Below are 113,967 nucleotides of genomic sequence, written 5' to 3' on the forward strand. Positions count from 1 at the left end.
ATGAGATGGTCCTGTCGCTCTATGCCAAGGGCCTGACCACCGGGGAAATCAGCGCGCACTTCGCCGAGATCTACGGTGCGTCCGTGTCAAAGGAGACCGTCTCGCGGATCACCGACAGGGTGCTCGACGAGATGGCCGCGTGGCAAAACCGGCCGCTGGATGAGGTCTACGCGGCGATCTTCATCGACGCCATCGTCGTCAAGGTCCGCGACGGGCAGGTCGCCAACCGGCCCGTCTACGCCGCGATCGGCGTGACGCTGGAGGGTGAGAAGGACATCCTCGGCCTGTGGGCCGGCACCGGCGGTGAGGGCGCGAAGTTCTGGATGAGCGTGCTCACCGACATCAAGAACCGCGGCGTGAAAGACACCTTCTTCCTGGTCTGCGACGGCCTCAAAGGCCTGCCCGAAGTCGTCACCAACGTCTGGCCGCTGACAACCGTGCAGACCTGCATCATCCACCTGATCCGCAATACCTTCCGCCTGGCCTCGAAGAAGGACTGGGACGCGCTCAAACGGGACGTGAAGCCCATCTACACCGCCGTGAACGCTGCGGCCGCCAGGGCGGCGTTCGAGGAGCTCACCGAGCGCTGGGGCAAGAAATACGGGGCCATCGTGCGGCTGTGGGAGAACGCGTGGGAGGAGTTCATCCCGTTCCTGGACTATGACGTGGAAATCCGGCGCGTGATCTGCTCGACCAATGCGATCGAATCCCTCAACGCCAGGTACCGGCGCGCCGTGAAGGCCCGGGGTCATTTCCCCACCGAGCAGGCTGCGCTAAAGTGCCTGTATCTGGTCACCCGATCCCTCGATCCGACCGGTGCCGGCAAGACCCGATGGGCCGTGCGTTGGAAGCCCGCTTTGAACGCCTTCGCCATCACTTTCAGCGACCGATTCCCGGCCGCTGAAAGCTACTAAAAGAAACCGCCGGATACACCGTTAATGAGATAGTCCCCACCTGCCAGGTACGCCGCTCGCCGCAGAGCCACAGCGCGAGCGTCCGTGAAGTTGTCAGCAGCCTTCGCTTCCTGACCCGCTTTTGAGCTGCCACACGTCTTTCAGAAGAGGTTCGGGCGGTTGTTCCGCTAGCGTTCTGGAGCAGGAGATCTCCGCAGGAACGAGGACGGATTACACATGGGCACCGAGCGCAACGTCGCGGTTCTGGTCGGCAATGGCCTGTCTATCGCGTTCAATCCGGACTTGAATCTTCAGCGCATCACGGAGGAGGTCCTCCGGAGGATCGAGCGGGCCGACGGTGGTGATGTCGTTGCCGCAATGCAAGAGATCGCAGAACGCACGCTCCCGGATGGGGCGAGGAGCTCCGACGACTTCGAGGCACTGGTCGGCGCGTTTGGTGCGGAATCCCGGACTCTGGACGTTTTGGACGCGCTCGCCGAACTTACAAAGCCGCGCGACAAGAAGCTTCGGAAGGCGATACGAAGAGTTACCAGGTTCGCCGAGCAGGTGCGGGACACGGGTGTGTCGCACGTCCTCGAGGTGATCGCGGAGAGGTCCCACGCGTACGTGGATGAGGCCGAGAATCTGCACCGACTTGTCGAGGCGGTCACGACCTCCTTCAGTGGACGTGTGACCATCGGGAATCTCAACTACGACACGCTTCTTCTCGCTTCATTGCTGGCAACGTGCCAGTCGGATCTAGTCGACATGGGGCACGGGTACCGTCGTGTGAACATCCTCGCGGACGGTGAAATCACACACACGGTTCAGGCTCTTCGGTCAAGCAGCGGTGAGTTCCCGGACGGCAAGAGAGTCAGGTTGCTCCACCTGCACGGGTCGCTCACTTTCTGGGCGACGCGTGATCGCAAGATATACGCAAAGCTGCCCAGGGAGTTGCTCGAAGACGGAGATCAGTGGCGGTCTGTTCGTGAACAAACTACAAATGTTCGACCGGTCGTGGTGCTGGCGAATAGAAGAGATAAAGCAGAGCATGTGGCGCGTTTCCCTTTTAGCCTCGCGTACGAGATGTTCTCTGATGGACTCTCCAACGCCGAAGATTGGCTGGTAATCGGATACTCGTTCAAAGATCATCCAGTGAACTCCGCTTTACGTTCGGAGTTCATTGACCGTGAGGTGAAGCCAAGGGTCCTCGTCGTCACCTACGGGGAAGAACCTCGTCGGCGCGACGTAGAGAGGGCTTTCGGATGGGGTACCGAAGACGGTTCATCAAAGGAATGGCTGACTATAAATAGAGACGGCGCGAGTGGTGTCGAAGACACTCGCGATTGGGAGCGTTTCGTGAACGTCTAGTGGGAATGCATCGGCCGATGCTGGTGGTAGCTTCGCGACCACCTGACCGGCATGACGGTCTCGATGCGCGTGATGTCTGCCGGCGACGGCTACAAGTACCTTCTGCGATCCGTCGCTGCCGGTGATGGTGACCGTTCCCTCTCGACGCCGTTGACGCGGTACTACGCCGAGGCAGGGAACCCGCCCGGTCACTGGCTCGGTTCCGGGCTCTCGGCGCTTGGGAGTGGCGAGCTCTACGATGGTGCGCAGGTGAGTGAGGCGCAGCTTCAGCTTCTGATCGGTATGGGCCACGACCCGATCACCGAGGCTTCGTTGGGGCGGGCGTATCAGCAGTTCGCGTCGGTCAGCGAGCGGATCGAGACCCGAACCAAAGCCCTGCCTGTTGATCTGGGGCCGTCCGCACGGGCGGAGCAGATCGTGCAGATCGAAGCCGAAGAGGCCGAGCGTGGCACGCGGCGTGCGGTGGCGGGGTTCGATTACACGTTCAGCGTCCCGAAGTCCGTCTCCGCGCTCTGGGCTGTCGCCGATGCCGGGACGCAGGCGCTGATCGCAGACGCGCATCACGCGGCGGTTGCAGAGCTGGTTGCGTTCATGGAGCGCGAGGTTGCATCGACCAGGGTGGGTGCAACTGGCCCCGACGGGGCGGTTGCACACGTCGATGTCGCAGGCGTCGCCGCCGCAGCGTTCGATCACTACGACTCCCGGGCTGGTGATCCGCAGTTGCATACCCATGTCGTGGTGAGTAACAAGGTCTTCACCGTGCAGGACGGGAAGTGGCGGACGCTGGCAGGGCGGCCGATGCATCAGGCGGTGGTGGCGATCTCGGAGATGTACAACGCGGTCCTCGCCGATCAGCTCACCCGCACCCTCGGCCTGACCTGGGAAGCCCGAGATCGCGGACGCGACCGGAGCCCCGCGTGGGAAATCACCGGCGTCCCACAAGAACTGATCGACGAGTTCTCCACCCGAACTAGGCACATCGAGGAGGAGAAGGAACGACTCATCGCCGATTACGTCGCTCAGCACGGTAAGCAACCCACCGCCACGACCGTCCTGAAACTCCGCGCCCAAGCAACCCTCGCCACTCGCCCCGAGAAAGAGATCCACTCACTCGCCGAACTCACCACCGACTGGCGCGGCCGCGCTCGCCGCATCCTCGGCCAGGACGCAACCGGCTGGGCACGCGAGCTCGCCACAAATGCATCCGTGCTGGTGCTGCGCGCCGACGACGTACCCCTGGAAATGATCGGTGAGATCGGGCTGGCGGTGATGGAGGCGGTCGGTGAGCGGCGCTCGACGTGGCAGCGCTGGAATCTGCACGCCGAGGCATCCCGGCAGTTGATGGGATGGCGGTTCGCCACGATGCAGGATCGGGAGGCGATCACCGGGATGGTCGCCGACGCTGCCCAACAAGCATCCCTGCGTCTGTCGCCGCCGGATCTTGCGTCGAGCCCGGTGCTGTTTCAACGGGCGGATGGGTCGAGCAGATTCCGGCCCGCGCACGCCAACATTTACTCATCAAAAACCCTCCTCGACGCCGAAGACCGTCTCCTGGAAAGATCCCGCACCACCACAGCACCCACCGTGGCGTTGGAGACAGTCGAAAAGGTCACCACTCATCCGGATCGGCAGGGTCGGGTACTCAGCGACGACCAAGCCGCAGCCCTCACCGCGATCGCCGTCTCCGGCCGCCAGATCGATGTTCTCGTCGGCGCCGCCGGGGCGGGGAAGACCACCGCTATGTCCGCCTTGCGGCAGGCATGGGAGACCGAACACGGACGAGGTTCTGTCGTTGGCCTCGCACCGTCTGCGGTCGCTGCTGCGGTGCTGGCGGAGGACCTCGGGATCGCGACCGAGAACACAGCGAAATGGTGGAGCAACCACACCCTCCACGGCACCACCTTCCAAGCCGGTCAGCTCGTCATCGTCGACGAAGCCTCCCTCGCCGGAACCATCTCCCTCGACCACATCACCGATGCAGCGGCGCGGGCGGGGGCGAAGGTGCTGCTGGTCGGTGATTACGCCCAGCTCCAATCCGTCGACGCCGGCGGCGCGTTCAACCTCCTCGTCTCCGACCGTGACGATGCGCCCGAGCTGGTCGATATTCACCGGTTCACGAACGAGTGGGAGAAGACCGCCTCCTTGAGCCTGCGGCACGGACGCACCGACATCATCGACACCTACCTCGACCACCAACGAATCCACGACGGCGACGCCGACACCATCACCGACGCTGCTTATGTGGCTTGGCGAGCCGACACCCAGAACGGACGTGCGTCGATCCTGATCGCCGAGACGAACGAGACCGTCACCGCCCTGAACAACCGGGCCCGTGCTGACCTCATCATCGACGGCACCATCACCCCAGTGAAGGAGATCGAACTGCACGATGGCAGCACCGCCTCCGTCGGCGACACGGTCATCACTCGTCGTAACGACCGGAGGCTCCGCAACCGACACACCTGGGTCCGCAACGGCGACCGCTGGCAGATCACCAACGTCCGAGACGACGGCTCCATCACCATCCGTCCCCACGGACGCCGGTTCGGAGGTGCGATCATCCTGCCAGCCGCGTACGCCTCAGAATTTTTGGATCTCGGATACGCAGTCACCGCGCACAGGGCGCAAGGCGTCACCACCGACACCGCCCACACTGTCGTGACGGCAACGACGACGCGGGAGAACTTCTACGTCGCCATGACCCGCGGCCGCCACGCCAACCACGCCTACGTCGTCACCGACCAGCCCGACCACGACCATCGGCATCCGCACCCCAGCGACAACACCGACGCCACCGCGAGGTCTGTCCTCTATGGAGTGCTCCAGCATGTCGGTGCCGAGCTCTCCGCCCACGAGAGCATCACTGCGGAGCAGGAACGGTGGGGCTCGATCGCGCAGCTCGCGGCCGAGTACGAAACCATCGCCCAAGCAGCCCAACACGACCGCTGGGCCGGGCTCCTTCGCGCATCCGGTCTCACTGACGAGCAGACCGATGATGTCCTGGCCTCCGACGCCTATGGTGCGCTGTCTGCCGAACTCCGACGTGCAGAAGCCAACCACCACAACATCGACGCCCTGCTTCCGCGCCTGATCCAGGCCCGGCCGCTCGGCGATGCCGACGATCTTGCCTCTGTCATCCATCACCGTGTCGAACGCGCTACCGCACGCCCCGCTGGCTCCGGGCGTACTCGCCGTGCGCCACGTCTGATCGCTGGGCTCGTCCCGGAGGCCACTGGCGCTATGACGCCAGAGATGCGGCGTGCGCTCGATGAACGACGAATGCTTATCGAGCAACGAGCCGTTTTCTGCCTCGACACCGCGGTGACCAACGCAGAGCCTTGGCTGACAGCCCTCGGCACGCCGCCCACAGAGCCTTGGGAGAGTGCGACTTGGCGGCAATGCGCGACGGTGATTGCTGCCTATCGCGACCGCTACGGCGTCACGACTACGTCAGCGCTTGGCGCAGCGGAATCGACCAGGCAGAAGATCGACGAGGCCCGCGCCCGGAATGCCTACGACCAACTACACGACTTGACTCGATCGCGTATGGAAGTTCCTTCTCGCCGCACGTCGTCAGGTGTTGCCCTCGGAGGCCTCTGATTCGCGCGTGGTGTCTACTGCGACACGGGCTCGTCAGGGCCGCGATGTCGGACCCCCTCGGTAGAATCGAGCTGTGATTCTCACCACCTATTAGCAGCGTCGGGAACGAGCTCCAACCTCGGAACCGGGATTGGAGATCAGACAGTGCAAGAGGACGAACCAGCATCCGAGCATCGCTCGGCTATCGCAAGCGAGTTGCGACGTATTCCCTCACGAGTACACCGACTCTTGGGGATACCCGACTGGCTGCCGGAAGCGCTCGATGTCGGAGTGGCCACGCTCCACGATCTGTTGGATGACTCCGAAGAACAAGACTGGGAGAGCCGGTTTGATCGGATCGTTGTTCGTATCGAGCAGTTCTTCCCCGACGGTGTTCCAGATGAGAGAGTCACGAAGTTCCTAGAGTTCAACGAATCTGAGCTCAAGACCAGAGTCGAGCGCTACGCCGCGCGGTACAAAGACGGAAACGGCAAGCGGTTCATGAACCGGCTCCTTGGAACCAAGACGTTTGACCGACTGAAGTCGGCTGTCGAACAAGACTGGTCCCTATTTCTTGTCGGATCGCGCCGTCTGCTTCGGGCCGCGATGCCGCTCGCGCAAGCCATTGAAGATGCCGTTCTTCCGCTTTCGGCGCAGGAACGCTCTAGCCTTGGCGCACTCACAGAAGCCCAGGCAGTGCTCCTGAACAGCGCGCTGCAGATCGATCAACAGATCGGCGCATTCTTCGATAAGCGCGACATGGACTTCATTGAGCTGAATCTTCCGATACGAGATGACGAAGCCACCACACTCGACATAGATGTGTCGGAGCTGTCCACGATGATGCGCGGGTTCCTCGACAATGAGGTCCAGCGCCGTGCAGCAGAACTCAGCGATGTTCTCGCACGAAAGCTCCGTGGGTTTGAGCACGCGCTTGCCAACTCTGACGATGGCGTCTCCCAGGCCGCGTCTAGCCTGGTTGAGTTCATCGACCGATTGTTGCGGATGTCCTTCACCACTCAAGAGGTGTTGACCTGGATCGACTCGAGCTTGCCCGATGACAAGACTCTCGTGTTCGAGCGAAACGGACAGCGAGTACCGACGAAACGTGGGACAGCGCTGTGCTTCGCATACGCAGGACAGCCTCCCATGGAGAACTCGACTCTGGAGCCGTTGGTCGCGCTGAGCCTCGTGAAAGTTCGGAACGCAGCAGAGAAGCTGAAGCATGCCGATGAAGGCACACCAGAAGAAGCGGAACAGCTACGACACTTGATGCAAGCCCTCCGGGGTGCGCTGATGTTCATCTTCCGATTCAGTTGGCAGCTAATAGCCGGTGATGGTTATGACCGGCTCCGCGAGAAGTTCATGCAACACGCTGCTTAGAGGCTCTAAAGTGGATGACGAGGCGGCCTCTAAATATGTGCTGTCGCTCGTCGCGACAGTATGGCTCCACCGCTTGCGGGTGAGTCCTTCAAGGTTCTTGTCGCCGAGACCATGACAGGACTCCGCCATGCTCCGACTCATCTGGACCCTCAGCGTCCGCACCCGCAACTTCCTGCGCCGCTACATGCCCACCAACCGGCTCCTCGATGCGATCCGCACCCGCCGCGGACTCAAGTGGGGCGTCCCGGCGATGCTTCTCGCCATTCCGTACCTCCTCGGCGCAGCCGCCTTCCGAGATCTCATCGAAGACGGTGGGCCCGGATGGCTGCACCTCCTGGTTCTCCTGTGCATCTGGAACTCGATGAAGCTGACCATCATCGGACCCGTCAGCCTGGTTCTCCTGACCCATGCCCGCATCGGAGAGACACTCACCCGGCGGCGTGCTCGCCAGGCCAAGGCGGTGGACGCGTAATCCGAAATTGGCATCTGAGGCCCTCGACGCTTGTCCTGCCGCTAGCTGCATCTGTGTCGGTGCGCCTCGGTAGCCTCGGAGCTGTCAACGGTAAGATCGGACCAGATGACACCACACGCGGCTGAGGAGGCGGGACATGGCACGAGCGGACCTGCTCCTCGACCTCGTTGAGGCCGAACGTAGGGGCGATAAAGACCGATTCCGGGTGCTCGTTGAGGCTGTCATCGCCGAGGAGCGCGCCAACCAGCATCATCTCCTGGCGGATCGTCTCTCAGAGATCATCACCACAACTGGGCAGAGCCACGTCCGAGATGACAGGGCGGCAGCGATCCGTGACCTCGTCCAAGAGGTTGTTCCGACACGTCGGCTCAGCGACATCGAACTCGCCTCTGTACCCCAACGGGTCGTCACCGAGCTGATCGAAGAGCAGAAGCGGGCTGAGCTGCTACGCAGCTACGGGATCGAACCGCGAAATCGTCTTCTGCTGTCCGGGCCTCCGGGCAACGGAAAGACCAGCGTTGCTGAGGCGATCGCCGCCGAGCTGATGCTTCCGTTTTACGTCATCCGCTACGAGGGTGTTGTGTCGAGCTTCCTCGGTGAGACTGCCGCCCGGCTCGACAACGCTTTTGAGTTCGCCCGGACCCGGCGATGTGTTCTGTTCTTCGATGAGCTGGACACGATCGCGAAAGAACGGTCCGATGAACACGAGACTGGTGAAATCAAGCGGGTTGTATCGACGCTGCTGCTCCAGATCGATCGACTCCCTGCGCATGTGATCTTCGTTGGAGCGACTAACCACAGCGAGTTGCTTGATCGTGCTGCTTGGCGGCGTTTCCAGATTCGTGCGGAGCTTGACGCACCCAGCAGAGCACAGGCGACCAGGTTCTTGGAAAGTCTCGCAGTCAGGCTCGGCGGTGACCTTGGCTTCACGCCGCGCACATTGGCCGACAAGCTGGCTGGGGCCAGCTATGCCGAGCTGGAGGAGTTCGCTCTCGACGTGCGTCGTCGGGCCGTATTGGAGTTACCGGACAGCAACCTGCGTCGTATTGTGCAGGAACGTCTTGAACATAGGCGTGGTCAGGCAGCGGGGTGACCGCGGAGCGCAGGCCGCTCCTGGCATTCGGACCGCCAGTCATCGTTGATCGGCCCTCACAACCAAACCGGGACATGCCGCGTCTCACTAAGCCGGGTGCTCGGCGCCAGGGTGAGCGATTGTCTCCTCAGTTTCGCGAACTCACGGCGGCATTCGACGCCGAGCGGGCGCGACTCGCGGCGGACATGCCTGACGAGGTTGATCCCGAGTTAGTCGTCGTCTTCGACCTCGCAGGAAGTGTGAAGGACTTCCAGAACGCCATTAAGCGCATCGAAGGGCTGGAGTTCCTGTCTGAGCTTGTCGGCGACGAGGTCGATCCCGACGACGACTTCCATATGTCAGAGCGAGAGACAGGACGCACCGAAAAGTCGGTGAAGCATTCGCTATACCTTGTGATGTCGAACGCAAAGGCGATCGACGAGCTGGTGCGACTCTTCCGCAAGTGGCAGGAGAACCCGACTGCCTCCTTCGAGTATGGGCTGGGGAAATTCAAAGACGCCTTCCTGCAGTTGACAGCGATCCGGCGATGGAGCGCGGAAGACCGCATTCGAGAGACTGGACTGCGCGAGCGATGGCAAGAAACCCTCTCCATCGTCGGCCAATCGATCAGCGCCGTGAAAGTCGAGGTCGAACTCTGGCATCGGAGCGATCCGTCACAGCGAACAGCCGCCGAATCCCACGTGGAACAAGTCATCACCGCGAGCGGCGGTACCATCCTGGACCGCTCGCAGATCGGAGAGATCAGCTACCACGCCATCCTGGCGGAGCTGCCGATCCAGCAAGTCGAGGCCGTCCTCCGAGACGGAGCGACGGCTATCCGCCTCCTCACCACCGATGAGGTGATGTTCGTCAGCCCGTTCACTCCGATGAACGTTGCTCCAGCGACGCTGGACCCGGTCGCTGAGGTGCAACTTCCCATCGGCGAGCAAGTAGCAGGACTACCACGTGTCGCACTGCTGGACGGCATGCCATTCCAGAACCACGATGCGTTGGCGGGCCGACTCACGGTCGATGACCCCGACGGGATCGGCGAGGACTATGCGATGGCGGCCCGCCACCACGGGACGGCGATGGCATCGCTCATCATCCACGGTGACCTTTCCGCACCCGGTGAGCCATTGGATCGCAAGCTGTACGTTCGGCCGATCATGCGCCCACACGAGTTCCACACCGGGCATGAACAAGTCTTGCCGGACCGACTGCTACCCGACCTTCTGCACCGTGCGATCCGTCGCATGCAAGTGGGAGAATCCGGACGACCGGCGACTGCTCCGAGTGTTCGCGTCGTCAACCTCTCCATTGGCGCGCAAACGCGAGCGCTCACTCGACGGATGAGCCCAGTCGGTCGACTCCTGGATTGGCTCGCGAACGACTACAACTTGCTGTTCATCGTTAGCGCAGGCAATCACCACGACGCGATCTCGATTCCCGCAACTGACTCGCCTGATGTCGAGACGGTGCGGAAGGCCGCGACGCGCGCCGTTTACGAAACGAGTTTGCTCCGTGGCATCCTGCCGCCTGGTGATGCACTCAACTCGCTCACCGTCGGCGCAACTCATGAAGATGGATATGGTGACATTGAGCTCCCGGATACTGTCTGGGACATCACAAGTCCCAGAGCGCCGTCGCACTACAGCGCGACCGGTCCCGGTGTCGACCGCTCGATCAAGCCTGACGTCCATCACATCGGTGGACGAGCCGTCTACCTCCGGCCCGTTCACACGCCTGGCGAAGCGCAGACCACTCTGGAAATCGCTCCATCGGGAGTCACGGGACCGGGGCTCCAGGTCGCCAGCCCCGGTCGGGGAGGCGCGACGAACAGCACGGTCTTCACGTTTGGGACGAGCAATGCCACCGCCCTGGTCACTCGGGAGGCGAGCAGACTGTTCGACATCCTCGAATCCGGGACTGGCGATGCAGAGGACGCGCCTCTGCCCGACCCGCTTTACCACCCGTTGCTCGTGCGAGCCCTCCTCGCGCACGCAAGTAGCTGGGGCGAATGGGAGACGCGCCTACGTCGCGAACTCGGGCTCACGGGCCAAGACGTTCGACGCAAGCTGTCATTGTTGCTCGGCTACGGCAAGCTCGACACGGCACGGCTTGGCCGCGCGGCAACCAATCGCGCTGTGCTCATAGCAGGGGGCCTCATAGCGCGCGATCAGCGCCATACATATGAGCTTCCGCTTCCCCCGTCGCTGCGGTCGCGCTCTGCATGGCATCGCTTCACGATCACCCTCGCTTATGCCGCCCCCACAGCCGGTCAGCTCAAGCGCTACCGCGCGGCAAAGGTCTACTTCGCTACACCAGACACCCATCTTGCCGCAGGCGACCGCGTAGAGGGGGAACACTTCGCTGTGCGCCGCGGAAGCCTGCAACACGAACTCGTACAGGGCACTCAGGCAATGGTCTTCGGCGACGGTGCCGGATTCCCAATCCACATCGAGTGCATGGATGATGCGCAACGACTCCGCGCAGGCAATCGTGTCCGGTACGCGCTTGTCGTGTCCGTCGAAACTGCGGAAGAGGTTTCGACCACGATTCATGATGAAGTTCGCGCGCGGCTGCGCGAGCAGATACGGGATCGCGCGCGAGAGCGAGTCCGAGGGAATGGCTAATCTGAGCCTCCCTTATGTGGCTCGTATGGGAACTGCCGAGGCGTACATCGCAGTCAGTCTTCGATTCGACGGACTAGGCATAGGAATCGGATGATGACTGCAGACACCACTCAGGCGGTTGGAATGATCCGCTCGTTCGGCGCCTTCGCGGTTGTTGGCGCCGGGCTTTCTGCCGGTGGCTACCCGATGACGGCTCAGCTTCCCCCGCTTCTATGGCAGGCAATCGAGGACGTCCCGGAGGCGCTTATCGCGCTGCGCGAGAGAACCGGCATCGCGGGTAGCGCGAAGGAGGTCCTGAGCTCAGGTCGCAGCGCACTAGATGAAGGGTGGCGGCTGGTCCGAGCTTTCCCACTCGTCAGAACCGCTTTCCAGACAGCTTTCGCGGCGCTCGATGCTGATCGCGACCCGTCAAGTGCCCATTTCGATCTCGCCCGTCTCGTGAACAGTGGCCACATCGAGGGCGTGGTTTCGTTCAACTGGGACACCTGTGTAGAACGTGCCTACGAGCACATGTACGGCGTGGCGTTGCCAACAGGTGTGCTCCACAAGCCGCACGGCGATGCTGCTCATCCTGAGGACGATTGGGTCCTACCGGACGAAGACGGCGTGGTTTCGTCCGAAGTGCTCGATCACGTCGTCGCTTTATCGGATCGACCCCGAACACTCCTCGTACTCGGATACAGCGGAAGCGACGCAGCGGTCGTGGAGTCTTTGTTGGCACCATTGGAAGAGCGGTGGCCCGTTGTTCGAGTCGGACCGTCCGCAACCGGCGAAGGCGCAATCAGAAGCACAGCCGACACTGCTCTATCAGATGTCGCCTCCCAGCTCGTGCCACCGGACCCGCTGGCGGGTTGGAAGCACGTCACCTTCGCACGCAGTAGAAGTTTTCTCGCGGCACTGCGAGGAGAGAGACTTCGTCCTACGGATGTGAACGCATGCCCTGAGTTGCCGGCTGCGCCGAGGCTGGCTGAGCGGCTTTTGGCTTCGAGGTTTGCGACTCTTTCGGGGTCGAGCGGCACCGGAAAATCGGTGACGGCTTTTCATGCCGCACGTCGACTCAATCGCGATGGGTGGCAGGTAGTCGAGTTGAAACAGGCTGGAGTGGCGACCCCAGCAGACGTAGCGGAGTTGACGCGAATGCGGGGCCCCGTGCTTGCAGTCGTCGATGATGCCCAAGCTATTGATCGCAATGTGATCGCGGCCTTCGAGTCTTCTGTCGATGATGGTCATGCGGTGCTCTTGGTTTCGACGGAGCAGCTCGAACCGCGTGATGGCGAGATGCTCCTTGCCAATCAGGCAGTCGCTACGTTGCATGCGTACTGTCGCGCCAATCTGAACACGATTGGCCCATTAATGACTGAGCTTGACGATCGAGTCCGATGGTCGGCGTTCTCCGATACCCCCGAACAGCGCCTCGAGCTTGCGGCTCGCACGGCCACTGAGCCGTGGCTATACATGTTCGTTGCTTCCGGCGGCGAACGCCGCATCGTTGGCACGTTGGATCGCGCGGTTGAGAACATTGATGCCGCGCTGGTGTTCGCCTTCGTTTGCGTCGGACAGATGACCTCTCGCGACGCCGGTGTCACGCGAGGTGAACTCGACTCAACGGCAATGAAGATTGGAGGAGCGCGCTTCTCCTCTGACGGCGTGCTGGACACGGAACGCATTGATCGTGCGCTTCTCTTTCTGTCCAACTCAAGACTCGTTCGTGAGCAAGACGACCGTATACGCGCGTCGCATATTCGCATCGCTGAGCGTGCTCTTCAGAATTTGGGGCTCCGGGCCGAGTCAGGAATCGGAGCGATCGTGCGCGAATGCGTCCGGGCCGCCTTGCTCGACGTGCGGGTGGACGCGGCGGGTAAGTTTTGGCTTCTCCGAGTCTTCGATCGGATCGACACTTATAGATATCAATGGGCGAGTGCCCTCGTGGACGAGGAGGTCTCCGAGGCCCTGGTAGACCAGTGCCTCGGAGCATCTCCTGGCAGCGACCGCGGCGTCGCTCTCAACCTCGTGTGGACCTCTGAGTGGTTCCGCAAGTTGTCCGACCAGGCCGCCGAGGAGCTCGCAGACAGCATCATCGACTGGCTGCCGGCCATGACCTCGGAGGAAGCAAACGGATACAAATGGATGTTCAGCGGCTTGCGCTCAAGCCACGAGGCCGCTTACGAGCGCATCCGCAACTCGATTCCGGCATCGGTGATTGCTGAGCGAGTCTCTGTCGCAGGTAGTCGCCAGACAGCGATGGACTGGACACATATCATCCAGGAGTTGTGCACGGATTGGCGCACGGGGGATCTACTTGCGTGGAGCGCTGAGTTTGAACGCGGAATAGACGCAGGGGCGCTCAAGGAGTGGCTATCGATGCGAGACTCTCGATCCCATCCCTTCGAAATCTACGACTTTGTCGACGCGCTTGCTTCGATCTCCCCGCAGACGGCAGTGATCGTGTTTGACGTCTGCGCTGATGAGATACGCGAAGCAATGGAGCGCGACCTCGCAGACGCGGCCAGCAATTTTTCAGATTGGGTATTCGGCACGATGCTTATCGTCGCGATGCTTGCTGATGCTCCGTCGGCGAGCGATGCCGACGAGGAAGACGCCAAGCGCGAGCCGCACGAGTCAGATGGTGTTCGCGCGGCGTTCATGGAGGCTAAGGAGCCCGCGCTTCGCGAGCTCGCGGATGCTGTGCTCGTTGCGATGCAGAAGGTCGATTGGGTGGCCGCCACGAGGTCGCTCGAATCCAAGAAGCGCTACCAGCTTCACAACCTCGACATACTTCTCGGTTGGTTGTCCTACCTGTCGACTGACATCACGGATGAGATCGCGATGAACCTCTCTACCGATTGGCTATTGAACGTTGTAGATGAAGCGCGACAAGAGGGGTGGCCAGAGGGTCGCCCATTCGGTGCCGTAGATCATCTGCTTCACCATCTTTCTTTCGGGAATCGAGGAGCTAGCGTCGTACGTGGGTTTCTGTTAAGTAACGAGAGCGATATCGAACGGGCGTGAGGAACGAATCGGTGACAACTGATCGTTAGTGCCGGGAGGCGCTGACGGGGAGGATGTCATCATGCCCGGTCCCTATCCCAGAGAGTTCCGCGAAGACGTTGTCGCGGTCGCTCGCAGCCGCGAGAGCGGCGTCACCATCAAACAGATCGCCACCGACTTCGGTATCAGCGAAGCGACCCTGCAGAACTGGCTCCGTCAAGCCGATGTCGAGGACGGCAACCGTCCCGGCCAGACCGCCGCGGACGCCGCCGAGGCTCGGGAACTGAAGAAGCGGATCCGGTTACTCGAGCAGGAGAACGAGGTCCTCCGGCGAGCGGCGGCGTATCTGTCGCAGGCGAACCTGAAACTCGGTGGCTCCCCAAAATGACCTACCCGCTCGTATCTGAGCTCGCCGACTCGGGGATCCCCGTGACGGTGTCGTGCCGGGTCCTCAAGCTCGCCCGCCAGCCCTACTACCGGTGGCGAGGCGACCCTGTCAGGGATGCCGACGTGCTCCGCGCGTATCGGATCAACGCGCTGCACGACGCGCATTACGACGACCCGACGTTCGGCTACCGATACCTCGCCGACGAAGCCCGCCGAGCGGGGTGGCGGATGAGCAGGCGCACGGCGTGGAAGCTGTGCTCGCAGGCCGGGATCCTCTCCTCGGCGCAACGGCGGCGACGCGGGAAGGGCAAGAAGGCCGGGCCGCCGGTGTTCGACGATCACGTGCAGCGTGTGTTCCGCGCCGACGCCCCGAACAGGCTCTGGCTCACCGACATCACGGAGCACTGGACTGCCAAGGGCAAGCTCTACTGCTGCGCGATCAAAGACGTGTTCTCCAACCGGATCGTCGGCTACTCCATCTCGGATCGGATGACCGCGAAGCTCGCCGTCGACGCCGTCCGAAACGCCGTCGCCCGCCGCGGTGAGGTTGCCGGGTGCATCCTGCATGCCGATAGGGGTAGCCAGTTTCGCAGCCGGGCCATGGCCCGCGAGTTGCGCCGTCACGACATGGTCGGATCGATGGGCAGAGTCGGCGCCGCCGGGGACAACGCGGCCATGGAGTCGTTCTGGTCGCTGCTGCAGACGAACGTTCTCAACCAGCAGCGGTGGGCAACTCGGCAGGAGCTGCGGCTCGCGATCGTCGTCTGGATCGAGCGGAAGTATCACCGCCAGCGCGCCCAGGACACCCTCGGCGGCTTGACGCCCATCGAGTTCGAAGCCAAGCTAACCGAGCCGCTCACACTCGCGGCCTAAACCGAACCTGTCACCAGTTCGTTCCTCACGCCCAACCGTTCCCTTCCACGCTCGTGAAGCTCTATCCCGACCTGGCAGTCCGTTGGCTCAAGCAAGGAAGGCTCGTTGAGGTCCACGGGCCGCGCGGGTCTGGATGGAGCAGTATTTCTGCTGATTTGGAAGCCGTAGCCCTCGTCGACCGGGAGGCCGCAGGAAGTTGGCTTTCCCAGATGCACAGCGACCTGCTTGCCGCACTCAACCAGCCGCAGAAGCACGACTTGGTTGATGCCGGCCGCTTCATCGCGTTGGCGGACTCGTTGGACTCATCCGTGCTCGATTCAGTGATCGCGCAGCTCGACAGCCAACGCACACAGGACAGTTGGTCGGCGAGGTGGGAAGACGCACGCGACGCTCTGCGGCCGATGCTCCGCCGCGTCTCACTGGTTGCCTGTGACGCAGCGAACACGGCCAGGGCATTGCTCCGTCAGGACGAGGTTCAGGTGGTCCAGGACAGCCAGGCCGGTGGCAACGAGGCCAGCTAATTCGGTACATCCGCCGCCGTGGATGAAGTGGACCAATTAGGTGACCAACAACCTGCAAACCCTGCGAAATGTGACGCGCAGAGCGCGCTCCTGAAACGCAAAACCCCTGGTCAGGTGGGCTATGAGCCTTGTTCCTGCCACCTGGGGGTCAGGAGGTCGTGGGTTCGAATCCCGCTAGCCCGACCAGCAAGGGCCCCTGCCGGAACCGAAAGGTCCGGCAGGGGCCTTTTTGGTCCAGCCGACCGCTCCGGACGCCTCGCGGCTCCGGGGGCGGTCTGCCGCAGCAGCGGACCGGAAGGTAGGCTAGGCTGGAATGAGCAGGAACGCCGGAAACGGGTCATGGGCGCCCGTTGCGCCGGACGGTTCCGGGGTGCCATATGGGAGCGATGAGGGAGGAACCTTGATGGCCGTGGACGACAGCTTGGGAGACGCCGGGCGGGTACCGGGCGAATCGGTGGCGGAGACCACCAGCATCAGCCTGCCTCCCCTGGCCGACGGGCCGGCCGCCGACGTCCCGCTGTCCACCGAGGAACGGGCCGCCGTGTCGGCGCTGCCCGTCGGATCCGCCCTGCTCATCGCCCACTCCGGGCCCAACCGAGGTGCCCGCTTCCTCCTGGACCAGGAGCTGACGACGGCCGGCCGGCACCCCGAGGCCGACATCTTCCTCGACGACGTCACCGTCTCCCGCAAGCACGCCGAGTTCCGGCGGGGCGAGGGCGGCTTCCAAGTCGTCGACGCCGGCAGCCTCAACGGCACCTACGTCAACCACGACCGCATGGACGCCGTGGGCCTGCGCACCGGATCCGAGGTCCAGATCGGCAAGTTCCGCCTGACCTTCTACGCCGGCACCGTCCCCTCCTCGAGCGGCCAGGGGCAGCGGTAGCCCGTGGCCTCCACGTCCCACGCCCGGCGGACCTCCGGGTCGACCGCCGACGCCCCCCGTCCCTCGGTCCTGAACATCGGCGAGGTCCTCTCCGAGTTGTCGGCGGACTTCCCCCAGACGACGGCGTCGAAGATCCGCTTCCTCGAGGAGAAGGGGCTGATCACGCCCCAGCGGACCGCGGCGGGCTACCGGAAGTACACGCCGGGAGACATCGACCGGCTCCGTTTCATCCTCGCGTTGCAGCGGGACCAGTACCTTCCGCTCAAGGTCATCAAGGACTACCTCGACACCGTGGACCGGGGCGAGCGTCCGGAGCAGCTGCCGGGCGGCATCACGCTGGCCCCGCGGACCGTGACCGAGCAGTTGGCCCATGAGCTCGCGGGACACACCCGCGACCGCACCCGGGCCGAGCTCCAAGGGGCCACCGGGGCAGGCACCGAGCTCATCGACGAGCTCCTGGCCTACGGCATCATCGCCGAGGAGGACCAGCGCTTCGACGAGCACGCTGTGCGGATCGTCGCGGCCAGCGTCAAGCTCGCCGCACACGGGATCGAGCCGCGTCACCTGCGCCCGTTCCGGGCCGCCGCCGACCGCGAACTCGGCCTCGTCGAACGAGCCGTCGCCCCCCTGACGACGCGCCGGGACGTCTCCTCCCGCGCCCGCGCGGCCGAGACCGCCCGCGAGATCAGCGACGCCTGCCTGGCCCTGCACTCGGCGCTCGTGCAGGGCGCCATCTCGCGTCTGGACCACTAGGGCCCCACTCCGTTGCGCCGGACCGGGACGGAGTCCTCACCCGACCACTGGCATCGCGCCCGGGGACCGCTAGGCTGGACGTCAAGCGAAGCCACCGCCACGAGGATCCAGGAGGCCGGACATGCGGGAGATCGAAGTCGTCGGAGTCAGGATCGAACTGCCCAGCAACCAGCCGCTCGTCCTGCTCAAGGAGGCCCAGGGGCCGCGGCACCTGCCGATCTGGATCGGTGCCCCGGAGGCCTCCGCGATCGCCATGAGCCTGCAGGGCATCGAGACCCCGCGCCCCATGACGCACGACCTGTTGGCCTCGGTCGTCGAAGCGCTGGGCCGCAAGCTCCTCGAGGTCCGGCTCGTGGCCGTCAAGGACACCGTGTTCTACGCCCAGCTGGCGTTCGACGGCGGAGTCGAGGTCGATTCCCGCGCCTCGGACGCCGTCGCACTGGCCCTGCGGGTGGGATGCCCACTGACCTGCGCCGAGGACGTGCTGGAGGAGTCCGGCGTCCTCGTCAGCGACGACGGGCGTTCGAGCGAGGGCGAGGAGGCCGAGCTGCGGGAGTTCCGCGAGTTCCTCGCCGACGTCGAACCCGAGGACTTCGAGACCTAGCGACACGCCCTCAAGTTAAGCTTGAAGGTCTTTGACCTGACGGCCGTTCGGTCGTACCGTCAAGGCATAGAGATTTGACAGCCGGGCCGACGCCTGCGGCCGGCACCGAGGATGGAGGCGTCCCGGTGTCGGACGGTCGTGCCAGGCAAGCTTCCCCGTCGCGGGAGGCCTCGACAAGGAGGGTTCACGTGAGCCGGAGCAGTGATCACCGCACGTCGTCGGGCGGCGGTGCGGGGCAGCCGCCCGTGGGCCTGGCCCAGGGCCTGCTGTTCTCCGAGGACCTTCCCGTGCTGGACGAGGACGCGGGCTACCGCGGCCCGATCGTCTGTAAGGCGGCGGGGATCACCTACCGCCAGCTGGACTACTGGGCGCGTACCGGACTCGTGGAGCCCGCTGTCCGCGGCGCCAAGGGCTCCGGTTCGCAGCGCCTGTACAGCTTCCGCGACATCCTCGTGCTCAAGGTCGTCAAGCGGCTGCTCGACACGGGCGTGTCCCTCCAGCAGATCCGCACCGCCGTGTCCCACCTGCGCGAGCGCGGCGTCGAGGACCTGGCCCAGATCACGCTCATGAGCGACGGCGCGTCCGTCTACGAATGCACGTCGGCGGATGAGGTCATCGACCTCGTCCAGGGCGGGCAGGGCGTCTTCGGCATCGCCGTCGGACGGGTCTGGCGCGAGGTCGAGGGGAGCCTGTCCGAGCTCCCCAGCGAACATGCCGCCGAGGAAGAGGCCTTCCCGCAGGACGAGCTCAGCGTCCGCCGGGCCGCGAAGAAGTCCGCCAGCTAGCCTCCGGACGGCGCCTGGGTCCCCGGGCCGCGGGCGCGCCCCGATTTCCAGAAGAGGCCACGGCCCCACCGCGAGTCGGTGGGGCCGTGGCCTTTCGTGCGGAATGCTCCGACGGCGGCCCCTGGGCCAGGGCGGTCCCTCGGCGTCGGTCGCCGCGACGGAGTCGGCGTCAGCGCTTGCGGCTGCGGCGGCTGCCGGAGTCGGTGACGTTGCGGAGCAGCTCGTCGAACAAGCCGGCCGACTGCCGCGCGGAGTCCCCGGGCCACTGGTGCACGGCGTAGGCGGCACCCTGGATCTGCTGCCAGTTGGCCTGCTCGGGCAGGACGGGGGAGAGCAGGGATCCGCCGAACATCGAGCGCATCTCCTCGAGCCGGAACCGCTGCTCGGCCGAGGAGGAACGGTACCGGTTGGCGACGACGCCGGCCGTGGAGACGTCGGGCGCGAACTCGCGGCGGAAGAGGTTCAGCGCGCGCATCGTCCGCTCGGTACCGGCCACGGAGAAGAGGCTCGGCTCGGCGACGAGCAGGACGGAGTTGCTGGCCGTCCAGGCCATGCGGGTCAGGCCGCTGAGCGACGGCGGGCAGTCGATCAGGACGAGCGAGTAGCCGGAGACGCGGGACAGCAGGGTCTTGAGCCGGCGAAGGTCGCGGACGCGTAGATCGGGGCGGTCGTAGATGCCGGCGAAGGCCCCGCCCACGGCCACGTCCAGGACCGGGGTGCGCGCCGCATCGGCGGCCGCCGCCCGCGCCACCCAGGGGCTTGTCGTGGCGGACGCGCCCAGATCTGCCTTGCGCGCCGCCTTGAGCAGGTGTCCGATGTCGGTCCCGGGTGCGGCCTGGACGCCGAGGCCGGTGCTCGCGTCGGCGTGCGGATCGAGGTCGATCACGAGGGTGGGAGTGCCCGCGGCGAGCGCCGCCGAGGCCAGGCCCAGTGTTACGGAGGTCTTGCCGACGCCACCCTTGAGACTGCTGATGCTCACTACCTGCACGGAACGGACCACGACCTCTTCTGTGTTGCTTCCCTGTTTCGGCTCACCGTCCATCATAAGGTTGCGCCGCAGTGGCACTGGACAGGCGCGGGACGCGCGCTGCCGCGCCGCCGCCCGGACCGCTGGCCCGTCTCCCCGGCCCGGAGGTACGACGGCGGATCGGACCCGGTCCCGGAGCGGAAGCGGGGCCCGGGCCCCGTCCCGGACGGGGTCGCCGGCGGCCTTCCGTGCGTGACGGAGGGGCGCGTAGCAATGTTTCTGGGTGTGCCGTGCGCCACGGTAGGGTGACATCAGTTCCCGGCCCACGGGCGTTGGACCCGAGTACGACGGCGTGCCGGGCCGGAGGGCTGCAGGAACCGTCCATCCCTTGAGTTTCCAGGAGCACCATGTTTTCGAAGGTTCTGGTGGCCAACCGCGGCGAGATCGCGATTCGTGCGTTCCGTGCCGGTTACGAGCTCGGCGCGAAGACCGTGGCCGTATACCCGTATGAGGATCGGGGGTCGATCCACCGGCAGAAGGCCGACGAGGCCTATCAGATCGGCGAGGAAGGCCATCCGGTCCGGGCGTACCTGGACGTGCCGGAGATCATCCGGGTGGCGAAGGAGTCCGGGGCGGACGCGATCTACCCGGGCTATGGCTTCCTGTCGGAGAACCCGGAACTGGCCCGCGCGGCGCGCGAGGCCGGGATCACGTTCGTCGGTCCTCCGCCGGAGGTGTTGGAGCTGGCGGGCAACAAGGTCGCCGCGCTGAAGGCCGCCCGTGAGGCGGGCGTTCCGGTGCTGCGTTCCTCGGAGCCGAGCGACGACGTCGAGTTCCTCCTCGGGGCGGCGGACGAGATCGGCTTCCCGATCTTCGTCAAGGCCGTCGCGGGAGGCGGCGGGCGCGGCATGCGACGCGTCGACACCCGTGAGGCGCTGCCGGACGCGCTCTCGGCCGCGATGCGCGAGGCCGGGACGGCGTTCGGGGATCCGACGGTGTTCCTCGAGCAGGCCGTGCTGCGTCCGCGCCATATCGAGGTGCAGATCCTGGCCGATGGCGCGGGGAACGTGGTGCACCTCTTCGAGCGGGACTGCTCGCTGCAGCGCCGGCACCAGAAGGTCATCGAGATCGCGCCGGCCCCGCAGCTGGACGATTCGATCCGGCAGGCGCTCTTCGCCGACGCGGTGAAGTTCGCCAAGGCCCTGGACTACCAGAACGCGGGAACGGTGGAGTTCCTGGTCGACACGGTCGGCGAACGCGCCGGCCAGCACGTGTTCATCGAGATGAACCCGCGCATCCAGGTCGAACACACCGTGACCGAGGAGATCACCGACGTCGACCTCGTCTCGGCCCAGATGCGCATCGCGGCGGGGGAGACGCTGGAGGACCTGGACATCCGGCAGGAGGACTTGCGGGTCCGCGGCGCGGCGCTGCAGTGCCGCATCACCACGGAGGACCCGGCCAACGGCTTCCGTCCGGACGTGGGCACCATCACGGTCTACCGTTCCGCGGGCGGGTCCGGCGTGCGCCTGGACGGCGGGACGATCTACACGGGGGCGGAGGTCTCCCCGCACTTCGATTCGATGCTGGTGAAGCTGACGTGCCGCGGGCGGGACTACGAGATGGCGGTGCTCCGGGCCCGGCGCGCGCTGGCGGAGTTCCGGGTGCGCGGGGTCGCGACGAACATCCCGTTCCTGATGAACGTGCTGGATGATCCGCAGTTCGTGGCCGGGGACGTCGCGACGGACTTCATCGACTCGCGCCCGGACCTGCTGCTGGGCAACCGTTCCCAGGACCGGGGCACGAAGGCGCTGACGTTCCTGGCGGACGTGACGGTGAACAAGCCCCACGGGGAACGCCGGGAGGGCATCGATCCGCGGGAGAAGCTGCCGTACTACCCGGGGGACAAGTCCGAGGAGCCGTTCCGTTCCCCCTTCGACGGGCCGTCCTCGCACGAGCCCGCTCCGGGCTGGCGGCAGCGCTTGCTGGAGCTGGGCCCGGAGGGCTTCGCGAAGGCGCTGCGGGCCCAGGAGGCGGTGGCGGTGACGGACACGACGTTCCGCGACGCGCACCAGTCGCTGCTGGCCACACGCGTGCGGACCCGGGACCTGCTGGCCGCGGCCCCGGCGTTCGCGCATACCCTGCCGCAGCTGTTCTCGATGGAGGTCTGGGGCGGGGCGACGTACGACGTCGCGCTGCGCTTCCTCGGCGAGGACCCGTGGGAACGCCTGGCGCTGCTGCGCGCGGAGCTGCCGAACATCCCGCTGCAGATGCTGCTGCGCGGGCGCAACACGGTCGGCTACACCCCGTACCCGACCGAGGTCACGGACGCGTTCGTGAAGGAGGCGGCGGAGACCGGGATCGACATCTTCCGGATCTTCGACGCCCTGAACGACGTCTCGCAGATGGAACCGGCGATCCGCGCGGTGCGGGCCACGGGCACGGCGGTCGCCGAGGTCGCCCTGTGCTACACGGGCAACCTGCTGGACCCGGACGAGGACCTCTACACCCTGGACTACTACCTGGACCTGGCGCAGCGGATCGTGGACGCCGGCGCGCACATCCTGGCGATCAAGGACATGGCGGGCCTGCTGCGCCCGGCGGCCGCGGCGAAGCTCGTCGCCGCGCTGCGCGAGCGCTTCGAGCTGCCCGTGCACCTGCACACCCACGACACCGCGGGCGGGCAGCTCGCCACGCTCATGGCCGCGATCGACGCGGGCGTGGACGCCGTGGACGTCGCGACGGCCTCGATGGCCGGGACCACGTCCCAGCCCCCGGCCTCGGCCCTCGTCGCGGCCCTCGCGCACACCGCCCGGGACACGGGCATCCCGCTGGCCGCGGCCGCGGCGATGGAGCCGTACTGGGAATCGGTGCGGGCGTTGTACGCGCCGTTCGAGTCGGGCCTGGCCGGGCCGACGGGGCGGGTCTACCGGCACGAGATCCCGGGCGGGCAGCTCTCGAACCTGCGCCAGCAGGCGATCGCGCTGGGCCTGGGCGAGCGTTTCGAGGCCATCGAGGACATGTACACGGCGGCGAACAACATCCTGGGCCGCCTGGTCAAGGTCACCCCGTCCTCGAAGGTCGTGGGCGACCTGGCCCTGCAGCTCGTGGGCATGAACGTGGACCCGGCGGCGTTCGAGGCCGACCCGGCCGCGTTCGACATCCCGGAATCGGTCATCCAGTTCCTCGCCGGGGAGCTCGGGGACCCGCCGGGCGGCTGGCCCGAGCCGTTCCGCTCCAAGGCGTTGGCCGGGCGCAGCGTGAAGACCCGCGTCGAGGAGCTCGACGCCGAGGACCAGAAGGGGCTGCGGGCCGATTCGGCGACCCGCCGGGCGACGCTGAACCGCCTGCTCTTCCCCGGCCCGGCGCGGGACTTCGAGAAGACCCGCAGCGAGTACGGCGACGTGTCGATGCTGCATACCCGGGACTACCTCTACGGGCTCACCCTGCACCACGAGCACGTGATCTCCCTCGGCAAGGGCGTGCGCCTGCTGGCCACCCTGCAGGCCATCAGCGAGCCCGACGAGAAGGGCATGCGCTCCGTGATGTGCACGCTCAATGGTCAGATGCGCCAGATCATCGTCCGCGATAGGAACGTGGAATCCACCGTGAAGTCGGCCGAGAAGGCCGACCCGGCCAACCCCGGCCACGTCCCCGCCCCGTTCGCCGGCGCCGTCACCGCGGTCGTCGCGGTCGGCGACACCGTCGAGCCCGGCGGGACGGTCGCCACGATCGAGGCCATGAAGATGGAGGCCGCGATCACCTCCCCGGCCGGCGGCAAGGTCGCCCGGCTCGCGATCGACGGCACCGCCCAGGTCCAGGGCGGCGACCTCCTGGTGGTCATCGACCCCGCCTGAGGCACTCCTCGCGCAGCGCCAGCCGACGGGGCGGCCGTACTCCGGTGCGGCCGCCCCGCGGTGCGCTAAGGTGAGTGCTGACCCGGGCCCTGGCGGCCCTCCCCGACGCACCGAGGACACGATGACCCAGCACAGCAGCATCCCCGAAGAGGCGCCGGACGCGGCACGGCCCGAACCGGGCCCCGAGGGCGTCGCCGAGGGCCGGGACGCCGCGGACGGGGTCCGGGAGCCGCAGGACGGCGCCGCGCCGGCCGACGGAGGCGGTGCCCCTGACCCGGACGCAGTGGCTCCCTTCCAGGACGACGCCGGGACCCCGCCCCTGGAGGCCGGGGGCGCCTCCGCCACCGGTGCGGACGGGGATCCCGTGGCCGGGGGAGGGACCGACGCCGGCGAGGCACCCGATTCCGCCGCCGAGGTGGACGTCCCCGGACCGGTGCCGTCCGACGTCGTGCTCGAGACCGGGGATGAGGACGACGCCGCCGCGCAGCCGACGCCGGGGCGGGCCTCCGCGCGCGGGACCGCGCCGGAGGCCGTGGAGGGCCTCGGGGACTGGGAGCCGGTCGGCGGGGACGAACGGCAGCCCACCGCGTCGGGTGCTCCCGCCCGGGCCGCCGCCGACGCGTCGACCTCGGTCTTCCCGGCCCGCCGGGCCGCCGGAGCCGCAGCCCAGGGGGCCTCCGCCTCCTCTCCCGCGGAGCCGGCCCCGGCGCCCGCTCCGGAGCCCGAACCGGCCGCCGCGCTGACCGCCGACCGGCTCCTGCAGCCGCGGAACCGGGCGCCCGTGGGCGGTTGGCGGCTGTGGCTCTACCGGGCCACGCTCGGCCGGGTCAACGTCGGCGACTCGGACGCCGTGCGCCTGCGCCGCATCACCGAGCACCAGATCGCCGCCCCGCTCGAGGGCGGCACCCGCTACGTGCCCGTGCTCTCCCGCAAGGGAGGCGTCGGCAAGACGACCGTGACGACCCTGCTCGGCATGGCGCTGGCCCATGTCCGCGAGGACCGCGTCATCGCCCTCGACGCCAATCCGGACCGGGGGACGCTCAGCGACCGCTCGCCCGGCCGGGCCCGCTACACGGCGCGGCAACTCGTGCAGAACCGCTTTATGGTGGATTCCTTCTCCAAGCTCTCCAGCTACGCCTCGCGCGAGGGATCCAGGCTCCACGTGCTCGCCTCCGACACCGATCCGCACGTCGCCGAGGCGTTCGACGACGCGGACTACCGCGCGGTCACGGACCTCTTGTCCCGCTTCTACTCGATCGTCCTGACGGACTCCGGCACCGGAATGGTCCACTCCGTCATGAAGGGCACGCTCGAGAAGGCCAACGCCGTCGTCCTCGTCTCCGGGGCGAGCGTGGACGAGGCCCGGCTGGCCTCCGAGACGCTGTCCTGGCTCGAGGCCCACGGCCGCGAGGACCTGGCACGCCGCGCGATCGTGGTCATCAACCAGTCCGCCGGGCCGGGCCGCGGGGTGAACGTCGAGGAGATCGAGGCGCACTTCCAGACCCGCGTCCAGACCGTGGTTCGGCTTCCCTACGACCCGCACCTGGCCGAGGGCTCGCGCGTTGACCTGCAGAGGCTGCGCCCCGCCACGCGCGAGGCGGCCATGGAGCTCGCCGCCCTCGTCGTGGCCGAGCTCAAGGGCTGAACCGTGCCGCACTACGAGCTCGCCGTCATCGGCTCCGGTTCAGGGAACTCGCTCCTGACGGAGCACTGGGACGGACGCCGGGTCGCGGTCATCGACGGCGGGACCTTCGGCGGGACGTGCCTGAACGTCGGCTGCATCCCGACCAAGATGTTCGTCTACCCGGCCGGCCTCGCCGCCTCGGCCGCGCACGCGCGGCGGCTCGGCGTCGGGCTGCGCGTCGAGGACGTCGACTGGCCCGGAATCCGCGACCGGATCTTCGGGCGCATCGACGCGATCTCGGCCGCCGGCCGGGACTACCGCGACCTCGAGCTCGAGCACGTGGACCTCTACCAGGAACACGTCGAGTTCACGGGGCCGACGTCGCTCGTGACGGCGTCCGGGAAGGAACTGAGCGCGGACCGGATCGTCGTCGCGGCGGGATCGCGCGCCGTGCTCCCGGACATCCCGGGCATCGACCTGCCACAGGTCCACACCTCGGACACGGTCATGCGGCTCGAGAAGCTCCCCGGGCGCCTCGTGGTTCTCGGCGGCGGCTTCATCGCCGCCGAGTTCGCCCACGTCTTCTCGGCGCTCGGGACGGACGTGGTGCAGGCGAACCGCTCCGCGCGGCTGCTGCGCAGCCACGACGCGCTCGTCTCGGAACGCTTCGCCACCGCGGCGGCCGCGCGCTGGACGCTCAGGCTCGGCTGGACGGTCACGGGCATCACCGAGGCCGGCGACGGCGTCGAGGTCTCCTTCCGCGATGACGACGGCGCCGTGCACACGGAGCACGCGGACGTCGTGCTCGCCGCCACCGGTCGCGTGCCGAACACGGACCGGCTCGGCCTCGGGGCCGCAGGCTTCGACACCACCGACGAAGGCATCCTCTCCGTCGACGCATACCAGCGTGTGCTCTCCGGTGGGAAGCCCGTCGACGGGGTCTTCGCGCTCGGCGACATCGCCAATCCATTCCAGCTCAAGCACGTGGCGAACCGCGAGGCGCGCGTCGTGGCCCACAACCTCGAACACCCTCATGAGATGCGGGCCATGGACCGGAGCCACGTTCCGGCCGCCGTCTTCTCCGAGCCCCAGATCGCCGCCGTCGGCCTGACGGAGGAGCAGGCCCGGGAGCAGGCGGGCGAGGGCGAGGAGATCACGACCGTCGTCCAGGACTACGGCTCCACCGCATACGGGTGGGCCATGGAGGACGAGGAGGGCTTCGTCAAGCTCGTCGCCGAGCGCCGCAGCGGGCGCCTGCTCGGGGCCCACCTGATGGGCGCGCAGGCCTCCATCCTGATCCAGCCGCTCATCCAGGCCCTCGCCACGGGGCTGCACGTGCACACCATGGCCCGGGGCCAGTACTGGATCCATCCCGCGCTGAGCGAGGTCGTGGAGAACGCCCTGCTCGGGCTCGGCGTGGACCCGCCGCCCGAACCCGCGCTGTAGCGGCCGGACCCCCCGGGGCAGCGGCACGGGAAGGCCCCCGGACTCCAGCGGGAGTCCGGGGGCCTTCCCGGTCACCGGGGTCGGCGGCCCGGGCTACTTCGCGGCGCCGTAGATCTCCTCGACCACCGCGTCGAAGTCCTTGAGCACCTGGGCGCGCTTGATCTTCAGCGACGGGGTCAGGTGCCCGGAGGCCTCCGTGAAGTCGCTCTCCACGATCCGGAACTCCTTGATGGCCTCGGCGCGGGAGACCGAGCCGTTGGCCTGGTCGACGAGCGACTGGATCTCCTGGCGCAGCTGGGGCAGCTTCGCGGCCTCGGCGACGGACATGGACGCCTGCTGGTGGCGCTGCAGCCAGCCGGGGAGCGCCTCCTCGTCGATCGTCACGAGCGCCGAGATGAACGGGCGCTGGTCGCCGATCACGACGCACTGGGAGACGATCGCCGCGGAGCGGATCTGGTCCTCCAGCTGGGCCGGGACGACGTTCTTGCCCGAGGAGGTCACGATGATCTCCTTCTTACGCCCGGTGATCCGCAGGAACCCGTCCTCGTCGAGCTCGCCGATGTCGCCCGTGCGCAGCCACTCGCCGTCGAAGGCCTCCTCGCGCAGCTCGTCTCGGTTGAAGTAGCCGCGCATGACGCAGACACCGCTTGCGAGGATCTCGCCGTCCTCCTCGATCCGCACGCCGTTGCCGGGCAGGGGCCGGCCCACGGTGCCGATCTTGATCCGCTGGGGCGTGTTGACCGTGATCGGCGCCGTGGTCTCGGTGAGGCCGTAGCCCTCGAGGATCGTCAGGCCGATGCCGTGGAAGAAGTGGCCGAGCCGCTCGCCGAGCGGCCCGCCCCCGGAGACGGCGTGGACGACGCGCCCGCCCATGGCCTCGCGGATCTTGTGGTAGACGAGCTTGTCGAACAGGGCGTGCTTGAGCTTGAGGCCCAGCCCCACCTTCCCGGCCTCGTCGGCGCGCGACCACGCGATCGCCGTATCGGCGGCGGCGTGGAAGATCTTGCCCTTTCCTCCGTCCTCGGCCTTGAGCATCGAGGAGTTGTAGACCTTCTCGAAGACGCGGGGAACGGCCAGGATAAAGGTCGGCTTGAAGCTCTGCAGGTCCGAGAGCAGGTTCTTGACGTCCGGAGTGTGCGCCACGGTGGCGCCGGCGGCGACGCACAGCACGGAGATGAAGCGGGCGAAGACGTGGGCGAGCGGCAGGAACATGATCGTCGCCGCGCCCGGGTAGACGGCCTCGGGGAGGGCGGAGCGCGCGTTCTCGCTGAGCTCGACGAAGTTGGAGTGCGTCAGCTCGCAGCCCTTGGGGCGTCCCGTGGTGCCGGAGGTGTAGATGATGGTGGCGAGGGAGTCGAGGCGGGCCGAACGGCGGCGCTCCTCGAGGTCCTCGTCGGAGACGTCCCTTCCGGCCTCCCGCAGGGCGTCGAGGCCGTCGCCCTCCATCTGCCAGACGTGCCGCAGTCCGTCGAGCCCTTCCTGCGTCGCTGCCTGGCGGACCACGTTCTCATGGCGCCCGGCCTCCACGACGACGGCGGCGGCGCCGGAGTCGCCCAGGATCCAGGCGACCTGGCTCGGGGAGGAGGTCTCGTAGACGGGCACCGAGACGCAGCCGGCGAACCAGACGGCGAAGTCCACGAGGGACCACTCGTAGCGCGTGCGGGCCATGATGCCGACGCGGGCCCCCGGCTCCAGCCCTTCCGCGATCAGGCCCTTGGCGAGGGCCGAGGCGTCCGCGGCGAACTCCTTGGCACGGATGTGGATCCACCCCTCGGCGCCGTCCGGCCGCGAGAAGAGCACGGGATTGTCCGCCGAGGCGGCCTGACGCACGACGAAGTCCGTGATGTTCGTCTCCGGTGGGCTGACCACCAGTGGGGGTACGCTGATTTCGCGCACGATTCGCTCCTCTTCCTCGAGTTGTGACGGGCCGGGCGTGCCGTGGTGATCCGTCTCTTGGTACCAGCCTAGTGGCTTGCATCACAGCTTTTACCAGTTAGTAACATACGAATCCATAACATCCCTTCCCAAGGAGCATTCCCGTGGCACCGGAAACCGCGATCGGCCTGGACATCGGCGGGACGAAGATCGCCGCCGGAATCGTGGATCGCTCCGGACGCGTCGGAACGCGGGCCGTCCGCAGCACGCCCGGGCACAGCCGGATCGAGGTCGAGGAGGCGGTGGCCGAACTGGTCGGCGAGCTGCACCGGGAGGCCCCGGGAGCGCCCGTGGGGATCGGCGCGGCGGGCTGGATGAACCCCGATACCGGCACGGTGCTCTTCAGTCCGCACCTGGCGTGGCGCAACGAGCCGCTCCGGGACCGGCTGGAGGACCGCCTCGGCGCCCGCGTGACGGTGGCGAACGACGCCGATGCCGCCGGATGGGCGGAGTGGCGCTTCGGCGCGGGGCGGGGGGAGTCGCACCTGGTCTGCCTCACCCTCGGCACGGGGATCGGCGGCGCCGTGGTCGCCGACGGGACACTGCGGCGCGGCCGCTACGGGCTGGCCGGCGAGTTCGGCCATCAGATCATGGTCCCGGGCGGCCACCGCTGCGAATGCGGCAACCGGGGATGCTGGGAGCAGTACGCGTCCGGCAACGCGCTGGGACGGGAGGGGCGCGAGCTGGCCCGCGCGGGCTCGCCCGTCGCGCAGACCCTCGTGGAGGCGGCGGGTGGGAATCCCGACGCGATCGACGGCGAGGTCGTGACCCGGATGGCCCGGGGCGGGGATCCCGCGAGCCGCGAGCTCGTCGTCGAGGTGGGTGAGTGGCTCGGGCTCGGCATGGCCAACCTCGCAGCCGCCCTTGATCCCGGGATGTTCGTGATCGGGGGCGGCCTCGGGGCGGCGTCGCCGCTGTTGCTGGAGGCCGCGGAGGCCGGATACCGGCGCCACCTCACCGGGCGGGGATACCGGCCCTTCGCCCGCGTCGCCCGTGCCGAGCTCGGGGCCGATGCGGGGCTCGTGGGGGCTGCCGACCTCGCCCGCAGCGATCCGCGCCGGCACGGCGGGGGCAGCGACGCGGCCCGGGTCAGTGGTGTTCGCTAGACGCGCGATCCGTCGTCGTAGTCGTCGCGGCGGTGCCGCGGCAGGCGCCACAGGAGCGTCCCGACCGCCGCGAGGAACACCGCGCACAGTCCCAGCCACACCATCGCCGGGGCGTCGCGCCAGAAGAGGGCCGCCAGCAGGAGTGCCAAGGGGGCGCCCACGGCTCCGCTCCAGCAGACCACGGCCAACGGATCACCCGTACCCAGCGGCGGTGGATCCTCCGGGATGAACTCCCCGTCGTCCTCGTCCTCGTCCAGGGCGTAGTCCCGCGGACCGGCCGTCGCACCCGGCGTCGCGGTCCGCGGGTCACGTGGCGGCCGAGCGGGCGCGGGCCGGCCCGGGGCGCTGGGATCCGGATCCCCCGCACGCGGTCCCGGTGCTGCGGTGCCGGTCCCGGCCGGTCCGGACAGGCCGGTGTCCGCGCCCGTGCCCGCGGCGTCGGCGTCCGTCGTGTCGGCTGCCGGGCCGTCGGGGGCCTGGAGCCGGCGCACGAGGTCCGCCCAGGCGGCGTCCTCGTCGCGGGAACCGCGGTCCGGGGCCGCGCCGCTCACGCCGGGGCCCCGGCCGGCCGCGGCGCTCCGGCCAGCCCGTCGAAGAACGCGGCGGTGCGCGCGAAGGCGGCCTCGGCGTCGTAGTCCAAGGTGGCGACGTGGTAGCTCGAGGCAAGCACGTCGACGCGCGGCGGGCGGGGCAGCCCCGCGCGCAGGACGGCGATGCTGGAGTCGGGGACGACGTGGTCGACGGCGGAACGGAACACGGCCACGGGCGCGCTCACCCGGCCGAGTCCCGAGCGTGCCGCACGGAAGAGCAGTCCCAGCTGGTGGACCGCGGCCACCGGGGTCCGCGGGTACGCGCCCTCGTCCTGCCCGGGCAGCGCGATGTCGTTCGCGATCGCCGGGACGGAGGCGAGGGCGTACTTGAGCACCGGGGCCAGGTGAGCCGTCCTGTCCCCGAACGTCAGCCCCGGGTTGACGAGCGCGAGCCCGGCGACGGAACGGCCGGCGGCGAGCTGGAGGGCGAGCGCGCCGCCCATCGAGAGCCCGCAGACGAAGACGAAGCGGTGGTTGCGCTGCAGGACGTCGAACTCGCCGGCCACGGCGCGGCTCCACGCCGTGTGCGGCGTGCGCGCCAGGTCCTGCCACCTCGTGCCGTGCCCGGGCAGCAGCGGCACCGAGACCGTGTAGCCGCGTGCGGCCAGATGATCGGCCCACCCGCGCATGCTCTTCGGCCCCGAGGTGAAGCCGTGGACCAGCAGCACGGCATCCGGGCGCGGCCCGTGCAGGCGGAACGGCTCCGCCGGATCGGCCGGTGCCTGGTCCACGTCGTCCATGTTGCTCCCAAAACGCTGCGCTGGAGGATGCCCTGCGGGTGGTGATGTGCCTAGAGTAAGAGCCTAGCCGACGGTGGTGTGACGCATCCCGCCGGCGCAGCGAGAAGACCCGGACCCGTGGAAGGCACAGCGTGTTTTATTGGATCATGAAGCGGCTGTTCATCGGTCCGCTGGTGACGGTGCTGTTCCGTCCCTGGGTCAAGGGGCTGGACAACATCCCCGCCGAGGGGGGAGCGATCCTCGCGAGCAACCACCTCTCGTTCGCCGATTCCATCTTCATGCCGGTCGCGGTCGACCGGCCCGTGGTCTTCCTGGCCAAGAGCGAGTACTTCACGGGGTCCGGACTCAAGGGCCGGCTCACGGCGACGTTCTTCCGGCTGACCAACCAGCTGCCCATGGACCGCTCCGGCGGCGCCGCGTCCGCGAACTCGCTCGGCGCGGGGGAGCGCATCCTGTCCCAGGGGCAGCTGCTGGGGATCTACCCCGAGGGGACGCGCAGCCCCGACGGGCGCCTGTACCGCGGCAAGCTGGGCGTCGCCAAGCTCGCGCTCGCGACGGGCGTGCCGGTCGTGCCCATCGCCATGATCGGCACGGACAAGGTCCAGCCGATCGGCAAGACGGTCCCCAACATCCGGCGCGTCGGCATGATCGTCGGCGAGCCGCTCGATTTCTCCCGCTATGCCGGGATGTCGGAGGACCGGTTCGTTCAGCGTTCCGTGGCCGACGAGATCATGTACGCGATCATGCGCCTGTCCGGGCAGGAGTACGTCGACGTCTACGCCGCGACGGTCAAGGCCGAGCTCGCCGCCAGGAAGCATGCGGCGCGGCACCCGCAGAAGAAGGCCGGTGGAGCCGCGGACGCCGGCGCCGGAAGTGCTCCGGACGGGGCCTGATCCTTGGCCGGGAACCGCCCGGTCCCGCGCGTCGGCCGTGCGCCAGGGGCCGTGCGGTATGCGCACGCAGGGGCGGTGCGTGCACTGTGAACGGCGCCCCCGCCGAGCTTTACGCCCGAATGTGACGCCGCTTGACCGCGGTCTAGTCTTGAGGGGTGAGTGAATCGACTGCCGTAACCACCCCACCCGTCCAGCCCGTCGCGGGCCCAGCCGCCGATCCCGGCCTGGATGTCTGGCGCACGCTGCCCATCCAGCAGCAGCCGAGCTGGCACGGGACCGACGCGCACGCCCGGGCCGTGGCGGAGCTCTCGGCGCTCCCGCCGCTCGTGTTCGCCGGCGAAGTGGACATCCTCCGTTCCCGCCTGGCCGACGCGGCCCAGGGCAAGGCCTTCCTGCTCCAGGGCGGCGATTGCGCGGAGACCTTCGACGGCGCGACGGCGGACAAGATCAGCGCCCGCGTCAAGACGATCCTGCAGATGGCCGTGGTGCTGACCTACGGCGCCTCGCTGCCCGTCGTGAAGATGGGCCGCATGGCCGGGCAGTTCGCCAAGCCGCGCTCTTCCGACTCCGAGACCCGCGACGGCGTGACCCTGCCGGCGTTCCGCGGCGACATCGTCAACGGCTACGAGTTCACCGAGGAGTCGCGGGCCCACGATCCGGCCCGCCTGGTCAAGGCCTACAACACCTCTTCCGCGACGCTGAACCTCATCCGCGCCTTCACACAGGGCGGCTTCGCCGACCTGCGCTCGGTCCACAACTGGAACCAGGGCTTCCGCTCCAACCCCGCGCACTCCCAGTACGAGTCGCTCGCCGCGGAGATCGACCGCGCCGTGCGGTTCATGGAGGCCTGCGGGGCGGACTTCGAGGCGCTCAAGCGCACCGAGTTCTTCGCGGCCCACGAGGCGCTCCTGCTCGACTACGAGCGGGCGCTGACCCGGACCGACTCGCGCACGGGACTGCCGTACGACACCTCGGGGCACTTCCTGTGGATCGGCGAACGCACGCGCCAGCTCGACGGCGCGCACGTGGACTTCCTCTCCCGCGTCCGCAACCCCATCGGCGTCAAGCTCGGCCCGGGCACGAGCCCCGACGACGCGCTCGCGCTCATCGACAAGCTCGACCCCGAGCGCGAGCCGGGCCGCCTGACCTTCATCACCCGCATGGGCGCGAAGAACATCCGGGAGAAGCTCCCGAACCTCGTCGAGAAGGTCACGGCCTCCGGGGCGCAGGTCCTGTGGGTCACCGATCCCATGCACGGCAACACGGTCACGAGCCAGAACGGCTACAAGACCCGCAACTTCGACGACGTCATGGACGAGGTCCGCGGCTTCTTCGAGGTCCACGACTCCCTCGGCACCTTCCCGGGCGGACTGCACGTGGAGATGACGGGCGACGACGTCGCCGAGTGCCTCGGTGGAGCGGATCCGATCCGCGAGGAGCAGTTCGACGACCTCTACGAGTCGGTCTGCGACCCGCGGCTGAACCACCGCCAGTCCCTCGAGATGTCCTTCCTCGTCGCCGGGGCGTTGGCCCAGCGCGGGCAGCGGGGCTGATCAGCCCACGCAGTGCGACGCCGGAGGGCGGGCTTCCGTACGGAGGCCCGCCCTCCGGCGTCGTACTGTCCGGGCACCGGTGGGCGGTGCCTGCCGTGCCCGACGTTCGGTGTCGCCCCGGGTGGGGCCCGTCAGCGACGCCGCCGGCCCGTGGTCCGCGCTAGACGACGCCCAGGGTGACCGTCGAGCCCTCCGGCAGCTCCGTGCCGCCCGCGGGATCCTGCGTGGCCACGGTGTTGAAGATGATGCCGAAGGTCCCCTCGGTGACCTCGACCGTGAAGCCCAGCTCCTCGAGGGCCGCGCGGGCCGCGCCCAGCTGCCGTCCCCTCACGTTCGGGACCTCCACCATCCGCGGCCCCTTCGAGAGGACATAGCCGACCGTCGATCCGCGTTCGAGCCGGCCCTCCGCCGGCTGCTGGGAGAGCACCGCCCCCTCCGGGACCGTGCGGCTGAACTCCTCGCCCGTGTCCTCGCCGACGAGCCCGGCGGAGCGGAGGATCTGCTCGGCGTCCTCCGCGGTGCGTCCCGTGACGTCCGGGACGTCCACGGGAGCGGGGCCCTGGGAGACGACGAAGGAGACCTCCGTGCCGCGGCGGACCTGCTCGTCCGGGCCGGGGTCCTGGGAGACGACCTGGCCGGCGGGCATGGACTCGTCGTGGCGCTCCGAGACATCGCCCGCCGCGAGCTGGCCGTCCTCCAGGGCCTTCTCGGCCTGCGCCGATTCGCGGCCGACGAGATTGGGGACCGTGAACAGCTCGGGGCCCTTGGACACGAGGAGCTCGACGGACTGGAAGCGGCGGATCTGCGTGCCGCCGACCGGCTCGCTGCCGACCACGAGACCGGAATCGAGGACTTCGTCGAACACCTCGCGTTGCGAGTGGTCCACGCCGAGCCCGTCCAGGGCCGAGGCCGCGTCGGCCACCGGCCGTCCCTCGAAGCGCGGCACGTCGACGGCGGCCCCGGGTCCCGCGCCGAAGAACCATCCGGCCGTGCCGAGAAGCGCCGCGAGGAGCACGACGACGACGGCCCAGATCCAACCGCGGCGGCGCGCCGTGCCCCGCCCGAGCTGGACCACGGGCGTCTGCGCCTCGCGCTTCCAGTCCCGCCGCTCCTGCTTGGCCTGCTTGCGCTGCTGCCGGGCGGTGGGGTGAGGGGCGGTCCCGGCGGCGGAGCCGGAGCCGAGGCGGTGCGGACCGACGCGGCCGGGGCTGCCGTGGCCAGGGCGGCCGTCGTCGGCTGGGTAGCCGCCGTCGGCATCGCCGGGCTCCGCACCGCCGTCGTCCGCCGCGGGTCCTCCGTCGCCGGGAGCGAAGCGGGGGAGTGCCCTCGTGCTGTCGCGGTGCGACGGGAGGGCCGTGGTCCGGTCGTGGAAGGAGTCGAAGGCCCGCGTCGCGTGGCCGTCCGGGGCGATCGCCTCGGTGGGATTGCCCGCGGCTCCGATGGCCTCGGTGGGGGGTGAATCCGGGTCGAGCGCCGCCGTCGGGTGTCCGCCCGGGACGCCCGCCCCGCCGGCAGGGCGCGTGCCGCCCGTGTGCTGCGCGGCCCGCGATCCGGAGCCGTAGTCGAGCTCCGCGTCGGAGAGCGTGGTCCTGATGTGCTGGAGCTCCTCCTGCAGCGCGACGACGTCCTGCAGCCGGTCTTCGGGGTCCCGGGCCGTGCAGAGCAGCACGAGCTCGTCGAGGTCGAGGGCGAGGCCGGGAAGGAGCGCCGAGGGGGCGGGGACGTCGGCCGTCACGTGCTGGTAGAGCACGGCGTTCAGATCGCCCGTGAACGGCTGCCGCCCGGTCAACAGCTCGAAGAGCATGATGCCCACGGAGTAGATGTCGCTCCGACCGTCGGCGGGACGGTTGTTCACGATCTCGGGTGCCACGTAGGCGGCGGTGGCCAGGGCCCCGAGGGAGGCCTCCGTGTACTCGTGGGTGGGCCGGGCGAGGCCGAAGTCGGCGACCTTGATGGCGCCGCTGTTCGAGAGCAGGACGTTCTCCGGCTTCATGTCCCGGTGGATGAGCCCCTGGCCGTGCGCGGCGGCGAGGCCCGCGACGATGGCGGAGAGGTAGGCGAGGGCCTGTCGGGGCGGCAGCGGCCCCTCCTTCCGCAGGATCTCGCGCAGCGTGCGTCCCTCGACGTACTCCATGGCGAGGTACGCGACGCCGTCCTCCACCCCGTGGTCGAGCACGTTGACGACATGGACGTCGCTCACGCGCGCCGCCGTGACGGCCTCCTGCCGGAAGCGGGCGAGGACCTCTGGCTGGACGGAGAGGTGCGGGTGGAGGACCTTGATGGCCGTCTCGCGCTCGAGCTTGACGTCCGTGGCGACGTAGACGGTGGCCATTCCACCCGCGGCCACGCGGGTATGCACGTCGTAGCGCCCACCGATGAGGCGCCCGATCATGGGGTCGCGTCCTTGTTCCGTCACCCCATGATCGTAGCCACCCGGGCTGTGCGAATCCGGGATTTGGCCGGCACGGAATCATCACGCTTGCGGCCCACGGGCCCACGGGCCCGCTGGCCCGCGCAGGGGGCGGCGGGATGCGTGGCGGGTGGCATGCGCGAGGGGCCGCATCCGATGGGTGCGGCCCCTCGTGTCCCGGAACGGGGTCCCGGACTCCGGACCCGGCGGCATTCCTCCTCGCGGTGGTGCCGCAGGCCCGGTACGGGTCCTTGCTAGGAGGCGCGGCGGGCGCGGGCGGCGCGGCGCTTGAGGGCGCGTCGCTCGTCTTCGCTCATGCCGCCCCATACGCCGGCGTCCTGACCGGACTCGATCGCCCACTGCAGGCAGGTGTCGACAACCGGACAGCGACGGCAGACGCTCTTGGCCTCTTCGATCTGGAGCAGGGCCGGCCCCGTGTTCCCCACGGGGAAGAACAGCTCGGGGTCCTTGTCCAGGCAGGCTGCGCGACTACGCCAATCCATGCTTGTTGATGCTCCTTGGTAGCTAGGTGTCTGGTGGCGGTCCGGGCCGGCACGGGTGGCCGGCGGGACCTGCGGCCGAAAGAAAACGGAGCGTAGCAACGCTCCGGAACAACCGCCTACCAAGGCTTTCATGTTACGTAAACGTAAACAAGGGATCGGGAGCAGGAATTCGCGCAGGGGCCCTGAGGCATTGATCACACGCCGCCGGCGTGGAGGGGGCGCCGGGGAGGCGCCGCTCCGGACCCGGTTCGCCGTTGCCCGGTGGGAGGACGGCGGCCGCACGAGCTGCGGTGCGGCCGCCGATAGGATCTAAGGCGTGATGTCCCGAAACCCCTCCGCCCCTGTTCCCGCGCCGCAGCGCGCCGACCGTCCCTGGCAGGCCGCCGCGGTCGGACTGATCGTGCTGCTCGAGGCCCTGGGGATGATCGCGGTGGGAGTGGTCTTCGCCGCCCAGCTCGCCGCACCGGGACCTCTCGCCCCCGCGGGCAGGGTCTTCCTGCTGGTCCTGATCCTGGGTGCCGCGGCCTGGCAGGGCTGGGTGGCGCTGAACGTGTTCCGCGGCCGCTCCTGGACGCGGGCCGCCGCGCTGGTCTGGCAGGTCTTCCAGGTCATCCTGGCCGTTCCCCTCGTCGGTGGCGAGACGCTGTGGCTCGGAGTCCTGCTCCTGGTTCCCGCCGCGGCCGCCTTGCTTCTGCTCTTCAACACGAAGACCCTCTCCTTCTACGAGGCGCGCTCCGCGTAGTCCGCCCGGGCCGGCCCGTCGTCGGGCAGCAGGCACTGGATCCAGCGCAGCCTTCCGTCGATCCACGCCGCTGCGCGGCCCGGGATCCGTTCACGGAGCACGGGCGCCCGCCATCCCGCGAAGTCACCGTCGGAGGCATGCCGCGGATCGAGCAGGATGACCGAGCCCGGGGCCCTGGCGGCCTGGGCCAGCGGCAGCTCGGTGAACAGGCGCGACGACGGCTCGGCGGCCATGACGATGCGTGCCCCGGCCGCACGCCAGCCCTCGAGGACGGCGCGCTGTCCCGGGGTGATGTCGGTCGCGTCGTCGACGAGGACCCAGCGCGGTCCGGCGGCCGGAGTCTCGGGGGCGTCCGGATCGGGCCAGCCCGAGGCCGGTGACAGGACCGCAGGCCGGCCCGGAAGCAGCTGTGCCAGGCTCCTCAGCGCAGTGCTCTTGCCGCTGCCGGAACCGCCGAGGAGGAGCCCGACGGGCCCGGGGTCCCAAACCCAGGGGCGGTTGTCGGGTCCCGTCACGGCGAAGGCGTCCACCGTGCCGCCGGCCGTCGGGTGCCGAACGGCCGCCGTCGGCAAGGGCAGCGACCGGGCGGGCGGGAGGCCGGGTTCCGGCGCCGGAACGGCGGCGTGGCCCGCATCGCGGTCCGCGCCGATGAGCTGCAGGGCCGTGCCGCTCTCGGGCCGGCCAGGACCCGTGAGGACGCCCCGCCCCCGTACCGCGTCGACCGGGCGCAGGCGCGGCCAGCCGAGGACGGTCTCGGGTCCGAGCCCGAGGGGGCAGTAGACGCGGTGCTCCGCGAGGGAGAAGTAGCGCGAGGAAGTCAGGTCGCGGTCCCCGAGGACCGCCAGTGCGAGGCCCAGCGATTCAGCGCTGCGGGCCAGTGCGGCCAGACGGTCGTCGAAGGAGGCGAATCCCGCTCCTCCGAGGGCGGCGGCCCAGGCGGCCAGGCCGGTGACCACGAGGACGCGTTCGGCCCCGGAGTCGGTGGCGGATTCCACGAGGGCGAGGACGTCCTCCATCCGTTCGGCGTCGCGTGGCGTGACGACTCCTGCGACGCGCGGCAGCAGCGGGGCCTCCGGGACGAAGCCTGCCCCGTCCAGGACGTAGACGTGGCACTCGGGCTCCCTCCTGGCCGCGCCCTGGACGAGCTGGCGGGCCAGACCGGCGATCCCGCCGTCGGGACCGCCCGTCGCCGCGAGCCGGCGCTCGCGGGACGGATCCCAGCACCAGGCGCGCAGGCGCTGTCCGGGGACGTCGTCCAGCAGCCCCAGGGGTACGGACCCGGCCGGGGCGTCCTGCCGGAAGCGCCTCGGGACGGAGGACAGGGCCGCCGGCAGCCCGGGGGCGAAGACGCGGGCGACGGGCCGGGGCCGGACGTGGCCCGACCCGAGACGCGAGAGCCGTTCCACGGGTTGCTCCTCGTGGGTCCGGGGGGAGTCGAAGCGCAGCGGGGCGGGCGTCCGGCCCACGGTGGGAGGGAGGGGCAGCAGCGACCATCGGGACTGGGTCCCACCCGCGTGGGCGGCCTGGAACTCGACGGCGTCCTCGGTGCCCCGCCGGAGGTAGGCCCGCCCGGGGAGCCTGCGGTCGATGGCCGCGGCCGCGGCCGATCCCAGCAGGTCGTTGGAATCGAAGGCGCTGAGGAGGCGCAGGCAGACCACGGCGTTGATGTTCGCCCGGAGGTCGGCGGAGACGACGCCCTGGGGGCGCTGGGTCGCCAGCAGCAGGTGGACGCCGAGGGATCGTCCGACAGCGGCGATCCGCAGGAGCTCGGGCAGGGCGCCGGGCAGTTCGTCGGTCATGATGCGGAACTCGTCCACGACGACGGCGAGGCGGGGCAGCGCCTCGCCTTCCGGCCCCGCCGTCGAGCGGTACGTGGCGTAGTCGGGGGCCCCGGCGCGTTGGAGCAGCGACTCCCGCCGCTTGAGCTCGACCCCGAGGGACTCCAGGGTCCGTTCCGCCGTGGCGGCCGAGAGGTCCGTCACGATGGCCTGCGTATGGGGGAGGGACGCGAACGGGCCGAGCGTGGCTCCCCCCTTGAAATCCACCAGGAGGAACGCCAGCTCGTCGGGCCCGTACCGCATGGCCAGGGACGTGACGACCGAGCGGACGAGTTCGGACTTGCCGGATCCCGTCGTCCCCGCCACGAGGGCGTGCGGACCGTCTGCGACCAGGTCCAGGACCAGCGGGCCGGAGCCGGTGGCTCCGAGCTGGACGAGCAGGGAAGAACCGCACGAACCGGTCCATGCACGTGCGGGCTCCTCGAGGGCGACGTGCCGCGGCAACGGGCCGCTTCCGCCGTGGTCCGCTGCTCCGGTGTCATCCGCCAGGTCTTCGGCGAGCCGGGCCAGGGAGTCGAAGGACATGCCGTCCACGTCCAGGGTTCCCCCTCCCGATCGTCCGGCGACGTCGTCGCCGCGCCAGCGGGCCGCGGTCGCCTCCAGATGCCAGTCCGGGACCGTGGAGCCCGGGAACCCGTGGAGGAGGAAGGCCGGGCCGGATTCCCCCGGGCCGGGGACGGCCTCCTGCCAGGCGGCCGCGTCGCCGGCCGCGACGATCGTGGCCGGACGCCGCACTCCGGAGGCCGGGAAGTCCTCCGGGGCCGCGATGCAGAAGACGTTGCGGACGCGGCGGAGCTGGACCGGCAGCTCCGGAAGGTCTCCAGCGAGGTACACGAGCGGGCCGCCGCCCGCGGCGCGGACCGCGAGCTGGGCGACGAGCGCGCGGAAGGCCGACGCCGCCGTCGTACCCCGACCCGACACGACGCCGACCCCGCCCGGACGCAGCCCCACCACGACAGGACCCTCGGCACGATGCGTCCGCGCCGTGCGCGCGGGGTCGGGCTCGGTGCCCCGGTCCCTGAAGGGGACGTCGATGCCTCCCGAGCCGAGACGGAGGACGGCCGGCCCTCCTCCGTCGCCCGGTGCCACGCGTCCGGACGCCGCCGCCAGGGCCAGCGACCCGAGCCCCGGCGCGGCCCCGTCGAGCCGACGGACGTAGTCCGCGGACGCCGCGCCGAGCGAGCGGCCCCTGCGTCGCCGCGCCCGCAGCTCGAGCACGGCCGGGATGCCGCCAGTAAACAAGCCGATCGCGCAGAACGCCAGGAAGATCCAGGTTCCCAGGGTCACGGCCAGCACGACGCCGACGAGCAGCGGCAGCAGGGCGCCCACGAGCATGAGCCACGGGCGGGAGGGGCCCGGTGGCGGGCCGGGATCAACCGGCTCCGGGAGGCGCCCGGAAACGGGGCCCGACCGTGGCGCGGCATCGAGGCGGAACGCCGTCCCGCCCAGCGTGAACCGATCGCCGACGCCCAGCCGGCGCTCGCCGGACGTGGAAGGGCGCAAGGTCACCGACGTCCCGTCGACGACGATCCGCGCGTGTTCCCTGGACAGGGCCGGATCCAGGACGCGTGCGTCCACGTCGCCGCGGCCGAGGGTGTGCGTGCCACGGGCCAAGGGGCGTGCCTGGCCCGCGTCGGGGCCGGAGTCCACGACGAGCCAGACCGGGGGCGGGCCCTCCGTGCCCGGCGACGTGCGGGGAAAGGGGGTGACGTGGAGGTGGCCGTGCCTCGGGAGCGGTCCGAGCGCCGGCAGGGGATCCGCATCGACGTAGTGCGGTGCGGCGCATCCGGCCTGCTCCAAGGCGGCCCCGAGTTCGGCTCCCGTGGGCAGGCCGGGGCCGGGAACCTCGAAACGGCGTGTCTCGAGCCCCGCGTCCACGGCCACGGAGACGGTCAGGTGCAGTGTCATGTTCCTCCTGTGCACGGTCCGGCCTTCAGAACGCTATCGGGGCGGAGGGCCCGGCCGGGGCCCGTAATTGACAGCTGTGGAAAACCCGGCGAAATCCACAGCTCGCGGAGGTCCCGCTTGTGAACGTCGTGTCGGCGTGGGTAATCTCGCTGGGGAGCTGGAGAATCCATCACATCGACGAAATGGCCGACGCGTCGCGCGGAAGCCCAAGGGGGGAGGTCCGGCATGGACGGCGTCCGCATCATCGAGGACGAGGTCCGCGAACTGATCCGTCGGCGCGGACTGGATCCCGCACGCCAGTCGGCCGAAGTGCGCCGGCTGGTCGAGGACGCGGTGCGGGACTACGACGCACGATCCCTCGTCGGGCCGCTGCCCCGGCTCGGCGCCTTGGAGGACACGTCCAAGACGGTCTTCGACGCCGTCGCGGGGTTCGGTCCGCTTCAGCCGCTCCTGGACGATCCAACCGTCGAGGAGATCTGGATCAATTCACCCACCGAGGTCTTCGCGGCCCGCGGCGGCACGTCGGAGCTGACCTCGATCCGCCTCGACGCCGGCCAGGTCGAGCTGCTCGTGGAGAGGATGCTCAAGTCCTCAGGGCGCCGCCTGGACCTGTCGTCGCCCTTCGTCGACGCCGCGCTGCCCGACGGCTCCCGCCTGCACGTCGTCATCCCCGACATCACCCGGCGCCACTGGTCCGTGAACATCCGGAAGTTCATCGCCCGGGCCGTGCGCCTGGATCACCTCGTCGAGCTCGGATCCCTGACTCCCCAGGCCGCGGGATACCTGCATTCCGCCGTCGCGGCGGGGATGAACATCATGGTTTCCGGCGCCACGCAGGCCGGCAAGACGACGTTGCTGAACTGCCTCGCGTCCTCGATCGGCAGCCGTGAACGCGTCATCACGATCGAGGAGATCTTCGAACTCAAGGTGAAGCTCCGCGATGTGGTCTCCATGCAGTGCCGGCAGGCCAACCTCGAAGGCGGCGGCGAGATCGACATGCGCCGGCTCGTCAAGGAGGCCCTGAGGATGCGGCCCGACCGCATCATCGTCGGCGAGGTCCGCGAGGCGGAGGCACTGGACATGCTGATCGCCATGAACGCAGGGCTTCCGGCCATGGCCTCGGTCCATGCCAACAGCGCGCGCGACGCCATCACCAAGATCTGCACCCTGCCGCTGCTCGCGGGCGAGAACATCTCCTCGCATTTCGTGGTCCCCACCGTCGCCTCCTGCATCGACCTCGTGGTCCACTGCGAGCGCGCGGTCTCGGGCCGGCGCCAGATCGCCGAGATCGTCAAGCTCGGGCGCCGCGTGGAGAACGGAGTCATCGAGTCCTCCCAGCTGTTCTCGCGGCGCGACGGCGAGCTCGGGCTGGATGCGTCGGCCGACCTGGGCCACGAGAAGCTGTCCCGGGCCGGCTTCGATCCCCACGAGATGCTGGCGGCAGCCTCATGAGCCTGATGCTGGGACTGGTCCTCGGGATCGGGGCGATGATGGTGTGGTGGTCGTTCTGGCCCCGACCACACGGCTCCGCGCGGCCTTCCGGTCCCGGTCGCGTCCAGTTGCTGCTCCTGCAGGCGGGCATGGAAAAGGTCACCCAGGGGGGATTCGTCTGGGCCTCCACCGTCTGCGGCGTCGTCGTGGCGCTGCTCGTCTTCCTCTTCACCGCGGGGCCCGTCATCGCGCTGCTCTTCGGGGCCTTCGGAGCGGCCGTGCCCTGGGCGGCCGTGAAGTGGCGCGCGGGACAGCGGTCGCGGGCCCTGCGCGGTCAGTGGCCCGACGTCGTGGACCACCTGCGCTCGGCCATCCGGGCCGGTTTGTCGCTGCCCGAGGCGCTCGGACAGCTCGGAACCAAGGGGCCGGAACAGCTGCGTCCGGCCTTCACGGACTTCGCCCTGGACTACCGCGCGACCGCCCGGTTCGACGAGTCCGTGGAACGGCTCCGCCAGCGACTGGCGGACCCGGTGGCAGACAAGGTCATCGCCGCCCTGCGCATCACGCGCGAGGTCGGCGGATCGGACCTGGGAGAAATGCTCGCGACCCTCGGAAGCTTCCTGCGGGACAGCGCCCGGACCCGGGGCGAGCTCGAAGCCCGCCAATCCTGGACCGTCAACGCGGCCCGGCTCGCCGTGGCCGCCCCGTGGGTCATCCTGCTCCTCCTCGCCAGCCAACCGCAGGCCGTCCGCGCCTACTCGAGCGTCACCGGCGCGCTCGTCCTGCTGGCCGGGCTCGGCATCTCCGTGCTCTGCTACCGGATCATGCTCCGCATCGGCTCCCTGCCCCAGGAAGAACGGATCATCAAGTGAGCGCGCCCGTGGCCTGGGCCGTCTTCGCCGGCCTCGCACTCGGAGGCGGACTGTGGCTCGCCTTCGTACGGCTTCCTGCCATGCGCCAGACCAGCTTCGCCGACCGGGTCGCGCCGCAGCTGCGCTCGGGGCGGACCGATTCGCGGCTCTTGGCCGGAAGCCAGGTCGGGCGCGAATCCCCGTTCGGCCCGCTCGGACGGATCTTCGCCCCGATCCTGCTGGACGCCGTCGCGTGGCTCAACCGGATCAATCCGCTCGGCGAATCGCTCGATCAACGACTCAAGAAGGCCGGCCTGTCGATCGGGGCGGCGGACTTCCGGGCCCAGCAGCTCGTCTGGGCCGGCCTCGGATTCCTGGCCTCGACGGCCTACCTCGTCTTCTCCGCGGTGGCGGGCCGCTTCAATCCGGCCTTGGCCGTCGTCCTGGTCGTCGGGGCAACCGCAGGGGGGTTCCTCCTGCGCGAGTGGTACCTCGGCGAGCAGATCCAACGGCGGGGCCGCAGGATCCTGGGGCAGTTCCCGGGAACCGCCGAGCTCATGGCGCTGGCCGTCGGGGCCGGCGAGAGCACAATCGGGGCGATCGAACGGATCGGACGGACCTCGAAGGGCGATCTGGCCGACGAGTTCACGGCCACGCTGGCCGATGTCCGGGCCGGCGTCCCGCTGGCAGAGGCGCTGCGGCGGCTCGAGGGCCGCGTCGAGCTGCCCGCCATGACGCGCTTCGTCGACGCCATCAACGTGGCCTCCGAACGCGGTACGCCGATCGCCGGCGTCTTGCGCGCCCAGGCCCAGGACGTCCGCGACGCGGCCAAGCGCGAGCTGATGGAGACCGCTGGCAAGAAGGAGATCGGCATGCTGGCGCCCGTCGTCTTCGGGATCCTGCCGCTGACGATCGTGTTCGCCGTCTATCCGGGCCTCTCACTGCTGGACCTGAACCTGTGACCAGGCACCGCCGTGACGGCGGGCCACCGACGAAAACCACTGAACCACCAACGAAAGGCACGACGATGAAGCACTCACTGAGCCGGGCCCAGGAAGCCGTGATGGGCGCCTTCCTCGGGGCGATGGCACACCTCGGAGGATGTGTAGACAGGCTCCGGCGCGACGAACGGGGAGATGTTCCGGGCTGGGTGATGATCACCCTCATGTCCGCCGTTTTGGTCGCCGCGCTACTGGCCATTGCCGGTCCGCGCCTGGCCGAGCTCTTCGAGCAGGCCATCAACAGGGTCTCCGGCCTGGGCTGAGGACCGTCCGTGCACCAGGGACCCCCAGAGGCGGCCAGGCCCGGCCAGGACGGGTCGGCCGTCGCCGAATTCGTCATGGTCGTCGCCCTCCTGACGGCCGTGTTCCTCTCCGTGGTCCAGCTGGCCCTCGTCCTGCACGTGCGCAACACGCTCGTCGACGCCGCCGCGGCCGGCGCGCGCTACGGCACGCTCGCGGACCGCTCTCCGGCCGAGGGCGCGCAACGCACGCGGGACATCATCGGCTCGAGCCTCAGCCAGGCCTTCGCCCACGGCGTCAGCCACGAGACCGGAACGAGCGGTGGACAGCCGTCCCTGCGCATCACCGTCGACACGCATCTGCCCCTCATCGGGTTCCTTCCGCTGTTCGGAACCCTCGAGGTCCACGGCGAGGCTGTCCGCTATGGGTGAGCCCGCGGCGCGACTGGTCGGCGCCGCCCGGCGGCTGCGCGACGGCGAGCAGGGATCGGCCGTGATCGAGTTCGTCTTCCTCGGTGTTGTCCTGCTGGTGCCGCTGGTTTACCTCATCATCACCGCGTCGCAGGTGCAGGCGGCCTCGTACGCGGCCATAGGCGCGGCGGACCACGCCGCCAAGGTCTTCGTCGGTGCACCCGACGAGGCCACGGCCCGCGCGCGGGCCCAGGACGCCGCCGCCCGCGGGGCCTCTGCCATGGGACTCCCGGCCTCGTCGGCCACGCTGAGCTACTCCTGCAGCGGTCCCTGCCTGGAACCCGGAACCACCGTCACGGTCGAGGTCGAGGTGGCCATCGAGCTGCCGCTCCTGCCTCCGGGGGTCAACGCCGGGATCGGTTCGGCCTCCGCCACGGCCACCCACCGCGTGGAGCGCTTCGGATGAGCCGCCGTGACGCCCGTCCGCCGTCCCCCTCCGGCGAGGAGGGGCAGACGATGATCCTCGTCATCGGCTACGTCGTGATCGCGCTGCTGACCATCAGCGCCATGCTGGCGGCGACCGCGGTCAACCTCGAGGCCCGCCGGCTCCTGAGCGTCGCGGACGGAGCGGCCACCGCGGCGGCGGACGACTTCTCGCTGGACCCCTCGGCCGAGGACGTCTCGCTCCGGCTCTCCGACGCCGCCGTCGAGTCGACCGTCCGCGGCTATCTCACCGACACCCGGGCCGCCGCCCGGTTCCGCGGTCTCGGCATCGGGGCGGCCGAGGCCCACGGGGACGGCACGACGGCGTACGTCCGCCTCACCGCGGTCGCCGACCCGCCCATCGTCGGCTGGTTCGTCCCCGGGGGAGTGCCCATCACGGTCGAGTCGAGTTCCCGCTCCGTCCTCTCGCGCTGACGCCCCGCCCTCTCGCGCCCACGGGCGCGAGTCCGTCGCGGCGGAGTGGACACGGGGCGGCCGAGCCCCATGACGTAGGCTAGACGCACCATGGCTGCAACTGACTTTCCCGCGGAAATCCGCGACCTCCGGTCCACCTACGCCTCCATCGAGGCCGTCACCGACATCGAGACGATCAAGGCCGACGTCGCCCGCCTGTCCGAGCTCGCCGGCGCCCCGGACCTCTGGGACGACCCCTCCGAGGCGCAGAAGATCACGTCGAAGCTCTCCCACCGGCAGTCCGACCTCGCCCGGCTCGAGAAGCTCGCCGGGCGCATCGACGACCTCGAGGTGATGGTCGAGCTCGCTGAGGAGGAGGACGACGCCGACACGCTCGCCGAGGCCGAGAAGGAGCTCGTCGCCCTGCACAAGTCACTCGCCGAGCTGGAGGTCGTCACCCTCCTGTCCGGCGAGTACGACGAGCGCGCCGCCGTCGTCACGATCCGTGCCGGCGCCGGCGGCGTCGATGCCGCGGACTTCGCCGAGATGCTCATGCGCATGTACCTGCGGTGGGCGGAACGCAAGGGCTACCCCACGGCCGTCATGGACACCTCCTACGCCGAGGAGGCCGGGCTCAAGTCGGCGACCTTCGAGGTCAACGCCCCCTACGCGTTCGGGACGCTCTCCGTCGAGGCCGGCACCCACCGCCTCGTGAGGATCAGCCCGTTCGACAACCAGGGCCGCCGCCAGACCTCCTTCGCGGCGGTCGAGGTCATCCCGCTCATCGAGCAGACCGACTCGATCGAGATCCCGGAGGCCGAGATCAAGGTCGACGTCTTCCGGTCCTCCGGCCCCGGCGGCCAGTCCGTGAACACCACGGACTCCGCGGTGCGCCTGACCCACCTGCCCACCGGGATCGTGGTCTCGATGCAGAACGAGAAGTCCCAGCTGCAGAACCGCGCCGCCGCGCTGCGCGTCCTGCAGTCGCGCCTGCTGCTGCTGAAGAAGGAGCAGGAGGACGCGAAGAAGAAGGAGCTCGCCGGCGACGTCAAGGCCTCGTGGGGCGACCAGATGCGCTCCTACGTCCTGAACCCCTACCAGATGGTCAAGGACCTCCGCACCGAGCACGAGGTCGGCAACACGGGGGCGGTGCTCGACGGGGACATCGACGACTTCATCGACGCCGGCATCCGCTGGCGCGCCAACGCCCGCACCCAGGCGGAGTAGTCCCGGCCGGCGCGCCGGATGCCATCCCGGTGTGACTCGCGCCACGGCGCCCGATACGATCGGAGCTGGACGTCGGCGTCCCCCCAGGGGATGCTCCGACGCGGACACCGCCGCGCAACGCCGCGCGGCCCCGGCGCACCGCGCCGCAGCAACGGGAGGTATCACGTGGCCATCGACAAGAGCTATCCATCCGCGGCCGAGGCGGTCGCCGACATCCCCGACGGGGCGTCGCTTTCCGTCGGCGGGTTCGGGCTGTCGGGGAATCCGATCCAGCTCATCGAGGCGCTGCTGGACCAGGGTGCCACGGACCTGTCGGTCGTCTCGAACAACTGCGGAGTCGACGGCTGGGGGCTCGGCGTCCTGCTGCAGGCCGGACGCATCCGCAAGATGACCTCGTCCTATGTGGGGGAGAACAAGGAGTTCGCCCGCCAGTACCTCTCCGGCGAGCTCGAGCTCGAACTCACCCCCCAGGGCACGCTCGCCGAGAAGCTGCGGGCCGGCGGGGCCGGCATCGCCGCCTTCTACACGCGCTCGGGAGTGGGAACGCAGGTCGCCGACGGCGGGCTGCCGCAGAAGTACGACGCCGAGGGGAACGTCCTTCAGGCCTCCTCGCCCAAGGACGTGCGGACGTTCGCGCCGGGCGGGACGGAGGCGGAGTACGTCCTCGAAGAGGCGATCGTGACCGATTTCGCCCTCGTGCACGCACTCAAGGGGGACCGCCACGGGAACCTGGTCTTCAACAAGGCCGCCCGCCAGTTCTCTCCGCCGGCGGCGATGGCCGGCCGGGTCTGCATCGCGCAGGTCGAGGAGCTCGTCGAGGCCGGCGAGATCGATCCCGACGCCGTCCACCTGCCCGGCGTCTACGTGCACCGGATCGTCGAGGTCGGCACCGGCATCGAAAAACGCATCGAGAAGCGCACCGTGCGCGGCGAAGGAGGTGCCTGACCATGGCGCTCACCCGGGAGCAGATGGCCGCGCGGGCGGCCCTGGAACTGAACGACGGCGACTACGTCAACCTCGGCATCGGCCTGCCGACCCTCGTGCCGAACTACGTGCCGGCGGAGCGCACCGTTGTCCTGCAGTCGGAGAACGGCATCCTCGGCGTCGGCCCGTATCCCACGGAGGACGCCGTCGACCCCGACCTGATCAACGCCGGCAAGGAGACCGTCACGGTCAACCCCGGCGCCTCCTACTTCGATTCCGCGACGAGCTTCGGCATGATCCGCGGCGGCAAGATCGACGCGGCCATCCTGGGGGCCATGCAGGTCTCCGCGGCCGGCGACCTGGCCAACTGGATGATCCCCGGGAAGATGGTCAAGGGCCCCGGCGGGGCGATGGACCTGGTCCACGGCGCCGCGCGCGTCATCGTCCTGATGGAGCACGTGGCCAAGGACGGCAGTCCGAAGATCGTCCAGGAATGCTCGCTGCCGCTCACGGGCAAAGGAGTGGTCCACCGGATCATCACCGACTTGGCCGTGATCGACGTGACCGGGGACGGCCTCGTCCTCGTCGAGACCGCGCCGGGCGTGGGCGTCGACGACGTCGTCGCGGCGACGGGCGCGCCGCTCGCCGTCCGCTGACCGCGCCAGCCGGACTCCGGCGTCGTACCCCCGCCCGTTTCCCCGGACCCTCCGGGGGAACGGGCGACACGCGTCCCCGCCTGAGCCGCCGCCCGCCGCGCCCCCGTTAGAGTGCTCAGTGCCGGTGCCGTACCTTCCCCCAGCCAAAGCCCCGCGCCCACGGCCGACGACCGGCGGCCTGAGCGGGCGGAACCGCCATGATCAGATTTGAGCACGTCACCAAGGTCTACGACCGCACCTCGCGCCCCGCGTTGGACGGAATCGACCTCGAAGTCAACCGGGGGGACTTCGCGTTCCTCGTCGGCCCGTCGGGCTCGGGCAAGTCGACCTTCCTGCGGCTCGTGCTGCGCGAGGACCGCGCCTCCTCGGGCTCCGTCCACGTGGCCGGGCAGAACGTGGCCCGCATCCCCTCGTGGCGCGTCCCGCGCCTGCGGCGCGGCATCGGCGTCGTCTTCCAGGACTTCCGCCTGCTGCCCAACAAGGACGTGTTCGGCAACGTGGCGTTCGCGATGCAGGTGATCGGCAAGAGCCGCGGAATGATCCGCGAGACGGTGCCCGACATGCTCAAGATGGTCGGGCTCGAGGGCAAGGAGAAGCGCATGCCCAACGAGCTCTCCGGCGGCGAGCAGCAGCGCGTCGCGATCGCCCGGGCCATCGTCAACCGGCCGGGCATCCTGCTGGCCGACGAGCCGACGGGCAACCTGGACCCGGCGACGAGCGTCGGCATCATGAACGTCCTGGACCGGATCAACCAGAACGGGACCACGGTGGTCATGGCCACGCACGACGACGACATCGTGAACTCGATGCGCCGCCGCGTCATCGAGCTCGAGGCGGGCAAGGTGGTCCGCGACGAGGCGGGCGGCGAGTACACGGCGATGATCCCGGTCATCCGCAAGGACGGCTCCCGCGAGCTGCGGCCCGCGGACCAGGCGATCGCACCCTTCGACACCGAGGAGGACGAGGCGTGAGGCTCGCGTTCATCCTCGGCGAGATCGGCTCCGGCCTGCGCCGCAACCTCTCCATGGTCGTCTCCGTAGTGCTGGTGACCTTCATCTCGCTGTCCTTCGTCGGCGGGGCCGCCCTGCTGCAGCTGCAGATCAACCAGATGAAGGGCTTCTGGTACGACCGCGTGCAGGTCGCCGTGTTCCTGTGCGGCGACGACTTCGGCTCCCAGACCTGCGCCGACGGGGCCGTGACGGACGCCCAGCGCGACGATATCGAGTCGCTCATGAACTCGGCCGCCGTCACGCCCTATATCGACAGCTACGAGCACGAGACCAAGGAACAGGCCCTGGGCCACTTCCGGGAGCAGTTCGAGAACTCGCCGATCGTCGACACCGTCACCGCGGAACAGCTTCCGGAGTCCTTCCGCGTGCGGCTCGTGGACCCGGAGAAGTACGAGGTCATCAACGAGCTGTTCTCCTCGATGCCCGGCGTCGACGTCGTCGTGGACCAGCGGGAGCTGCTCGAGAAGATCTTCTCCATCATGAACATCGCCTCGCTCGTGGCCGTGGGCATCGCCGGCATCATGATCGTCTGCGCGGTCCTCCTGATCGCCACGACCATCCGGCTCTCCGCCTTCAGCCGGCGGCGGGAAACCGGGATCATGCGGCTCGTCGGGGCGTCGAAGGCGGTGATCCAGCTGCCGTTCGTCCTCGAAGGCGTCATCGCGGCCCTCATCGGCGCCCTGATGGCCTCCGCGTCGCTGTGGGCCGTCGCCCACTTCCTCATCGACGGCCGCCTGGCGCGCGACTATCCGGACACGGCGTTCATCTCCACGGGGGAGGTCCTCCTCGTGTCGCCGGCCCTGCTTCTGCTGGGCGCGGTCCTGGCTGGTGTATCGTCGATGCTAACCTTGAGGCGCTACCTGAAGGTTTAGCCAGTCCACCCACGATCCCGATCCGTGCTTCCGCGCGGTCCGGGCCCGGAACGAGCGAGAGGATCCACGCGTGGCAGAGTCACCGCGGTGCCCGGTACCCCAGAGGGCCCTCAGCGGTGCGCTCGCGACCCTGCTGGTCCTGGCCCTGGGATCCTCGGGGGCGCATGCCGACGAGCTCGACAACCGCAAGGACAAGATCGAGCAGAACATCGACTCCCTGGAGTCCGATCTCGAGTTCCTGGACGCCGACATCCAGAAGACCGCGGCCGAGCTCAAGTCCTACCAGGCCCAGCTCCCGGCGGCGCAGCAGGCCCTCGCCGAGGCGCAGGGGCGGGTGCAGACGGCGAGCGACGAGGTCGCCGCCCTGGGGCAGCGCGTCGCCGCGGCGCAGCAGACGCGTGACCAGATCAACCGGCAGATCGCGGACGACGCCGACAAGCTCGAGGAGACCCGGAAGATCATCGGGCAGATCGCCACGCAGGCCTACAAGCGCGGCGGCATGTCGAGCAACCTCAGCCTCTTCCTCGAGGCCTCCGCGGACGGGAACCTCGCGAGCGGCATGGACCTCGCGGACCAGGCCCTGCGGAGCCAGAACGCGGCCCTGGACCGCCTCAGCCAGCAGCATGCCACCGACCGCAACGCCCAGGTCCGCCTCGTGGCGGTCGAGGAGGAGATCCGCGGCCTCAAGATCAAGGCGGACGCCGCGCTCGTCAAGGAGCAGGCGGCCCGCGACGAGGCGGCGGAGTCCAAGCGCCACGTCGACTCCCTGATCAGCAAGGCGGAGTCGATCAGCCGCGAGCTGCAGGCCAAGCGCCCCCAGATCCAGGAGCAGATCCAGGCCCACGAGGCGGAGCACGCGCAAGTGCTCGCCGAGATCAAGGAACGGCAGGAACGCCTCAAGCGCGAGGCCGAGGAACGCCGTCGCCGCGAGGCCGAGGCCCGGAAGAAGGCCGAGGCCGAGGCGAAGGCCCGCCAGGAGGCGGCGGACCGTGCGCGCCGCGAGCGCGCCGCCGACGCCGCGAAGAAGCAGCGCGAGGCGGATGCGGCGGCCGCCCGCGCGAAGGACGCACGGGACAAGGAAGCGGCCTCCTCCGGGTCGTCCAGCTCGTGGGGCCTGCGCAGCCCCGCCGCGTCGGGCGGATACATCACCTCGGGCTTCGGCTGGCGGCCGACCCCGGCCGGGACCATCGACTACGGCGGCCGCGGCGGCTACGTGCACGCCGGCGTCGACTGGGGCTTCGGTGGTTCGTGCGGTGCGCCGATCTACGCGGCCGCGGCGGGAGAGGTCTGGTTCGCCTCGCGGTCCGGCAGCTCGGGCAACAAGGTCACCGTCAGCCACGGCGTCGTCAACGGCCACGCGCTCGCGACGAACTACCACCACATGTCCTACTACACGGTCGCGCCGGGCCAGAACGTGAGCCGGGGCCAGGTCATCGGCTACGTGGGCAGCACGGGCAACTCCACGGGATGCCACCTCCACTTCGAGACGATCCTCGACGGCCAGGCCGTGAACCCGCTGGGCCTGCTGTAGCGTAGGATGGTCTCCTGCCATTGGCGTGAACCAATCACCAGCGAAGGAGGTCGCCATGCCCCGTGAGAAGGAACAGAAGGTCGTCGCGACCAACCGCAAGGCGCGGCACGACTACCACGTGCTCGAGACCTACGAGGCCGGTCTGATGCTGACGGGCACGGAGGTCAAGTCGCTGCGCGAAGGCAAGGCCTCGCTGGTGGACGGGTTCGGCCAGTTCTACCGCGACGAGCTGTACATCGAAGCCGTCTACATCCCGGAGTACCTCAACGGGTCCTGGACCAACCACGCGGCACGGCGCCGGCGCAAGCTCCTGCTCCACCGCGAGGAGCTGACCAAGATCGCGCGGAAGATCCAGGAGTCCGGCTTCACGATCGTACCCCTGCAGTTGTACTTCAAGGACGGCCGGGCCAAGCTCGAGATCGGCATTGCGAAGGGCAAGAAGGAGTACGACAAGCGGCAGACGCTGCGCGAGAAGCAGGACAACCGCGAGGCCCTGCGCGCCATGCGCGAACGCAACCGCCGCAGCGCCTGAACGGCGCCGTCCGGCGTCCTGGCCGGAGGTGGAATACATCCGGGCGTTCCTGGGTTATAGTTGATGTCCCGCGGTTCGCCGCGGGAACGGTGCGGGCCAGCCCGCGATTTGAGAAGTACATACGGGGATGATCGGTTTCGACGATGTGAGTCGCGACAGGAGAAGCGGGCCGAGGATGCAGAGTTATCTCGGAAACGCCCTCTGCAAACCAATAAGTGCCGAATCTAAGCGCACTGACTTCGCTCTCGCTGCCTAAGCAGCCGGACGGTCCGTCAGCCAGGGATAGCCATCGGCCCTGATCCTGACGTCATTTAGATGGCCACTGCTGGATACCCTCGTCACCGGGGTGTCCGGGACTTTTAGGTGACTGTGCCCAGGGGAGCCCGTGAGGGTCCAGCCGCTTGTTTGCCTGCAGGCTGCTGGGGCAGAGAAACCCCGAGGCAGACTGCGCCCGGAGAAGACCTGGCAACACCACATCGGACGGGGGTTCAATTCCCCCCATCTCCACTTTTCAGCCGCGATGCCGCGGAACCCGGATTGGCCCGGGTTCCGCGGCATCGCGTCGTTAAGACCCTCCTGCACGCCCGGGCGGCGGTGGTGCATACAATGGTTGACGGTGGCCGGTCCGCATCGGCCGCGGTGGACGAATCCGACGACGGAGAGGTTGACGCATGCAGGAGCAGCCTGGGGCGGACTCCCGGCGGGCGCCCGCGGTCGACGCCGCTGGGGCCCTGGCCTTCATCCTTGAGGTCGCCCTGCTGGGCGCGGCCGGATTGTTGGCCATCGAGGTCCTGCCGTTGCCGCCGGTCGTGGCCGTCCTGATCGCCCTGGCGCCGCTCATCGTCTTCTGGGGCCTCTACATGGCGCCCCAGGCCAAGCGCCGCATCGGCTGGCCCGTCCATCCGATGGTCGCCCACGGACTGTTCCTGCTGGGATCGGGGCTGTTGTTCGGCATCGGGCGCGTCTGGCCCGGCGCCGTCATGCTCCTGCTGACGGGAGTCAGCGCCTTCCTGACGTGGCGCCAGCGCGGCCGGCGGGCCGAGGAGGCGCGTGCCCTGCGCGAGGCAGGGGAGTCCAGGCAACGCCGTCCCGGCGGCCGGCGCGCGGCGCGCTGAGGCGCTACTGGACGACTGGCCGCACGGAGCACGACGCCGGTGCCGCGCCCCTGGCGGGCTAGCGTGCGGGGGAGAGCGGGCGCACCCAGATCGCGGCCGCCTGTTCCCCGGTGAAGCCATGGCCGGCCACGTCGAGGGTGTTTCCGGGAACGATCCCGGCCTCGGCACACCGGCGGAGGAAGCCCGGGTCGGCGTCGCTGACGCGGACGACGACAGCGCTGCCCCCGGCATCGGATTGGTCCAGCCGCACGGCGTCGGGCAGGCGCAGCGTGCCGTCGGCCGCGGGGATCGGGTCTCCATGCGGATCCGCCGCCGGATACCCGAGGCGCTCGTCGAGGCGGTCGATGAACCGCCGCGACACCGTGTGCTCCAGGAGCTCTGCCTCTTCGTGGACCTCGTCCCAGCGGTAGCCGAGTTCGCCGACGAGGAACGTCTCCAGGAGGCGGTGCCGGCGCACCACGCCCAAGGCGGCCAGCCGGCCTTCGGGCGTCAGCGTGACGGCGCCGTACGGTGGATGCTCAAGCAGGCCGCGGCCCGCCAGCTTGGACACCATCGTCGTCGCCGAGGCCGGCGCGACGCCGAGGCGGGCGGCGATCGCGCCCGTGGTCACGGGGCGGGGATCCCATTCGCCGAGCCCGTAGACCGCCTTGAGGTAGTCTTCCTCGTTGCTCGAGAGCTTCATGCCACCAGCCTACGCCGCCGCACCGCCTGCGGAACGAGGCCCGTGCGGGGCGCGCCGAGGTACGCGAGGAGGAACATCGAGGCCTGGGACAAGACCACGGCGGCGCTCGTGGAGACGTCGAGGTAGTAGCTGGCGTAGATCCCGACGGCAGCCGAGACGACCCCGAGGGCCGCCGCGGTCGCGAGCATGCGTCCGAAGCGGCGGGTCAGCAGGAACGCGGTCGCCCCCGGGATGATGAGCATCGCGACGACCAGGATGATGCCCATGGCCTGCAGGCTCGTGACGACCGTCAAGGCGAGCAGCCCGAGCAGGACGGCGTTGAGGATGCGGGCGTTGAGGCCGATGGCGTGCGCGTGGACGGGGTCGAAGGCGAGGAGCGTGAAGTCCTTGCGCAGCAGGAGGACGACGCCGAGGGTCAGGGCACCGAGGCCGACCACTTGCGCGACCTCGGCAGGGCCGGCGCCCAGGACGTTGCCGAAGAGGATGTGCCCCAGGTCGACCTGGCTCGGCGTCCGGGAGATGATGCCGAGGCCGAGCGCGAACAGCGCCGTGAAGACGACGCCGATCGCGGTGTCGGCCTTGAGCCGGGTCGTGGAGCGGAGGCCGCCGATCAGGTAGACGGCCCCGAGCCCGAACGCGAGGGCCCCGATGGCGAAGGGGATCCCGAGGATGTAGGACAGCGCCACGCCGGGCAGGACGGCATGGGAGATCGCGTCGCCCATGAGTGCCCATCCCATGAGCACGAGCCAGCAGGAGAGGACGGAGCAGACGAGTGCGGCGGCGAGGGTGACGGTGAAGGCGTTGGCCATGAAACCGTAGCCAAAGGGCTCGGCGAGCCATTCGAGGGGGCTCATGCGCCGGCCTCCTCGTGACTCGTGCCGAAGGCCTGGGCGAGGTTGGCCTCGGTCAGCACCTCGGAGGGCGCCCCGGTGGCGAGCACCCGGCGGTGCAGGAGCAGCGCGCTCGTGCACAGCGACGGGACACCGGCCAGGTCGTGCGTCGAGATGAGGATCGTCCGTCCCTCGGCGCGCAGCTCCTCCAGCACGGCGGAGATCATGCGCTCGGAGACGCGGTCGACGCCGGCGAACGGCTCGTCGAGCAGGAGCAGCCCGGCCTCCTGGGCCAGGCCCCGGGCCACGAAGGCCCGCTTGCGCTGCCCGCCGGAGAGCTCGCCGATCTGGCGCCCGGCGAGCCCGGCCAGGTCCACACGCCCGAGCGCCTCGGCCACGGCAGCCTTGTCCCGTGCGGCCGGCCGCCGGGAGAGACCCATGTGGCCATAGCGGCCCATCATCACGACGTCGTGCACGCTCACGGGGAAGTCCCAGTCCACGGCCTCGGATTGGGGGACGTAGCTGATGCGTCCGGCCTTGCGCGCGGCGCCGGGGCCGCCGCCGAAGAGGCGCACGGTTCCCGACGACGGCGCGACGAGGCCCATGAGGGACTTGAAGAGGGTCGACTTGCCGCTGCCGTTGACGCCGATGAGGCCGCACAGCTCGCCGGCCGGCAGGCGGAAGTCCACGGACTCCAGGGCGGCGACGGTCCCGTAGCGGACGGTCAGTGAGGAGACGTCGATGGCCGGCGGCCCCGGCCGGGGATCACGGGGCATGGTCGAGCCCTTCCAGGATGAGGTCGAGGTCGTGGTTCAGGAGGGTGATGAAGTCGGGGACCGGGCCGTCCGGCCCGGAGAGCGAGTCGACGTAGAGCGGGCCGAGGAGCCGGGCTCCCGTTTCCGCCGCGACGCGTTCCTGGGCGTCCGCGCTGACCGTCGACTCGCAGTAGACCGCGGGGACCCGGTGTTCCTTCACGAAGGCGATCTGCTCCCGGATCTGCCGGGGGGTCCCCTCGGCGTCGGAGTTCACGGGCCAGAGGAAATGCTCGCGCAGGCCCAGATCGCGCGCGAGGTAGGAGAACGCGCCTTCGCAGCTGACGAGCGCGGCTCCGGGGTTGGCCCGCAGGCCCTCCCGGACCCGTTCCTCGAGCCCGCGCAGTTCCCCGCGCACCCGGTCGGCGCGGGCGGCGAAGTAGGCCGCGTCGTCCGGGCTGAGCTCCGCGAGCGCCCGCTCGGCGTTGTCGACGTAGGTCCTGGCCTGGACGGGGGACATCCAGGCGTGGGGGTTGGGACGGCCCTCGTAGGCGCCGAGGGCGATGTCGACGGGCTCGATCCCCTCGGAGAGGACGGCGTGGGGGACGTCGAGGCCGCGGACGAAGCGTTCGAACCAGCGCTCGAGCCCCAGCCCGTTGTCGAGGACGAGGTCGGCCTCGTGGATCCGGACCAGGTCCGAGGGCGTCGGCTCGTAGCCGTGGATCTCCGCGCCCGGCTTGGTGATGGAGACGACCTCGACCCGGTCGCCGCCCACGCGGCCGACGAGGTCGGCCAGGACGCTGAACGTGGTCAGCACGACGGGCCGGGAGCCGTCCCCGCCCCCCGCCGCGGGGGCGGCGCATCCGGCGAGGGCGGCCAGGAGGGCCAGTACGACGACGGCCGCGCCGCCCCGGGGCCCGCGTCCGGGTCCGCGCCGACCCGCCACCCAATTTTTAGCCATGCCTAAATATGGCATCCCGCCGTGCGGCTTGGCAATTCGCGCCGGCAGGGGAGCGGCGGCGGGCGTGACGGGGGGCTCAGCCGCGTGCGAAGACGTCCAGCACCGGGTCGTGGAGCAGGCCGTTGGTGGCGAGCGCGTTGCCGCCGAAGCATCCGTCCTCGCCCTCGAGCGAGGTGAAGCGGCCGCCGGCCTCCGTCACGATCGGGACGAGGGCCGCCATGTCGTAGAGGTTCAGTTCGGGCTCGCACGCGATGTCGACGGCCCCCTCGGCGACGAGGCAATAGGACCAGAAGTCCCCGTAGGCGCGCGTGCGCCAGACCGAGTCGTGCAGCTGCAGCATGTTCTCGAGCTGCCCGCGCTCCCGCCAGCCACCGAGGCTCGAATAGGACAGCGACGCGTCCCCGAGCGCGGAGACCTGGGAGACGCCGAGCCGGCTCGCGGAGGCCAGGGACTTGCCGGTGTAGGCGCCCATCGCCTCGGCGGCCCACCAGCGGCGGCCGAGCGCCGGCGCGGAGACGACGCCCACGACGGGGCGGCCCTCGTCCACGAGGGCGATGAGCGTGGCCCAGACGGGGACGCCCCGGACGAAGTTCTTCGTCCCGTCGATCGGATCGATGACCCAGCGGCGCGCACCGTGGCCGCTGCTGCCGAACTCCTCTCCGAGCACGGCGTCCCGCGGACGCGACCGGGCGAGCTGTCCGCGGATGGCCTCCTCGGCGGCCTTGTCCGCGTCGGAAACGGGCGTCAGGTCGGGCTTCGTCTCCACCACGAGGTCCTGCGCCTTGAAGCGGGACAGGGTCAGGGAGTCCACCGAATCGGCGATGACGTGCGCCAGGCGCAGGTCGTCGTTGTAGTTCATCACGTCGCGGGTCATGGGTTCCAAGCTACCCCAGCGGCACCGCGGCTAGACGCTCCCGAGCTCCTTCGTGTCGGCGGCGTCCTCCGAGCCCAGAAGGCGCCGGAAGGAGGCCAGCCGGGCGGCCCCCTGGGCCCCGGCGCGGCCCTCGGCGACCCACGCATCGAGGGCGCAGCCCGGTTCGCCCTCGGCGTGGGAGCACCCGCGGGGGCAGGCGGTCGCGGCGGGCTCGAGGTCGTCGAACGCGCCGAGGATGTTCCCGGGCTCCACGAGGGCCAGGCCGAAGGACCGGATGCCCGGCGTGTCGATGATCCAGGTCCCGGCGGGGGCGTCCTGGACCCGGAGCGCGAGCGCCGAGGAGGAGGTGTGCCGCCCGCGGCCCGTGACCGCGTTGACGCCGCCCGTGGCCCGTTCGGCCCCCGTCAGGGCGTTGACGAGGGTGGACTTGCCGACGCCCGAGTGCCCGATCACCACGCTGACCTGTCCGGCCAGGAGCCCGGAGAGCTCCTCGACGGCGGCCGCGTCGAGCCGTGCGGAGGCGCCGTCGGCGCTGCGTGCGTCGATGCCGTCGGCGGACGCCGAGGCGCTGCGGCTGACGACGATGTCGAGGTCGAGGTGGCGGTAGTTCTCCAGGAGCGGACCGGGGTCGCGGACGTCGGCCTTGGTGACGCACAGGACCGGGTGGATTCCGGCGTCGTACGCGGCGACCAGGGCGCGGTCGATGAATCCCGTGCGCGGCTCGGGATTGGCGGCCGCGACGACGACGACGAGCTGGTCCGCGTTGGCGACCACGACGCGTTCCACCGGGTCCGTGTCGTCCGCGCTGCGCCGCAACACCGTGCTGCGGTCCTGGATCCGCACGAGCCGGGCGAGGGAGTCGGGGGCCCCGCTCGTGTCGCCCACGAGGCCCACGAAGTCCCCGGGGACCACGGGGGAGCGGCGCAGCTCGCGGGCGCGGGCGGCGACGACGAGGCGTTCCCGCGGCGTGTCCTCGTCGAGGATCGCCGTGTAGCGGCCGCGGTCGACCGTCACGATCCGGCCCGTGACGGCGTCCTCGTGCGCCGGACGGTCCTTGGTCCGGGGGCGGCTGCCCTTCTTGTTCGGGCGGACGCGGACGTCCGATTCGTCCCAGGCGGAGAAGTCCCGGCCCACGGCTCAGTCCCGCGCCGTGGCGGCCAGGTCCGCCCAGAGCCCGGGGAACTCCGGCATGGTCTTGGACGTCGTGCCGATGTCCTCGACCCTGACGCCCGGCACGCGCAGGCCGATGACGGCGCCCGCCGTGGCCATGCGGTGGTCCGCGTAGCTGCGGACCACGGTCCCCGTCAGGGGCCGAGGCCGGACGACGATCCCGTCGGCCGTCTCCTCGGCGTCCCCGCCCAGCCGGTTGATCTCGGCGACGAGGGCGGCCAGTCGGTCGGTCTCGTGCCCGCGCAGGTGCGCGATCCCGCTCAAGCGCGACGGGGACTCGGCGAGCGCGCAGAGCGCCGCGACCGTGGGGGCCAGCTCCGAGGCGTCCGCGAGGTCGATGCCGGCGATGCTGCCGCTGCCCGTCACCGTCAGCGTCCCGCCGTCGTACTCCACCGTGGCGCCCATGCGCTCGAGGATGTCCCGCCAGAGGTCGCCGACCTGGGTGGTCTCCGCGGGCCAGCCCGGGATCCGCACCGTGCCCCCCGTGGCCAGCGCGGCCGCCAGGAACGGGCCGGCGTTGGAGAGGTCCTGCTCGATGACGACGTCGAACGCCCGGATCGTGCCCGGGGAGACGACCCAGTGGTCCGGGACGGAATCGTCGACCTCGACGCCCGCGCCACGCAGGACCTCGATGGTCATGCGGATGTGGTCCAGGCTCGGCACGGGCTTGCCGACGTGCTCGAGGTGGAGGCCTTCCTCGAACCGCGCGCCCACGAGCAGCAGGGCGGAGACGAACTGGGAGGAACCGCTCGCGTCGATGACGAGGCGTCCCCCCGGGACGCGGCCGCCGCCCTCCACCGTGAACGGCAGGGAGCCGGACCCGGCGTCGTCGATCTGGATCCCGAGCTGGCGGAGCGCCTCCACAACCGGTCCCATGGGACGCGCGCGGGCGTGCGGGTCGCCGTCGAAGGAGGTGCGTCCGGGAACGAGCGCCGCGACGGGAGGGACGAAGCGCATGACCGTCCCCGCGAGGCCGCAGTCCACGGCGCGGTCCGGGACCGTCCCCCCGATGGGTTCCACGACGAGGTCGGGGCCGAAGCGCCCCTCGCCCGGCACGCGCCGGATCCGTGCGCCCAGCGCCTCGAGCGCGGCGATCATGAGCTCCGAGTCGCGCGAGAAGAGCGGGGAACGCAGCCGGCTCGGCCCGTCCGCGACGGCCGCGAGGACCAGGTAGCGGTTGGTCAGGGACTTCGACGCGGGGACCTGGACGACGGCGTCCACGGGGCCCGTGACGTGGGGAGCCGGCCAGGGTGCGGGGGAGGAGGCGGTGCTGCTCATGGGGACGGCGTTAGTGCCCGATCACCGACTCGGCGGACTTGCGGGCATCCGCGGCCGTGCGCTTGACGGCGCGGCCGAGCTCCTTGTTGGTGCGGTGCAGCTGCTTGCGCGCATCGGCCGTGAGGTGCTGGGCGCGCCAGGCGATCGACGGCTGCCCGGCCGTGTCGACGCTCGCGAGCAGGACGCCGCCCGCGAGGGAGGCGTTCTTCAGGCGGTCCCCGGTGCGGTGCGGCGAGGAGCCGTCGACCGAGGCGAGGAGGGAGGAGCCGACGAGGAGCGATGCGGAGAGGCGCGGGAACCGGCCGAGGGCGAACAGCACGCCGGCGATGACCTGCACGCCGCCGATGACGCGGGCCACGAGCGCGGGCTTCTCGGCGGCCTCGCGCAGCTGCGGCAGGACAGCCGAAGCGCGGCGCAGCGTGGGACGCAGCTGCTCTCCGGCCTCCTCGGGCTTGCGCAGGCGTTCGACGCCGGACCAGATGAAGCTTGAAGCCAGCAGGGGGCGGGCGATCGCACGCACGGGAGACATGGGTTCCTCCGGATCATCGGTTGCGGTTGGCTGCCCCTAGTCTTGCACTTTTTGGGCGCGAGATGGATTCGCGCCGGGAATAGGTCCGCGTCGTCCGGCGTCCTCCTGAAGGGACGGCCGTGGGCCGTGTCCCGCTTCGAGGGCCGGGCACGCAGCGGCCCGGCGGCACGGGAAGGGGAACGCATGGCGGCACCGGTGATCGAGGCACCGCGGACGGGTCTGGAGGGGCCGCGCGTAGACTGGGCAGCGATGAGCGAGACCAGCGAGACCACAGACACCATGCCCGACGGCGTGGAGACCGACGCCCAGCGGCGTGCGCGGTTCGAGGCCGACGCGCTGCAGTACGTGGACCAGCTGTATTCGGCCGCCATGCGCATGGCGCGCAACCCCAGCGACGCCGAGGACCTGGTCCAGGAGGCCTACACCAAGGCGTACTCGGCGTTCCACCAGTACAAGCCGGGCACCAACCTCAAGGCCTGGCTCTACCGCATCCTGACGAACACCTACATCAACCTCTACCGCAAGAGGCAGCGTGAACCGCTGCGCTCCAGTACGGACCAGGTCGAGGACTGGCAGATGGCGCAGGCGGCCGAGCACACCCCGGGTGGGCTGAAGTCGGCCGAGGCCGAGGCGCTGGACCACTTGCCCGACTCGGACGTGAAGGACGCGCTCCAGGCCATCCCGGAGGAGTTCCGGCTCGCCGTGTACTTCGCCGACGTGGAGGGGTTCTCCTACAAGGAAGTCGCGGGAATCCTGGGCATCCCGATGGGCACCGTGATGTCCCGGCTGCACCGCGGCCGGAAGCAGCTGCGCGAGCTGCTGGCGGACTACGCGGCGGAGCGCGGCATGGGGATCGAGACGACAAGGACGAGCGGCCGGCGCGCCGCGGGGCAGGAGAAGAAGTAATGGGCGACTGTCATTCGCTGGGCGACTGCGACGACAACCGCATCGTCAGGCTGTACGAGTACCTCGACGGCGCGCTGTCGCTCAAGGACCTCAACGAGGTCAAGGACCATCTGGAGCACTGCGACGAGTGCGCCAAGGAATACGACCTCGAGTGCATCATCCGCTCCGTCGTGCGGCGCAGCTGCCAGGAGGCGGCGCCGGAGGCGCTCAAGGGGCGGATCATGGCCCGGATCAGCGAGATCCGGATCGAGGTCGGCCACGGCTGATCCGGAACGACGCCGATCTTCTCCGGCGCGTCGTCGACGGCGCGGCCCCCAGGACGCAGCGGAGGCCCGCACCCGGATGGGTGCGGGCCTCCGCCGTTTCCTCAGCTACCGCTCAGGTGTTGGGGCGCTTACCGTGGTTCGCTCCGCCACGCTTACGGTCACGGCGCTTACGTGCACGCTTGCTCATGGTGACTCCTAACGTCGATCCGTACAGGGACTGCGTACCAGTCTCCCACATCGCCCCGGCCCCTCCTAACCAGGCGGGGCCGTGTTCGACTCGCGCCGCAGGACCGAGCGCATGGAGGCCAGGGCCTGGTCCAGGACGGTGCGGACGGTCTCCGCGGCGACCTCGTCGAGCGCCTCCCGCCCGGCCCGCCGCACGAGGACCCTGGCCTCGGTCCGGAAGTCGTCGACAAGCCGCTCGAGTTCGCGCGCGGCCGTCTGGAAGTCGCCGGCGGCGGGGGAGCCGTGGCGCGTCCGCCGCTCGCGCGCGGAGGCGGGAGCGGAGCGGGCCCGGCCCCTGGCCTCCTCGGCGGAGGCCGCCAGGTCCGCGCGCAGTCCCCGCATCGACTGGCGCAACTCGTCGCGCAGGGTATCGGCGAGCTCGCGGACCGTGGCGGAGATGTCGGCCTCGATCCCGTGCAGCTCGTCCCCGCGCTCGGCGAGCTCCCGGCGGCCGGCGGCCGTGATGCCGTAGATGGTCCGCCGCCCGTCGGGCACCGTCGCGACCAGCCCCTCCTGTTCGAGCTTGGCGAGGCGTGGATATACGGTGCCCGCGCTGGGCTTGTAGGTTCCGCCGAAGCGGTCCTCCAGGGCGCGGATGAGCTCGTAGCCGTGCATGTCGCCGTCGGCGAGGAGCGAGAGCAGGTAGAGGCGGAGCGCTCCGTGGGCGAAGACGGCCATGCCTAGCCCGCCGCCGTCGCCTCGTCGCGGTGGAACACCGCCAGCGCACCCGAGACCGTCGTCGCGGTGAGCTCGAGCGCGCCGCCCGACGGGCCGAGGTGCGTGTCGACCTTCTCGGCCAGGCCCGTGAAGCGCTGCTCGCCGACGGTGATGGAGCCGCTCGTGGAACGGGCGGAGACGTGCACGCCGCTCGCCGCCGGGACGCGCACCGTCACGTCGCCGCTCACGGCGGAGACGCCGACGCTGCGCGGTTCCCCGAGCAGGTCGACGGCGACGTCGCCGCTCACCGTCTTGGCCCGCACATGCTCGAGCCAGCCGGAGGCCGTGACCTCGCCGGAGACGCTCTCGGCGGTCAGCGGTCCGCTGTGGTGGCGCACGATCACCTCGCCGCTCACGGTCGCGGCGCGGAGCCGCCCCTGTGTGTCGTCGGCCATGATGGAGCCCGAGACCGTCTTGAGCTCGACGTCGGCGTCGACCCCGCAGACGAGGCCGTCGCCGTCGACCGTGGCGGCACGGACCGGGACGCCGGCGGGGACGGCGATGCTCAGCACGGCCTCGTGGCGCGCCCCGCCACGACGGCCGATGCCGCGGATGAGCACGCCGACCGATCCGAGGGGGCCGTCGTCGCGATGGCGCAGCTTGAGTCGTCCGCCGCGCAGCTCCAGGGTCAGGGGCGGGCCGTGGACGGCGGAGACCTCGACGCGGACGACGGGCTCCTGGTGGACGATGACGTCGATGCGTCCGCCGACGATGCCGGCATCGAGGGACTGCACTCCCTCGATCTCGAGCGTCTGCGGGCCCTCGACGGACCAGTCGCCGTCCCGTGGCGTGGATGATTCCATGGGTTCCTCCAGCTGGATTCGGTGCGATGCGTTATATCGCGTTGTCATTCACGATATATCGCGATACCGCGACGCGCAAGGCCCGGACGGAAGCCGTCCGGGCCTTGAGTGGTGCCGTCGGGTCGCGGCGGGCAGCGCGGCGGGGCGCGGCCGCCTGCCGGTCAGGCGGACGGCTCCGGGAGTCCGAGCCACGTGTACCAGCCACGGTGGAGGACGAGCCACGCCATGAGGCCGTGTCCCGCTTGGCCGGGCAGCCCGTCGTTGGCCGCCAGATCCGTGCGCCACTGCTCGTGGTTCTGCAGCGGGGTGAACGTGTCCACGTAGGCGTGGCGGCGGCGGTTCGCCACGTCGGCGTAGGCCGCCGACAGTTCGGCGAGGCGCGCGTTGCGTTCGGCGTCGAGGCCCGGAACGGGACCGACGACCATGGCCTTGATGCTCATCTGGGACGCGGCGTCGAGGATGTTCGCCAGATTCAGCCGCGACCGCGCGGTGGAGAGGCCGAGGTCCAGATCCGCGTCGGAGAGGCCGATCACGAGGCGGTTCTCGTGCTCCTCGGACAGGCGGCGACCGGCCTCCTCGATCCACCGCTGGGCCAGCGCCTCGGTGCCTTCGCCGGGCGCGGCCAGGGTGTAGCTCTGGACCCGCAGGTTCTCGCCCGTGGTCCGGGCGAGGACGCGGCCGTACCAGCCGAGCGCCCGGGGATCGCCGTGACCGGCCAGGAGCTCGTTGCCGACGGCGGCGATACGGAGTGTGCGTGCTTCCACGAAAGACCTTTCTAGGCGGCTGGATTCAACACTAACAGGGGACCCTACGCCGGAGGGCGGGACGACAGCGCGTCCCGCCCCCCGGCGTCGTACCTTCCGCGTCAGCGGCCGAAGGCCTGCTTGAGCAGCTCGGCCTGCTCCACCTCGTGGCGCTTGTGCGAGCCGGTCGAGGTCGCCGCCGAGGCCGAACGCGACGCGAGGCCCAGCCCGGAGTCGAGCTGCGGGGCCAGGTTCAGGCCGATGAACGGCCACGGACCCTGGTTCGCGGGCTCGTCCTGCGCCCAGACGACCTCGGCGTTCGGGTACTTCGCCAGTTCGGCCTTGATCTCCTCGAGCGGCAGCGGGTAGAGCTGCTCGACGCGGACGATCGCCGTGGTCTGGTCCGAGGCCTTCTTCCGCGCGGCCTCGAGGTCGTAGTACAGGCGCCCGGAGACGAGCAGGACGCGCTCGACCTTCTTGGCGTCGAGCGAGCCCGTGTCGCCGATCACCGGGCGGAAGCCGCCCTGCGTGAAGTCGGAGACCGAGCAGGCGGCGGCCTTGAGGCGCAGGAGCTGCTTCGGCGTGAAGATCACGAGCGGCTTGCGCGGGCGGGCGTAGGCCTGGCGGCGGAGCAGGTGGAAGTGGTTCGCGCCCGTCGACGGGTTGGCCACGACCATGTTCTCCTCGGCACACATCTGCAGGAAGCGCTCGATGCGGGCGGAGGAGTGGTCCGGTCCCTGGCCCTCGTAGCCGTGCGGCAGCATCAGGACGAGCGAGGAGCGCTGCCCCCACTTCTGCTCGGCGGAGGAGATGAACTCGTCGATGACCGTCTGGGCGCCGTTGACGAAGTCTCCGAACTGCGCCTCCCACAACACGAGCGCGTCGGGCCGCTCGACGGAGTAGCCGTACTCGAAGCCCATGGCCGCGTATTCGGAGAGCAGCGAGTCGTAGATCCAGAGGTTCGCCTGCTCCTCGGAGAGGTGCTGCAGCGGCATCCACACGGCGCCGTTCGCGCGGTCGTGGAACACCGCGTGGCGCTGGACGAACGTGCCGCGGCGGGAGTCCTGGCCGGCGAGCCGGACCGGGACGCCTTCCATGGACAGCGAGCCGAAGGCCGCGATCTCGGCGAAGCCCCAGTCGATGCCGCCTTCACGCGACATCTGCTCGCGGCGCTCCAGGAGCGCCTTGAGCTTCGGGTGCACCGTGAAGCCCTCGGGGATGTCGACATGCGCGGAGCCGATCCGGGCCAGCGTCTCGGCGCTGATCGCGGTCTCGCTGCGTGACGGCGTGGCCTCGTCGTCGACCTGCGAGGTCGGAAGCTCGAGGTCGTGCACCGAGCGGCCGTCGCTGCTGATCACGGGGATCGGCGAGGTCTGCGCCGCGTGCGTCTCGGAGAAGACGCGCTCGAGGCGCTCCTGGTAGTCGCGCAGGGCCTGGTCCGCCTCGTCCTGCGTGATGTCGCCGCGTCCGACGAGGGCCTCGGTGTAGAGCTTGCGCGTGGACCGCTTGGCCTCGATGAGGTTGTACATCATCGGCTGCGTCATCGAGGGGTCGTCGCCCTCGTTGTGTCCGCGGCGGCGGTAGCAGACCAGGTCGATGACGACGTCCTTGTTGAAGCGCTGGCGGTACTTGAACGCGAACTGCGCGACGCGCACGACGGCCTCGGGGTCGTCCCCGTTGACGTGGAAGACGGGCGCCTGGACCATCTTGGCGACGTCGGTCGAGTAGACGGAGGAGCGCGAGGCGGTGGGCGAGGTCGTGAAGCCGACCTGGTTGTTCACGACGACGTGGATCGTGCCGCCCGTCCGGTAGCCGCGCAGCTGGGAGAGGTTCAGGGTCTCCGCGACGACGCCCTGGCCCGCGAAGGCCGCGTCGCCGTGCACGAGGATCGGCAGGACGTTGAAGGCCTCGCCGTCCTCGCCGAGCCGGTCCTGCTTGGCGCGGACGATGCCCTGGAGCACGGGGTCGACCGCCTCGAGGTGGGAGGGGTTCGCGGCGAGGTAGACCTTGGTCTCGTTGCCGTGCTCGGAGGTGAAGCGCCCTTCGGTGCCGAGGTGGTACTTGACGTCGCCCGAGCCCTGGACGCTGCGCGGGTCCTGCGTGCCCTCGAACTCGCGGAACACCTGCGCGTAGGTCTTGCCGGCGATGTTGGTCAGGACGTTGAGGCGTCCGCGGTGGGCCATGCCGATCGCGACCTCGTCCAGGCCGGCGTCGGCGGCGTCGGAGATGATGCCGTCGAGCAGCGGGATGAGGGACTCGCCGCCTTCGAGGGAGAAGCGCTTCTGGCCCACGAACTTGGTCTGCAGGAACGTCTCGAACGCCTCTGCGGCGTTGAGGGTGCCAAGGATGCGCAGCTGCTCCTCGCGGGTCGGCTTGCTGTACTCGTGCTCGAGCTCGGACTGGAACCACTCGCGCTCGACCGGATCCTGGATGTGCATGTACTCGATGCCGGTGGTGCGGCAGTAGGCATCGCGCAGGACGCCGAGGATCTTGCGCAGCGGAAGGCGGGGCTGGCCGCCGAAGCCGCCCGTGACCCACTCACGGTCCAGGTCCCACAGCGTCAGGCCGTAGGTCTGGATGTCGAGGTCCGGGTGGCGGCGCTGGACGTACTCGAGCGGGTTGGTGTCGGCCATGAGGTGGCCGCGCACGCGGTAGGCGTGGATGAGCTGCTGGATCCGGGCGATCTTGTTGACCTGCAGCTCGACGTCGACCTGGTTGTCGACGACCCAGCGGACCGGCTCGTAGGGGATGCGCAGGGCCTCGAAGATCTCGTCGTAGAAGCCCTGCTCGCCGAGCAGGAGGGACTCGACGAGGCGCAGGAACTCGCCCGAGCCGGCGCCCTGGATGACGCGGTGGTCGTAGGTGGAGGTCAGCGTGATGATCTTGCCCACGCCCTGCGAGGCGATGGTCTTCTCGCTCGCACCGCGGAACTCGGCAGGGTACTCGAGGGCGCCCACGCCGACGATCGTGGCCTGGCCCTTGGACAGGCGCGGGACCGAGTGCACGGTGCCGATGCCACCGGGGTTGGTCAGCGAGACCGTCGTGCCGGCGTAGTCGTCCGCGGTGAGCTTGCCGTTGCGGGCGCGGCGGATGAGGTCCTCGTAGGTGTTCCAGAACTCCGAGAAGTTCATGGTCTCGGCCTTCTTGATGTTCGGGACCACGAGGAGGCGCGAGCCGTCGGGCTTGGGCATGTCGATCGCGATGCCGAAGTTCACGTGCGCCGGCTGAACGGCCACCGGCTTGCCGTCGACGACCTGGTAGGTGACGTTCTGCGAGGGGAAGAGCTTGAGGGCGCGGACCACGGCGAAGCCGATGAGGTGGGTGAAGGAGACCTTGCCGCCGCGGGCGCGCTTCAGGTGGCTGTTGATGACGATCCGGTTGTCGATCAGGGCCTTGGCGGGGACGGCGCGCACCGTCGTCGCGGTCGGGACCTCCAGGCTCTGCTCCATGTTGGTGGCGATCGCCTTGGCGGGGCCGCGCAACGGAGAGACCTTGTCCTCTTCGGCCGTGTCCTGGGACGATGCGGACTTGGGCAGCTCGGCCGGGATGGGCTGGGTCTTGGGGGCCGGCTTGGCGGGGGACTTGGTCTTGTCCTTCTCGGGGTCCGCCGGGACCCGCTCGCTGGAGGTCCCGGTGGAGGACTCGGAGGAGGAGCCGGCCGTCGTGCCGGTCGTGTCGACCACGCGGGCGTGCGTGGCCGGGCGCGGAGCGGCCGGGGTCGCCGGTTCCCTGCCGGGCCGTGCCGGGGCGGACGACGCCGGGGCCGCCGCGGGCGCGCCGTTGGATCCCGTGCCGCTGCCGTCCTGGGAGAACGACTCGAAGATGTCCCACCACTTCTTGTCGACGGATTCCTTGTCCCGCAGGAACTGCTGGTACAGCTCGTCGACGAGCCACTCGTTCCCTCCGAATTCCTCGGTCAAACGGTGGTGCGGTTGCTCTGGCACGGTGATACGCCTCTTCCTTGGTTGCCTCGCCGCGGTGCTGTGCAGCCAGTGCTGGACGTCTGCGACGACATAGTCCTCGACCTGCGGCCAGTCTAATGACTTTCGGCGCGCCGTTGCGAATCACCGCGCGGCCGTCGGGCGGGTGTGAAGCACGGCACGTCCCCGGCACGGCGCGGGGCGCCGTGGTCGCGGTGACGACGCGGCAAACGCGCCGCGAACGCGGGATGAACGGGCCTGGGCCGTGCGGCTCGGGCCCGTGGTTCTGTAGACTGGAGCCCTTATGGACAGTCACTCACCGTGCCGGCCCGTCGCGTACGCGCGCAGCGCCGGCATTTCCACGCCCAGCCTTCCCGATGCCGCCGACTCCTCGGAGCCTTCTAGACGCGGCTTGACCCTTGCCGGGGGACCGTGGTCCCCGCGCCCAGTTCCTGCCACCGGGGCGGTGGCGCGCTAGATGGAATGGTTGTTCCTGGCCTTCGGCGTCCTGCTGATCCTCGGAACCGGGTTCTTCGTCGCCGTCGAGTTCTCCCTCGTCGCCCTTGACCAGACCACGGTGCAGCGCGCCGTGGACGCGGGCGACAAGAAGGCGGCGACCCTCATGAAGTGCCTCAAGTCGCTGTCGACCCAGTTGTCCTCGTGCCAGCTGGGCATCACCCTGACGACGCTCCTGACGGGCTACGTCATGGAGCCCTCCGTCGGCCGGCTGCTGACCCCCGTCCTCGAGGGCGCCGGCCTCGGCGAGGCCTCGGCCCCCATATCGCTCATCGTCGCGATGGTCTTGGCCACGCTCTTCTCGATGGTCATCGGCGAGCTCATCCCCAAGAACCTCGCGATTGCCGAGGCGTTCGCCGTGGGGCGGATCCTCGCCCGGCCGCAGCTCGTCTTCACGGCGGTCTTCAAGCCGGCCATCGTCGTCCTGAACGGGTTCTCCAACCGGGTCCTGCACCTCTTCGGCCTCGAGGCGAAGGAGGAGATCTCGGGCGCGCGCAGCCCGGCCGAGCTCGCCTCCCTCGTCCGCCGTTCGGCCGACATGGGCACCTTGGACCGCGACACGGCGAACTTCCTGGCCCGGACCCTGCGCTTCTCCGACCGCTCGGCGGCCGACGTGATGACGCCGCGCATCCGGATGGAGACGGTGCGCTCCGACGAGCCGATCCCGGCCATCATCGAGACGGCGCGGCGCACGGGGTACTCCCGCTTCCCCGTCATCGGCGAGTCCGCCGACGACGTCCTCGGCGTCTGCCACGTCAAGAAGGCGGTGGCCGTGCCGCGCGACCGCCGCGGCGAACTCGTGGCTGCGAACATCATGACGGAGATCATCTCCGTCCCGGAGACCGTCCACCTGAACTCCCTGATCTCGGAGCTGCGCGAGGCGAACCTCCAGGTCGCCATGGTGCTCGACGAGTACGGCGGCACGGCGGGCATGGTCACGCTCGAGGACCTCGTCGAGGAGATCGTCGGCGAGGTCTCTGACGAGCACGACCGCGTCAAGCCCGGCGTGCTGCAGTCCGCCACGGGCATCTGGTACTTCCCGGGGCTGCTCAGGCCGGACGAGGTGACCGAGCAGGTCCCGGGCATCGAGGTGCCCGACGACGCGGCCTACGAGACCGTCGGCGGCTACATCATGAGCGAGCTCGGGCGCATTCCGTCCGTGGGCGACGCGGTCGAGGCCGGCCACGGACGGCTCGTGGTGGAGGCCATGGACGCGCGCCGGGTCGAACGGGTGAGCTTCAGGCCCGCCGAACCCGCGGTGCAGGAGGAGGGGCGATGAACGACTGGGCTGGAATCTTCTGGCTGGTGGTCCTGCTCATCGGCAACGCCTTCTTCGTCGGCGCCGAGTTCGCCGTGATGACGGCCCGACGCAGCCAGATCGAGCCGCTGGCCGAGCAGGGCAGGGCATCGGCGCGCACCGCGTTGCGGGCCATGGAGAACGTCTCGCTCATGCTGGCCGTCTGCCAGCTGGGCATCACGGTCTGCTCGCTGTTGATCCTCAACGTGGCCGAGCCGGCGATCCACCACCTCTTCGCCGCGCCCCTGGAGGCGTTGGGCCTGCCGCACGAGGCCGCCGACAGCGCGGCCTTCATCCTCGCGCTGATGATCGTGACGTTCCTGCACGTGACCTTCGGCGAGATGGTCCCCAAGAACATCTCCGTGAGCGTGGCCGACAAGGCCGTCCTGGTCCTTGCGCCGCCGCTGCTCTGGCTGTCCAAGGTGGTCTTCCCCGTCGTGGTGGTCCTGAACTGGATCGCGAACCACGCCCTCCGCTTGATGAAGGTGGAGCCGAAGGACGAGGTGACCTCCTCGTTCACCCTCGAGGAAGTCCAGAGCATCGTGGAGGAGTCCACGCGGCACGGCCTCGTCGAGGACGAGTCGGGCCTGTTGTCCGGGGCGCTCGAGTTCTCCGACTACACGGCGGAGAAGATCATGGTCCCCGTGGGGCAGCTCGTCTCGCTGCCCTCGACCACCACCCCGGCCACGTTCGAACGCGCGGTCGGCCGGACGGGGTTCTCCCGGTTCGTCATGCTCGACGACGAGGGCGAACTCAGCGGCTACCTGCACCTCAAGGACGTCATGGGCATTCCCCAGGCGCGCTACGAGGACCCGATTCCGGTCACCCGCCTGCGCAGCCTGGCGAACCTGCGCCCGGAGGACGAGGTCGAGGACGCGCTCGCGGTGATGCAGCGGACCGGATCGCATCTGGCCCGCGTCAACGCACCCGACGGAACGACGCTGGGCATCCTGTTCCTCGAGGACGTGCTGGAACAACTCGTCGGCGAGATCCGGGACGCGACGCAGAGCCATGGCATCCGGCGGCTCAACGGCACGGACCATAATGCAAATGAATCTCATTTGAGTTAGAGTGAAGGGGTGTCCTTGACGGGCACCCCTTTACTCTGTGCTGAAAGGCCCCTCCATGCGTCGAACCGCCCTTCCCCTCGCCCTCGCGGCACTTCTCGCCGCGACGGGCTGCGCGTCCGGAGCGGCGGCCCCTGATCCGGAAGCGGATGGGCCGCGGATCGTCGCCTCGACGAGCGTCTACGGGGACATCGCCCGCACCGTCGGGGGAGACGCCGTCGAGGTCGAGTCCATCATCGACCGCATCGCGCAGGACCCGCACTCCTACGAGGCCACGGCCCAGGACAAGCTCGCGCTCTCCAAGGCGGACCTCGTCGTCGCCAACGGGGGAGGCTACGACGCCTTCGCCGACGTGCTGATCGACGACCTGGGTCTCGAGGAGGAGCAGGTGCTGCGCGCCGTCGACTTCTCGGAGGCCGCCCACGCCGAAGAGGACGGCGACCATGACCACGAGGGAGAAGGACACGGGGACGAGGAGCACGCCGAGGAGGACGGCCACGTGCACGCCGCGTACAACGAGCACGTCTGGTACGACGTCCACACCGTCGTCGCGCTGGCCCACGCGGTCGCCGAACGACTCGCCGCCCTGGTGCCGGACGAGGCCGAATCCTTCCGGGCCAACGCCACGGCCTTCGAGGAGTCCCTCGCGCCCGTCGAGGCCAAGCTCACCGAGCTCTCCGCGGCGGCTGACGGACGCGCCTTCGCCATGACCGAGCCCGTGCCCTACTACCTCCTCGTCGAAGCGGGCCTGCGTGATGCCACGCCGGAGGGCTACAGCGCCGCGATCGAGCACGGCGAGGACGTCTCCCCCCTGCTGCAGCGGCACATGCTGGACGTCCTCGAGGACGGGACGGTCGCCGTGCTCGCCTACAACGAGCAGACCTCGAGCGCCCAGACCGAGGCCGTCCGGCAGGCCGCCGAGCGGGCCGGCGTTCCTGTTGTAGAGTTCACCGAGACCATCCCTGACTCGGAGGACTTCGCGTCCTGGATGACGGGCAACATCGAGGCTCTGGAGGCCGCGCTTGCCGGATAGGGCAGCCAGCACGACGCCCGCGGTCCGCCTGCGCGGCGCCGGGCTGACGTTCGGACGCAGGACGCTGTGGGAGGGACTCGACCTCGACATCGCCCCCGGCGAATTCCTCGCCGTGCTCGGCCCCAACGGCTCCGGCAAGACGACCCTCCTGCGCGTGCTGCTGGGGCTGCAGGAGCTGAGCGAGGGCACCGTCGAGGTCTCGGGCCGCCCCGCCACGCGCGGCTCCCGCCTGATCGGCACGATTCCGCAGCAGAAGAACTTCGCCGACGACACGCCGCTGCGGGCGCGCGACCTCGTGGCACTGGGCCTGGACGGACACCGCTGGGGCGTCCGCCTCGGAGGGCGCAGGGCGATGCAGCGCCGGGTCGACGAGCTCTTGGAACTGGTGGGCGCCACCGGGTACGCGGACCGCCCCGTCGGCCAGCTCTCGGGCGGCGAGCAGCAGCGACTGCGGGCGGCCCAGGCCCTCGCCGACGACCCGCGGCTGCTCCTGTGCGACGAGCCGCTGCTGTCGCTCGACCTGCACCACCAGCAGGCCGTGTCCTCCCTGATCCACCGCCAGGCGTGCGAGCAGGGCAGTGCCGTCGTGTTCGTAACCCACGAGATCAACCCCGTCCTGGACTATGTGGACCGCGTCCTCTACCTCGCGGGAGGCCGCTTCCACGTCGGAACGCCGCGCGAGGTCATGACGTCGGAGGTCCTCAGCGCCCTGTACGGCAGCCCGATCGACGTCTTCCACGCCAACGGGCGGATCATCGTCGCCGGGATTCCCGATGCCGTCGCCCACCACCACGGGGAGGAGGAGCACGATGGACGCTTCTGAGCTGTTGGGGACGATCTTCAGCTTCGAGAACTACGCCGAGCTGCTCCCGCTCGTGCGGAACTCGATCATCGCCGGAGCCGTGCTGGGCCTTGTCGGAGGCCTGATCGGGATCTTCGTCATGATGCGGGACATGGGCTTCGCCGTCCACGGCATCGCCGAGCTGAGCTTCGCCGGGGCGGCCTTCGCGCTGCTCATCGGCGCCAACGTCGTGCTCGGGTCCGTGGTCGGTTCGCTCCTCGCCGCCGTCGTCCTGGGCATCCTGGGCGCCAACGCGCGCGACAGGAACTCGATCATCGGCGTGCTCATGCCCTTCGGGCTCGGGCTCGGCATCCTGTTCCTGTCGCTCTACGAGGGGCGCAGCGCCAACAAGTTCGGGCTGCTGACGGGCCAGATCGTGGCCGTGGACGACGTCCAGCTCGGACTCCTCACCGGGTGCGCCGTGGTCGTCGTCGCGGGGCTGCTGCTGATCTGGCGCCCCCTGACGTTCGTCAGCGCCGATCCCGTGGTGGCGGCGGCGCGCGGCGTGCCCGCGGGACGCCTGTCGGTCGCCTTTATGCTCCTGCTGGGGCTCGCGGTGGCACTGTCCATCCAGGTCGTCGGCGCGCTGCTCGTCCTGAGCCTGCTGATCACCCCTGCCGCCGCCGCCCTGCGCGTGACGGCGCGGCCCGCGTTCACCGTCGCCCTGAGCATCGCCTTCGCCGTGACGAGCGTGGTCGGCGGGATCCTGCTGGCCCTCGCCGGGCGGCTTCCCATCAGCCCCTATGTCACGACGATCTCCTTCCTGATCTACCTGGTCTGCCGGCTCGTCGCGTGGCGGCGTGGCAAGGTCCGCCACCCCCGGGGCGGGGCACGCCGTCCTCAGCCGGAGGCCGTGCGGGCCTGAGCGCTCCCCGGCTCAGTAGGGGGATTCGCCGGGGGAGGAGTAGCCGGAACCGGTCCCACGTGGCGGATCGTCGTCCTCCCAGGCACCCGCGGAGCTGTACTGGCGCCCGTCGTCGCCGCGGCCCGAAAGGCCCCACGGGCCGCCGTACCACGAGGCGGCCGACGGGCCCGGGCGCGCGACATCGTCGTACGCGGGGCGTGCCCGCGCGGCATTGATCCACGGCCCCGCCCTGTAGGCGGCGGTCTCCTCTTCGGCGCCGCGGAAGACCAGCAGTGCCTCCACCTTTCGGTGGAGCCGGGCTATGACGTGCGCTCGGGACTGGGCCTCGCGCACCAGCCGATCCGCGAGCCGCGGTGGCGGATCCTCGGTCTTCAAGAGGTGGAAGGCGAGCTCCACCAGGTCCTGGTCGTCGAGCCCCTCGATCCCAGAGAGGACGATGTCCGGCGGGCGGACCACCGGTGTGTCCTGGAGCATCATGGCCCGCCAGTCGTAGTCCGGGTCCTGGAGCCGCTCACTCAACGCGGGGAGGACCAGCTCCAGGGGCGCCTTCCGCTGGTCGACGGGCATCATCCTCCGCAACCGCGGCCCCATCGCCGTCGCCGTGCGGTCGAGCCGCCGCTCGATCTCCGGCAGCGTGCATCCCTCCCGCACCGAGCGGGCCAGGAGCTCGTAGTCGGCGTCGGTCCACGGTGAGCCGTGGCGTCCGGTCAGTGGTGTCGTGTCCATGGGTTCTCCTTGTCCGTTGCCCCCAGCATGTCAGCCGGCGGGGCCGCGGAAGCGTGTTATCCACAGCTTTGGCGGGAGAGTGGGACGGGCCAGGTCGGCGGTCCCGGCCAGTGCGGGTGCCACGGCAGCAGAGACGAAGAAGGGCTAGGCGGAAGCGCTCGTGCCGCAGTCGGGGCACAGCCCGTAGATCTCGACCGTGTGGCTGGGCTCGGTGAAGCCGTGCTCCGCGGCGACGCGCGCGGCCCAGGCCTCGACCGCCGGGGCCTCCACCTCCACGGCCTTGCCGCACGAGCGGCAGACCAGGTGATGGTGGTGGTGCTCGGCGGCGCACCGCCGGTAGGAGGCCTCGCCGTCCACGGCGCGCAGCACGTCCAGCAGTCCGTCATCGGTCATCGACTGGAGGATGCGGTACACGGTGGCGAGGGAGACCTTTTCGCCGCGGTCCTGGAGCCAGCGGTGGAGCTCCTGGGCGGTGACGAAGTCCTCGAGCTCGCCCAGGGCGGATCCCACGGCAAGGCGCTGCCGGGTGACGCGTTGTTCGCCTCCGCGGGCGGGTGCGCCGGTGTCGGCCATGGGGGTCCCTCCTGGGCGGGTTGGGTGCGGTCTCGGGCCGCCGGACCGGGGCCGTCGAGTCGCCCTCCAGCCTACCAGCGCGCCCTCGCGCGGGGCCGCGGCCGCGGCTACTGTGGGAGCATGCGGCTCACCAGACACGGACACTCCTGCGTGCGGTTGGAAGAGGGCGGGCGCGTCCTGGTCATCGACCCCGGTTCGTTCAGCGACCTCCCGGCCGCGCTGGAGGGCGCCGACGCCGTCCTGGTCACCCACGAGCACGCCGACCACATCGATGCCGACGTGGTCCTGGAGTGGCTCGCCGGCGCCGACGGCGTCCTGCTCCACGGACCCTCGTCGGTCGTCGACGCCTTGCGGGGACATCCGCTCGGGCCGGCCGTGGAGCGGCGCCTGCGGACCCTCGGGCCGGGGGAGAGGTTCGAGGCCGCGGGCTTCGACGTGCTGGCCCAGGGTGGGCAGCACGCGCTGATCCACCCCCACATCCCGCTCGTGGCGAACCTGGGCTACGTCGTCGACGGCGTCCTCTACCACCCCGGCGATTCGTTCATCGTCCCCGACGCCCCCGGAATCAGGATCCTGCTGGTGCCGCTGCACGCGCCGTGGTCCAAGCTGGCCGAGGTGCTCGACTTCGTCGTCGCGGTGCGTGCCGGGCTTGCGGTCCCGATCCACGACGGCCTCCTGAACGAGCGCGGCCTGGCGCTGGCCGACGCCCACGTCGGCCGGATCGCCGCCCGCTACGGCCTGGGCTTCCGCCGGCTGGAGCCCGGCGAGGTGCTCGAGGTCTAGCCGCCGTCCGGCGCCCCGTCCCAGCGACCGCATTCGAGGAAGCGGTCGATCATGCCGTCGTAGGGGGCGGGGTCGATGCCCTGGCCCGCAAGCCAGGCGGGGTCGCGGTGGGTGCCCCGGTAGCGTTCGGCGCCGTCGCAGAGCAGGGTCACGATGCTCCCGGTGCGGCCCGTGGCGACCATCTCGGCGGCGAGCTGCCAGGCGAGCCAGAGGTTGGTGCCGGTGGAGGGGCCGGCCTCGAGGTGGGCGAAGCGGGCCAGGTGGTTCATCGCGGCCACGGAGGCGCCGTCGGGCACGGTGCGCATCTCGTCGATGACGGAGGGGATGAAGCTCGGTTCCATGCGGGGCCGGCCGATGCCCTCGATCCGGCTGGCCCGCCCGGTCGCGGCGGCGGCGGCCGCGGCGCCCTTCCCGGAGCGCCAGGCGTCCCAGGCGGGCGCGAACGCGGAGCCCTCCGGGTCCGCGACGGCCAGGCGGGTGGGCAGGCGGTGGTAGCGCAGGTAGCGGCCGATGGTCGCGCTCGTGCCGCCGGTCCCGGCTCCGGCCACGATCCATTCCGGGACCGGGTGGGGTTCGCGGGCGAGCTGGCCCAGGAGGGACTCGGCGATGTTGTTGTTCCCGCGCCAGTCGGTGGCCCGTTCGGCGTAGGTGAACTGGTCCATGTAGTGTCCGCCGGAGTCGGCGGCGACGGCCTCGGCGCGGGCGTAGACCTCGGAGGCGTCCTTCACGAGCAGGCAGCGGCCGCCGAAGCGCTCGATCAGGGCGATCTTCTCGGCGCTCGTGCCGCGGGCCATGACGGCGGTGAAGTCCAGGCCGAGCAGCTGGGCGTAGTAGGCCTCGGAGACCGCGGTGCTGCCGCTGGAGGCCTCCACGATCGGCGTGGACTCGGTGATCCACCCGTTGACGAGCCCGTAGAGGAACAGGGAGCGGGCCAGGCGGTGCTTCAGGCTCCCGGTGCGGTGGGTGGACTCGTCCTTGAGGTAGAGCTGCACGCCCCAGTGCCCGGGCAGCGGCAGCCGGTGCAGGTGCGTGTCCGCCGAGCGGTTGTTCTCCGCCTCGATCACCCGCACGGCCTCGTCGACCCACTCACGCCCCCGCAACGAAGCCAGGGGACCAACGGACGCGGGACGGGGCGGCGGCAGGGGACTCTCCACGCAGGACACCCTACCGGGCAGCCGCTACGCTGGCAGGGTGGAGACCTTCATCAGCGCCGCCGGACTCGCCGAACGGCTGGAATCCGGGGAGCGGATCGTGCTGCTCGACGTCCGCTGGGCGCTCGGCGCGCCGGACGGCCGGGCAGCGTTCGCCCAGGGGCACCTGCCCGGCGCCGTGTACGTGGACCTCGAGTCCGAGCTCGCGTCCCACGGCACGCCCGGGGCCGGACGCCATCCGCTGCCGGATCCGGCGGAGTTCGCCCGTGCGGTGCGGCGCTGGGGAGTTCACGACGGCGATGCCCTCGTCGCGTACGACGCCGTCGGCGGGCTCTCGGCGGCCCGCGCCTGGTGGCTCCTGCGCCATGCCGGCTTCACCGACGTCTCCGTCCTCGACGGCGGGCTGCGGGCCTGGACCGAGGCGGGCCGCCCCCTCGAGGCCGGCGCCGTGCGGCCGGAGGCGGGCAACGCGGCCCCGGGATGGGGCGTGATGCCCGTGATCGACATCGACGAGGCCGCTGCCTGGCCGGGCCGCGGGGTCCTCCTCGATGCCCGGGCGGGCGGACGCTACCGGGGAGAGGCCGAGCCCGTCGATCCCCGCCGCGGACACATTCCCGGGGCGCTGAACCTTCCGGCCGCGGAGTGCCTGGACGACGCCGGACGCCTGCTGCCGCGGGACGTGCTGTGCGGGCGCGTGGCCGGGCTCGGGGCCGTGGGCGGTCCCACGGCCGCCTACTGTGGATCCGGCGTCACGGCGGCGTTCCTCGTGGCGGTCCTGGACCATCTCGGCGAAGAGGCGTCCCTGTTTCCCGGTTCCTGGTCACAATGGTCGGCCGATGCCACGCGCGAGGCGGCCACGGGCACCGAAGGCGGCGCACCGGATCCCCGGGCGCACACCACCGACTGAAAGGCATCCATGAGCACCCTGTTCACGAAGATCATCGACGGCGCGATCCCCGGCCGCTTCGTCTGGAAGGATCCGGAGGTCGTCGTCTTCCTCTCGATCGGCCCGCTGACCGATGGACACGCGCTGGTCGTCCCGCGCGAGGAGGTCGACGAGTGGACGGACGCGGAGCCGGAGCTGCTGGACAAGCTGCTGCGCGTGGCCCGGACCGTCGGCCGCGCTCAGAAGCGTGCGTTCTCCTCCCAGCGGGCCGGACTGCTCGTCGCCGGTTTCGAGGTGCCCCACCTGCACGTGCACGTCTGGCCCACGGCCTCCCTCGCCGACTTCGACCTGGCACGCGCGGACGCCAACCCGGATCCCGCGCGACTCGACGCGAACGCGGAGAAGCTCCGCGCGGCGCTCATCGAGGACGGCCACGCGGAGTTCGTCCCGCAGGGTTAGGCGGCCGCCTCGCGCAGTGCCGTGCGGACGCGCTTCTCGGAGACCGAGTGCGCGGTCCCGAGTTCCTGGGCGAACAGGCTCACGCGCAGTTCCTCGATCATCCACTTCACCGCCGCGAGGGCCGCGGGCGTGCGGACGCCGTCCGGGAGCGCGTCGAGGGCGGCGTCGTAGTCGTCCTCGAGCCCCTGGACCGTCAGCATCGCGGGCGTGTCCCGGCCCGCTCCTGAGGCCTCGAGCTTGTCCAGGCGCCGCTCGATCGCGGCGAGGTAGCGCGGCAGGTGGGCCAGCTGGGCGTAGCCGGTGCGGGCCACGAAGCCGGGGAAGACGAGCTGCTGCAGCTGCGTGCGGACGTCCATGAACGCGTTGACGAGCGCCGGTGAGGCGGCCTTCCCGAGGCGCCGCTCGATGCGGCGCGCCGAGGAGAGCACCTTCTCCACGACGGCGGTCACGGAGAACACCGTGTCGATCAGCTCGGCGCGGACCGTTTCGAAGAGCGCGTCGAAGTCCGCGCGCGTGTAGGGCAGCGCGGCCGGGACGAGCTTGTCCACGGCCGCGAAGGTGCAATCGTCGATGAGCGTGGCGACCGAGCCGTGCGGATTCTGCGTGAAGACGAGCTTCTCCTGGTTGTTCAGGTGGTCCAGGACGTACCGCGCGGGGGACGGGACGCGCAGCAGCAGGAGGCGGATGACGCCCGAGCGGTGCGCCGCGGCCTGCTCCAACGGGTCGCGGAAGACCGTCAGGTCCACCGAGGCGCCGCGGTCCAGCAGGCCGGGGTACGCCGTGACCTCTTGTCCCATGACGTTTGTCGCGACCTTCACCTCGATCGTGCCGGCGTTGCCGAGGGTCCCGTCCCAGGCCGTCAGGCCGCTCCGTTCCCAGACGGGCGCCGAGCGCGCCGTCCGGCCGCGGCCGGGCACGGGAGCGGCCGAGGGGCCGCCGCGCCCCGGTTCGCGCCCGGCGGGCGCCGCGCCGTGGCGGCCCGGACCGCCGTCGCCGGCCGCTCCCTGGCCCTGCCCGTTCCCGTCCGGGGGCGTCGCGCGGCCGGACGCCGCAGCGGCGCCTCCACGGGACGGCTGCCGCCCGGTGCCGCGGGAGTCCGGGGCGGCCGTGCCCGCCTGCGCCAAGGCCAGCAGCCGGTCGCCGGCACCGCCGAGCGAGGCCGCCAGCGCGCGGCGGTTCTGCTCGGCGAGCCTCTCCTGGAGCAGCGCGAGGTCCTTGGATCGGTCGAGGACCCGCCCCGAGGCGTCGACGACCTCGAAGCCCGGCCGCAGATGCGCCGGGACGGCGTCCCAGTTCCACTGCCCCGGGGGCACCACGTGCCCCTTGAGCCGGCGCAGCGCCAGCTCGAGCGAGGCCTCCAGCGCGTCGACGGCCGGGTCGAAGTCGCTGCCGAGGGCGGCCGCGGCCTGCCGGGCGACATCGGGAGCGGGGACGAAGTTCTTCCGCACGGCCTTGGGGAGGGACTTGATCAGCGCGGTGACGAGCTCGGTGCGCAGCCCGGGGATCTGCCAGCGGAAGCGCTCCGGGTCCAGCTGATTGAGGAAGAGCACGGGAACGCGGACCGTCACGCCGTCGGATTCGCCGGGCGCGGCGCCGGGGTTGAACTCGTAGGAGAGCTCCAGGTCCAGCGAGCCGTGGCGCCAGGTGCGGGGGAAGGCGTCCTGGTCCAGCTCCTCGGCGTCGGCCTGCAGGACGTCCTGCGGATCGAAGTCCAGTAGGGCCGGGTCCTTCTGCCGCGTGCGCTTCCACCAGCGGTCGAAGTGGCGTTCGGAGACCACGCCGGGGCCGATCCGGCGGTCGTAGAAGTCGAACAGGTCCTCGTCGGAGATCCGCAGGTCCCGCCGCCGCATGCGGGTTTCGAGCTCCTCGACGTCCTCGAGCAGCTTGCGGTTGCGCTGGAAGAAGGGGTGGTGCGTCTTCCAATCACCTTCGACGAGCGCATGCCGGATGAAGAGCTCGCGGCTCAGCTCCGGGTCCACGCGGCCGTACTGGATCCTGCGGTGCGGGATGACCGGGACCCCGTAGAGGGTCGCCTTCTCGTACCCCATGACGGAGCCCAGGCGGCGGGACCAGTGCGGTTCGGAGTAGCTGCGCTTGAGCAGCTCCGGCGCGACCTCCTCGACCCAGGCGGGGTCGAAGGCAGCCACGGTCCGGGCCCACAGCCGGCTCGTCTCGACGAGCTCCGCGGCCATGACCCAGTCCGGGGACTTCTTGAACAGCGCCGAGCCGGGGAAGACGGCGAAGCGGGTCCCGCGCGCGCCGGCGTACTCCCGCTTGCGCTCGTCGTAGGACCCGATGTGGCTCAGGAGGCCGGCGAGCAGGCTCGTGTGGATCTGGCGCTCCAGCCCGGCCGGGTCCACGGGACCGGTGCTGAGCGTGATGCCGAGCGGCTTGGCGAGCTGGCGCAGCTGCGCGAACAGGTCCTGCCACTCGCGCACGCGCAGGTAGTTGATGAACTCGTTGCGGCACAGCCGGCGGAAGGCCGAGGAGGAGAGCTCCTTCTGCTGCTCCTGCAGGTAGCGCCAGAGGTTCAGGTAGCCGGAGAAGTCGGACTTCGGATCGGCGAAGCGCCGGTGCAGCTCCTGGGCCCGCTCCCGCTGGCCCGTCTCCTGGGAGGGGCGCTCCCGGGGATCCTGGATCGTCAGGGCGGCGGCGAGGACCATGACCTCCTTGGCGCAGCCTCGCCGGCCCGACTCGACGATCATCCGGCCCAGCCTCACGTCGACGGGAAGCTGGGCGAGCTGGCGTCCGGTCGGCGTGATGCCGGCCCCGCCCGCCGTCGACAACGCCCCGAGCTCGCGCAGGAGGGCCACGCCGTCGGCCACGGCCTTGGAGTCCGGCGGCTCGACGAACGGGAAGCCGGCCACGTCCTGGGGCGAGTCGACGACGCCCATCGCGGCCATCTGCAGGATGACGGCGGCGAGGTTGGTGCGCAGGATCTCCGGATCGGTGAACTCGGGGCGGGAGGCGAAGTCCTCCTCGGAGTAGAGGCGGATCGCGATGCCGTCCGAGACGCGGCCGCAGCGGCCGGAGCGCTGGTTGGCGCTGGCCTGCGAGATCCGCTCGATCGGCAGCCGCTGCACCTTGGTGCGGTGCGAGTAGCGGGAGATGCGGGCCGTCCCGGTGTCGATGACGTACTTGATACCGGGGACGGTGAGCGACGTCTCGGCGACGTTCGTCGCCAGGACGATCCTCCGCGCCCCGCCCGGGTGGAAGACCTTGTGCTGCTCGACGAGGGACAAGCGGGCGAAGAGGGGCAGGATCTCGGTCCCGGCCAGCCGCCGGCTCGATTGCACGCGCGCCCGCAGGGCCTCGGCGGCGTCGCGGATCTCGCGCTCGCCCGAGAAGAAGACGAGGATGTCGCCGGGAGCCTCGCGGGAGAGCTCGTCGACGGCGTCGCACACGGCGTCGAGGGGGTCGCGGTCCTCCTCGCTGGCGTCCGGGTCGAGCTCGTCGGGGTCCAGGCCCTCGGCCGGGTTCAGTGGGCGGTACCGGATCTCGACGGGGTAGGTGCGGCCCGAGACCTCGACGACGGGTGCGGGGACGACCGCGGGGCCGCCCTCGGGAGGGACGACGGCGCCGTCGTCCCCGGGGGACGCGGGCGCGCCGAAGTGCCGGGCGAAGCGCTCGGGGTCGATCGTCGCCGACGTGATGACGAGCTTGAGCTCCGGGCGGCGGGGGAGCAGCCGCTTGAGGAAGCCGAGGAGGAAGTCGATGTTCAGGCTGCGCTCGTGGGCCTCGTCGATGATGATGGCGTCGTAGCGGCGCAGCATCGGATCGTGCTGGATCTCGGCGAGGAGGATGCCGTCGGTCATGACCTTGACGCGCGTGGAGCGCGAGGTCTGCGCCGTGAAGCGGACCTGGAATCCCACTTCGTCGCCGATCCGGACGCCGAGCTCCTCGGCGAGCCGCTCGGCGACCGTGCGTGCCGCGAGGCGGCGCGGCTGGGTGTGGCCGATGGAGCCGTTCTCGCCGAAGCCGAGCTCGAGGAGCATCTTCGGCAGCTGGGTCGTCTTTCCGGAGCCGGTCTCGCCCGCCACCACGACGACCTGGTGGCCGCGGATGGCCTCCATGATGTCCTCGCGGCGGGAGCTGACGGGCAGGAATTCCGGGTAGGTGATCGTCAAGGCCATGGTGCCCACCAGTCTAGTGGGGCGGGCGCCGCCGTCCGCCCGGCAGCCCCTCCGGCAAGGGGGAGCGGCACTCGTGGACGGCAGCTTGCCCTTGTGGGGCGCCTCACACGATTCGTCTGGAAAGTGGGGTCCTATGGGCGCGGCTTGTCCACGGCGACGTGTCACAGGTGGACATTGTGACGTGAGACATAGGTACCATCTAGTGGTTGGTGTCAAACGACGGTCAAGATCCCGCCGCACTCCCACCCGCAGAACCACCGGCCGCCCGGCCGGGGCCGCGTCCGACGAAGAACGCGCCCGCCGCCCGGACGGATCCATGAAAGGAAACCCATGAAAAGCACCACGTCGGCCAAGCTGGCCGCGTCCCTGATGGCGTCCGCCCTCCTCCTGACCGCCTGCGGCGACGGCGGCAGCGACGCGCCGGGCGCCGAGGGCCCCGTCGAGATCGGGATCGTGCAGTACGTCTCCCACCCGTCCCTCGACGCCGCCGCCGCCGGGTTCAAGCGGGCCCTCGCGGACGCCGGCTACGAGGGCGACGCCGTGGTGTTCGACGAGCAGAACGCCCAGGCGGATGCGGCGACCAACACGTCGATCGCCGGCAAGTTCGCCTCCGACGGCAAGGACCTGGTCCTCGCGATCGCCACGCCGAGCGCCCAGGCGGCGGCCCAGGCCATCGTGGACATCCCTGTGCTGTTCACCGCCGTCACCGATCCCGTGTCCGCCGACCTCGTCGACAGCCTCGAGGCACCCGGCTCCAACCTGACCGGAACGAGCGACCTGAACCCGGTCGCCGAGCAGATCGCCCTCATCAGGGAACTGGCGCCGGACGCACAGAGCGTCGGCATCGTCTACTCCTCCGGCGAGACCAACTCGACCGTCCAGGTGGAGCTGGCCAAGGAGGCCGCGGCCGAGCTCGGCCTCGAAGTGAAGGAAGCCGCCATCAGCACCTCGGGCGAGGTGCAGCAGGCCGCGCAGTCGCTCGATGTCGACGCCTTCTACGTGCCGACCGACAACAACGTCGTCTCGGCCCTCGAATCCGTGATCCAGGTCGCCGAGACCCGCAAGGTGCCGATCGTCGCTGGCGAGGGCGATTCGGTCGCCCGTGGCGCCGTCGCCACCTACGGCATCAACTACGAGCAGCTCGGTTACCAGACCGGCGAAATGGCCGTGAAGATCCTCAAGGGCGAGGCCGAGCCGGCCTCGATGGCGGTCGAGACCCAGAGCGACCTCGAGCTCTACGTCAACCCGGGTGCGGCCGAGCGCATGGGCGTGACGCTGCCGGACGGCTTCACCGATCAGGCCGACCACGTCGTCGAGTAGATCCCCCCGACCACCTCAGGGAGCGTCGTCGGAACACCCACCGGCGGCGCTCCCGACCCAAGAGAAAACCCAGGTTCCGCACCATGATCACCGCGGTTGAACTGGGCCTGATCTACGCGATCATGGCCCTCGGGGTCTACCTGACCTTCAAGATCCTCGACTTCCCCGACCTCACGGTCGACGGCAGCTTCACGACCGGGGCCGCCGTCGCCGCCGTCTCCATCATCAACGGCGTGCCGCCCCTGCTCGCGACGGCGATGGCCTTCGGCGCCGGACTCGCGGCCGGCGTCGTCACCGGACTGCTCCACACCAAGGGCAGGATCAACGGGCTGCTCGCCGGCATCCTGACGATGATCGCCCTGTACTCGATCAACCTGCGCATCATGGGCAAGGCGAACCTGCCGCTGCTGCGCGAGGAGACCCTCATCACCCCGCTGCGCGAGGCCGGCCTGCTCGGTGGGATCGTCAGCATCCTGCTCTTCCTGCTCGTGGCCCTCGTCGTGAAGCTCGTCCTCGACTGGTTCCTCCACACCGACGTGGGGCTGGCCATGCAGGCCACGGGCGACAACGAACAGATGATCCGCAGCTTCGGCGTCAGCACCGACAACCAGAAGATCCTCGGGCTCGCGCTCTCCAACGGCCTCGTCGCCACGTGTGGCGCGTTCATCGCCCAGTACCAGGGCTTCGCCGACATCGGCATGGGCATCGGCCTCATCCTGGCCGGCCTCGCCTCCGTCATCATCGGCCAGGCCATCTTCGGCTCGCGGCTCATCTGGATCGCGACGCTCGCCGTGGTCCTCGGCTCGGTCCTCTACCGCGTCGTCATCCAGCTGGCGCTCCAGGCGGGGCTGCAGCCGAACGACATGAAGCTCATCTCCGCCGTCCTGGTGGTGCTGGCGCTCGTCCTGCCGCAATGGAGCGGCTTCAAGAAGATCGCGGGCCGGATGGGCACGCGCAAGGCCGCGGCCAAGGGAGCGGAGGTCTAGCCATGCTGAAGATCACCAAAGTCAACAAGACGTTCTTCCCGGGAACCGTCAACGAGCGCAAGGCCCTGCGCGGCATCGACCTGGAGCTGGCCACCGGCGAGTTCGTCACCGTCATCGGCTCCAACGGCGCCGGCAAGTCGACCATCCTGAACACCATCTCGGGGAAGCTGCGCCCGGACACCGGAACGGTCCACATCGACGGCACCGACGTCACGCGGCTCGCGGACTACCAGCGCGCCCGCTACATGGGCCGCGTCTTCCAGGATCCGATGGCCGGCAGCGCGCCGACGATGACCATCGAGGAGAACATGGCCATGGCGCTCGGCCGGGGCCGCCGCCGCGGCCTGGCCCTGGGCGTGACCCGGTCCAAGCGCGAGCGGTTCCGCGAGGAGCTCGCCTCGCTCGAGCTGGGCCTCGAGAACCGGCTCAAGACCAAGGTCGGGCTCCTCTCCGGCGGCCAGCGGCAGGCGTTGAGCCTGCTCATGGCCACGTTCAGCGAGCCCAAGATGCTCCTGTTGGACGAGCACACCGCGGCGCTGGATCCGCAGCGCGCCGAGCTCGTCTCCCGGCTCACCGGCGAGATCGTCGAGCGCCACGGGCTGACCACCCTCATGGTCACGCACAACATGGAACAGGCCCTGCGCCTGGGCAGCCGGCTGATCATGATGCACGACGGCCAGATCATCCTGGACCTGGACACGGAGGCCAAGAAGAAGCAGACCGTCCAGGGCCTGCTGCACGAGTTCGAGAAGATCAAGGGCGCCCAGCTCGACGACCGCACGATGCTGCAGTAGCGCGGGCGTCGCGGAGTCCCGACGGCAAGGGGCCGGCCGGCAACGGCCGGCCCCTTGCGTGTGCCGGAGACGGGGAGCGGCCCGGGGTCGGGCTCCCGCCCCACGCCGGTTCAGGGCGCGGGCAGGGGCTCGAAGTACAGTTCCTCGTGGAGCTTGCAGCGCGGGTTGAAGGGGGCCGTGCAATGCGGGCAGGATTCGGCCGCGGTGTACTCGTCGATCCGCAGCGTCCTCCGGCACGCCCCGCACAGCACCGCGGCCTCGTCCCGGTCCGCGGCCGGCCACGTCCGCGTCGGGTGCTGGCCCGGCACCTCGTCGTGGCACCAGCGGCACGGGTAGAACGCGTCGCAGCAGGGGAAGCGGATGGCCACGATGTCGAGCTCGGTCCGGTAGTGCACGCATCGGGTCAGGGAGTCCACGACGGCCCCGAGGACCACTGGACGGCTCACCGGACGCCCCGCGCGGTGAGCGCCTCGCCGAGCTCGTCGGCGTGCTTGAGCGCCACGACGAGGAACGGCACGACGAACGTCGCGGGACCTCCGCGGGCGCCCCGCGCGCGCTGGGCCTCCCGCACGCCGGCCGCGATCCGGGCCAGGACGGGAAGGGTCGTCAGGGTCACGGTGAGCAGGAGCGAGACGCGCTGCGGATCGATGCCGAGCGCCGCCGCGGGCCTCAGCCCGCGCTCGAGCGCGGCCAGCAGGTCCGTGACCCGCGTCGTGAGCACGAGCAGCCCGGCGAGCAGGACCGCCGAGAGGACGCGGGAGGAGTTCGCCACGGCCGCCTCCGCCGGGAGGAAGAGCAGCTGCATGCCCACGGTGATGGCCGCGATCCAGCGCAGGGACCACAACTGGGCCAGGAAAACGCGCGGGCCCAGGGCCGCCGCGAGGTGGCCGGCGCACGCGACGCCCCACGCCACTCCCGCCGCCCACCAGGCCGAGGGCAGGAAGGAGAGCGCGAGGACCACGGCGGCCAGTCCGAGGACCTTGGGTCCGGCGGGAATCCGGTGCAGCGGCCCGGGGGTGGAGACGTAGTGGCTCAGCATGCCAAACTGCGCTCGTAGTGCCGGACCACGGCGGCGGCGTCGTCGACGGCGAGGATGCGCCCCCCGTCCACGAGCACCGCGGCGTCGCAGCGCCCGGCCAGGGCGAGGTCGTGCGTCACGAGGACGAGCCGGTGCGAGGGGCCCTCGAGCAGGTGGTCGGCGACCCGGCGGCCGTTGCGGGCGTCGAGGAGCGCGGTCGGCTCGTCGGCGACGACGAGCTCGGGCCGCCGGACGAACGCGCCGCAGAGGGCGAGGAGCTGCTTCTGCCCGCCGGAGAGCTCGTGGGCGGAGCGGGCGGCCAGGTGCGCGAGGCCGAACTCCTCGAGCGCCGCGTCCGTGCGGGCCGCCGATTCGCTCCGGGAGAGCCGCTCGGCGCGCAGCGAGAACGCGACGTCCTCCCGCACGGTCGGCATGATGATCTGCGCGTCGGGGTTGCTGAAGACGAACGCCGCGGGCGTGGGCCCGTTCTTGCGCCGCCGGGCCGGATCCGCGCCGTTGACCAGGACGCGCCCGGCCGTGGGGACCACGAGGCCTCCGATGACGCGGGCCAGGGTCGACTTGCCGGAGCCGTTGTCGCCGACCACGGCGATCCGGCGGGCCCCGGTGGCCAGGTCGACGGCGTCCAGGAGCGTCGTGTCGCCGAGGCGCACCGTCACGGATTCGAGGCGGATCGCGCTCACCGGACCACCTCGAAGACCGCCGCGACGCCGAGGCCGCCGCCGACGGACGCGGCGGCCAGGCCGAGGGTCCCCGCGGGCGCCCCGCCGCGGACGAGCCGGCTGAAGAGCCGCACGACGGCGACGGCGCCGCTCGCCCCCCAGGGGTGGCCCCAGGCCAGCGCTCCGCCGTCGGGACAGACGCGTTCGTCGTCCTCCGCCACGCCGATCCTGTCGAGGACGGCGAGGGTCTGCGCGGCGAAGGCCTCGACGAGTTCGACGGCGGCGAGCGCCTCCGTGCCGACGCCGGAGCGGGCGAGGGCCTCGAGGACGGCCGGTGCGGCCCCGGCGCCCGGCAGCGAGGGATCGCTGCCGGTCACGGCGTGGGCGCGCAGGGCGAGCCCGGCGGGGCGTCCCGCGCCGCCGGCCCGTTCGCAGTCCGACGGGACGAGCGCGACGGCGGCGGCGCCGTCGCTGATCCGGCACGAGTTCCCGGCGGTGACGACGCCGCCGGGAAACAGGGGCACATGGCGCGCCACGAGGCATCCGCTCCCGGGGCGCAGTCCGTCGTCGTCCAGCCCGGCGACGGGAACGATCTCCGCGCTGAAGGCGCCGCGGGCGTGCGCGGCCGCCGCCCGTTCGTGGCTGAGCATGGCGTAGGCGTCGAGCCGGGACCGCGGGATTCCGTCGGCCCGGGCCAGGTCCTCGGCGGCCTCGGGCATCCCCGGGTCGGGGAAGCCCGCCGGGACGAACGGGGCGCGGTCGTAGGGGACGCCGTCGATCGACCTCACGGGCGCCGTCGAGGCGCTCTCGGCCCCGCCCGCGAGCCGGGGGCGGTGGTCGCCGGCGCGGATGGACTCGGCCGCCGCGATCACCGCGGCCAGGCCGCTTCCGCACTGGCGGTCCACGGTCAGGCCCGGGACGGCGTGCCCGAGCCCCGCGGCGAGGGCCGCGACGCGGGCGGGGTTCCCGCCCGGTCCCATGCAGTTGCCGAGCACGACGTCGGCGAACGGCGCCCCGGTCCCGAGGACCGCGGCGGCGTCGTCGGCGACGGCCCGCAGCACGGGTGCGGCCAGGCCGTCGAGGCCCGTCCGCGCCAGGCCGCGGCCGCGGGTCGCGATGGGGGTCCGCCGCGCGGCGACGACGACGGGGTGTTCCTCACGCAAGGCGGGCCACCTCCCCGGCGGCGACGAGGCCCGCTGCGACCGAACGGGCCGGCTTGCCGTTGGCGGTGCGCGGCAGTTCGGCGGCGAACCAGCGGCGGGGGCGGTGCGAGGGGGCCAGGAGCTCTCGGGAGGCACGGCGCAACGCGGCTGCGCTCGGCGGGGAGGCGGGGTCTGCCGGTTCGACGACGGCCGCGACGAGGGCGCCGACCCCGGCCCGTGGCAGGCCGAGCACCAACGCGTCGGCGATGCCCGGAAGGCCGCGCAGGACGGATTCGACGTCCTCGGGGACCACGGTGGCCGAGGCGGTGAGGATGGCCCCGTCGCCGCGCCCGCGCAGGCGCAGCCGTCCTGCGGCGAGCTCGGCGAGGTCGCCGACGGTGTGCCAGCCGTTCTCGGAGCGGAGCGGTCCCGGGCCCCGGCCGCCGGCGACGGGCAGGTATCCCGAGGCCACGAAGGCCGAGCGGACCCACAGCTCGCCGTCCCGGGTGCGCAGCTCGACGCCCGGGAACGGGCGGTAGCCCTCGCCGTCGTCGTCGACCGCGACGAAGGAGAGCTCGGCGGCCCCGTAGTAGGAGACGACGCGGATGCCGCGGGAGGCGGCGTCGCGGCGCAGGCGCGCGTCGAGCCCGCTGCCGCCCACGAGGGCCGCGCGCAGGCGCGGCGGGGCCCCGGCGTCGATGAGCCGGCGCAGGGCCTGCGGCGTGCCGTGGAAGAGCGTGGCCTCCGCGGCGTCCGGGACGGTGGACGCGGGGCCCGTCCCCGTGCCACACGCCTCGGCCAGGACGGGCCGCGGTCCGCCCTCGAGGGAGTGGGCGAGGGAGAAGAGCGTGAGGGAGGAGACCGGAGGGGAGGGCAGCAGGACGACGTCGTCCCCGGTGGCCCCGAGGAGCCGCTCGGCGGCGCCGAACGAGTCCGACCACGAGGCGGCGCTGCGCATCACGACGCGCGGGAAGCCGCCGCTTCCCGAGGTCAGTCCCGCCCACGCCGCGTCGTCGGGCGGTGACGCGTCGGCGCAGGTGCGGAGGATGTCGTCCCATTGGCGGGGGCTCCAGCGGTCGTCGCCGACGAGGGGGACGCCGCCCCGGGAACGGATCGAGCGCAGCCGGGCGGCGAGCGCGGCCGCGCCGCCGTCGCCGGCCCGGCCTCCGGACGCCTCGCACGCGTCCGCGGGCCGGACCGGGACGAGCCGCGCTCCGGACGCTTCGGTCATCGGGCGCTGTCCGCCGGAACGGCGGCCGCGTCCGCGGTGTGCGCAGTGCGGGCGCGGAAAGCGCGCGGGTAGGCGCGGGCGAGCGTCATGGTGATCAGGGTCGCGAGGACGGCCTTGACGAGGTCGCCGGGGAGGAAGGCGAGGCTCTGCAGGGCCGTGGCCTCGAGCGGAAGGCGGGTGACGAGCGCCTGCACGGGGATGCCGAAGGCGTAGACCACGGCAATGCCGCCGACGAGGACTCCCAGCGCCGTGCGGGCCACGCTCAGCCGCGCGCCGCCGTGGACGATCAGCCCGATCACGAACGCGCCGGCGATCCAGCCGGCCAGGTAACCGGCCGAGGGGCCCACGAAGACGCCGAGCCCGCCGCGGCCTCCGGCGAGGAGCGGCAGCCCGACGGCGACGAGGGCCAGGAAGACGACCATCGACAGGGCGCCGCGCCACGGGCCGAGGACCGCGCCGGCCAGCATCACGCCGAGCGTCTGGGCGGTGATCGGCACGGAACCGAAGACGGACAGCCCCCCGGGAAGGCCGAGGACGGCGACGATGGCGGCGAAGACGGCGATGCGGGCGATGTCGGTGGCATCGAGGCGGAGGCGGTTCATCGGTTTCCTTGGGGGACGAGCGGGCCGTGAACGTTGAACACCGTTCACTTGAACGGCGTTCAGGCTACCCCGCCCGGGCCGTGTTCCACAAGGCCGGCGTGACGCGGGGACACGCAAGAAGGCCCGGTCGTCATGGACCGGGCCTTCTGTGCATCGGTGCCCTCGAAAGGATTCGAACCTTCGACCTTCCGCTCCGGAGGCGGACGCTCTATCCCCTGAGCTACGAGGGCGTGCCGGGCGCTTGCGCATCCGGCGGGGAACCTCAAAGAGCTTAGCAGCAAATCGAGCCCGGACGTCAACGCGCCCGCGGCGCCGCTCCGGCGGCGAGCAGCCGGTCTGGTCCGCGGATCCTGCGCGGTTCCGGCCGGGGAAGCCGCGTGGTCCGCACGGCTCACCGGTGGGGACGCCGCGCGGCCGGGCCGCGGAGACCGGCGTGTCACGGACCGCCGGCGCGGCGCCCGATCCGCACGGCCGCGTAGGCGGCACCCACGGCGACGAGCGCCGCGCCGAGCCCGGCCGCGGTTCCGGCGATGCCGCCCCGGGGCAGCACCCCGGCTGCGATGGCCAGGACGCCGAGGGCCTGGGCGCCCGCCTGCACGGGCCAGGCCGCGCGCAGCAGGGCGGCCAGCGCGGCCGTCGTGAAGCGGGCCGAGGCCGGAGCCGTCGAGCGGGCCCCGAGCAGCACGAGCACCGTGTGCAGGACCAGGACGACGACGGGCAGCAGCCAGCCGGGCGCGGGAGACAGCCCGAGGTACGCGGCGACGAGGAGCGCGAGCACCGGCAGGGTCGTGAGGTGGTGGGGGATCCAGACCGCGAGCGCCGCGGCGGTGCCGGCGGCCCCGAGCGAGAACGCCAGGCTCGCCCCGCCGAAGCGCGAGGCCTGGGCCAGGGCGGCCGGGACGCACACGGCGAGGAAGAGGGCGGCGGCCACGGCACCGAGCGCGGCCGAGGGCACCGTCCGGACGCCGACCGCCTCGAACGATTCCGGCACCGGCCTGCGCGTCACCGGGGGCCTCCCGGGGCGCGCATCCGTCGCACGGCCCACGCGTCCAGCGCGGCCTCGACGCCCTCGGCGGGAAGGAGGGCGATCCCGCGTTCCGCCAGGCGGGCATGGGACGCCGCCCGGGAGGCCAGGAGCAGCTCCCAGGCCGCGCGTTCCATCCCGGCCGTACCGCCGAGGTCCAGCTCCGGCAGCGTGTCCACGGCGGCGACGACGTGGCCCGTGCGGACCCACTCGGCCGCGCGTTCGCAGGCGTCCGGCTCGAGGAACGGACTCAGCAGGAACACGAGCGCGCCCGGCGGCGGTTGCGGCGGACGCTCGGGGCCCAGGGACGTGGGAGGGACCGCGAGCGTCGTGAGGCGGCGCCGGAGCAACTCGAACTGCCGGTGCCCGGCCGCGGGCGGCAGGGGCGCGGCGAAGCCGAAGGCGTCCATCATCCCGACCCGGTCGCCCGCCGCGAGGTAGCTGTGGGCGATCGTGGCCGCCGCGCTCCGGGCCCGGTGCAGGGAGGAGTCCATGCGCAGGCGCCCCGCGAGCGGCCTCGACCACGCGGCGGCATCCGCCGGCACGTCGGCCCGGGCGTCGACGGCGAGGACGACCGCGGCATCGGCCGGGGCGGCGAAGCGGCGCACGACGGGCATGCCGTCGGCGGCCGTGGAGCGGGCCGTCGCGCGCCAGTCGATGCTGCGCAGCCCGTCGCCCGCCTGCCACGTTCCGGTACCGAGGGTGTCCGTCCCACCGCCGGCGAGCGGTCCCCGGTGGTCGCCGGCGTGGGAACGCAGACGGTGGGGCAGCGCCAGGCGGCGTGCCCGCGCGGGCAGGGGACGGAGCCCGGCGACGAGGGACCCGGCGGCCCCCTCGTCCTGCAGCGCCACGAGGTCGGCCGAGGCCGTGGACACGGCGTAGCGCAGCACCTCCCTCCGGCCCGAGAGGGGCAGCGGCACCCGGAGCTCGAGCCGTTCCGTGGAGGCCGCGACGAGGCAGGACTGCCGGGCTCCCGGGCCCCGCCCCCGCAGCACCATGAGGCGCCCCGAACCGTCGCCGGCATCGCGCAGCACGGCGGTCCGCCGGCCGGCGTCGTCGACGGCGTCGGAGCCGAAGCCGAGCTCCGGGCGTCCGGGGGGCCGGGCGGCCAGGGGGCCGGTGGACATCAGCGCCAGCAGCCCGCCCAGGGCGGCGACGTCGGGACGCCCCGCGAGGACGCCCCCGACGGCGAGCGCGATCGCGGCGACGACGCCCACGCCCCAGGCCGGCGAGCGCTCGGCGGACAAAAGGGTCGCCGCGACGGGGCGGGCCGGGGCGTGGCCACGCTCGGCGGGCAGGTCCGCCTGACGCAGCACCCGTCGCAGGCCCATGATCACCCCGCCGTCGCGGGGACGGGGACCGCCTCGGCGGCGGCCCGGACGAGGGCGGCGGTGTCCAGCCCCCGCGCCCACGCCGACGGCGAGAGGACCAGCCGGTGCGCGAGCACGGGCACGGCGAGTCCCTTGACGTCCTCGGGCAGCACGTAGGCGCGGCCCTGCAGCGCGGCGGCCGCGCGCGCCACGAGCACGAGCGCCTGCGCCCCGCGCGGCGAGGCCCCGAGCTGGACGGCGTCGAGCCGGCGCGTGGCGGCGGCCAGGCGCACGGCGTAGTCCACGATGTCCGCCGCGACGGGCAGCGTGGTCAGGAGGTCCTGGAGGCGGGCGAGCCCCTGGGCGTCCAGGACCGGTTCGAGCACCGGTTCGTCGATGCCGCGGGCCAGGCGCCGGGCCACGATCTCGGCCTCGGCGGCGGGGTCCGGGTAGCCGATCGAGAGCCGGACGAGGAAGCGGTCGAGCTGGGCCTCGGGGAGGGGATAGGTCCCCTCGAACTCCACGGGGTTGGAGGTGGCGAAGACATGGAAGGGCCGCGGGAGGGCGTAGGTGGTGCCCTCGACGGAGACCTGGCCCTCCGCCATGGCCTCGAGGAGGGCCGATTGGGTCTTCGGCGAGGTGCGGTTGACCTCGTCGGCGAGCAGGAGGCCCGTGAAGACCGGTCCGCGCCGGAACTCGAAGGTCCGGGCGGCCGGGTCGTAGAGCGAGGATCCCGTGACGTCGGAGGGCAGCAGGTCGGGAGTGCACTGGAGGCGGCGGAAGGGCAGGCCGAGCGACTGGGCCAGCGACCGCGCGACGAGGGTCTTGCCGAGGCCGGGCATGTCCTCGAACAGCACGTGCCCGCCCGCGAGGACGGCGGCGAGGGCCGTCGAGAGGGCGGCGTCGGCCCCGACCACGGCCTCGGCGGCCCGGTCCAGGACGGCCCGTCCCGCGCGGGACACCTCGGAGACGCTGCCCGGCTGCCCGGAAGCACCGGTGCGCCGATCCGGGCCGCGCGCCCCGCCGTCGTCCGCCGCCCGGTGGTCCTCGTGGTTCATCGTGTTCCTTCCAGCGGGGCCGGGGCCCCGGCGTCGTAGGCGGCCAGCCAGGACCGCGCCTGCCGGGCGGCCGCGAGGGCCCGGCGCGCAGGGACGTCGCCGTCCGCTGCGAGCACCCGCAGCACCCAGGCGGCCTCCGGCCCCACCGCGTCGGGGTCCCCGGCGAGCCCCGCGGCCGTCTCGAGGGCATGGCGCAGCGGTTCCGCCGCCGCGCCATGGGACCGTACCCGCCCGGAGAGCAGGGCGAAGGCCACGCCGCGGAAGGCCTCGCTGCCGGACGCGGGGCGGGCCGCGTGCAGGGGAGCGCGCGCGGCGCCGGCCCACAGCGCCAGGAGCGAGTAGACGAAGCCCAGACAGGCCCCGGAGGCCGTGATCAGGGCCGTGTGGCCGGGATCGATCCCGGTGAAGAGGCAGTAGGCGAGGGCGAGGAAGGAGAACGACGCCGGGGCCGCCCACCCGACGCGCCCGGCACCGTCTCCTTCCGCGCCGCGGCGGCCGCTCCGGCTCACCGCTGCCGCCCCACGTGGTCCGTCAGCTCCGCCACGTCGCGGCGGGCCTGCGCCAGCTCGGCGGGCGAGATGCTTCCCTCCGGCGCCGAGCCGGCGTAGCGCGCCCGTTGGTAGAGCGCGAGCAGGCGGGCCAACGGGGCGGGAGGCACGTCGAGCGAGCGCAGGAGCGACGCGGCGTACTCGCTCGGCGTCTGCGCGGGACCGCGCGCCGAGCCGTGGGCCGCGGAGGCGTCCTCGACGGCGAGCCAGGCGGCGACCACGGCATCCGTCGAGGTGCGCGGACCGGGGGCGAGCGCGGCCGAGGCGGCCCGCAGCCCCCCGAGGACGCGCTCGCGGACCGCGCGGTCCCGGGCCTCGTCGGGCTCGTCGGGCTCCGCCGTGCCGGCCGTCCCGCCCTGCGCGCTGCCGCGCGAGGCCATCACGAGGCCCGCGACGAGGAGCAGCAGGAGCACGAACAGCGCGGTGGCGATCCCTTCCCCGAGCCCGGACACGAGCGCGGGGTCCGTCGATTCGGAGGGGGCGGGGGCGGGATCGGGTGCCGCGGAGTCGCCGAGGATCCAGTCCCAGGCCGGCAGCCGCGGCAGCTGCGGCGCGGAGTGGGTGAGCGGGCCCAGCATGCCCGCCGCCGCCACGAGGAGCGCGCCGGCGGCGAGGACGGCGGCCCGGGCGGCCCACGGGGGACCGTGGCGCGGTCGACGCGCGGCCTGCGGTTCCATGGGGCGTCCCTTCGGTGGTGCACCGGCCTCGTGGGTGCGAATATACCAAGCGGCGGGGCCCTGTGTGAGGCGGGTCATGCTGCGCCGGGGGCCGGGCGGGCACCGCTATTCTTGACGGGTGACTCCAGAACAGCTTTCCCACGCCATTTCCGCCTGCCTCTCGGACGCCGTCGCGTCCGGCGAGCTCAGCGTCGAGGTGCCGGACACGGTGCGCGTCGAGCGCCCCAAGAGCCGCGAGCACGGCGACTGGGCGACCAACATCGCCCTCCAGCTCGGCAAGCGGGCCGGAATGAACCCGCGGGAACTGGCCCGGCTGCTCTCCGAGCGCCTGCGCGCGATCCCCGGGGTGGACTCCGTCGACATCGCGGGCCCCGGCTTCCTGAACATCCGGCTCGACGCCGCCGCCGCGGGCGGGCTCGCGCGCGACATCGTCCAGGCCGGCGCCGCGTTCGGCACGGGGGATGCGCTCGCCGGGACCCACATCAACCTCGAGTTCGTCTCCGCCAATCCCACGGGACCGATCCACCTCGGCGGGACCCGCTGGGCCGCGGTCGGCGACTCCCTCGCCCGGATCTTCCAGGCCCAGGGCGCCGAGGTCACGCGCGAGTACTACTTCAACGACCACGGCGCGCAGATCGACCGCTTCGCCCGCTCCCTCCTGGCCAAGGCCCAGGGGCAGCCGACGCCCGAGGACGGCTACGCCGGGCAGTACATCGACGAGATCACCGCGCGCGTGCTCGAGATCGAACCGGACATCCTCTCCGCCGCGGATCCGCAGGAGCGCTTCCGCGCCGTCGGCGTCGAGATGATGTTCGGGGAGATCAAGGCCTCCCTGCACGACTTCGGCGTGGACTTCGACGTCTACTTCCACGAGGACTCCCTGCACCAGGGCGGCAAGGTCGAGGCCCTGCTCGAGCAGCTCAAGTCCTCCGGTAGCCTCTACTTCGACGCGGGCGCCTGGTGGCTGCGCTCCACCGACCACGGGGACGACAAGGACCGGGTCGTCATCAAGTCCGACGGCAACGCCGCCTACATCGCGGGCGACATCGCCTACATCCAGGACAAGCGCGAGCGCGGGTTCGACCTGAACATCTACATGCTCGGCGCCGACCACCACGGCTACGTGGCGCGGCTCAAGGCCGCCGCCGCCGCGCTGGGCCACGATCCGGCCTGCGTCGAGGTGATGATCGGGCAGATGGTGAACCTCGTCAAGGACGGCGTCCCGGTGCGCATGTCCAAGCGCGCGGGCACCGTCGTCACGCTCGAGGACCTCGTCGACGCGGTCGGCGTCGACGCCGCACGCTACGCGCTGACCCGCTACTCCTCGGACTCGAACATCGACATCGACCTGGACCTGCTGCAGCAGAAGACCAACGACAACCCGGTCTTCTACGTCCAGTACGCCCACGCGCGTTCCCGGGCCGCGGCGCGCAACGCGGCGGCCGCCGGCGTGGACCGCTCCGGCTTCGACGCCGCGCTGCTGACGCACGCGACGGAGAACGACCTCCTCGCCGTCCTCGCCCAGTACCCGCACCAGCTCGCAGGGGCCGCGGAACACCGCGAGCCGCACCGCGTGGCCCGCTACCTGGAGACCCTGGCCGGCGCCTACCACCGCTGGTACGGCGCGACGCGCGTCGCCCCGCTCTCCGGCGAGGAGGTCACGGACTTGAACCGGACGCGGCTCTGGCTCAATGACGCCACGACGCAGGTGCTGGCCAACGGCCTGGCCCTGCTCGGCGTCTCGGCCCCGGAGAAGATGTAGCGTGGCGGCCTCGGAGCTCGCCCCCGACTGGCTCGCCTACCCCGGCGACGTCAACGCGCTGCGCCCCGCCGAGTGGGCCGCCGGCGTCGACCGCGCCCGTGACGGCGAACTGACCGTCCAGGGCCTGCCCGTCACGGCGCTGGCCAAGGAGTTCGGGACCCCGCTGTTCGTGCTGGACGAGGACGACTTCCGCGCCCGGGCCCGCGGTTTCAAGGAGGCCTTCGACGAGGCGTTCGCGCCGCTGTGCGGGGGCGTGGACGTCTACTACGCGGGCAAGGCCTTCCTCTCCATCGAGGTGGCCCGCTGGGTCACGGAGGAGGGGCTGCGGCTCGACACGTGCTCGGGCGGCGAGCTCGCGGTGGCCCGGCGCGCCGGGGTCCCGCCGCGCAACCTCGGGCTGCACGGCAACAACAAGTCGGTCGCGGAGATCGAGGCCGCCCTCGAGCTCGGCATCGGCCGCATCGTCGTCGACAGCCTCGACGAGCTGGGCCGCGTCGCGGCCGTCGCGGCGCGCCTGGGCCGCACGGCCCCCGTCATGCTGCGCCTGACGCCCGGGGTCCACGCGCACACGCACGAGTTCATCGCGACGGCCCACGAGGACCAGAAGTTCGGCCTGTCGCTCGCCGCGGGCGCAGCGGACGACGCCGCCGCCGGCGAGGGTGCCCCGGCCGGTGGTGCCGGGGGAGCCGGGACGGGAGCGGACGGCTCCGCCCCGCCGTCGTCCGGCCCCTTCGACGCCTCGCCGGCCGCCGCCGCCGTGGCCCGCGCGCTGGCCGATCCCGCCCTCGAGCTCCTCGGGGTCCATTGCCACATCGGCTCGCAGATCTTCGAGGCCGAGGGCTTCAACCTCGCCGCCGAGCGGCTCATCGGCTTCCTCGCCGCGGTCCGCGCCCACCACGGCGTCGAGCTGGGCGAGCTCGACCTCGGCGGCGGCTACGGGATCGCCTACACCGCGGAGGACGCCCCGCGCCCGCCCGCCGAGCTCGCCGCCTCGATGGCCGACGTCGTCCGCGCCGCCACGGCACGCCACGGCCTCGCCGTGCCGCGGATCTCGATCGAGCCCGGACGGGCCATCGCCGGGCCGAGCACGTTCACGCTCTACGAGGCGGGGGTGCGCAAGACCGTCACGGTGGACACGGACTCCGGAACGGCCCGGCGCCGCTACGTCTCCGTCGACGGCGGCATGAGCGACAACGCCCGGCCCGTCCTCTACGACGCGGACTACACCGCGGTGCTCGCCTCGCGTGTGACGGATGCGGAACCGATTATTTCCCGTGTGGTTGGAAAACACTGCGAAAGCGGTGACATAGTCGTCAGGAACGTCTACCTGCCCGAGGACGTCGCCGCCGGCGACCTGCTCGCGGTGCCGGCCACCGGGGCGTACTGCTGGGCGTTGTCCAGCAACTACAACTACCTGGGCCGGCCGGCCGTGGTCGCCGTCCGCGGCGGCGCGGCGCGGACCATCATCCGCCGGGAGACGGAAGACGACCTGTTGGCCCGTGACATGGGAGCGTAGTACTTCGTGAAGACACTCAAGGTGGCGCTGCTCGGCGCCGGCAACGTCGGGTCCCAAGTGGCCCGGATCCTGCTGGACGACGCCGGGGAACTCGCCGGTCGCACGGGCGCGCGCCTTGAGCTGGCGGGGATCGCCGTGCGGGACGTCGACGCGCCGCGCGCCGTCGAACTGCCCCGGGAGCTGCTCACCACGGACGCGGAGGCGCTCGTCGACTCCGCCGACATCGTGATCGAGCTCATGGGCGGGCTCGAACCGGCCGGGACGCTGATCCGCCGGGCGATCGCCGCCGGGGCCACCGTCGTCAGCGGCAACAAGGCCCTCTTGGCCGCGCAGCTGCCCGAGCTCTCGGAGCTCGCCGACGCGGCGGGCGTCCAGCTCTCCTACGAGGCCGCCGTCGCCGGGGCCATCCCGATCCTGCGCCCTATCCGCGACAGCCTCTCCGGCGACCGCATCACCAAGGTGATGGGCATCGTCAACGGCACCACCAACTTCATCCTCGATGCCATGGACACCACGGGCGCCCAGTTCGGCGACGTCCTGGCCGAGGCGCAGCGGCTCGGCTACGCCGAGGCGGACCCGACGGCCGACGTCGAGGGGCACGACGCCGCGGCGAAGGCCGCCATCCTCGCCTCGCTGTCCTTCCACACGCGCTTCGACCTCTCCGCCGTGCACTGCGAGGGCATCACCTCGGTCACCGCCGACGACGTCGCCGCCGCCTCCGACGCGGGCATGGTCATCAAGCTCCTCGCGATCGCCGAGCGCCTCGTGGACGAGGCGGGCCACGAGGGCATCGGGGTCCGCGTGCATCCCACGCTGCTGCCGCGCAGCCACCCGCTGGCCGCCGTCCACGGCGCGTTCAACGCCGTCTTCGTCGAGGCGGAGAACGCCGGCGAGCTCATGTTCTACGGCCAGGGCGCCGGCGGTTCGCCGACCGCCTCGGCCGTGCTCGGCGACGTCGTGAGCGCCGCCCGCCGGGTCGTCGTCGGCGGCAGGGGACGCACGGAGACGACCTCCGGCGCCCTGGCCGCGCTGCCGATCGAGCAGGCGACGACGAGCTACGCGATCAGCCTGGACGTCTCGGACGAGACCGGCGTCCTCGCCTCGATCGCCTCGATCTTCGCCCGGCACGGCGTGTCCATCGAGACCATGCGCCAGTCGACCCATCCGGACACCGCGGCCGAGAAGGGCTTCGCGACGCTGCGCTTCGTCACGCACACCGGGCGCGAGTCGGCCCTCGCGGCGACCGTGAAGGACATCGCCGCGCTCCCCGTCGTCCAGAAGATCACGTCCGTCCTGCGAGTCGAAGGAAACTAAGTGGCCCATCAGTGGCGCGGAGTCATCCGCGAATACGCTTCCCGCCTGCCCGTCACCGAATCGACGCGGGTGGTCACCCTCGGCGAGGGCGGCACGCCGCTCGTGCACGCCCCGGCGCTGTCGGAGCTGACCGGTTCCGAGGTGTACCTCAAGGTCGAGGGCATGAACCCGACCGGCTCCTTCAAGGACCGCGGCATGACCATGGCCATCACGGCCGCCGTGGAGGCCGGGGCGCAGGCCGTCGTCTGCGCCTCCACCGGCAACACCTCGGCGTCCGCCGCCGCCTACGCGACCCAGGCCGGCATCAAGTGCGCCGTCCTCGTGCCGGACGGCAAGATCGCCCTCGGCAAGCTGTCCCAGGCGATCGCGCACGGGGCCGAGCTGCTTCAGGTCGACGGGAACTTCGACAACTGCCTCGAGGTGGCCCGCAAGCTCAGCGAGAACTACCCGGTGTTCCTCGTGAACTCCGTCAACCCCGCGCGGATCGAGGGGCAGAAGACGGGGGCGTTCGAGGTCGTGGACTTCCTCGGCGACGCCCCCGACTACCACCTCCTGCCCGTCGGCAACGCCGGGAACATCACGGCGTACTGGAAGGGATACAAGGAGTACTCCGAGCCGTACGAGTCAGCGACGGCGGGCACCCTGGGACCCGTGTCGACCCAGCGTCCCGCCATGTGGGGCTTCCAGGCGGCCGGCGCGGCGCCGATCGTCGCGGGCCACCCGATCACCGAGCCGGACACCATCGCGACCGCGATCCGGATCGGCAACCCGGCCTCGTGGCAGCAGGCCGAGGCCGCGCGCGACGAGTCCGGCGGGCTGATCGAGGCCGTCACCGACGAGGAGATCCTCGAGGCCCACCGCTGGCTCTCCTCCCGCGAGGGCGTCTTCGTCGAGCCCGCCTCGGCGGCCGGCGTCGCCGGGCTGCTCAAGCACCACGCGGCCGGAACGGCGCCGAGCGGCAAGACGATCGTCATCACCGTCACGGGCCACGGACTCAAGGACCCGCAGTGGGCCCTGCGCAACGCCGACGGTTCCGACGTGACGCCGACGAAGGTCGGATTCGACGTCGTCGCCGTCGCCGACGCACTCGGCCTGGCGTAGGCGGCCCGGTGGGGGAGCAGACCGCGGTCGCCCCGGGGCAGCGGATCACCGTCACCGTCCCGGCCACGAGCGCCAACCTCGGGCCGGGCTTCGACGCCCTCGGGCTCGCCGTTGGCCTCTTCGACACGCTCGAGGTCGAGACGACAGACGAGCCGCGCACGGTCGTCGAGGTCTCGGGCGAGGGCGAGGACGTTCTGCCCCGGGACGAGACGCACCTCGTCGCGAGGATCCTGCGCGGGCGCTGGGCGGCGCTCGGCGCCGAGCCGTCCGGGCTGCGCCTGCGTGCCGTGAACCGGATTCCGCACGGGCGGGGACTCGGTTCCTCCGCCGCCGCCGTCGTGTCCGGCCTGCTCGCGGCCGACGCGCTCCTGCCCGAACCGCTGCGCGCCCGCGCCGGAGGCCTCGCGGGGGTCTTCGCCGAGGCGACGCGGATCGAGGGCCACCCCGACAACGTCGCGCCCGCCCTGCACGGCGGGCTCGTGCTGAGCTACGAGCCCGGGGGCGGGCCGGCCCGGGCCGTGGACCTGGACCTGGCCGCCGGCATCGTCCCCGTCGTCGCCGTGCCCGACGTCGAGCTGTCCACCCACCGCGCGCGCTCGCTGTTGCCCGCCTCGGTCCCGCACTCCCACGCGGCGGCGAACTCCGCGCGCGTCGGCCTCCTGGTCGCCGCGCTGGGGGGCCGGCCGTCGCTCCTGCTGGACGCGACCGAGGACTACCTCCACCAGGGCTTCCGCGCCGAGGCCATGCCGGACAGCGCCCGCCTCATCGCCGCGTTGCGCGCCGAGGGCGCCGCCGCCGTCGTCTCCGGAGCCGGGCCGACCGTCCTGGCCTTCGCCGACGGGCCGGGCGACGCGGAGCGGATCGGCGGGCTCATCGCCGCGGCCACGGCGGGATCAGCCGTTCGCTGGCGTGTCCTGATGCCCGGCGTGGACCGCGACGGTGCTAAGGTAGAGGTGCACTAGCGGCCATATCGGCCGGAGCCCGCACACCGGAGGTGGCATTCCACCCGCCCGGCGGCCGGCACCGTCCACCGCACATCGTGCATATCGAGCTTCCACCCAGGTGGTCCCCCGTATGCCGTGCATCATCGTGGCCGCGTGCGGCCTTCCATCCTGCCGTCCCTGTTCCATGGGGCAGGAGGCCGCATCACCGTGTCGCCGTCCCGCATCTGACGCGGGACCGGCTGTCAATAGTCCGCGGGCCGCTCTGAATCCGGTCCGCCCGACGAGGGGGAAGGAACCTTCGTGACCGAAACCACCAGCCTGGATCCAGGCGTGGAAACCAGCACCGCACCCAAGAGCGCCGGATTGTCCGGGCTCAAGCTGGCCCAGCTGCAGGCGCTCGCCTCCCAGCTCGGCATCACCGGCGGGTCGCGGATGCGCAAGGGCGACCTCGTCGCCGCCATCTCCAACCACCAGCGTGGAGGCGCCGTCGCCGACCGCGGCGCCAAGGCCAATCAGGAGCAGGCCCCCGTGGCCTCCGCCGCGGCGCCCGCGTCCCAGGGCGAGCCCGCCCAGGAGCAGCCGTCCCGCGAACAGGGTGGCAAGGAGCAGGGCGAGGCCCGGGCCCCGCGCACGCGTTCGCGCAACCGCCGCGCCTCGAGCGACTCCGTCGCCGCCGGGTCCGCCGAGCAGGACGCGGCCCCCGCGCAGCAGGAGGCCCCGGCGTCGGACTCCGGCTCCGGCGAGCAGCCCTCCGGGCGCCGTTCCCGCGGACGCCGCGCCGAGGCCCAGCAGGGTCCGGCCGCCGAGTCCGCCTCCGACGCGCAGGGCGCCGGCTCCGGCCAGGACGCCCCGGCTGATTCCGGCTCCGAGCAGGGCCGGAACGAGTCCGCGCGCGGCGAGAACGAGCAGCAGGAGCGCGGCGGACGCAACCGCCGCAACCGCAACCGACGCGGCGAGGGCGAGCAGCAGGAGCAGGGCGGCAACGAGCAGCGCGAGCAGGGCCAGCGCGAGCAGCAGGGCCAGCGCGAGAACCAGCGGGACAACGAGCAGCAGGACCGCTCGGGCCGCAACCGCCGCAACCGGAACGACCGCAACGAGCGCAACCGCAACGACCGCAACGAGCGGCGCAATCGCCGCGGCCGCAACCAGCCGGACGTCGACGACACCGAGGTGACCGAGGACGACGTGCTGCTGCCCGTCGCCGGCATCCTCGACGTCCTCGAGAACTACGCGTTCGTGCGCACCTCCGGCTACCTGCCCGGCCCGAACGACGTCTACGTGTCCCTGAACCAGGTCAAGAAGCACAACCTGCGCAAGGGCGACGCCGTCGTCGGCGCCATCCGCGCCCCGCGCGACGGCGAGAGCACCGCGAACCAGCGCCAGAAGTTCAACGCCCTCGTCAAGCTGACCTCCATCAACGGCAAGCCCGCCGAGGAGAACGGCCGGGACCGCGTCGAGTTCAACAAGCTCGTCCCGCTCTACCCGTCCGAGCGCCTGCGCCTCGAGACCGACCCGAAGAAGGTCGGACCGCGCGTGATCGACCTCGTCGCCCCGATCGGCAAGGGCCAGCGCGGCCTGATCGTCTCGCCCCCGAAGGCCGGCAAGACGCTCATCCTCCAGTCGATCGCCAACGCGATCACCATCAACAACCCCGAGGTCCACCTCATGATGGTGCTCGTGGACGAGCGTCCCGAGGAAGTCACCGACATGCAGCGCACGGTCAAGGGCGAGGTCATCGCCTCGACCTTCGACCGCCCGGCCGACGACCACACCACGGTCGCCGAGCTCGCGATCGAGCGCGCCAAGCGCCTCGTGGAGATGGGCATGGACGTCGTCGTGCTGCTGGACTCGATGACCCGCCTGGGCCGCGCCTACAACCTCAGCGCGCCGGCGTCGGGCCGCATCCTCTCCGGCGGCGTCGACTCCTCGGCCCTGTACCCGCCGAAGCGCTTCTTCGGCGCCGCCCGCAACATCGAGAACGGCGGCTCGCTGACCATCCTGGCCACCGCGCTCGTCGAGACCGGGTCCAAGATGGACGAGGTCATCTTCGAGGAGTTCAAGGGCACGGGCAACATGGAGCTGCGCCTGTCCCGCCAGCTGGCGGACAAGCGCATCTTCCCGGCCGTGGACGTCAACAGCTCCGGCACGCGCCGCGAGGAGAACCTGCTCTCGGCCGACGAGGTCAAGATCATGTGGCGCCTGCGCCGCGTGCTCTCCGGCCTCGAACAGCAGCAGGCCCTCGAGCTGCTCACCAGCAAGATCCGCGAGACCCAGTCCAACGCGGAGTTCCTCATGCTCGTGGGCAAGACGACGCTCGCGTCCAAGTCGGAGAACTAGCTGCCCCAACGCCCGGACCCGTCACCGCCTCCCCGGCGGGACGGGCCGGGCGTTGAGCCGTTAACGCCCGGTTCCGGGCGCCCCACGCCCCCCGCCGGGCGTTCCCCTTACCCTTGAAGCAGCCGTAGCGAAGGAAGTTGACCACCATGTTCGAGTCCGTCCAGGGCCTTCTCGACGAATACGCCGAGCTGCAGGCCCGGCTGAGCGATCCGGCCGTCTACCAGGACCAGGCGATGGCCCGCAAGCTCGGCCGGCGCAGCGCCGAGCTCGGCGGGATCGTCGACGCCCACAAGCGCTGGCGCCAGCTCAGCGACGACCTCGAGGCGGCCCGGCTCATGGCCGACGAGGACCCCGAGTTCGCGGCGGAGGCCGAGGAGATCGAGGCCCAGCTGCCCGCCGCCCAGGAGAAGCTGCGCCGCCTCCTGATCCCGCGGGACCCCAACGACGCGCGCAACGTGATCCTCGAGGTCAAGGGCGGCGAGGGCGGCGACGAGGCCGCGCTCTTCGCCGCGGACCTGCTGCGGATGTACACGCGCTATGCGGAGTCCAAGGGCTGGAAGACGGAGATGATCTCCTTCAACGAGTCCGACCTCGGCGGCTACAAGGACGCCCAGGTCGCGATCAAGGGATCCTCGAACGACCCTGCGGACGGCGTGTTCGCGCACTTGAAGTTCGAGGGCGGCGTGCACCGCGTCCAGCGCGTGCCCGTCACCGAGTCGCAGGGGCGCATCCACACCTCCGCCGCCGGCGTCCTGGTCCTGCCCGAGGTCGACGAGCCCGAGGAGGTCGAGATCCACGCTAACGACCTGAAGATCGACGTCTACCGCTCCTCGGGGCCGGGCGGGCAGTCCGTGAACACGACCGACTCGGCCGTGCGCATCACGCACCTGCCGACGGGGATCGTCGTGGCCATGCAGAACGAGAAGTCCCAGCTGCAGAACCGCGAAGCGGCCATGCGCGTGCTCCGCTCCCGGCTCCTGGCCCACCAGCAGGAGCAGATCGACGCCGAGAACTCCGAGGCCCGCAAGTCGCAGGTGCGCACGATGGACCGCTCCGAGCGCATCCGCACCTACAACTACCCGGAGAACCGGATCGCCGACCACCGCACGGGCTACAAGTCCTACAACCTCGACGCCGTGATGAACGGGGACCTCGAGGCGGTCATCCAGTCCTGCATCGAGGCGGACGAGCAGTCTCGCCTCGAGGCGCTCGGCGACGAGCAGCAGTAGGGCCGTGGCAGCAACGGAGCGGGACCTGGCCGGCGCCCTCGCCGACGCCGTGAAGCGGCTGCGGGCCGCGGGCGTCCCCACCCCACGCGTCGACGCCGAGCTCCTCGCCGCCCACGCGGCCGGGGTGGGCCGCGGCCGGCTCCAGGCGCTCGCCCTCGCCGGCGCGCCCGAGCCCGAGGGCTTCGCCGGGCTCGTCGCCGAGCGCTGCGCGCGCGTGCCCCTGCAGCACCTGACCGGAACGGCGTACTTCCGCCACCTCGAGCTCGCGGTGGGCCCCGGCGTCTTCGTCCCCCGACCGGAGACCGAGGAGGTCGCCCGGCTCGCGATCGAGGCCGCGCTCGAGCGGAGGGCCCCCGGCGGCGTGGTGCGCGTCGTGGACCTCGGGACCGGCTCGGGCGCCCTCGCCGCCGCGGTCGCGAGCGAGGTCGACGGCGCGGAGGTGCACGCCGTCGAGCTCAGTCCGCTCGCCCTGGCCTGGGCCGAGCGGAACCTCGCCCCGCACGGCGTCCACCTCGTGCAGGGGGACCTGCGCACGGCGTTCGAGGAACTGGACGGGACCGTCGACGTCGTCGTCAGCAATCCCCCCTACATCCCGGCCGGCGCGGTTCCCGTCGACCCCGAGGTCAGGGACCACGATCCCGAGCTGGCGCTCTACGGCGGCGGCGCGTCCGGGCTCGAGCTGCCGGCCGCCGTCGAACGATCGGCCGCCCGCCTCCTGCGGCCCGGCGGCTACGTGGTCATGGAACACGCCGAGGTGCAGGACCTCTCCGCGCGGGCCCTCTTCGAGGACGCCGGCTGCTGGGAGTCCGTCCTGGGCCACCGGGACCTGGCCGGACGGGCGCGCGCGACGTCGGCGGTTCTGCGCTGACATGGGGGACGACATGGAAGAATGGACACCGTGACTTCACGCTTTGACTGCCAGGACCCGGACGACCGCGCCGCTGGAATCGAGGCGGCGACCACGGCGCTGAAGGACCGGCAATGCGTCGTGCTGCCGACCGACACCGTCTACGGCATCGCCGCCGACGCCTTCTCGCCCCAGGCCGTGGCCACGCTCCTGGCGGCCAAGGGCCGCGGGCGCTCGATGCCGCCGCCCGTGCTGATCCCGCGCCCCGAGACGCTCGACGGGTTGGCCGTCGACGTGCGCGCCGACGCGCGCGCCCTGGCGGGCGCCTTCTGGCCCGGACCCCTGACCCTGATCCTGCAGGCCCAGCCGTCCCTGACGTGGGACCTGGGCGAGACCCGCGGCACCGTGGCCCTGCGCATGCCGGACGACGAGCTCGCGCTCGAGGTGCTGCGCGCCGTCGGACCGCTCGCGGTCTCCTCCGCGAACCGGTCCGGACGCCCCGCCGCGGTCGACGCCGCCGACGCCGAGGAGCAGCTCGGGGAATCGGTCGAGGTCTACCTCTCGGACGGGCAGCGTCCCGCCGGGGGAGCCGAGGCGCTGCCCTCCACCATCGTCGACTGCACGGGCTCCGAACCCGTCGTCGTCCGCGAAGGCGCCCTGCCGCTCGAGCGGCTCCGCTCGGTCGTCGCCTCCGTGCGCTCCGCGTCCGGACCCGACGCGGCTGCCGGGGACGGGCTGACCGGAGGCGACGACGCCGACGACGCGTCGGAAGAGGCGGCCGGCCGCACGCCATGAGGATGTACCTTCTGCTGATGGGGCTCACCTTCGCGACGTCGTACCTCCTGACGCCGCTCATGCGCCGCATCGGCCTCAAGGTCCTCGTCGAGGCACCGTTGCGTGACCGCGACGTCCACGAGCGTCCCATCCCCAAGCTCGGCGGGGTGGCCATGGTCGCTGCGATCCTGCTCGGGCTCGGTGCCGCCACGCAGATCGATTTCCTCTCGGGGTCATTCCGCGATCCGGGGCCGGCGCTCGGGGTGGCCACGGCGGCCGTGCTCGTCCTCGTGCTCGGCGTGGCCGATGACGTCTGGGACCTCCGCTGGTACTACAAGCTCGCCGGGCAGACGGCGATCGGGCTCGTCGTGGCGGGCTCGGGCATCCGGCTCGAGGCGATGCCAGTGGGCTGGATCAGGCTCCCCGACGGGCCGATGCAGACCGCGCTCACCGTGCTGCTCGTGGTGCTGACCATGAACGCCATCAACTTCGTCGACGGGCTCGACGGGCTCGCCGCCGGGATGGCGGGGATCGGGGCGGCCGCGTTCTTCGTCTACTGCTACACGCTCTCGAGGACCATCAACCAGTTCGACCACTCCAACTTCTCGGCCATGCTCATGGCCCTGTTGCTGGGGGCCTGCCTGGGCTTCCTGCCGCACAACTTCCATCCTGCCAAGATCTTCATGGGGGAGTCCGGGGCCCTCATCATCGGCCTGCTCATGTCCGTCGCGGCCATCGCCGTCACGGCCGACGTCGGGGCCCAGGAGGGCTACCGCTTCCGCAACGTCCCCGCCTACATGCCGATCCTGCTGCCCGTGGCGGTCATCATGCTCCCGCTCCTGGACCTGGCCCTCGCCGTCATCCGGAGGACGGCGAGGGGACGCTCCCCGTTCTCGGCGGACCGGGGGCACCTGCACCACAAGCTCGTCGACGGCGGCTACACCCAGCGCCAGGCCGTCTGCCTCCTCTACCTGTGGTCCGCGCTCATCGCCTTCGGCTCCGTGTCCTTCATCTTCAAGCAGCTCCACACGGGGATCCTGCTCACGGTCTGGGGGCTGCTCCTGCTCGGCGCCGCCTACCTCACGCTGCATCCATGGATCCGGCGGACGCGGTCGCGCTAGCCCGTTCTATCTCGTGTAGAATTCAACACGGCCCTCGGGAGCCACGGACATGCCAGAGCACGACAGCGACGGGACGCGGATGACGCAGCACGCCAGCACGCAGGGGGGACCGGACATGCTCCGGGCCTCGGGGGAGACCCCGCAGCCCTGGCTCGGGATGCTCCGCCGCTGCTCCCTCGTCGGAGCCGCACTGACCGTCCTCGTGGCGGTCGTCGCGGCCATCGCCGCAGGGCCGGCCGCCGTGCCGAGCGTCCTCGCCGGCGCCGCACTCGTCGTCGTCTTCTTCGGCATCACGCTGGTGATCGGACATGTCGTCGGGCGGCGCAATCCCTCGGCGGCCCTTTCGGCCTTCGTCGTCGGCTACGTCGTCAAGGTCGTCGGATTCGGCGCGCTGGTCTTCGGCCTCGGCGTGCCGTCCTGGATCGACGGAACCTGGTTCCTCGTCTCGGCCGTGGCCATGGTCGTCGTCTGGCAGGCCACGGAAATGGTGGTCTTCTCGCGCCAGCGCTTCCAGCTCTACGCGGACCCCGAGCCCGAGACGTCCCCGGGAGGCTCCCGTGGCGCGGCTTGACCCGGTGTCCCGCGAGCCCGTCAACGGCTCCTGGACCCGCGAGTACATCAACTACATCCTTGGCGGGATCATAGCCTTCGGTTTGATAGGGTGGGGGCTGGATTACCTGTTGCATGCCCACTGGATCATGATCGCGGGCGCGGTTCTGGGTGCCGGTTCCGGGTTCTACCTAGCCCACCAACACCGCAAGGCCCATGCCTCCCGGCAGGCCGACGAATGACCCCGTAACAGCCCTACAACTTGATACGGCAGGACGCCGCCGACGCGGCCCGGCCGAGATGCCCAAAGACGGACACTGCAGAGAGGAAACGCGTTGATCGCGCTTGCGCTTCAGGCGGCCCCCCAAGAAGGCGGGTTCGTTCCGCCAGCCATCGAAGACTTGCATCTTCCCGACATCCTTCCGTGGGGGGCGGATTACGGGACGGGCTTCGGCAAGCAGATGCTGCTGGTCCTCCTCTCCGTCGCCCTGATCTCCTGGTTCCTCGTCGCGGCCTCGCGCCGCCGCCAGCTGGTCCCCGGGAAGTTCCAGTTCCTCGGTGAGGGAAGCTACAACTTCGTCCGCAACTCGATCGGCAAGGACCTGATCGGCGAACGGGACTTCAAGCCCTTCGTCCCGTTGCTCGTGACGCTGTTCTTCTTCATCCTGGTGAACAACTTCTTCGGCTCCGTGCCGTTCATCCAGCTGCCGACCACCTCCCACGTGGGCACGGCCTACGCGCTGGCCGGCATCGTCTACTTCTACTGGATCTACCTCGGCATCAAGACCCACGGCATCGGCTACTTCAAGGTCGCCGTCGTCCCGTCGGGCGTGCCGAAGGCCTTCCTGCTGCCCGTCGTGCTGATCGAGATCGTCTCCACGTTCCTCGTCCGTCCGGTCACGCACAGCCTCCGTCTCTTCGCGACCATGCTCTCGGGCCACATGATCATCGCCCTCGCCGCCTCGGGATCGGCCTTCCTGCTGACCCAGACCTCCGGCCTGATGCCGGTCCTCGGCGTGCTGACCATGGCCGGCGGCATCGGCATGTTCCTCTTCGAGGTCTTCATCCAGCTGCTGCAGGCGTACGTGTTCGTCCTCCTCACGGCGGTCTACATCCAGGGCTCCATCTCCGAGGCCCACTAGGGTCCACCACAGCTGTCCCCCCACGCCACCGGGGGGTCGACATTAACTCACAACCTGTCGGGCACCGCACCGGCATCTTGAAAGGAAAACAATGGAAATCCACGGTTCCCTCAACCTCATCGGCTACGGTCTCTCCGCCATCGGCGGCGGCATCGGCGTCGGCCTGGTGTTCGCGGCCTTCATCAACGGCGTCGCCCGCCAGCCGGAGGCCCAGCGCGTCCTGCAGCCGCTGGCCTTCATGGGCCTCGCGTTCACCGAAGCACTCGCCATCCTCGGCCTGGTCTTCGCCTTCGTCATCGGCGCCTAGCGTCCGCTGACCGGTTTCCGTAGGCACTGGCAATAGAAAGACGGGTGAAAAATGAACAACGCAGTCATTCTCGCGGCCGCTGAGGGTGCCAACCCGCTGGTCCCGAACTGGTGGGAAATCCTGGTCACCGTCCTCGGCTTCGCGATCCTGCTGTTCATTGTGAACAAGTTCGTCGTCCCGGCGTTCGAGAAGACGTACGAAGAGCGCTCCGCGGCGATCGAGGGCGGCATCGCGAAGGCGGAGGCCGCCCAGGCCGAGGCCAATGCCGCGCTCGAGGAGTACAAGCAGCAGCTGACCGACGCCCGCACCGAGGCCAATCGCATCCGCGAGGAAGCCCGTGCCGAAGGCGCCAAGATCCTGGCCGAGCTCAAGGAGAAGGCGGCCGCCGAGTCGGCCCGCATCACCGAGCAGGCCCACGTCCAGATCGAGGCCGAGCGCACGGCCGCCGTGGCTTCCCTCCGCAGCGAGGTCGGCACCCTGGCGACCGAGCTCGCGGGCAAGATCGTCGGCGAGTCGCTGCAGGACGACGCACGCTCCGCGCGCGTGGTCGACCGCTTCCTGGCCGACCTCGAGTCCCAGCAGAGTGCAGGTGCATCGAACTAATGGCAGGCGTATCGAGCGAGTCACTGGCCGCGGCGCAGGCCGAGCTGGAGCCCAAGCTGGCAACGGCGGACCTGTCCCTGGCGGAGGACCTCTTTGGCATCCTGGGCACGCTGGACGGCAACGCCGGCCTGCGCCGTGCCCTGACTGATCCGACGCGTGACGGCAAGGAGAAGGCCGCGCTGGTGTCGCGGCTCGTCGGCGGCAAGGTCTCGGCTCTCGCCGAATCCACCGCCGCGGACCTCGCCGCATCGCGCTGGCGCTCGGCGCGTGACATCGGGGACGCACTGGAGATCCTGGCCGCGACGGCCGCGGTCTCCTATGCGGAACGCCAGGGCAACGGTCCCGAGGGACTGGAGGCCCTGGAGGGTGAGCTGCTCCAGTTCACCCAGGTCGTCGGTTCCAGTCATGAGCTGCAGCGCGCGCTCGACGAGCCGCAGGCGGGGGCGGAGGCCAAGACGGCCCTGGCCCTCAAGCTCGTCCCGCACGCGTCCGACGCGGCGAAGACGCTGATCCGGCAGGCGGTGGCCGCCCCCCGCGGGCTCAAGCCCGGCGCCCTGGTGCAGCGGTTCCTTGAACTGGTGGCCAAGCGCCAGCAGCGGTGGATCGCGAACGTCAGCGTCACCCGTCCGTTGACCGGCGAACAGGTCGCACGGCTGCAGTCCGGCCTCAATCGGCTCTACGGCCGCGACCTGAAGATCAATGTCACCGTCGATCCGACCTTGGTCGGGGGCATCCGCGTGGAAGTCGGCGACGAGGTCGTCGACGCGAGCGCGGCAACCCGCCTCAGCGAACTCCGCCGCAGGCTGGCCGGCTGATCCGCACCGCGGAACAGCCCGGCCGAACCATAGACTGAACCACACATCGTTCACTGCGCGGACCGCGCGGTGATCACAACACAGGAGAGCAGGGACTGCAGATGGCCGAATTGACCATCAACGCCGACGACGTCCGCAATGCCTTGACCGACTTCGCGGCGTCCTACGAACCGGGCACCGCGCAGCGCGTCGAGGTCGGCCGGGTCACCACGGCAAGCGACGGCATCGCCAAGGTGGAGGGCCTCCCCTCCGTCATGGCCAACGAATTGCTGCGTTTCGAAGACGGAACGCTGGGCCTGGCCCAGAACCTCGACACCCGCGAAATCGGCGTCGTGGTCCTGGGTGACTTCACGGGCATCGAAGAGGGCCAGGAAGTGCACCGCACGGGGGAGATCCTCTCCGTTCCCGTCGGCGACGCCTTCCTCGGCCGCGTGGTCGACCCGCTCGGCACCCCCATCGACGACCTGGGCGACATCCAGGCCGAGGGGCGCCGCGCGCTGGAGCTCCAGGCTCCGGGCGTGACCCAGCGCAAGTCGGTCCACGAGCCGCTCCAGACCGGGCTCAAGGCCATCGACGCCATGATCCCGATCGGCCGCGGCCAGCGCCAGCTGATCATCGGCGACCGCCAGACCGGCAAGACCGCCATCGCCGTGGACACGATCATCAACCAGAAGGCCAACTGGGCCTCGGGCGATGTCTCCAAGCAGGTCCGCTGCGTCTACGTTGCGATCGGCCAGAAGGCCTCCACGATCGCGGCCGTCCGCCAGACGCTGGAGGACCACGGCGCCCTGGAGTACACGACGATCGTCGCCTCCCCGGCCTCCGATCCGGCCGGCTTCAAGTACCTGGCACCGTACGCGGGCTCCGCGATCGGCCAGCACTGGATGTACGGGGGCAAGCACGTCCTCATCATCTTCGACGACCTGTCCAAGCAGGCCGAGGCCTACCGTGCCGTCTCCCTGCTGCTCCGCCGTCCGCCGGGACGCGAGGCCTACCCGGGCGACGTGTTCTACCTGCACTCCCGCCTCCTGGAGCGTTGCGCCAAGCTCTCCGACGAGCTCGGCGCGGGTTCGATGACCGGCCTGCCGATCATCGAGACCAAGGCCAACGATGTCTCGGCCTACATCCCGACGAACGTCATCTCCATCACCGACGGGCAGATCTTCCTGCAGTCGGACCTCTTCAACGCCAACCAGCGCCCGGCGGTCGACGTCGGCGTCTCGGTGTCCCGCGTCGGCGGTGCCGCGCAGGTCAAGGCCATGAAGCAGGTGTCCGGCACGCTGAAGCTCGAGCTGGCCCAGTACCGCGACATGCAGGCGTTCGCGATGTTCGCGTCCGACCTGGACGCCGCGTCGCGCCAGCAGCTGACCCGCGGCGCCCGCCTCATGGAGCTGCTCAAGCAGGGGCAGTATGCCCCGTTCGCCGTCGAGGACCAGGTCGTCTCCGTGTGGGCCGGCACCAACGGCTACCTCGACAACGTGCCCGTCGAGGACGTGCGCCGCTTCGAGGGCGAGTTCATCGAGTACCTGCGCCACCGCACGGACGTGCTGAACACGATCGCACAGACGAACAAGCTCGAGGAGTCCACCGTCGATGCGCTGAAGGCGTCGATCGAGGACTTCAAGAAGGGCTTCTTCGGGGAGGGCGACGACAAGCTGGTCGCCGCCGGCCACGAGGAGCACGATGCCCTGGGCGAAGAGTCCGTGGACCAAGAGAAGATCGTCCGGCAGAAGCGCTGACGCCCCTGACGGCGGGGTGGCCGGCGTGAACCGCCGGCCGCCCCGCCCCAGGGCAAGGAAAGGATAAACATGGGAGCCCAGATTCGGGTCTACCGCCAGAAGATCTCCTCGACGTCGTCGATGCGCAAGATCTTCAAGGCGATGGAACTGATCGCCACTTCCCGCATCGGCAAGGCGCGTGGACGCGTCGCGGCCTCGCTGCCGTACGCCAATGCGATCACCCGTGCCGTTTCCGCCGTCGCATCGCAGTCCGAGGTCGAGCACCCGCTGACCACCGAGCCGGAGCACATCCGGCGTTCGGCGGTCCTCGTGCTGACGTCCGACCGCGGGCTCGCCGGATCGTACTCCGCCAGCGTCCTGAAGCAGGCCGAGGCCCTGGCCGAGCTGCTGCGCGGCGAGGGCAAGGAAGTGAAGAACTACCTGGTCGGCCGCAAGGCGCAGGCGTACTTCGACTTCCGCGACCGCGAGTACGTGCAGGTGTG

The 113,967-nt window shown here is 70.7% G+C and carries 102 protein-coding genes, 2 tRNA genes and 1 other RNA gene (1 of these 105 only partly in view); 69 read left to right on the top strand and 36 right to left on the bottom strand.

The features are described 5' to 3' along the window. The 15 genes from ACQ3I4_RS03265 to ACQ3I4_RS03335 form a co-directional block, all read left to right on the top strand. The coding region (locus ACQ3I4_RS03265) for an IS256 family transposase (RefSeq protein ID WP_430632801.1) at positions 1 to 914 on the top strand (914 nt) is incomplete at its 5' end. 216 nt (positions 915 to 1,130) lie between these two features. Beyond that, positions 1,131 to 2,264: a hypothetical protein gene (locus ACQ3I4_RS03270; protein WP_421009184.1), complete on the top strand. Its 1,134-nt coding sequence runs from the start codon at positions 1,131 to 1,133 to the stop codon at positions 2,262 to 2,264. 51 nt (positions 2,265 to 2,315) lie between these two features. Next, positions 2,316 to 5,864, top strand: a complete 3,549-nt coding sequence (gene mobF / locus ACQ3I4_RS03275; RefSeq protein WP_421009185.1) for a MobF family relaxase — start codon at positions 2,316 to 2,318, stop codon at positions 5,862 to 5,864. Positions 5,865 to 6,008: 144 nt separating this feature from the next. After that, positions 6,009 to 7,226: a hypothetical protein gene (locus ACQ3I4_RS03280; protein WP_427385416.1), complete on the top strand. Its 1,218-nt coding sequence runs from the start codon at positions 6,009 to 6,011 to the stop codon at positions 7,224 to 7,226. Between the two features lie 127 nt (positions 7,227 to 7,353). After that, complete coding sequence (locus tag ACQ3I4_RS03285) at positions 7,354 to 7,698, top strand: sulfate permease (protein WP_421009187.1); 345 nt, start codon at positions 7,354 to 7,356, stop codon at positions 7,696 to 7,698. 136 nt (positions 7,699 to 7,834) lie between these two features. Beyond that, positions 7,835 to 8,791 (top strand): AAA family ATPase, encoded by a 957-nt coding sequence (locus tag ACQ3I4_RS03290; RefSeq protein WP_421009188.1) that lies wholly within the window; start codon positions 7,835 to 7,837, stop codon positions 8,789 to 8,791. Positions 8,792 to 8,910: 119 nt separating this feature from the next. Then, positions 8,911 to 11,406, top strand: coding sequence for a S8 family peptidase (locus ACQ3I4_RS03295; protein WP_421009189.1), 2,496 nt, complete (start codon positions 8,911 to 8,913; stop codon positions 11,404 to 11,406). A gap of 93 nt (positions 11,407 to 11,499) precedes the next feature. Next, a complete protein-coding gene (locus ACQ3I4_RS03300; protein ID WP_427385417.1) occupies positions 11,500 to 14,415 on the top strand; it encodes a hypothetical protein in 2,916 nt (971 codons plus the stop codon). A 61-nt stretch (positions 14,416 to 14,476) separates the two neighbouring features. After that, a protein-coding gene (locus tag ACQ3I4_RS03305; protein WP_421008223.1) for an IS3 family transposase occupies positions 14,477 to 15,654 on the top strand; the annotation gives its coding sequence in 2 pieces (ribosomal slippage) (positions 14,477 to 14,743 and positions 14,746 to 15,654; 1,176 coding nt in all). A gap of 53 nt (positions 15,655 to 15,707) precedes the next feature. After that, the gene (locus ACQ3I4_RS03310) at positions 15,708 to 16,175 is read left to right on the top strand and encodes a hypothetical protein (RefSeq protein WP_421008224.1); all 468 of its coding nucleotides are present in this window, start codon (positions 15,708 to 15,710) and stop codon (positions 16,173 to 16,175) included. A gap of 115 nt (positions 16,176 to 16,290) precedes the next feature. Then, a tRNA-OTHER gene (locus tag ACQ3I4_RS03315) sits at positions 16,291 to 16,361 on the top strand. 223 nt (positions 16,362 to 16,584) lie between these two features. Continuing rightward, entirely contained in the window at positions 16,585 to 17,058 is a 474-nt protein-coding gene (locus ACQ3I4_RS03320; RefSeq protein WP_329862977.1) for an FHA domain-containing protein, read from the top strand. Between the two features lie 3 nt (positions 17,059 to 17,061). Further along, positions 17,062 to 17,811: a MerR family transcriptional regulator gene (locus ACQ3I4_RS03325; protein WP_430632802.1), complete on the top strand. Its 750-nt coding sequence runs from the start codon at positions 17,062 to 17,064 to the stop codon at positions 17,809 to 17,811. Between the two features lie 121 nt (positions 17,812 to 17,932). Beyond that, complete coding sequence (locus ACQ3I4_RS03330; RefSeq protein ID WP_329862979.1) at positions 17,933 to 18,415, top strand: bifunctional nuclease family protein; 483 nt, start codon at positions 17,933 to 17,935, stop codon at positions 18,413 to 18,415. A gap of 245 nt (positions 18,416 to 18,660) precedes the next feature. Then, the gene (locus tag ACQ3I4_RS03335) at positions 18,661 to 19,200 is read left to right on the top strand and encodes a MerR family transcriptional regulator (protein ID WP_329862986.1); all 540 of its coding nucleotides are present in this window, start codon (positions 18,661 to 18,663) and stop codon (positions 19,198 to 19,200) included. A gap of 169 nt (positions 19,201 to 19,369) precedes the next feature. Here ACQ3I4_RS03335 and ACQ3I4_RS03340 read toward each other — a convergent pair whose 3' ends face one another. Continuing rightward, the gene (locus tag ACQ3I4_RS03340) at positions 19,370 to 20,188 is read right to left on the bottom strand and encodes a ParA family protein (protein ID WP_329862980.1); all 819 of its coding nucleotides are present in this window, start codon (positions 20,186 to 20,188) and stop codon (positions 19,370 to 19,372) included. Positions 20,189 to 20,574: 386 nt separating this feature from the next. Between ACQ3I4_RS03340 and ACQ3I4_RS03345 the strand changes: the two genes are divergently transcribed. The 3 genes from ACQ3I4_RS03345 (at position 20,575) to ACQ3I4_RS03355 (ending at position 27,094) form a co-directional block, all read left to right on the top strand. Then, positions 20,575 to 24,024, top strand: a complete 3,450-nt coding sequence (locus ACQ3I4_RS03345; RefSeq protein WP_430632803.1) for a pyruvate carboxylase — start codon at positions 20,575 to 20,577, stop codon at positions 24,022 to 24,024. Positions 24,025 to 24,145: 121 nt separating this feature from the next. Then, the gene (locus tag ACQ3I4_RS03350; protein WP_430632804.1) at positions 24,146 to 25,669 is read left to right on the top strand and encodes a MinD/ParA family ATP-binding protein; all 1,524 of its coding nucleotides are present in this window, start codon (positions 24,146 to 24,148) and stop codon (positions 25,667 to 25,669) included. A gap of 3 nt (positions 25,670 to 25,672) precedes the next feature. Next, a complete protein-coding gene (locus tag ACQ3I4_RS03355) occupies positions 25,673 to 27,094 on the top strand; it encodes a mycothione reductase (RefSeq protein WP_329862993.1) in 1,422 nt (473 codons plus the stop codon). A gap of 93 nt (positions 27,095 to 27,187) precedes the next feature. On the opposite strand, the gene ACQ3I4_RS03360 is transcribed toward ACQ3I4_RS03355, so the two are convergent. After that, a complete protein-coding gene (locus ACQ3I4_RS03360) occupies positions 27,188 to 28,990 on the bottom strand; it encodes an AMP-dependent synthetase/ligase (protein WP_329862995.1) in 1,803 nt (600 codons plus the stop codon). Between the two features lie 143 nt (positions 28,991 to 29,133). Here ACQ3I4_RS03360 and ACQ3I4_RS03365 point away from each other — a divergent pair, with 143 nt between their 5' ends. Continuing rightward, on the top strand, positions 29,134 to 30,135 hold the full coding sequence (locus ACQ3I4_RS03365; RefSeq protein ID WP_329862997.1) for an ROK family protein: 1,002 nt from the start codon (positions 29,134 to 29,136) through the stop codon (positions 30,133 to 30,135). On the opposite strand, the gene ACQ3I4_RS03370 is transcribed toward ACQ3I4_RS03365, so the two are convergent. Both ACQ3I4_RS03370 and ACQ3I4_RS03375 read right to left on the bottom strand, forming a co-directional pair. Further along, positions 30,132 to 30,686: a hypothetical protein gene (locus tag ACQ3I4_RS03370; RefSeq protein ID WP_329862999.1), complete on the bottom strand. Its 555-nt coding sequence runs from the start codon at positions 30,684 to 30,686 to the stop codon at positions 30,132 to 30,134. The genes ACQ3I4_RS03365 and ACQ3I4_RS03370 overlap by 4 nt on opposite strands. Next, complete coding sequence (locus ACQ3I4_RS03375) at positions 30,683 to 31,456, bottom strand: alpha/beta hydrolase (protein ID WP_430632805.1); 774 nt, start codon at positions 31,454 to 31,456, stop codon at positions 30,683 to 30,685. Before ACQ3I4_RS03375 ends, ACQ3I4_RS03370 begins: the two co-directional genes overlap by 4 nt. Positions 31,457 to 31,596: 140 nt before the next feature. On the opposite strand from ACQ3I4_RS03375, the gene ACQ3I4_RS03380 reads away from it, so the two are divergent. Then, a complete protein-coding gene (locus tag ACQ3I4_RS03380) occupies positions 31,597 to 32,358 on the top strand; it encodes a lysophospholipid acyltransferase family protein (protein WP_430632806.1) in 762 nt (253 codons plus the stop codon). Positions 32,359 to 32,513: 155 nt separating this feature from the next. Next, complete coding sequence (locus tag ACQ3I4_RS03385; RefSeq protein WP_430632807.1) at positions 32,514 to 33,911, top strand: class II 3-deoxy-7-phosphoheptulonate synthase; 1,398 nt, start codon at positions 32,514 to 32,516, stop codon at positions 33,909 to 33,911. Positions 33,912 to 34,071: 160 nt separating this feature from the next. Here ACQ3I4_RS03385 and ACQ3I4_RS03390 read toward each other — a convergent pair whose 3' ends face one another. Together ACQ3I4_RS03390 and ACQ3I4_RS03395 are read right to left on the bottom strand one after the other, a co-directional pair. Next, positions 34,072 to 36,303, bottom strand: coding sequence for a PASTA domain-containing protein (locus ACQ3I4_RS03390; RefSeq protein WP_430632808.1), 2,232 nt, complete (start codon positions 36,301 to 36,303; stop codon positions 34,072 to 34,074). A gap of 272 nt (positions 36,304 to 36,575) precedes the next feature. Beyond that, on the bottom strand, positions 36,576 to 36,824 hold the full coding sequence (locus ACQ3I4_RS03395; RefSeq protein ID WP_068738138.1) for a WhiB family transcriptional regulator: 249 nt from the start codon (positions 36,822 to 36,824) through the stop codon (positions 36,576 to 36,578). A 319-nt stretch (positions 36,825 to 37,143) separates the two neighbouring features. On the opposite strand from ACQ3I4_RS03395, the gene ACQ3I4_RS03400 reads away from it, so the two are divergent. Beyond that, positions 37,144 to 37,566, top strand: coding sequence for a hypothetical protein (locus ACQ3I4_RS03400; RefSeq protein ID WP_329863008.1), 423 nt, complete (start codon positions 37,144 to 37,146; stop codon positions 37,564 to 37,566). On the opposite strand, the gene ACQ3I4_RS03405 is transcribed toward ACQ3I4_RS03400, so the two are convergent. Beyond that, positions 37,545 to 41,312, bottom strand: coding sequence for an FtsK/SpoIIIE domain-containing protein (locus tag ACQ3I4_RS03405; RefSeq protein WP_329863010.1), 3,768 nt, complete (start codon positions 41,310 to 41,312; stop codon positions 37,545 to 37,547). The two genes, ACQ3I4_RS03400 and ACQ3I4_RS03405, sit on opposite strands and share 22 nt — an antisense overlap. Before the next feature lie 225 nt (positions 41,313 to 41,537). Between ACQ3I4_RS03405 and ACQ3I4_RS03410 the strand changes: the two genes are divergently transcribed. The 16 genes from ACQ3I4_RS03410 to ACQ3I4_RS03485 all read left to right on the top strand — a co-directional run bounded on the left by ACQ3I4_RS03410 (position 41,538) and on the right by ACQ3I4_RS03485 (position 54,009). After that, positions 41,538 to 42,764 (top strand): CpaF family protein, encoded by a 1,227-nt coding sequence (locus tag ACQ3I4_RS03410; protein ID WP_329863012.1) that lies wholly within the window; start codon positions 41,538 to 41,540, stop codon positions 42,762 to 42,764. After that, on the top strand, positions 42,761 to 43,615 hold the full coding sequence (locus ACQ3I4_RS03415) for a type II secretion system F family protein (protein WP_329863014.1): 855 nt from the start codon (positions 42,761 to 42,763) through the stop codon (positions 43,613 to 43,615). Before ACQ3I4_RS03410 ends, ACQ3I4_RS03415 begins: the two co-directional genes overlap by 4 nt. Further along, positions 43,612 to 44,556, top strand: coding sequence for a type II secretion system F family protein (locus ACQ3I4_RS03420; RefSeq protein WP_430632809.1), 945 nt, complete (start codon positions 43,612 to 43,614; stop codon positions 44,554 to 44,556). The genes ACQ3I4_RS03415 and ACQ3I4_RS03420 overlap by 4 nt, the downstream gene beginning before the upstream one ends. Before the next feature lie 122 nt (positions 44,557 to 44,678). Then, positions 44,679 to 44,858 carry a hypothetical protein gene (locus ACQ3I4_RS03425; protein WP_329863053.1) on the top strand — a complete coding sequence of 60 codons (180 nt, stop codon included), beginning with the start codon at positions 44,679 to 44,681 and terminating at the stop codon, positions 44,856 to 44,858. 9 nt (positions 44,859 to 44,867) lie between these two features. After that, positions 44,868 to 45,266, top strand: a complete 399-nt coding sequence (locus tag ACQ3I4_RS03430) for a TadE family protein (RefSeq protein ID WP_430632810.1) — start codon at positions 44,868 to 44,870, stop codon at positions 45,264 to 45,266. Further along, the gene (locus ACQ3I4_RS03435) at positions 45,259 to 45,711 is read left to right on the top strand and encodes a hypothetical protein (protein WP_430632811.1); all 453 of its coding nucleotides are present in this window, start codon (positions 45,259 to 45,261) and stop codon (positions 45,709 to 45,711) included. The genes ACQ3I4_RS03430 and ACQ3I4_RS03435 overlap by 8 nt, the downstream gene beginning before the upstream one ends. Further along, positions 45,708 to 46,163, top strand: a complete 456-nt coding sequence (locus ACQ3I4_RS03440; RefSeq protein WP_329863019.1) for a hypothetical protein — start codon at positions 45,708 to 45,710, stop codon at positions 46,161 to 46,163. Before ACQ3I4_RS03435 ends, ACQ3I4_RS03440 begins: the two co-directional genes overlap by 4 nt. A 90-nt stretch (positions 46,164 to 46,253) precedes the next feature. Beyond that, positions 46,254 to 47,369 (top strand): peptide chain release factor 2, encoded by a 1,116-nt coding sequence (prfB, locus tag ACQ3I4_RS03445; RefSeq protein WP_430632812.1) that lies wholly within the window; start codon positions 46,254 to 46,256, stop codon positions 47,367 to 47,369. A gap of 165 nt (positions 47,370 to 47,534) precedes the next feature. After that, positions 47,535 to 48,314: a CoA transferase subunit A gene (locus ACQ3I4_RS03450; RefSeq protein WP_329863022.1), complete on the top strand. Its 780-nt coding sequence runs from the start codon at positions 47,535 to 47,537 to the stop codon at positions 48,312 to 48,314. Positions 48,315 to 48,316: 2 nt separating this feature from the next. After that, entirely contained in the window at positions 48,317 to 48,949 is a 633-nt protein-coding gene (locus ACQ3I4_RS03455; RefSeq protein WP_329863024.1) for a CoA transferase subunit B, read from the top strand. 197 nt (positions 48,950 to 49,146) lie between these two features. Then, on the top strand, positions 49,147 to 49,920 hold the full coding sequence (ftsE, locus tag ACQ3I4_RS03460; protein WP_329863026.1) for a cell division ATP-binding protein FtsE: 774 nt from the start codon (positions 49,147 to 49,149) through the stop codon (positions 49,918 to 49,920). Further along, the gene (gene ftsX, locus ACQ3I4_RS03465) at positions 49,917 to 50,831 is read left to right on the top strand and encodes a permease-like cell division protein FtsX (protein ID WP_329863028.1); all 915 of its coding nucleotides are present in this window, start codon (positions 49,917 to 49,919) and stop codon (positions 50,829 to 50,831) included. The genes ftsE and ftsX overlap by 4 nt, the downstream gene beginning before the upstream one ends. A gap of 70 nt (positions 50,832 to 50,901) precedes the next feature. Next, the gene (locus ACQ3I4_RS03470) at positions 50,902 to 52,362 is read left to right on the top strand and encodes a peptidoglycan DD-metalloendopeptidase family protein (RefSeq protein ID WP_329863030.1); all 1,461 of its coding nucleotides are present in this window, start codon (positions 50,902 to 50,904) and stop codon (positions 52,360 to 52,362) included. Between the two features lie 55 nt (positions 52,363 to 52,417). Continuing rightward, a complete protein-coding gene (gene smpB, locus ACQ3I4_RS03475; protein ID WP_329863032.1) occupies positions 52,418 to 52,894 on the top strand; it encodes an SsrA-binding protein SmpB in 477 nt (158 codons plus the stop codon). A 123-nt stretch (positions 52,895 to 53,017) separates the two neighbouring features. Next, positions 53,018 to 53,404: a transfer-messenger RNA gene (gene ssrA / locus ACQ3I4_RS03480) on the top strand. Between the two features lie 161 nt (positions 53,405 to 53,565). Next, positions 53,566 to 54,009, top strand: coding sequence for a DUF2568 domain-containing protein (locus ACQ3I4_RS03485; RefSeq protein WP_430632813.1), 444 nt, complete (start codon positions 53,566 to 53,568; stop codon positions 54,007 to 54,009). Positions 54,010 to 54,067: 58 nt separating this feature from the next. Here ACQ3I4_RS03485 and ACQ3I4_RS03490 read toward each other — a convergent pair whose 3' ends face one another. The 8 genes from ACQ3I4_RS03490 to ACQ3I4_RS03525 form a co-directional block, all read right to left on the bottom strand. Further along, the gene (locus ACQ3I4_RS03490) at positions 54,068 to 54,691 is read right to left on the bottom strand and encodes a metal-dependent transcriptional regulator (RefSeq protein ID WP_329863036.1); all 624 of its coding nucleotides are present in this window, start codon (positions 54,689 to 54,691) and stop codon (positions 54,068 to 54,070) included. Then, entirely contained in the window at positions 54,688 to 55,545 is an 858-nt protein-coding gene (locus tag ACQ3I4_RS03495) for a metal ABC transporter permease (RefSeq protein WP_329863038.1), read from the bottom strand. The genes ACQ3I4_RS03490 and ACQ3I4_RS03495 overlap by 4 nt, the downstream gene beginning before the upstream one ends. Beyond that, positions 55,542 to 56,297, bottom strand: coding sequence for a metal ABC transporter ATP-binding protein (locus ACQ3I4_RS03500; protein WP_329863040.1), 756 nt, complete (start codon positions 56,295 to 56,297; stop codon positions 55,542 to 55,544). Before ACQ3I4_RS03500 ends, ACQ3I4_RS03495 begins: the two co-directional genes overlap by 4 nt. Beyond that, a complete protein-coding gene (locus ACQ3I4_RS03505) occupies positions 56,287 to 57,234 on the bottom strand; it encodes a metal ABC transporter solute-binding protein, Zn/Mn family (protein WP_430632814.1) in 948 nt (315 codons plus the stop codon). Before ACQ3I4_RS03505 ends, ACQ3I4_RS03500 begins: the two co-directional genes overlap by 11 nt. A 76-nt stretch (positions 57,235 to 57,310) precedes the next feature. Continuing rightward, positions 57,311 to 58,108: a histidinol-phosphatase gene (gene hisN / locus ACQ3I4_RS03510; RefSeq protein ID WP_430632815.1), complete on the bottom strand. Its 798-nt coding sequence runs from the start codon at positions 58,106 to 58,108 to the stop codon at positions 57,311 to 57,313. Positions 58,109 to 58,138: 30 nt separating this feature from the next. Further along, positions 58,139 to 59,242: a ribosome small subunit-dependent GTPase A gene (locus ACQ3I4_RS03515; RefSeq protein WP_329863045.1), complete on the bottom strand. Its 1,104-nt coding sequence runs from the start codon at positions 59,240 to 59,242 to the stop codon at positions 58,139 to 58,141. A 3-nt stretch (positions 59,243 to 59,245) separates the two neighbouring features. Beyond that, a complete protein-coding gene (gene aroA, locus ACQ3I4_RS03520) occupies positions 59,246 to 60,556 on the bottom strand; it encodes a 3-phosphoshikimate 1-carboxyvinyltransferase (protein ID WP_430632816.1) in 1,311 nt (436 codons plus the stop codon). A gap of 10 nt (positions 60,557 to 60,566) precedes the next feature. Continuing rightward, a complete protein-coding gene (locus ACQ3I4_RS03525) occupies positions 60,567 to 61,085 on the bottom strand; it encodes a DoxX family protein (RefSeq protein WP_329863048.1) in 519 nt (172 codons plus the stop codon). A 249-nt stretch (positions 61,086 to 61,334) separates the two neighbouring features. Between ACQ3I4_RS03525 and ACQ3I4_RS03530 the strand changes: the two genes are divergently transcribed. After that, on the top strand, positions 61,335 to 61,991 hold the full coding sequence (locus tag ACQ3I4_RS03530) for a sigma-70 family RNA polymerase sigma factor (protein WP_430632817.1): 657 nt from the start codon (positions 61,335 to 61,337) through the stop codon (positions 61,989 to 61,991). Next, positions 61,991 to 62,257, top strand: coding sequence for a mycothiol system anti-sigma-R factor (rsrA, locus tag ACQ3I4_RS03535; RefSeq protein ID WP_329863049.1), 267 nt, complete (start codon positions 61,991 to 61,993; stop codon positions 62,255 to 62,257). The genes ACQ3I4_RS03530 and rsrA overlap by 1 nt, the downstream gene beginning before the upstream one ends. A 112-nt stretch (positions 62,258 to 62,369) precedes the next feature. Here rsrA and ACQ3I4_RS03540 read toward each other — a convergent pair whose 3' ends face one another. The 5 genes from ACQ3I4_RS03540 to ACQ3I4_RS03560 all read right to left on the bottom strand — a co-directional run bounded on the left by ACQ3I4_RS03540 (position 62,370) and on the right by ACQ3I4_RS03560 (position 68,689). Then, entirely contained in the window at positions 62,370 to 62,444 is a 75-nt protein-coding gene (locus ACQ3I4_RS03540; RefSeq protein ID WP_369299106.1) for a 50S ribosomal protein bL37, read from the bottom strand. 65 nt (positions 62,445 to 62,509) lie between these two features. Then, on the bottom strand, positions 62,510 to 63,160 hold the full coding sequence (locus ACQ3I4_RS03545; RefSeq protein ID WP_430632818.1) for a PadR family transcriptional regulator: 651 nt from the start codon (positions 63,158 to 63,160) through the stop codon (positions 62,510 to 62,512). 2 nt (positions 63,161 to 63,162) lie between these two features. After that, entirely contained in the window at positions 63,163 to 64,002 is an 840-nt protein-coding gene (locus tag ACQ3I4_RS03550) for a DUF4097 family beta strand repeat-containing protein (protein ID WP_430632819.1), read from the bottom strand. Between the two features lie 161 nt (positions 64,003 to 64,163). Beyond that, on the bottom strand, positions 64,164 to 64,766 hold the full coding sequence (locus tag ACQ3I4_RS03555; RefSeq protein WP_329863060.1) for a GDSL-type esterase/lipase family protein: 603 nt from the start codon (positions 64,764 to 64,766) through the stop codon (positions 64,164 to 64,166). Between the two features lie 101 nt (positions 64,767 to 64,867). Next, positions 64,868 to 68,689: a multifunctional oxoglutarate decarboxylase/oxoglutarate dehydrogenase thiamine pyrophosphate-binding subunit/dihydrolipoyllysine-residue succinyltransferase subunit gene (locus ACQ3I4_RS03560; RefSeq protein ID WP_430632820.1), complete on the bottom strand. Its 3,822-nt coding sequence runs from the start codon at positions 68,687 to 68,689 to the stop codon at positions 64,868 to 64,870. Positions 68,690 to 69,143: 454 nt separating this feature from the next. Here ACQ3I4_RS03560 and ACQ3I4_RS03565 point away from each other — a divergent pair, with 454 nt between their 5' ends. Genes ACQ3I4_RS03565 through ACQ3I4_RS03585 form a run of 5 tightly spaced genes read left to right on the top strand, consistent with a single transcriptional unit; the run spans position 69,144 to position 74,284 of the window. Beyond that, positions 69,144 to 70,460 (top strand): hemolysin family protein, encoded by a 1,317-nt coding sequence (locus tag ACQ3I4_RS03565; RefSeq protein ID WP_329863064.1) that lies wholly within the window; start codon positions 69,144 to 69,146, stop codon positions 70,458 to 70,460. Then, positions 70,457 to 71,548: a hemolysin family protein gene (locus ACQ3I4_RS03570; RefSeq protein WP_430632821.1), complete on the top strand. Its 1,092-nt coding sequence runs from the start codon at positions 70,457 to 70,459 to the stop codon at positions 71,546 to 71,548. The genes ACQ3I4_RS03565 and ACQ3I4_RS03570 overlap by 4 nt, the downstream gene beginning before the upstream one ends. A 55-nt stretch (positions 71,549 to 71,603) precedes the next feature. Further along, positions 71,604 to 72,578 carry a metal ABC transporter solute-binding protein, Zn/Mn family gene (locus ACQ3I4_RS03575; RefSeq protein ID WP_430632822.1) on the top strand — a complete coding sequence of 325 codons (975 nt, stop codon included), beginning with the start codon at positions 71,604 to 71,606 and terminating at the stop codon, positions 72,576 to 72,578. Beyond that, complete coding sequence (locus ACQ3I4_RS03580) at positions 72,568 to 73,401, top strand: metal ABC transporter ATP-binding protein (RefSeq protein WP_430632823.1); 834 nt, start codon at positions 72,568 to 72,570, stop codon at positions 73,399 to 73,401. Before ACQ3I4_RS03575 ends, ACQ3I4_RS03580 begins: the two co-directional genes overlap by 11 nt. Next, the gene (locus tag ACQ3I4_RS03585) at positions 73,388 to 74,284 is read left to right on the top strand and encodes a metal ABC transporter permease (RefSeq protein ID WP_329863072.1); all 897 of its coding nucleotides are present in this window, start codon (positions 73,388 to 73,390) and stop codon (positions 74,282 to 74,284) included. The genes ACQ3I4_RS03580 and ACQ3I4_RS03585 overlap by 14 nt, the downstream gene beginning before the upstream one ends. A gap of 12 nt (positions 74,285 to 74,296) precedes the next feature. Here ACQ3I4_RS03585 and ACQ3I4_RS03590 read toward each other — a convergent pair whose 3' ends face one another. After that, complete coding sequence (locus ACQ3I4_RS03590; protein ID WP_329863074.1) at positions 74,297 to 75,010, bottom strand: hypothetical protein; 714 nt, start codon at positions 75,008 to 75,010, stop codon at positions 74,297 to 74,299. A 144-nt stretch (positions 75,011 to 75,154) separates the two neighbouring features. Then, complete coding sequence (locus tag ACQ3I4_RS03595; protein ID WP_329863075.1) at positions 75,155 to 75,583, bottom strand: Fur family transcriptional regulator; 429 nt, start codon at positions 75,581 to 75,583, stop codon at positions 75,155 to 75,157. Positions 75,584 to 75,703: 120 nt separating this feature from the next. Here ACQ3I4_RS03595 and ACQ3I4_RS03600 point away from each other — a divergent pair, with 120 nt between their 5' ends. Then, entirely contained in the window at positions 75,704 to 76,366 is a 663-nt protein-coding gene (locus ACQ3I4_RS03600) for an MBL fold metallo-hydrolase (RefSeq protein WP_430632824.1), read from the top strand. Here the strand turns inward: ACQ3I4_RS03600 and ACQ3I4_RS03605 are convergent. After that, positions 76,363 to 77,466, bottom strand: a complete 1,104-nt coding sequence (locus ACQ3I4_RS03605; protein ID WP_430632960.1) for a PLP-dependent cysteine synthase family protein — start codon at positions 77,464 to 77,466, stop codon at positions 76,363 to 76,365. The genes ACQ3I4_RS03600 and ACQ3I4_RS03605 overlap by 4 nt on opposite strands. A gap of 91 nt (positions 77,467 to 77,557) precedes the next feature. On the opposite strand from ACQ3I4_RS03605, the gene ACQ3I4_RS03610 reads away from it, so the two are divergent. Both ACQ3I4_RS03610 and ACQ3I4_RS03615 read left to right on the top strand, forming a co-directional pair. Further along, positions 77,558 to 78,424 (top strand): sulfurtransferase, encoded by an 867-nt coding sequence (locus ACQ3I4_RS03610; protein WP_430632825.1) that lies wholly within the window; start codon positions 77,558 to 77,560, stop codon positions 78,422 to 78,424. A gap of 9 nt (positions 78,425 to 78,433) precedes the next feature. After that, a complete protein-coding gene (locus tag ACQ3I4_RS03615) occupies positions 78,434 to 78,862 on the top strand; it encodes an HIT family protein (protein ID WP_430632826.1) in 429 nt (142 codons plus the stop codon). Here the strand turns inward: ACQ3I4_RS03615 and hrpA are convergent. Next, positions 78,859 to 82,995 (bottom strand): ATP-dependent RNA helicase HrpA, encoded by a 4,137-nt coding sequence (gene hrpA, locus ACQ3I4_RS03620; RefSeq protein ID WP_430632827.1) that lies wholly within the window; start codon positions 82,993 to 82,995, stop codon positions 78,859 to 78,861. The genes ACQ3I4_RS03615 and hrpA overlap by 4 nt on opposite strands. Before the next feature lie 330 nt (positions 82,996 to 83,325). Here hrpA and ACQ3I4_RS03625 point away from each other — a divergent pair, with 330 nt between their 5' ends. The 3 genes from ACQ3I4_RS03625 (at position 83,326) to ACQ3I4_RS03635 (ending at position 86,095) form a co-directional block, all read left to right on the top strand. Then, on the top strand, positions 83,326 to 84,315 hold the full coding sequence (locus tag ACQ3I4_RS03625; protein WP_329861024.1) for an ABC transporter substrate-binding protein: 990 nt from the start codon (positions 83,326 to 83,328) through the stop codon (positions 84,313 to 84,315). A gap of 83 nt (positions 84,316 to 84,398) precedes the next feature. Continuing rightward, complete coding sequence (locus tag ACQ3I4_RS03630) at positions 84,399 to 85,301, top strand: ABC transporter permease (protein WP_430632828.1); 903 nt, start codon at positions 84,399 to 84,401, stop codon at positions 85,299 to 85,301. Positions 85,302 to 85,303: 2 nt separating this feature from the next. Beyond that, positions 85,304 to 86,095 carry an ABC transporter ATP-binding protein gene (locus ACQ3I4_RS03635; RefSeq protein ID WP_329861022.1) on the top strand — a complete coding sequence of 264 codons (792 nt, stop codon included), beginning with the start codon at positions 85,304 to 85,306 and terminating at the stop codon, positions 86,093 to 86,095. Between the two features lie 110 nt (positions 86,096 to 86,205). On the opposite strand, the gene ACQ3I4_RS03640 is transcribed toward ACQ3I4_RS03635, so the two are convergent. From ACQ3I4_RS03640 to ACQ3I4_RS03695, 12 genes are all read right to left on the bottom strand, one after another. Further along, the gene (locus ACQ3I4_RS03640; protein WP_329861021.1) at positions 86,206 to 86,541 is read right to left on the bottom strand and encodes a CHY zinc finger protein; all 336 of its coding nucleotides are present in this window, start codon (positions 86,539 to 86,541) and stop codon (positions 86,206 to 86,208) included. Beyond that, positions 86,538 to 87,134, bottom strand: coding sequence for a CbiQ family ECF transporter T component (locus ACQ3I4_RS03645; protein ID WP_329861020.1), 597 nt, complete (start codon positions 87,132 to 87,134; stop codon positions 86,538 to 86,540). The genes ACQ3I4_RS03640 and ACQ3I4_RS03645 overlap by 4 nt, the downstream gene beginning before the upstream one ends. Continuing rightward, the gene (locus ACQ3I4_RS03650; protein ID WP_329861019.1) at positions 87,128 to 87,814 is read right to left on the bottom strand and encodes an energy-coupling factor ABC transporter ATP-binding protein; all 687 of its coding nucleotides are present in this window, start codon (positions 87,812 to 87,814) and stop codon (positions 87,128 to 87,130) included. Before ACQ3I4_RS03650 ends, ACQ3I4_RS03645 begins: the two co-directional genes overlap by 7 nt. Next, positions 87,811 to 88,956: a thiolase family protein gene (locus ACQ3I4_RS03655; RefSeq protein ID WP_430632829.1), complete on the bottom strand. Its 1,146-nt coding sequence runs from the start codon at positions 88,954 to 88,956 to the stop codon at positions 87,811 to 87,813. Before ACQ3I4_RS03655 ends, ACQ3I4_RS03650 begins: the two co-directional genes overlap by 4 nt. Continuing rightward, positions 88,949 to 90,166: an ANL family adenylate-forming protein gene (locus ACQ3I4_RS03660; protein ID WP_430632830.1), complete on the bottom strand. Its 1,218-nt coding sequence runs from the start codon at positions 90,164 to 90,166 to the stop codon at positions 88,949 to 88,951. Before ACQ3I4_RS03660 ends, ACQ3I4_RS03655 begins: the two co-directional genes overlap by 8 nt. Next, positions 90,163 to 90,768, bottom strand: a complete 606-nt coding sequence (locus ACQ3I4_RS03665; RefSeq protein WP_430632831.1) for a biotin transporter BioY — start codon at positions 90,766 to 90,768, stop codon at positions 90,163 to 90,165. The genes ACQ3I4_RS03660 and ACQ3I4_RS03665 overlap by 4 nt, the downstream gene beginning before the upstream one ends. 157 nt (positions 90,769 to 90,925) lie before the next feature. Continuing rightward, a tRNA-Arg gene (locus tag ACQ3I4_RS03670) sits at positions 90,926 to 90,998 on the bottom strand. A gap of 206 nt (positions 90,999 to 91,204) precedes the next feature. Further along, positions 91,205 to 91,774: a hypothetical protein gene (locus tag ACQ3I4_RS03675; protein WP_430632832.1), complete on the bottom strand. Its 570-nt coding sequence runs from the start codon at positions 91,772 to 91,774 to the stop codon at positions 91,205 to 91,207. Then, positions 91,771 to 93,123, bottom strand: a complete 1,353-nt coding sequence (locus ACQ3I4_RS03680) for a DUF58 domain-containing protein (RefSeq protein ID WP_430632833.1) — start codon at positions 93,121 to 93,123, stop codon at positions 91,771 to 91,773. The genes ACQ3I4_RS03675 and ACQ3I4_RS03680 overlap by 4 nt, the downstream gene beginning before the upstream one ends. A gap of 2 nt (positions 93,124 to 93,125) precedes the next feature. After that, positions 93,126 to 94,160, bottom strand: coding sequence for an AAA family ATPase (locus ACQ3I4_RS03685; protein WP_329861013.1), 1,035 nt, complete (start codon positions 94,158 to 94,160; stop codon positions 93,126 to 93,128). Beyond that, positions 94,157 to 94,669 (bottom strand): hypothetical protein, encoded by a 513-nt coding sequence (locus tag ACQ3I4_RS03690; protein WP_329861012.1) that lies wholly within the window; start codon positions 94,667 to 94,669, stop codon positions 94,157 to 94,159. The genes ACQ3I4_RS03685 and ACQ3I4_RS03690 overlap by 4 nt, the downstream gene beginning before the upstream one ends. Further along, the gene (locus ACQ3I4_RS03695; protein WP_329861010.1) at positions 94,666 to 95,385 is read right to left on the bottom strand and encodes a DUF4129 domain-containing protein; all 720 of its coding nucleotides are present in this window, start codon (positions 95,383 to 95,385) and stop codon (positions 94,666 to 94,668) included. Before ACQ3I4_RS03695 ends, ACQ3I4_RS03690 begins: the two co-directional genes overlap by 4 nt. A 118-nt stretch (positions 95,386 to 95,503) precedes the next feature. Between ACQ3I4_RS03695 and argS the strand changes: the two genes are divergently transcribed. The 18 genes from argS to ACQ3I4_RS03785 all read left to right on the top strand — a co-directional run. Continuing rightward, the gene (gene argS, locus ACQ3I4_RS03700) at positions 95,504 to 97,147 is read left to right on the top strand and encodes an arginine--tRNA ligase (protein ID WP_430632834.1); all 1,644 of its coding nucleotides are present in this window, start codon (positions 95,504 to 95,506) and stop codon (positions 97,145 to 97,147) included. Between the two features lies 1 nt (position 97,148). Continuing rightward, entirely contained in the window at positions 97,149 to 98,663 is a 1,515-nt protein-coding gene (locus ACQ3I4_RS03705; protein WP_430632835.1) for a diaminopimelate decarboxylase family protein, read from the top strand. Positions 98,664 to 98,669: 6 nt separating this feature from the next. Beyond that, complete coding sequence (locus tag ACQ3I4_RS03710; protein WP_329861006.1) at positions 98,670 to 99,977, top strand: homoserine dehydrogenase; 1,308 nt, start codon at positions 98,670 to 98,672, stop codon at positions 99,975 to 99,977. Continuing rightward, entirely contained in the window at positions 99,978 to 101,078 is a 1,101-nt protein-coding gene (gene thrC, locus ACQ3I4_RS03715; protein ID WP_430632836.1) for a threonine synthase, read from the top strand. Positions 101,079 to 101,086: 8 nt separating this feature from the next. After that, entirely contained in the window at positions 101,087 to 102,040 is a 954-nt protein-coding gene (gene thrB, locus ACQ3I4_RS03720) for a homoserine kinase (RefSeq protein WP_329861003.1), read from the top strand. A 282-nt stretch (positions 102,041 to 102,322) separates the two neighbouring features. Beyond that, entirely contained in the window at positions 102,323 to 104,359 is a 2,037-nt protein-coding gene (rho, locus tag ACQ3I4_RS03725) for a transcription termination factor Rho (RefSeq protein ID WP_430632837.1), read from the top strand. 146 nt (positions 104,360 to 104,505) lie between these two features. Beyond that, entirely contained in the window at positions 104,506 to 105,588 is a 1,083-nt protein-coding gene (gene prfA, locus ACQ3I4_RS03730) for a peptide chain release factor 1 (RefSeq protein WP_329861001.1), read from the top strand. A gap of 4 nt (positions 105,589 to 105,592) precedes the next feature. After that, positions 105,593 to 106,456: a peptide chain release factor N(5)-glutamine methyltransferase gene (gene prmC, locus ACQ3I4_RS03735; protein ID WP_430632838.1), complete on the top strand. Its 864-nt coding sequence runs from the start codon at positions 105,593 to 105,595 to the stop codon at positions 106,454 to 106,456. Positions 106,457 to 106,477: 21 nt separating this feature from the next. Then, positions 106,478 to 107,230, top strand: a complete 753-nt coding sequence (locus ACQ3I4_RS03740) for an L-threonylcarbamoyladenylate synthase (protein ID WP_430632839.1) — start codon at positions 106,478 to 106,480, stop codon at positions 107,228 to 107,230. Further along, a complete protein-coding gene (locus tag ACQ3I4_RS03745) occupies positions 107,227 to 108,330 on the top strand; it encodes an MraY family glycosyltransferase (protein ID WP_430632840.1) in 1,104 nt (367 codons plus the stop codon). Before ACQ3I4_RS03740 ends, ACQ3I4_RS03745 begins: the two co-directional genes overlap by 4 nt. Positions 108,331 to 108,379: 49 nt before the next feature. Next, entirely contained in the window at positions 108,380 to 108,901 is a 522-nt protein-coding gene (locus ACQ3I4_RS03750; RefSeq protein WP_329860997.1) for a hypothetical protein, read from the top strand. Beyond that, positions 108,888 to 109,121, top strand: coding sequence for an AtpZ/AtpI family protein (locus ACQ3I4_RS03755; protein WP_329860996.1), 234 nt, complete (start codon positions 108,888 to 108,890; stop codon positions 109,119 to 109,121). The genes ACQ3I4_RS03750 and ACQ3I4_RS03755 overlap by 14 nt, the downstream gene beginning before the upstream one ends. Positions 109,122 to 109,214: 93 nt before the next feature. Then, entirely contained in the window at positions 109,215 to 110,021 is an 807-nt protein-coding gene (gene atpB / locus ACQ3I4_RS03760) for a F0F1 ATP synthase subunit A (protein WP_329860995.1), read from the top strand. A gap of 91 nt (positions 110,022 to 110,112) precedes the next feature. Next, complete coding sequence (locus ACQ3I4_RS03765) at positions 110,113 to 110,328, top strand: ATP synthase F0 subunit C (RefSeq protein WP_329860994.1); 216 nt, start codon at positions 110,113 to 110,115, stop codon at positions 110,326 to 110,328. A 51-nt stretch (positions 110,329 to 110,379) separates the two neighbouring features. Continuing rightward, a complete protein-coding gene (locus ACQ3I4_RS03770; RefSeq protein ID WP_329860993.1) occupies positions 110,380 to 110,931 on the top strand; it encodes a F0F1 ATP synthase subunit B in 552 nt (183 codons plus the stop codon). Then, positions 110,931 to 111,746, top strand: coding sequence for a F0F1 ATP synthase subunit delta (locus ACQ3I4_RS03775; RefSeq protein WP_329860992.1), 816 nt, complete (start codon positions 110,931 to 110,933; stop codon positions 111,744 to 111,746). The genes ACQ3I4_RS03770 and ACQ3I4_RS03775 overlap by 1 nt, the downstream gene beginning before the upstream one ends. Positions 111,747 to 111,847: 101 nt before the next feature. Continuing rightward, entirely contained in the window at positions 111,848 to 113,485 is a 1,638-nt protein-coding gene (atpA, locus tag ACQ3I4_RS03780) for a F0F1 ATP synthase subunit alpha (RefSeq protein ID WP_329860991.1), read from the top strand. A 69-nt stretch (positions 113,486 to 113,554) separates the two neighbouring features. Further along, positions 113,555 to 113,967, top strand: partial view of a F0F1 ATP synthase subunit gamma gene (locus ACQ3I4_RS03785; protein ID WP_329860990.1) — the beginning only. Its footprint extends 478 nt past the window's final position; only the first 413 of its 891 coding nucleotides appear in the window; the start codon lies at positions 113,555 to 113,557; its stop codon lies beyond the right edge, outside the window.

It is taken from the genome of Zafaria sp. Z1313 (assembly GCF_050563205.1).
In the GTDB taxonomy this organism is placed as follows: Bacteria; Actinomycetota; Actinomycetes; order Actinomycetales; family Micrococcaceae; genus JAZDCJ01.

What these genes read in the sequence shown, in the direction of transcription:
- ACQ3I4_RS03270 (WP_421009184.1), top strand. Translation starts at nt 1,131, where the DNA reads ATGGGCACCGAGCGCAACGTCGCGGTTCTGGTCGGCAATGGCCTGTCT.
- mobF (WP_421009185.1), top strand. Translation starts at nt 2,316, where the DNA reads ATGACGGTCTCGATGCGCGTGATGTCTGCCGGCGACGGCTACAAGTAC.
- ACQ3I4_RS03285 (WP_421009187.1), top strand. Translation starts at nt 7,354, where the DNA reads ATGCTCCGACTCATCTGGACCCTCAGCGTCCGCACCCGCAACTTCCTG.
- ACQ3I4_RS03290 (WP_421009188.1), top strand. Translation starts at nt 7,835, where the DNA reads ATGGCACGAGCGGACCTGCTCCTCGACCTCGTTGAGGCCGAACGTAGG.
- ACQ3I4_RS03300 (WP_427385417.1), top strand. Translation starts at nt 11,500, where the DNA reads ATGACTGCAGACACCACTCAGGCGGTTGGAATGATCCGCTCGTTCGGC.
- ACQ3I4_RS03330 (WP_329862979.1), top strand. Translation starts at nt 17,933, where the DNA reads ATGCGGGAGATCGAAGTCGTCGGAGTCAGGATCGAACTGCCCAGCAAC.
- ACQ3I4_RS03345 (WP_430632803.1), top strand. Translation starts at nt 20,575, where the DNA reads ATGTTTTCGAAGGTTCTGGTGGCCAACCGCGGCGAGATCGCGATTCGT.
- ACQ3I4_RS03350 (WP_430632804.1), top strand. Translation starts at nt 24,146, where the DNA reads ATGACCCAGCACAGCAGCATCCCCGAAGAGGCGCCGGACGCGGCACGG.
- ACQ3I4_RS03390 (WP_430632808.1), bottom strand. Translation starts at nt 36,303, where the DNA reads ATGATCGGGCGCCTCATCGGTGGGCGCTACGACGTGCATACCCGCGTG.
- ACQ3I4_RS03395 (WP_068738138.1), bottom strand. Translation starts at nt 36,824, where the DNA reads ATGGATTGGCGTAGTCGCGCAGCCTGCCTGGACAAGGACCCCGAGCTG.
- ACQ3I4_RS03400 (WP_329863008.1), top strand. Translation starts at nt 37,144, where the DNA reads ATGTCCCGAAACCCCTCCGCCCCTGTTCCCGCGCCGCAGCGCGCCGAC.
- ACQ3I4_RS03405 (WP_329863010.1), bottom strand. Translation starts at nt 41,312, where the DNA reads ATGACACTGCACCTGACCGTCTCCGTGGCCGTGGACGCGGGGCTCGAG.
- ACQ3I4_RS03410 (WP_329863012.1), top strand. Translation starts at nt 41,538, where the DNA reads ATGGACGGCGTCCGCATCATCGAGGACGAGGTCCGCGAACTGATCCGT.
- ACQ3I4_RS03415 (WP_329863014.1), top strand. Translation starts at nt 42,761, where the DNA reads ATGAGCCTGATGCTGGGACTGGTCCTCGGGATCGGGGCGATGATGGTG.
- ACQ3I4_RS03425 (WP_329863053.1), top strand. Translation starts at nt 44,679, where the DNA reads ATGGCACACCTCGGAGGATGTGTAGACAGGCTCCGGCGCGACGAACGG.
- ACQ3I4_RS03435 (WP_430632811.1), top strand. Translation starts at nt 45,259, where the DNA reads ATGGGTGAGCCCGCGGCGCGACTGGTCGGCGCCGCCCGGCGGCTGCGC.
- ACQ3I4_RS03440 (WP_329863019.1), top strand. Translation starts at nt 45,708, where the DNA reads ATGAGCCGCCGTGACGCCCGTCCGCCGTCCCCCTCCGGCGAGGAGGGG.
- prfB (WP_430632812.1), top strand. Translation starts at nt 46,254, where the DNA reads ATGGCTGCAACTGACTTTCCCGCGGAAATCCGCGACCTCCGGTCCACC.
- ACQ3I4_RS03455 (WP_329863024.1), top strand. Translation starts at nt 48,317, where the DNA reads ATGGCGCTCACCCGGGAGCAGATGGCCGCGCGGGCGGCCCTGGAACTG.
- ftsE (WP_329863026.1), top strand. Translation starts at nt 49,147, where the DNA reads ATGATCAGATTTGAGCACGTCACCAAGGTCTACGACCGCACCTCGCGC.
- smpB (WP_329863032.1), top strand. Translation starts at nt 52,418, where the DNA reads ATGCCCCGTGAGAAGGAACAGAAGGTCGTCGCGACCAACCGCAAGGCG.
- ACQ3I4_RS03485 (WP_430632813.1), top strand. Translation starts at nt 53,566, where the DNA reads ATGCAGGAGCAGCCTGGGGCGGACTCCCGGCGGGCGCCCGCGGTCGAC.
- ACQ3I4_RS03490 (WP_329863036.1), bottom strand. Translation starts at nt 54,691, where the DNA reads ATGAAGCTCTCGAGCAACGAGGAAGACTACCTCAAGGCGGTCTACGGG.
- ACQ3I4_RS03495 (WP_329863038.1), bottom strand. Translation starts at nt 55,545, where the DNA reads ATGAGCCCCCTCGAATGGCTCGCCGAGCCCTTTGGCTACGGTTTCATG.
- ACQ3I4_RS03500 (WP_329863040.1), bottom strand. Translation starts at nt 56,297, where the DNA reads ATGCCCCGTGATCCCCGGCCGGGGCCGCCGGCCATCGACGTCTCCTCA.
- ACQ3I4_RS03505 (WP_430632814.1), bottom strand. Translation starts at nt 57,234, where the DNA reads ATGGCTAAAAATTGGGTGGCGGGTCGGCGCGGACCCGGACGCGGGCCC.
- hisN (WP_430632815.1), bottom strand. Translation starts at nt 58,108, where the DNA reads ATGACCCGCGACGTGATGAACTACAACGACGACCTGCGCCTGGCGCAC.
- aroA (WP_430632816.1), bottom strand. Translation starts at nt 60,556, where the DNA reads ATGAGCAGCACCGCCTCCTCCCCCGCACCCTGGCCGGCTCCCCACGTC.
- ACQ3I4_RS03525 (WP_329863048.1), bottom strand. Translation starts at nt 61,085, where the DNA reads ATGTCTCCCGTGCGTGCGATCGCCCGCCCCCTGCTGGCTTCAAGCTTC.
- ACQ3I4_RS03530 (WP_430632817.1), top strand. Translation starts at nt 61,335, where the DNA reads ATGAGCGAGACCAGCGAGACCACAGACACCATGCCCGACGGCGTGGAG.
- rsrA (WP_329863049.1), top strand. Translation starts at nt 61,991, where the DNA reads ATGGGCGACTGTCATTCGCTGGGCGACTGCGACGACAACCGCATCGTC.
- ACQ3I4_RS03545 (WP_430632818.1), bottom strand. Translation starts at nt 63,160, where the DNA reads ATGGCCGTCTTCGCCCACGGAGCGCTCCGCCTCTACCTGCTCTCGCTC.
- ACQ3I4_RS03550 (WP_430632819.1), bottom strand. Translation starts at nt 64,002, where the DNA reads ATGGAATCATCCACGCCACGGGACGGCGACTGGTCCGTCGAGGGCCCG.
- ACQ3I4_RS03565 (WP_329863064.1), top strand. Translation starts at nt 69,144, where the DNA reads ATGGAATGGTTGTTCCTGGCCTTCGGCGTCCTGCTGATCCTCGGAACC.
- ACQ3I4_RS03570 (WP_430632821.1), top strand. Translation starts at nt 70,457, where the DNA reads ATGAACGACTGGGCTGGAATCTTCTGGCTGGTGGTCCTGCTCATCGGC.
- ACQ3I4_RS03575 (WP_430632822.1), top strand. Translation starts at nt 71,604, where the DNA reads ATGCGTCGAACCGCCCTTCCCCTCGCCCTCGCGGCACTTCTCGCCGCG.
- ACQ3I4_RS03585 (WP_329863072.1), top strand. Translation starts at nt 73,388, where the DNA reads ATGGACGCTTCTGAGCTGTTGGGGACGATCTTCAGCTTCGAGAACTAC.
- ACQ3I4_RS03590 (WP_329863074.1), bottom strand. Translation starts at nt 75,010, where the DNA reads ATGGACACGACACCACTGACCGGACGCCACGGCTCACCGTGGACCGAC.
- ACQ3I4_RS03595 (WP_329863075.1), bottom strand. Translation starts at nt 75,583, where the DNA reads ATGGCCGACACCGGCGCACCCGCCCGCGGAGGCGAACAACGCGTCACC.
- ACQ3I4_RS03600 (WP_430632824.1), top strand. Translation starts at nt 75,704, where the DNA reads ATGCGGCTCACCAGACACGGACACTCCTGCGTGCGGTTGGAAGAGGGC.
- ACQ3I4_RS03615 (WP_430632826.1), top strand. Translation starts at nt 78,434, where the DNA reads ATGAGCACCCTGTTCACGAAGATCATCGACGGCGCGATCCCCGGCCGC.
- hrpA (WP_430632827.1), bottom strand. Translation starts at nt 82,995, where the DNA reads ATGGCCTTGACGATCACCTACCCGGAATTCCTGCCCGTCAGCTCCCGC.
- ACQ3I4_RS03625 (WP_329861024.1), top strand. Translation starts at nt 83,326, where the DNA reads ATGAAAAGCACCACGTCGGCCAAGCTGGCCGCGTCCCTGATGGCGTCC.
- ACQ3I4_RS03630 (WP_430632828.1), top strand. Translation starts at nt 84,399, where the DNA reads ATGATCACCGCGGTTGAACTGGGCCTGATCTACGCGATCATGGCCCTC.
- ACQ3I4_RS03635 (WP_329861022.1), top strand. Translation starts at nt 85,304, where the DNA reads ATGCTGAAGATCACCAAAGTCAACAAGACGTTCTTCCCGGGAACCGTC.
- ACQ3I4_RS03645 (WP_329861020.1), bottom strand. Translation starts at nt 87,134, where the DNA reads ATGCTGAGCCACTACGTCTCCACCCCCGGGCCGCTGCACCGGATTCCC.
- ACQ3I4_RS03660 (WP_430632830.1), bottom strand. Translation starts at nt 90,166, where the DNA reads ATGACCGAAGCGTCCGGAGCGCGGCTCGTCCCGGTCCGGCCCGCGGAC.
- ACQ3I4_RS03665 (WP_430632831.1), bottom strand. Translation starts at nt 90,768, where the DNA reads ATGAACCGCCTCCGCCTCGATGCCACCGACATCGCCCGCATCGCCGTC.
- ACQ3I4_RS03680 (WP_430632833.1), bottom strand. Translation starts at nt 93,123, where the DNA reads ATGGGCCTGCGACGGGTGCTGCGTCAGGCGGACCTGCCCGCCGAGCGT.
- ACQ3I4_RS03685 (WP_329861013.1), bottom strand. Translation starts at nt 94,160, where the DNA reads ATGAACCACGAGGACCACCGGGCGGCGGACGACGGCGGGGCGCGCGGC.
- ACQ3I4_RS03695 (WP_329861010.1), bottom strand. Translation starts at nt 95,385, where the DNA reads ATGGAACCGCAGGCCGCGCGTCGACCGCGCCACGGTCCCCCGTGGGCC.
- prfA (WP_329861001.1), top strand. Translation starts at nt 104,506, where the DNA reads ATGTTCGAGTCCGTCCAGGGCCTTCTCGACGAATACGCCGAGCTGCAG.
- ACQ3I4_RS03740 (WP_430632839.1), top strand. Translation starts at nt 106,478, where the DNA reads ATGGACACCGTGACTTCACGCTTTGACTGCCAGGACCCGGACGACCGC.
- ACQ3I4_RS03745 (WP_430632840.1), top strand. Translation starts at nt 107,227, where the DNA reads ATGAGGATGTACCTTCTGCTGATGGGGCTCACCTTCGCGACGTCGTAC.
- ACQ3I4_RS03750 (WP_329860997.1), top strand. Translation starts at nt 108,380, where the DNA reads ATGCCAGAGCACGACAGCGACGGGACGCGGATGACGCAGCACGCCAGC.
- ACQ3I4_RS03765 (WP_329860994.1), top strand. Translation starts at nt 110,113, where the DNA reads ATGGAAATCCACGGTTCCCTCAACCTCATCGGCTACGGTCTCTCCGCC.
- ACQ3I4_RS03770 (WP_329860993.1), top strand. Translation starts at nt 110,380, where the DNA reads ATGAACAACGCAGTCATTCTCGCGGCCGCTGAGGGTGCCAACCCGCTG.
- ACQ3I4_RS03775 (WP_329860992.1), top strand. Translation starts at nt 110,931, where the DNA reads ATGGCAGGCGTATCGAGCGAGTCACTGGCCGCGGCGCAGGCCGAGCTG.
- atpA (WP_329860991.1), top strand. Translation starts at nt 111,848, where the DNA reads ATGGCCGAATTGACCATCAACGCCGACGACGTCCGCAATGCCTTGACC.